112 protein-coding genes, 3 tRNA genes and 2 pseudogenes (1 of these 117 cut by a window edge) are annotated in these 111,829 nt (G+C 67.0%); 60 read left to right on the top strand and 57 right to left on the bottom strand.

All coding sequences use genetic code 11. From position 1 onward, the window contains the following. On the top strand, window positions 1-608 hold the 3' portion of the coding sequence (locus tag RQG77_RS16550) for a Pr6Pr family membrane protein (protein ID WP_311245713.1). Its footprint begins 154 nt before the window's first position; the window shows 608 of its 762 coding nt (coding positions 155-762); the start codon falls outside the window, past its left edge; its stop codon occupies window positions 606-608. Between the two features lie 265 nt (window positions 609-873). Here the strand turns inward: RQG77_RS16550 and arr are convergent. The 4 genes and pseudogenes from arr to RQG77_RS16530 form a co-directional block, all read right to left on the bottom strand. Further along, window positions 874-1,278, bottom strand: a pseudogene (gene arr / locus RQG77_RS16545) (NAD(+)--rifampin ADP-ribosyltransferase); the annotation flags it as partial. Window positions 1,279-1,477: 199 nt separating this feature from the next. Next, a complete protein-coding gene (locus RQG77_RS16540) occupies window positions 1,478-1,732 on the bottom strand; it encodes a hypothetical protein (RefSeq protein WP_311245712.1) in 255 nt (84 codons plus the stop codon). Next, complete coding sequence (locus RQG77_RS16535; protein WP_311245711.1) at window positions 1,729-1,965, bottom strand: hypothetical protein; 237 nt, start codon at window positions 1,963-1,965, stop codon at window positions 1,729-1,731. Before RQG77_RS16535 ends, RQG77_RS16540 begins: the two co-directional genes overlap by 4 nt. A gap of 78 nt (window positions 1,966-2,043) precedes the next feature. Continuing rightward, on the bottom strand, window positions 2,044-2,649 hold the full coding sequence (locus RQG77_RS16530; protein ID WP_311245710.1) for a TetR/AcrR family transcriptional regulator: 606 nt from the start codon (window positions 2,647-2,649) through the stop codon (window positions 2,044-2,046). A 51-nt stretch (window positions 2,650-2,700) separates the two neighbouring features. Between RQG77_RS16530 and RQG77_RS16525 the strand changes: the two genes are divergently transcribed. The 3 genes from RQG77_RS16525 to RQG77_RS16515 all read left to right on the top strand — a co-directional run bounded on the left by RQG77_RS16525 (window position 2,701) and on the right by RQG77_RS16515 (window position 4,632). Continuing rightward, window positions 2,701-3,021: a DUF952 domain-containing protein gene (locus RQG77_RS16525; protein WP_311245709.1), complete on the top strand. Its 321-nt coding sequence runs from the start codon at window positions 2,701-2,703 to the stop codon at window positions 3,019-3,021. A 225-nt stretch (window positions 3,022-3,246) separates the two neighbouring features. Continuing rightward, window positions 3,247-3,573 (top strand): hypothetical protein, encoded by a 327-nt coding sequence (locus RQG77_RS16520; protein WP_157534268.1) that lies wholly within the window; start codon window positions 3,247-3,249, stop codon window positions 3,571-3,573. Between the two features lie 69 nt (window positions 3,574-3,642). Continuing rightward, on the top strand, window positions 3,643-4,632 hold the full coding sequence (locus RQG77_RS16515; protein WP_311245708.1) for an aldo/keto reductase: 990 nt from the start codon (window positions 3,643-3,645) through the stop codon (window positions 4,630-4,632). A 15-nt stretch (window positions 4,633-4,647) separates the two neighbouring features. On the opposite strand, the gene RQG77_RS16510 is transcribed toward RQG77_RS16515, so the two are convergent. Next, window positions 4,648-5,445 (bottom strand): siderophore-interacting protein, encoded by a 798-nt coding sequence (locus tag RQG77_RS16510; protein ID WP_311245707.1) that lies wholly within the window; start codon window positions 5,443-5,445, stop codon window positions 4,648-4,650. 225 nt (window positions 5,446-5,670) lie between these two features. Between RQG77_RS16510 and RQG77_RS16505 the strand changes: the two genes are divergently transcribed. Beyond that, entirely contained in the window at window positions 5,671-6,267 is a 597-nt protein-coding gene (locus tag RQG77_RS16505) for an isochorismatase family protein (protein ID WP_311245706.1), read from the top strand. Window positions 6,268-6,320: 53 nt separating this feature from the next. On the opposite strand, the gene RQG77_RS16500 is transcribed toward RQG77_RS16505, so the two are convergent. From RQG77_RS16500 to RQG77_RS16485, 4 genes are all read right to left on the bottom strand, one after another. After that, the gene (locus tag RQG77_RS16500; protein WP_311245705.1) at window positions 6,321-7,652 is read right to left on the bottom strand and encodes an LCP family protein; all 1,332 of its coding nucleotides are present in this window, start codon (window positions 7,650-7,652) and stop codon (window positions 6,321-6,323) included. Window positions 7,653-7,829: 177 nt separating this feature from the next. After that, window positions 7,830-8,816, bottom strand: coding sequence for a hypothetical protein (locus RQG77_RS16495; RefSeq protein ID WP_311245704.1), 987 nt, complete (start codon window positions 8,814-8,816; stop codon window positions 7,830-7,832). Beyond that, a complete protein-coding gene (locus RQG77_RS16490) occupies window positions 8,813-9,421 on the bottom strand; it encodes a sigma-70 family RNA polymerase sigma factor (RefSeq protein WP_311245703.1) in 609 nt (202 codons plus the stop codon). Before RQG77_RS16490 ends, RQG77_RS16495 begins: the two co-directional genes overlap by 4 nt. A gap of 27 nt (window positions 9,422-9,448) precedes the next feature. Then, window positions 9,449-9,919 (bottom strand): hypothetical protein, encoded by a 471-nt coding sequence (locus RQG77_RS16485; RefSeq protein WP_311245702.1) that lies wholly within the window; start codon window positions 9,917-9,919, stop codon window positions 9,449-9,451. Between the two features lie 221 nt (window positions 9,920-10,140). Here RQG77_RS16485 and RQG77_RS16480 point away from each other — a divergent pair, with 221 nt between their 5' ends. Genes RQG77_RS16480 through RQG77_RS16470 form a run of 3 tightly spaced genes read left to right on the top strand, consistent with a single transcriptional unit; the run spans window position 10,141 to window position 11,419 of the window. Further along, the gene (locus tag RQG77_RS16480; protein ID WP_311245701.1) at window positions 10,141-10,584 is read left to right on the top strand and encodes a hypothetical protein; all 444 of its coding nucleotides are present in this window, start codon (window positions 10,141-10,143) and stop codon (window positions 10,582-10,584) included. Beyond that, a complete protein-coding gene (locus RQG77_RS16475) occupies window positions 10,581-10,889 on the top strand; it encodes a transcriptional regulator (protein ID WP_311245700.1) in 309 nt (102 codons plus the stop codon). Before RQG77_RS16480 ends, RQG77_RS16475 begins: the two co-directional genes overlap by 4 nt. A gap of 26 nt (window positions 10,890-10,915) precedes the next feature. Next, window positions 10,916-11,419, top strand: a complete 504-nt coding sequence (locus RQG77_RS16470; RefSeq protein ID WP_311245699.1) for a hypothetical protein — start codon at window positions 10,916-10,918, stop codon at window positions 11,417-11,419. Window positions 11,420-11,501: 82 nt separating this feature from the next. Here RQG77_RS16470 and RQG77_RS16465 read toward each other — a convergent pair whose 3' ends face one another. Next, complete coding sequence (locus RQG77_RS16465; RefSeq protein WP_311245698.1) at window positions 11,502-11,783, bottom strand: hypothetical protein; 282 nt, start codon at window positions 11,781-11,783, stop codon at window positions 11,502-11,504. A gap of 12 nt (window positions 11,784-11,795) precedes the next feature. After that, window positions 11,796-12,164: a hypothetical protein gene (locus RQG77_RS16460; protein ID WP_311245697.1), complete on the bottom strand. Its 369-nt coding sequence runs from the start codon at window positions 12,162-12,164 to the stop codon at window positions 11,796-11,798. 614 nt (window positions 12,165-12,778) lie between these two features. Between RQG77_RS16460 and RQG77_RS16455 the strand changes: the two genes are divergently transcribed. The 3 genes from RQG77_RS16455 to RQG77_RS16445 all read left to right on the top strand — a co-directional run bounded on the left by RQG77_RS16455 (window position 12,779) and on the right by RQG77_RS16445 (window position 14,286). Further along, complete coding sequence (locus RQG77_RS16455; RefSeq protein WP_311245696.1) at window positions 12,779-13,141, top strand: helix-turn-helix domain-containing protein; 363 nt, start codon at window positions 12,779-12,781, stop codon at window positions 13,139-13,141. A 75-nt stretch (window positions 13,142-13,216) separates the two neighbouring features. Next, entirely contained in the window at window positions 13,217-13,804 is a 588-nt protein-coding gene (locus RQG77_RS16450) for an RNA polymerase sigma factor (protein WP_311245695.1), read from the top strand. After that, window positions 13,801-14,286: a hypothetical protein gene (locus RQG77_RS16445; RefSeq protein ID WP_311245694.1), complete on the top strand. Its 486-nt coding sequence runs from the start codon at window positions 13,801-13,803 to the stop codon at window positions 14,284-14,286. Before RQG77_RS16450 ends, RQG77_RS16445 begins: the two co-directional genes overlap by 4 nt. 10 nt (window positions 14,287-14,296) lie before the next feature. Here the strand turns inward: RQG77_RS16445 and RQG77_RS16440 are convergent, their stop codons facing one another. Together RQG77_RS16440 and RQG77_RS16435 are read right to left on the bottom strand one after the other, a co-directional pair. Continuing rightward, window positions 14,297-14,878, bottom strand: coding sequence for a hypothetical protein (locus RQG77_RS16440; protein WP_311245693.1), 582 nt, complete (start codon window positions 14,876-14,878; stop codon window positions 14,297-14,299). Window positions 14,879-15,233: 355 nt separating this feature from the next. Next, window positions 15,234-15,316 (bottom strand) — tRNA-Leu (locus RQG77_RS16435). A 327-nt stretch (window positions 15,317-15,643) separates the two neighbouring features. Here RQG77_RS16435 and RQG77_RS16430 point away from each other — a divergent pair. The 7 genes from RQG77_RS16430 to pknB are packed head-to-tail and all read left to right on the top strand — an operon-like array spanning window position 15,644 to window position 24,523. Next, window positions 15,644-16,372 (top strand): DUF3662 and FHA domain-containing protein, encoded by a 729-nt coding sequence (locus RQG77_RS16430; RefSeq protein WP_311245692.1) that lies wholly within the window; start codon window positions 15,644-15,646, stop codon window positions 16,370-16,372. Further along, entirely contained in the window at window positions 16,369-16,902 is a 534-nt protein-coding gene (locus RQG77_RS16425; RefSeq protein WP_056310914.1) for an FHA domain-containing protein, read from the top strand. Before RQG77_RS16430 ends, RQG77_RS16425 begins: the two co-directional genes overlap by 4 nt. Window positions 16,903-16,909: 7 nt before the next feature. Further along, window positions 16,910-18,199, top strand: coding sequence for a PP2C family serine/threonine-protein phosphatase (locus RQG77_RS16420; protein ID WP_056511501.1), 1,290 nt, complete (start codon window positions 16,910-16,912; stop codon window positions 18,197-18,199). Next, entirely contained in the window at window positions 18,196-19,581 is a 1,386-nt protein-coding gene (locus RQG77_RS16415; RefSeq protein WP_311245691.1) for an FtsW/RodA/SpoVE family cell cycle protein, read from the top strand. Before RQG77_RS16420 ends, RQG77_RS16415 begins: the two co-directional genes overlap by 4 nt. A 1-nt stretch (window position 19,582) precedes the next feature. Further along, window positions 19,583-21,037, top strand: coding sequence for a penicillin-binding transpeptidase domain-containing protein (locus RQG77_RS16410; RefSeq protein ID WP_311245690.1), 1,455 nt, complete (start codon window positions 19,583-19,585; stop codon window positions 21,035-21,037). Beyond that, window positions 21,034-22,770 (top strand): protein kinase domain-containing protein, encoded by a 1,737-nt coding sequence (locus RQG77_RS16405; RefSeq protein WP_311245689.1) that lies wholly within the window; start codon window positions 21,034-21,036, stop codon window positions 22,768-22,770. Before RQG77_RS16410 ends, RQG77_RS16405 begins: the two co-directional genes overlap by 4 nt. Window positions 22,771-22,828: 58 nt before the next feature. Continuing rightward, a complete protein-coding gene (gene pknB / locus RQG77_RS16400; RefSeq protein ID WP_311245688.1) occupies window positions 22,829-24,523 on the top strand; it encodes a Stk1 family PASTA domain-containing Ser/Thr kinase in 1,695 nt (564 codons plus the stop codon). Here pknB and RQG77_RS16395 read toward each other — a convergent pair whose 3' ends face one another. Genes RQG77_RS16395 through RQG77_RS16385 form a run of 3 tightly spaced genes read right to left on the bottom strand, consistent with a single transcriptional unit; the run spans window position 24,524 to window position 26,127 of the window. Then, complete coding sequence (locus RQG77_RS16395; protein WP_311245687.1) at window positions 24,524-25,159, bottom strand: glutamine amidotransferase-related protein; 636 nt, start codon at window positions 25,157-25,159, stop codon at window positions 24,524-24,526. Next, window positions 25,156-25,311 carry a hypothetical protein gene (locus RQG77_RS16390; protein ID WP_311245686.1) on the bottom strand — a complete coding sequence of 52 codons (156 nt, stop codon included), beginning with the start codon at window positions 25,309-25,311 and terminating at the stop codon, window positions 25,156-25,158. The genes RQG77_RS16395 and RQG77_RS16390 overlap by 4 nt, the downstream gene beginning before the upstream one ends. 21 nt (window positions 25,312-25,332) lie before the next feature. Next, a complete protein-coding gene (locus RQG77_RS16385; protein ID WP_311245685.1) occupies window positions 25,333-26,127 on the bottom strand; it encodes a class E sortase in 795 nt (264 codons plus the stop codon). A gap of 86 nt (window positions 26,128-26,213) precedes the next feature. Between RQG77_RS16385 and RQG77_RS16380 the strand changes: the two genes are divergently transcribed. Together RQG77_RS16380 and RQG77_RS16375 are read left to right on the top strand one after the other, a co-directional pair. Then, window positions 26,214-26,453 (top strand): cell division protein CrgA, encoded by a 240-nt coding sequence (locus RQG77_RS16380; RefSeq protein WP_056310927.1) that lies wholly within the window; start codon window positions 26,214-26,216, stop codon window positions 26,451-26,453. A gap of 139 nt (window positions 26,454-26,592) precedes the next feature. Continuing rightward, entirely contained in the window at window positions 26,593-27,174 is a 582-nt protein-coding gene (locus tag RQG77_RS16375; protein ID WP_311245684.1) for a DUF6928 family protein, read from the top strand. 90 nt (window positions 27,175-27,264) lie between these two features. Here the strand turns inward: RQG77_RS16375 and RQG77_RS16370 are convergent, their stop codons facing one another. Together RQG77_RS16370 and RQG77_RS16365 are read right to left on the bottom strand one after the other, a co-directional pair. After that, window positions 27,265-28,167: a rhomboid family intramembrane serine protease gene (locus tag RQG77_RS16370; RefSeq protein ID WP_311245683.1), complete on the bottom strand. Its 903-nt coding sequence runs from the start codon at window positions 28,165-28,167 to the stop codon at window positions 27,265-27,267. Between the two features lie 21 nt (window positions 28,168-28,188). After that, window positions 28,189-28,746, bottom strand: coding sequence for a peptidylprolyl isomerase (locus tag RQG77_RS16365; protein ID WP_056511528.1), 558 nt, complete (start codon window positions 28,744-28,746; stop codon window positions 28,189-28,191). A 145-nt stretch (window positions 28,747-28,891) separates the two neighbouring features. Between RQG77_RS16365 and RQG77_RS16360 the strand changes: the two genes are divergently transcribed. Both RQG77_RS16360 and RQG77_RS16355 read left to right on the top strand, forming a co-directional pair. Then, window positions 28,892-29,392, top strand: coding sequence for a hypothetical protein (locus RQG77_RS16360; protein WP_056312058.1), 501 nt, complete (start codon window positions 28,892-28,894; stop codon window positions 29,390-29,392). 50 nt (window positions 29,393-29,442) lie between these two features. Next, window positions 29,443-29,904 carry a YbaK/EbsC family protein gene (locus tag RQG77_RS16355; protein ID WP_311245770.1) on the top strand — a complete coding sequence of 154 codons (462 nt, stop codon included), beginning with the start codon at window positions 29,443-29,445 and terminating at the stop codon, window positions 29,902-29,904. Between the two features lie 17 nt (window positions 29,905-29,921). Here the strand turns inward: RQG77_RS16355 and RQG77_RS16350 are convergent, their stop codons facing one another. Beyond that, window positions 29,922-30,344, bottom strand: a complete 423-nt coding sequence (locus RQG77_RS16350) for an NUDIX hydrolase (protein ID WP_311245682.1) — start codon at window positions 30,342-30,344, stop codon at window positions 29,922-29,924. Between the two features lie 155 nt (window positions 30,345-30,499). Between RQG77_RS16350 and RQG77_RS16345 the strand changes: the two genes are divergently transcribed. Together RQG77_RS16345 and RQG77_RS16340 are read left to right on the top strand one after the other, a co-directional pair. Further along, on the top strand, window positions 30,500-30,949 hold the full coding sequence (locus tag RQG77_RS16345) for a DUF1801 domain-containing protein (RefSeq protein WP_056511536.1): 450 nt from the start codon (window positions 30,500-30,502) through the stop codon (window positions 30,947-30,949). Between the two features lie 43 nt (window positions 30,950-30,992). Next, complete coding sequence (locus tag RQG77_RS16340; protein WP_311245681.1) at window positions 30,993-32,108, top strand: Xaa-Pro peptidase family protein; 1,116 nt, start codon at window positions 30,993-30,995, stop codon at window positions 32,106-32,108. Window positions 32,109-32,193: 85 nt separating this feature from the next. On the opposite strand, the gene RQG77_RS16335 is transcribed toward RQG77_RS16340, so the two are convergent. Continuing rightward, a complete protein-coding gene (locus tag RQG77_RS16335; RefSeq protein WP_311245680.1) occupies window positions 32,194-38,217 on the bottom strand; it encodes a GH92 family glycosyl hydrolase in 6,024 nt (2,007 codons plus the stop codon). Window positions 38,218-38,412: 195 nt separating this feature from the next. Between RQG77_RS16335 and RQG77_RS16330 the strand changes: the two genes are divergently transcribed. Continuing rightward, window positions 38,413-39,456, top strand: a complete 1,044-nt coding sequence (locus RQG77_RS16330) for a LacI family DNA-binding transcriptional regulator (RefSeq protein WP_311245679.1) — start codon at window positions 38,413-38,415, stop codon at window positions 39,454-39,456. A gap of 66 nt (window positions 39,457-39,522) precedes the next feature. Next, complete coding sequence (locus tag RQG77_RS16325) at window positions 39,523-40,038, top strand: DUF3253 domain-containing protein (RefSeq protein WP_311245678.1); 516 nt, start codon at window positions 39,523-39,525, stop codon at window positions 40,036-40,038. 30 nt (window positions 40,039-40,068) lie between these two features. Here the strand turns inward: RQG77_RS16325 and RQG77_RS16320 are convergent, their stop codons facing one another. Continuing rightward, window positions 40,069-40,860 carry a gamma-glutamyl-gamma-aminobutyrate hydrolase family protein gene (locus RQG77_RS16320; protein ID WP_311245677.1) on the bottom strand — a complete coding sequence of 264 codons (792 nt, stop codon included), beginning with the start codon at window positions 40,858-40,860 and terminating at the stop codon, window positions 40,069-40,071. 169 nt (window positions 40,861-41,029) lie between these two features. On the opposite strand from RQG77_RS16320, the gene RQG77_RS16315 reads away from it, so the two are divergent. Beyond that, entirely contained in the window at window positions 41,030-41,950 is a 921-nt protein-coding gene (locus RQG77_RS16315) for a LysR substrate-binding domain-containing protein (RefSeq protein ID WP_311245676.1), read from the top strand. Between the two features lie 10 nt (window positions 41,951-41,960). On the opposite strand, the gene RQG77_RS16310 is transcribed toward RQG77_RS16315, so the two are convergent. From RQG77_RS16310 to dnaA, 15 genes are all read right to left on the bottom strand, one after another. Then, window positions 41,961-42,242 carry a hypothetical protein gene (locus RQG77_RS16310; RefSeq protein WP_056310949.1) on the bottom strand — a complete coding sequence of 94 codons (282 nt, stop codon included), beginning with the start codon at window positions 42,240-42,242 and terminating at the stop codon, window positions 41,961-41,963. A gap of 163 nt (window positions 42,243-42,405) precedes the next feature. Further along, the gene (locus tag RQG77_RS16305; protein ID WP_311245675.1) at window positions 42,406-42,786 is read right to left on the bottom strand and encodes a hypothetical protein; all 381 of its coding nucleotides are present in this window, start codon (window positions 42,784-42,786) and stop codon (window positions 42,406-42,408) included. 156 nt (window positions 42,787-42,942) lie between these two features. Beyond that, window positions 42,943-43,461: a hypothetical protein gene (locus RQG77_RS16300; protein WP_311245674.1), complete on the bottom strand. Its 519-nt coding sequence runs from the start codon at window positions 43,459-43,461 to the stop codon at window positions 42,943-42,945. 133 nt (window positions 43,462-43,594) lie between these two features. Continuing rightward, window positions 43,595-43,667: transfer RNA gene (locus tag RQG77_RS16295), tRNA-Ala, on the bottom strand. Window positions 43,668-43,692: 25 nt separating this feature from the next. Continuing rightward, window positions 43,693-43,766 (bottom strand) — tRNA-Ile (locus RQG77_RS16290). Window positions 43,767-43,851: 85 nt separating this feature from the next. Beyond that, on the bottom strand, window positions 43,852-44,787 hold the full coding sequence (locus tag RQG77_RS16285) for a DUF4097 family beta strand repeat-containing protein (protein WP_311245673.1): 936 nt from the start codon (window positions 44,785-44,787) through the stop codon (window positions 43,852-43,854). Beyond that, on the bottom strand, window positions 44,784-45,470 hold the full coding sequence (locus RQG77_RS16280; RefSeq protein ID WP_311245672.1) for a response regulator transcription factor: 687 nt from the start codon (window positions 45,468-45,470) through the stop codon (window positions 44,784-44,786). The genes RQG77_RS16285 and RQG77_RS16280 overlap by 4 nt, the downstream gene beginning before the upstream one ends. Further along, the gene (locus RQG77_RS16275) at window positions 45,458-46,726 is read right to left on the bottom strand and encodes a histidine kinase (protein ID WP_311245671.1); all 1,269 of its coding nucleotides are present in this window, start codon (window positions 46,724-46,726) and stop codon (window positions 45,458-45,460) included. Before RQG77_RS16275 ends, RQG77_RS16280 begins: the two co-directional genes overlap by 13 nt. A 136-nt stretch (window positions 46,727-46,862) precedes the next feature. Further along, window positions 46,863-47,267 (bottom strand): DUF3566 domain-containing protein, encoded by a 405-nt coding sequence (locus tag RQG77_RS16270; protein ID WP_056310959.1) that lies wholly within the window; start codon window positions 47,265-47,267, stop codon window positions 46,863-46,865. Next, entirely contained in the window at window positions 47,264-49,825 is a 2,562-nt protein-coding gene (gene gyrA / locus RQG77_RS16265; protein ID WP_311245670.1) for a DNA gyrase subunit A, read from the bottom strand. The genes RQG77_RS16270 and gyrA overlap by 4 nt, the downstream gene beginning before the upstream one ends. A gap of 52 nt (window positions 49,826-49,877) precedes the next feature. Continuing rightward, window positions 49,878-51,947: a DNA topoisomerase (ATP-hydrolyzing) subunit B gene (gene gyrB / locus RQG77_RS16260; protein ID WP_311245669.1), complete on the bottom strand. Its 2,070-nt coding sequence runs from the start codon at window positions 51,945-51,947 to the stop codon at window positions 49,878-49,880. 118 nt (window positions 51,948-52,065) lie between these two features. Next, window positions 52,066-52,569, bottom strand: coding sequence for a DUF721 domain-containing protein (locus RQG77_RS16255; RefSeq protein ID WP_056511574.1), 504 nt, complete (start codon window positions 52,567-52,569; stop codon window positions 52,066-52,068). Next, a complete protein-coding gene (gene recF, locus RQG77_RS16250) occupies window positions 52,562-53,722 on the bottom strand; it encodes a DNA replication/repair protein RecF (protein WP_311245668.1) in 1,161 nt (386 codons plus the stop codon). The genes RQG77_RS16255 and recF overlap by 8 nt, the downstream gene beginning before the upstream one ends. 85 nt (window positions 53,723-53,807) lie before the next feature. Then, window positions 53,808-54,950, bottom strand: a complete 1,143-nt coding sequence (dnaN, locus tag RQG77_RS16245) for a DNA polymerase III subunit beta (protein WP_056310966.1) — start codon at window positions 54,948-54,950, stop codon at window positions 53,808-53,810. Between the two features lie 494 nt (window positions 54,951-55,444). After that, entirely contained in the window at window positions 55,445-56,713 is a 1,269-nt protein-coding gene (dnaA, locus tag RQG77_RS16240; RefSeq protein WP_396653425.1) for a chromosomal replication initiator protein DnaA, read from the bottom strand. A 439-nt stretch (window positions 56,714-57,152) separates the two neighbouring features. Between dnaA and rpmH the strand changes: the two genes are divergently transcribed. The 12 genes and pseudogenes from rpmH (at window position 57,153) to RQG77_RS16180 (ending at window position 67,552) form a co-directional block, all read left to right on the top strand. Further along, the gene (gene rpmH / locus RQG77_RS16235) at window positions 57,153-57,290 is read left to right on the top strand and encodes a 50S ribosomal protein L34 (protein WP_056310970.1); all 138 of its coding nucleotides are present in this window, start codon (window positions 57,153-57,155) and stop codon (window positions 57,288-57,290) included. Between the two features lie 6 nt (window positions 57,291-57,296). Beyond that, complete coding sequence (gene rnpA, locus RQG77_RS16230) at window positions 57,297-57,641, top strand: ribonuclease P protein component (RefSeq protein ID WP_082477928.1); 345 nt, start codon at window positions 57,297-57,299, stop codon at window positions 57,639-57,641. Beyond that, window positions 57,638-57,988: a membrane protein insertion efficiency factor YidD gene (gene yidD, locus RQG77_RS16225; protein WP_082488294.1), complete on the top strand. Its 351-nt coding sequence runs from the start codon at window positions 57,638-57,640 to the stop codon at window positions 57,986-57,988. The genes rnpA and yidD overlap by 4 nt, the downstream gene beginning before the upstream one ends. Before the next feature lie 3 nt (window positions 57,989-57,991). Further along, on the top strand, window positions 57,992-59,062 hold the full coding sequence (gene yidC, locus RQG77_RS16220) for a membrane protein insertase YidC (protein WP_120494666.1): 1,071 nt from the start codon (window positions 57,992-57,994) through the stop codon (window positions 59,060-59,062). Beyond that, entirely contained in the window at window positions 59,059-59,550 is a 492-nt protein-coding gene (locus RQG77_RS16215; RefSeq protein ID WP_311245666.1) for a R3H domain-containing nucleic acid-binding protein, read from the top strand. Before yidC ends, RQG77_RS16215 begins: the two co-directional genes overlap by 4 nt. 33 nt (window positions 59,551-59,583) lie before the next feature. Then, a complete protein-coding gene (rsmG, locus tag RQG77_RS16210; protein WP_311245665.1) occupies window positions 59,584-60,207 on the top strand; it encodes a 16S rRNA (guanine(527)-N(7))-methyltransferase RsmG in 624 nt (207 codons plus the stop codon). A 2,478-nt stretch (window positions 60,208-62,685) separates the two neighbouring features. After that, a complete protein-coding gene (locus RQG77_RS16205) occupies window positions 62,686-63,129 on the top strand; it encodes an AAA family ATPase (protein ID WP_311245664.1) in 444 nt (147 codons plus the stop codon). Between the two features lie 134 nt (window positions 63,130-63,263). Next, the gene (locus RQG77_RS16200; RefSeq protein WP_311245663.1) at window positions 63,264-64,190 is read left to right on the top strand and encodes a ParA family protein; all 927 of its coding nucleotides are present in this window, start codon (window positions 63,264-63,266) and stop codon (window positions 64,188-64,190) included. Beyond that, window positions 64,190-65,155 (top strand): ParB/RepB/Spo0J family partition protein, encoded by a 966-nt coding sequence (locus tag RQG77_RS16195; protein ID WP_311245662.1) that lies wholly within the window; start codon window positions 64,190-64,192, stop codon window positions 65,153-65,155. The genes RQG77_RS16200 and RQG77_RS16195 overlap by 1 nt, the downstream gene beginning before the upstream one ends. Window positions 65,156-65,214: 59 nt before the next feature. Beyond that, window positions 65,215-66,666: pseudogene (locus RQG77_RS16190) on the top strand (sugar porter family MFS transporter); the annotation flags it as partial. Window positions 66,667-66,675: 9 nt separating this feature from the next. Next, window positions 66,676-67,011 (top strand): tryptophan synthase subunit alpha, encoded by a 336-nt coding sequence (locus tag RQG77_RS16185; RefSeq protein WP_311245661.1) that lies wholly within the window; start codon window positions 66,676-66,678, stop codon window positions 67,009-67,011. Between the two features lie 13 nt (window positions 67,012-67,024). Then, a complete protein-coding gene (locus RQG77_RS16180) occupies window positions 67,025-67,552 on the top strand; it encodes a GrpB family protein (RefSeq protein ID WP_311245660.1) in 528 nt (175 codons plus the stop codon). A gap of 73 nt (window positions 67,553-67,625) precedes the next feature. On the opposite strand, the gene trxA is transcribed toward RQG77_RS16180, so the two are convergent. From trxA to RQG77_RS16160, 4 genes are all read right to left on the bottom strand, one after another. Then, window positions 67,626-67,949: a thioredoxin gene (gene trxA / locus RQG77_RS16175; protein ID WP_042541543.1), complete on the bottom strand. Its 324-nt coding sequence runs from the start codon at window positions 67,947-67,949 to the stop codon at window positions 67,626-67,628. Between the two features lie 67 nt (window positions 67,950-68,016). Beyond that, window positions 68,017-68,991 carry a thioredoxin-disulfide reductase gene (gene trxB / locus RQG77_RS16170; protein WP_311245659.1) on the bottom strand — a complete coding sequence of 325 codons (975 nt, stop codon included), beginning with the start codon at window positions 68,989-68,991 and terminating at the stop codon, window positions 68,017-68,019. 88 nt (window positions 68,992-69,079) lie between these two features. Continuing rightward, a complete protein-coding gene (gene murJ / locus RQG77_RS16165) occupies window positions 69,080-70,693 on the bottom strand; it encodes a murein biosynthesis integral membrane protein MurJ (protein WP_311245658.1) in 1,614 nt (537 codons plus the stop codon). Further along, window positions 70,686-72,794, bottom strand: a complete 2,109-nt coding sequence (locus tag RQG77_RS16160; RefSeq protein WP_311245657.1) for a DUF6049 family protein — start codon at window positions 72,792-72,794, stop codon at window positions 70,686-70,688. The genes murJ and RQG77_RS16160 overlap by 8 nt, the downstream gene beginning before the upstream one ends. 75 nt (window positions 72,795-72,869) lie before the next feature. Here RQG77_RS16160 and RQG77_RS16155 point away from each other — a divergent pair, with 75 nt between their 5' ends. From RQG77_RS16155 to RQG77_RS16135, 4 genes are all read left to right on the top strand, one after another. Beyond that, window positions 72,870-74,432 (top strand): class I SAM-dependent methyltransferase, encoded by a 1,563-nt coding sequence (locus RQG77_RS16155; RefSeq protein WP_396653424.1) that lies wholly within the window; start codon window positions 72,870-72,872, stop codon window positions 74,430-74,432. A gap of 40 nt (window positions 74,433-74,472) precedes the next feature. Beyond that, window positions 74,473-75,528 (top strand): LLM class flavin-dependent oxidoreductase, encoded by a 1,056-nt coding sequence (locus RQG77_RS16150; RefSeq protein ID WP_311245655.1) that lies wholly within the window; start codon window positions 74,473-74,475, stop codon window positions 75,526-75,528. 64 nt (window positions 75,529-75,592) lie between these two features. Further along, window positions 75,593-75,871, top strand: coding sequence for a hypothetical protein (locus RQG77_RS16145; RefSeq protein ID WP_311245654.1), 279 nt, complete (start codon window positions 75,593-75,595; stop codon window positions 75,869-75,871). 280 nt (window positions 75,872-76,151) lie between these two features. Continuing rightward, a complete protein-coding gene (locus tag RQG77_RS16135) occupies window positions 76,152-78,104 on the top strand; it encodes a carboxypeptidase-like regulatory domain-containing protein (protein ID WP_311245653.1) in 1,953 nt (650 codons plus the stop codon). A gap of 93 nt (window positions 78,105-78,197) precedes the next feature. On the opposite strand, the gene RQG77_RS16130 is transcribed toward RQG77_RS16135, so the two are convergent. Together RQG77_RS16130 and RQG77_RS16125 are read right to left on the bottom strand one after the other, a co-directional pair. Further along, the gene (locus RQG77_RS16130; protein ID WP_311245652.1) at window positions 78,198-79,949 is read right to left on the bottom strand and encodes an alkaline phosphatase family protein; all 1,752 of its coding nucleotides are present in this window, start codon (window positions 79,947-79,949) and stop codon (window positions 78,198-78,200) included. 112 nt (window positions 79,950-80,061) lie between these two features. Then, complete coding sequence (locus RQG77_RS16125) at window positions 80,062-82,602, bottom strand: metallophosphoesterase family protein (protein WP_311245651.1); 2,541 nt, start codon at window positions 82,600-82,602, stop codon at window positions 80,062-80,064. 126 nt (window positions 82,603-82,728) lie between these two features. On the opposite strand from RQG77_RS16125, the gene RQG77_RS16120 reads away from it, so the two are divergent. Together RQG77_RS16120 and RQG77_RS16115 are read left to right on the top strand one after the other, a co-directional pair. Beyond that, window positions 82,729-83,022, top strand: coding sequence for a hypothetical protein (locus RQG77_RS16120; protein ID WP_311245650.1), 294 nt, complete (start codon window positions 82,729-82,731; stop codon window positions 83,020-83,022). Window positions 83,023-83,042: 20 nt separating this feature from the next. Further along, window positions 83,043-84,470: a CCA tRNA nucleotidyltransferase gene (locus tag RQG77_RS16115; protein ID WP_311245649.1), complete on the top strand. Its 1,428-nt coding sequence runs from the start codon at window positions 83,043-83,045 to the stop codon at window positions 84,468-84,470. Window positions 84,471-84,575: 105 nt separating this feature from the next. Here RQG77_RS16115 and RQG77_RS16110 read toward each other — a convergent pair whose 3' ends face one another. Both RQG77_RS16110 and RQG77_RS16105 read right to left on the bottom strand, forming a co-directional pair. Beyond that, a complete protein-coding gene (locus RQG77_RS16110) occupies window positions 84,576-85,655 on the bottom strand; it encodes a hypothetical protein (protein ID WP_311245648.1) in 1,080 nt (359 codons plus the stop codon). After that, window positions 85,652-86,005 carry a PadR family transcriptional regulator gene (locus tag RQG77_RS16105; protein WP_311245647.1) on the bottom strand — a complete coding sequence of 118 codons (354 nt, stop codon included), beginning with the start codon at window positions 86,003-86,005 and terminating at the stop codon, window positions 85,652-85,654. Before RQG77_RS16105 ends, RQG77_RS16110 begins: the two co-directional genes overlap by 4 nt. A gap of 160 nt (window positions 86,006-86,165) precedes the next feature. Here RQG77_RS16105 and RQG77_RS16100 point away from each other — a divergent pair, with 160 nt between their 5' ends. The 3 genes from RQG77_RS16100 to RQG77_RS16090 all read left to right on the top strand — a co-directional run bounded on the left by RQG77_RS16100 (window position 86,166) and on the right by RQG77_RS16090 (window position 89,824). Further along, window positions 86,166-87,491 (top strand): GAF domain-containing protein, encoded by a 1,326-nt coding sequence (locus tag RQG77_RS16100; protein ID WP_311245646.1) that lies wholly within the window; start codon window positions 86,166-86,168, stop codon window positions 87,489-87,491. Between the two features lie 184 nt (window positions 87,492-87,675). Beyond that, window positions 87,676-89,241, top strand: a complete 1,566-nt coding sequence (locus tag RQG77_RS16095; RefSeq protein ID WP_311245645.1) for an aldehyde dehydrogenase family protein — start codon at window positions 87,676-87,678, stop codon at window positions 89,239-89,241. A 166-nt stretch (window positions 89,242-89,407) separates the two neighbouring features. Then, window positions 89,408-89,824 (top strand): DUF779 domain-containing protein, encoded by a 417-nt coding sequence (locus tag RQG77_RS16090; RefSeq protein WP_311245644.1) that lies wholly within the window; start codon window positions 89,408-89,410, stop codon window positions 89,822-89,824. Window positions 89,825-89,949: 125 nt separating this feature from the next. Here RQG77_RS16090 and trpS read toward each other — a convergent pair whose 3' ends face one another. Beyond that, window positions 89,950-90,984 carry a tryptophan--tRNA ligase gene (trpS, locus tag RQG77_RS16085; RefSeq protein ID WP_311245769.1) on the bottom strand — a complete coding sequence of 345 codons (1,035 nt, stop codon included), beginning with the start codon at window positions 90,982-90,984 and terminating at the stop codon, window positions 89,950-89,952. Window positions 90,985-91,182: 198 nt separating this feature from the next. Here trpS and RQG77_RS16080 point away from each other — a divergent pair, with 198 nt between their 5' ends. Beyond that, complete coding sequence (locus RQG77_RS16080; protein ID WP_311245643.1) at window positions 91,183-91,647, top strand: HIT family protein; 465 nt, start codon at window positions 91,183-91,185, stop codon at window positions 91,645-91,647. Window positions 91,648-92,087: 440 nt separating this feature from the next. Then, window positions 92,088-92,966 (top strand): Abi family protein, encoded by an 879-nt coding sequence (locus RQG77_RS16075; RefSeq protein ID WP_311245768.1) that lies wholly within the window; start codon window positions 92,088-92,090, stop codon window positions 92,964-92,966. Window positions 92,967-92,984: 18 nt separating this feature from the next. Here the strand turns inward: RQG77_RS16075 and RQG77_RS16070 are convergent, their stop codons facing one another. From RQG77_RS16070 to RQG77_RS16035, 8 genes are all read right to left on the bottom strand, one after another. Then, entirely contained in the window at window positions 92,985-93,740 is a 756-nt protein-coding gene (locus RQG77_RS16070) for an ATP-binding cassette domain-containing protein (RefSeq protein ID WP_311245642.1), read from the bottom strand. Further along, on the bottom strand, window positions 93,737-94,534 hold the full coding sequence (locus RQG77_RS16065; RefSeq protein WP_311245641.1) for an ABC transporter ATP-binding protein: 798 nt from the start codon (window positions 94,532-94,534) through the stop codon (window positions 93,737-93,739). Before RQG77_RS16065 ends, RQG77_RS16070 begins: the two co-directional genes overlap by 4 nt. After that, the gene (locus RQG77_RS16060) at window positions 94,531-95,391 is read right to left on the bottom strand and encodes an ABC transporter permease (protein WP_311245640.1); all 861 of its coding nucleotides are present in this window, start codon (window positions 95,389-95,391) and stop codon (window positions 94,531-94,533) included. The genes RQG77_RS16065 and RQG77_RS16060 overlap by 4 nt, the downstream gene beginning before the upstream one ends. Then, entirely contained in the window at window positions 95,388-96,350 is a 963-nt protein-coding gene (locus tag RQG77_RS16055) for an ABC transporter permease (protein ID WP_311245639.1), read from the bottom strand. Before RQG77_RS16055 ends, RQG77_RS16060 begins: the two co-directional genes overlap by 4 nt. Before the next feature lie 53 nt (window positions 96,351-96,403). Continuing rightward, window positions 96,404-97,897 carry an ABC transporter substrate-binding protein gene (locus RQG77_RS16050; protein WP_311245638.1) on the bottom strand — a complete coding sequence of 498 codons (1,494 nt, stop codon included), beginning with the start codon at window positions 97,895-97,897 and terminating at the stop codon, window positions 96,404-96,406. Window positions 97,898-97,925: 28 nt separating this feature from the next. Beyond that, the gene (locus RQG77_RS16045) at window positions 97,926-98,621 is read right to left on the bottom strand and encodes a DUF1684 domain-containing protein (protein WP_311245637.1); all 696 of its coding nucleotides are present in this window, start codon (window positions 98,619-98,621) and stop codon (window positions 97,926-97,928) included. A gap of 383 nt (window positions 98,622-99,004) precedes the next feature. After that, a complete protein-coding gene (locus RQG77_RS16040; RefSeq protein WP_311245636.1) occupies window positions 99,005-100,117 on the bottom strand; it encodes a hypothetical protein in 1,113 nt (370 codons plus the stop codon). Further along, window positions 100,114-101,076, bottom strand: coding sequence for a hypothetical protein (locus tag RQG77_RS16035; RefSeq protein WP_311245635.1), 963 nt, complete (start codon window positions 101,074-101,076; stop codon window positions 100,114-100,116). The genes RQG77_RS16040 and RQG77_RS16035 overlap by 4 nt, the downstream gene beginning before the upstream one ends. A gap of 216 nt (window positions 101,077-101,292) precedes the next feature. On the opposite strand from RQG77_RS16035, the gene RQG77_RS16030 reads away from it, so the two are divergent. Next, entirely contained in the window at window positions 101,293-101,652 is a 360-nt protein-coding gene (locus RQG77_RS16030; protein WP_311245634.1) for a hypothetical protein, read from the top strand. 44 nt (window positions 101,653-101,696) lie between these two features. On the opposite strand, the gene RQG77_RS16025 is transcribed toward RQG77_RS16030, so the two are convergent. After that, window positions 101,697-102,284 carry an Lrp/AsnC family transcriptional regulator gene (locus RQG77_RS16025; protein ID WP_235559958.1) on the bottom strand — a complete coding sequence of 196 codons (588 nt, stop codon included), beginning with the start codon at window positions 102,282-102,284 and terminating at the stop codon, window positions 101,697-101,699. 149 nt (window positions 102,285-102,433) lie between these two features. On the opposite strand from RQG77_RS16025, the gene RQG77_RS16020 reads away from it, so the two are divergent. Genes RQG77_RS16020 through RQG77_RS16000 form a run of 5 tightly spaced genes read left to right on the top strand, consistent with a single transcriptional unit; the run spans window position 102,434 to window position 107,713 of the window. Beyond that, entirely contained in the window at window positions 102,434-104,020 is a 1,587-nt protein-coding gene (locus RQG77_RS16020; RefSeq protein ID WP_311245633.1) for an ABC transporter substrate-binding protein, read from the top strand. 13 nt (window positions 104,021-104,033) lie between these two features. Next, window positions 104,034-105,095 carry an ABC transporter permease gene (locus RQG77_RS16015; protein ID WP_311245632.1) on the top strand — a complete coding sequence of 354 codons (1,062 nt, stop codon included), beginning with the start codon at window positions 104,034-104,036 and terminating at the stop codon, window positions 105,093-105,095. Continuing rightward, window positions 105,092-106,003, top strand: coding sequence for an ABC transporter permease (locus RQG77_RS16010; RefSeq protein ID WP_311245631.1), 912 nt, complete (start codon window positions 105,092-105,094; stop codon window positions 106,001-106,003). Before RQG77_RS16015 ends, RQG77_RS16010 begins: the two co-directional genes overlap by 4 nt. Next, window positions 106,000-106,881, top strand: coding sequence for an ABC transporter ATP-binding protein (locus tag RQG77_RS16005; RefSeq protein WP_311245630.1), 882 nt, complete (start codon window positions 106,000-106,002; stop codon window positions 106,879-106,881). The genes RQG77_RS16010 and RQG77_RS16005 overlap by 4 nt, the downstream gene beginning before the upstream one ends. Next, the gene (locus RQG77_RS16000) at window positions 106,874-107,713 is read left to right on the top strand and encodes an ABC transporter ATP-binding protein (protein WP_311245629.1); all 840 of its coding nucleotides are present in this window, start codon (window positions 106,874-106,876) and stop codon (window positions 107,711-107,713) included. The genes RQG77_RS16005 and RQG77_RS16000 overlap by 8 nt, the downstream gene beginning before the upstream one ends. A 246-nt stretch (window positions 107,714-107,959) precedes the next feature. Here RQG77_RS16000 and RQG77_RS15995 read toward each other — a convergent pair whose 3' ends face one another. Continuing rightward, complete coding sequence (locus tag RQG77_RS15995; protein WP_311245628.1) at window positions 107,960-108,658, bottom strand: hypothetical protein; 699 nt, start codon at window positions 108,656-108,658, stop codon at window positions 107,960-107,962. Window positions 108,659-108,889: 231 nt separating this feature from the next. Here RQG77_RS15995 and rpsF point away from each other — a divergent pair, with 231 nt between their 5' ends. From rpsF to rplI, 4 genes are read left to right on the top strand one after another with little or no spacing between them, the layout of a single operon-like run. Continuing rightward, the gene (gene rpsF, locus RQG77_RS15990; RefSeq protein WP_029264265.1) at window positions 108,890-109,258 is read left to right on the top strand and encodes a 30S ribosomal protein S6; all 369 of its coding nucleotides are present in this window, start codon (window positions 108,890-108,892) and stop codon (window positions 109,256-109,258) included. 5 nt (window positions 109,259-109,263) lie between these two features. Further along, entirely contained in the window at window positions 109,264-109,776 is a 513-nt protein-coding gene (locus RQG77_RS15985) for a single-stranded DNA-binding protein (RefSeq protein ID WP_056311050.1), read from the top strand. A 50-nt stretch (window positions 109,777-109,826) separates the two neighbouring features. Beyond that, window positions 109,827-110,081, top strand: coding sequence for a 30S ribosomal protein S18 (gene rpsR / locus RQG77_RS15980; RefSeq protein ID WP_042541518.1), 255 nt, complete (start codon window positions 109,827-109,829; stop codon window positions 110,079-110,081). A gap of 11 nt (window positions 110,082-110,092) precedes the next feature. After that, entirely contained in the window at window positions 110,093-110,545 is a 453-nt protein-coding gene (gene rplI, locus RQG77_RS15975; protein ID WP_311245627.1) for a 50S ribosomal protein L9, read from the top strand. A gap of 60 nt (window positions 110,546-110,605) precedes the next feature. Here the strand turns inward: rplI and RQG77_RS15970 are convergent, their stop codons facing one another. Then, on the bottom strand, window positions 110,606-111,094 hold the full coding sequence (locus RQG77_RS15970; protein WP_311245626.1) for a hypothetical protein: 489 nt from the start codon (window positions 111,092-111,094) through the stop codon (window positions 110,606-110,608). 324 nt (window positions 111,095-111,418) lie between these two features. Further along, window positions 111,419-111,829: chaplin family protein (locus tag RQG77_RS15965; RefSeq protein ID WP_311245625.1), on the bottom strand; the 411-nt coding region annotated here is incomplete at its 5' end.

Genomic DNA, 111,829 nt, shown 5'->3' with positions numbered 1-111,829 from the left:
TCCGGCACGCCAACCTCCTGACCGGCGATCCGTCTTGGACGACCGTGCTGTTCTACACGATGGTCAGCAATCTGATCTGCCTCGCCTGGGTGCTGCTCCTCATCGTCCGCACCGTCCGAGATCTGCGTCAGAGCGGCCCGATCGGCACCTCGACGCCCAGCGCCCGGGGCAGCGGAGCGGTGATGTTCGCGATCACCGTCACGATGCTGATCTATCTGATCGTGCTCGTGCCCACGAGGTTCGCCGACGGCGACGCCGAGATCTTCTCCCTCACCGACAACCTGATCCACATCATCACGCCGGTGCTGGTGATCATCGACTGGCTGGTCTTCGTGCCGAAGGGGTCGTTCCGGTGGATCGACCCGCCGCTGTGGACGCTCATCCCCTACGCGTATCTGACGTGGGCATTCGCCTACGGAGCGCTCGGTGGAGAGTTCACGCCCGGCCAGACGTATCCGTACCCCTTCATGGATGTCGACGCGCTCGGGATCGCCGGCGTCACGCAGTGGATCATCGCCCTCACGATCGCCCTCGTCGCCGTCGGCTACGTGTTCGTCATCATCGACCGCGCGCTCGGCTCACTCGCCCGGCGGGTCGCGCGGCGCTGATCCGGTCCCGACGGCGCCTGGGGAGGCTGCGCGCAGCACCGGCGCTGCGCCTCAGGAGGAGAACTGCGCCTGGGGAGGATGAATCCTCGCATTCCCTCCGCCCGAAGCGCAGTACTCCTCCCGACGGCGCCTGAGGCCCAGGCCCGGTCACAGGCGCCCCCCCGGTCCGTCTGCAGAACCACGGCACGGATGCAGGACCGAACTCGAGCTCCTGCCCTGCATCCGTGCTTTGGTCTTGCAGATGTGCGAGGCCTGCGGCTGAGTTGATGATCTCGGCACTGTCGTCGGCGTGGAGTGCGGCGAGCCTCTCCCGCCAGGTGGCGAGCGCCTCGGGCGACAGGCGAGTCCAGTCGAGCACTTCGCGGACGACCCTCAACGGCGAAGCGCTGCGATAGGAGCGAGTCGGATTTCCGGGGAACTTCTTGTCGGTCACGTTCGGGTCGTTCTCGAAGTCGCCGGTCGGCTCGACCTCGTACACACGCGGCTCGCGATCACCCGGTGCGAGCTCTGCGGCGAGGCCCGCACCATCGGCCACCGCCGTGAAGTAGATGTGGTTCATCACGATCTCGGGGCGGTAGTTCGAGTGGAACCCGGCCGTCAGCAGGTCGCCCGGTCTCAGGTCTGCCTTGGTGCCGTGGAAGAAGGGGCCGTCATCCAGTGCGTCGCTCACCCGCAGAAGCCTACGACTGCTTCTCGCGCTTCGGAAGGACTGCTGCCCTGGGATACCTGCGCCTCGCGCCCTGCGCCTCGGAAGGAGAACTGCGCTTGGGAGGAGGAAATCTCGAATCCGCTCCTCCCGAGGCGCAGTTCTCCTCCCGGGCGCAGCAAGAGCCGCAGCCGCAGCCGCCCCAGGAGGAGATCTGACGCCGTCAGCGCTCCGAGCGACGGGTACCCACACCCGGTTCGTCGTTGTGCACCGATTCATCGGCCACGGATGACTCCGACGACGGATCGACCCGCACCGCACCAGAGCCGCCGGAGTCCGCGCCGGCCCCTCCCGCAGGAGTGTCGGTCACCTGCCCGGGGTCATCGCCGTCGCGCTCCTCGATCAGTGCGGCGACGCCCTCGGCAGAAGGCGACGCCCCCTCGGGCGTGACGGTGTCATCGTTCTCGGTGCCGCTCATTCGGCGCCGTCTCTCAGATCCTGGGGTGCGTCGCCACTGTGCTGCGCGCCTTCGTCCTCGGGAGCGAGGTCGCCCTGGCCATCATCGCCCAGCTCAGCCTCGAGAGCGTCCTCGCCCTGCGTCTCCGGCTGATCGGTGTTCGTGGGGAATGTGCCGTCGGTGAAATCGTCGACCGGCGGGACGCCCGGCATGTTCGGCGGGAAGCTGTTGGCGAAAGCGTCGATGTTCGACATGGTGCCCTCCTCTGGTTTCGTCCGAATCACCATGATCCGCGCGAACCGCGGCGAGCGCAGGGCGGTTGACAGCTCCGCTCAAGGCGAGGAGGATTCCCGACCCGCCGATGCGTGGGTGAGCCCATGCAGACCGAGGACGCGCAGCACACCGGCGACCTGCACGTCGATCTCCGCCGTGGTCGGGGCGTCGGTGATGCCCAGGAGGCGACGACGATGCGGCTCTCCGAGGAGTGTGGTGAAGAGGAGTTCCGGCGACACCGCGGCATCCGACGGGAGGTGCGCGGCCAGGAAACCCTGGGCACGACGAGGCCCGTCGTCGTAGAACTCCGCAGCGAGGGACGGATGCTGGGCTGCAGCGCCGATGATCGCTCGCTGGATGCCGATCGCTTCGTCTCCGAGCAGCTGCACGAGAATCGCTCGGCATGCCGATGGCAGATCGGCCGTTCCTTCTCCGGCGTCGGCGAGGTACGGATGCTGTCGACGGATCGCCGCCCGCACAAGGCCTTCGCGGTCGCCGAACACGCCGTACAGGGTGCGCTTCGCCACGTGCGCCTCAGCGGCGACGCGATCGAAGGTCAGGGCGTCGAACCCCTCCGCGGTGAGCAGAGCGATCACCACGTCGACCACTCGCTCGTCCCGCGCGATGGCCTCGCCGGCGGAGGGCCGACCTCGTTTTCCTGTCATAGGGTTACTCTAGCAATAATGCTACGCAACCGTTTCATTAAAGGAGTCATCGTGACCGACCTCATCCACCACATCGCCATCCAGGACGACTGGGAGATGAGCCGAGCATTCGGCGAGTACGTCGTCTCGACCCGAGGCGTGCATCTCGACGACGCGGGGTTCATCCACGCCACGACCGCGGACCGACTCGACTCCGTGGTCGCCACCCGGTTCGGCGACCTCTCCCTCCCGCTCCTCGACATCGCGATCCGCCAGGAGGGGCTGGCTTCCGAGGGAATCGGCGTCGAGTGGCTGGACGGTCATCCCCGCATCCTCGGCGCTCTGCCGATGACGAGTGAGGTGGTCGCCTCGGAGACGCCGATCCCGCGCTGAGTCGCCCGCCGAGCGAGCGCCGCTGCGGCGAGCGCGGCAGCACTCGCCGCAGCGGCGCCGAGGTCCCCGTCGGCGCGATGGGCGCCGGCATCCTTCTGCTCATCGTCGGAGCAGTCCTGATGATGTCGCGTCGCCGTCGCACCGCCTGACTTCCTCGGCGGAGGGCGACTCGATGACTTCCGCAAGCGCCGGCAGCTCCCAGCATCCGGCTCTAGGCTCGCCGTCGTGGACGCCGAGATGACGGTCGTGGAGCGCCGGACGAAGCGCGTCGAGATCACTGCAGAGGTCATCACCCTGGTGATCGGGCTCGCGGCGGCCGCCGCCGCGATCTCGACTCTCTTTCCGGCGGTGCTGACGTGGATCCAGCACCTCCCCCTCGTCGTTCCCGGCCTCATGACAGTCGTGCAGGGCGCCGCCATCGCCCTGGCCGCGTTCGTCCGACGCAGCGACCTGGTCAAGGGAGGGCTCGCTGTCCTCCTCGTGGTCTGGGTGCCCTTTCTCGGGCAGGTCATCTGGTTCGGCCTGGTCATCCTGCTGTTCAGATTCAGCTGACCGAAGCGCCCCGCCGGGTGCGCTCCGTGAGAGCATCGATCTCAGGCCACAACTCGAGGGAGATCTCGGATGCTCGACACGACAGACAGCGTGAGGCTCGGCGGTTCGGGGCTCCAGATCTCGAAGGTGGTCCTCGGATGCATGAGCTTCGGCGCTCCGGACCGAGGGGCGCACGGGTGGTCGCTCGACGAGGAGACCAGTCGCCCGCTGATCAGGCAGGCGCTCGAGGCCGGGATCACCACGTTCGACACCGCTGACGTGTACTCCGACGGCACGAGCGAGGAGTTCATCGGCCGGGCGCTCGGCGACTTCGCCCGGCGCGACGAGATCGTGATCGCGACCAAGGTGCACGGGCGCATGGGACCGGGCGCGAACCAGGCGGGGCTCAGCCGTGCGCACATCCTGTCGGGTATCGATGCGAGCCTCAAGCGACTCGGAACCGACCACGTCGATCTGTACCAGATCCACCGCTGGGACCCTCAGACGCCGATCGAAGAGACGATGGAGGCGCTGAACGACGTCGTCCGCTCGGGCAAGGCCCGGTATATCGGTGCGTCGTCGATGTGGGCTTGGCAGTTCGCGAAGGCGCAGCACGCAGCCGACCGGAACGGCTGGGCGCGGTTCGTCTCGATGCAGGACCAGTACAACCTGCTGCAGCGTGAGGAGGAGCGCGAGATGCACCCCTTCTGCCTCGACTCGGGTGTCGGCGTGCTGCCGTGGTCGCCCCTGGCGCGAGGCAGGCTCACGCGCGACTGGGACGAGAAGACCGCGCGGACCGCGACGGATGCCTTCGGTGCGACTCTGTACCGCCGCGAGGAGGAGTCGAATCGCGCGATCGTGGATGCGGTCGCTCTCGTCGCCGAGGCGCGCGGCGTCTCCCGCGCGCAGATCGCACTCGCGTGGGTCGCGCAGCAGTCCGCCGTCACTGCACCGATCGTCGGCGCGACGAAGGCAAGTCACATCGACGATGCGGTCGCCGCCGTCGGCATCCATCTCGAGGATTCTGAGTTGGAGGCGCTGCAGGCCGCGTACACGCCTCGCGAGCCCGAAGGGTTCTGAGGCGCGGAAAGACCTTTACTCGATCTGGCCGATGGGCTCGCGCTTCTCGGCCTGGAACTGATCTTCGGCGCGGCCTCGAGCCCAGTAGGCCGAGATCGACAGTCGCTCTCGCGGAACATCGCGCTGCTTGAGCAGGGCACGGACCTCTTTGATCGTTCCCCGCTCACCGTGCGCGAAGACGCCCGGATGCCCGTCAGCCCACGGCAGGTCGGCGAGGACGGCGAGCAGCTCCTCGTCGGTCTCGGTCCAGCGCAGAGTCACGCCCGAGGGGACTCCGGGCAGGATGCGGTCCGCAGAGTCCGCCACCGTCAGGACGACGTGGCCGACCGCATCCGCGTGCATCGCCTCGATGGCCGACGAGATCGCGGGCAGAGCCGTGTGGTCGCCGATGAGCAGGTGCCACGGCAGCTCGGGCTCGGGGAGGTAGCCGCCGCCGGCACCGCTGACGACGATCGTGTCGCCCGGCTGCGCCTGTCGGGCCCAGGGCCCCGCGACACCCTCGTCGCCGTGCACCACGAAGTCGATGACGAGTCGGCGCTGCTCCGGGTCGGCCGAGCGGACCGTGTAGGTGCGCCGGGTGGGCAGCTTCTCGGGGCTCTCCTCGCGCAGCCGCGCCAGGTCGTACGGCGGGGTAAGCGCGTGGCTCGGGTCGGCGAAGAGGATCTTGACGTACTTGTCGGTGTAGACATTGTCGGTGAAGTCCTCGTACCCGTCGCCGCCTGCCGTGATCCGCACCAGGTCGGGGCTGATCTGCTCCACCTGCTCGACGGTGAGGACTGCTTGGCTGGGGGTTCGACGAGGCTGTTCCGGCATTGCGTCTCCTGAGATCACGAAAGGAAGTCCCCTCCAGTCTGCCCGCCGCGCAATGGAGTGGGGCCGAGGTTTCCGATCGATGCGCTGGACGTCGTTGAGCCGCCGCGATCCGCGTTGACGGAGCTCTCCACCCCGCACCTACTTTCAAGAGTCCAGGCGGCGATCGTCGCCACCGATCGGCATCCGGCTGATCGGGCGGACCAGTCGACCGCAAGGACTCCCGGAATGACCACCTCCGCAACCCTCCGCGCACTCAGCGGCGTCGCCGACCAGCCCGCGGACCTCGCGACCTCGACCGTCGTGCTCGTCGACTTCCAGAACACCTACACGCGCGGCGAAATGGAGCTCGAGGGCTGGGATGCTGCTCTCGACGCCGCGGCCGATCTGCTCGCCCAGGCCCGCGAATCAGGGGCGACGGTCATCCACGTGCAGCACGACGGCGGCGCCGGATCGGCGTACGACATCCGCGAGGACATCGGGGCGATCCATGAGCGCGTCGCTCCGATCGACGGCGAGGCCGTGGTCGTCAAGAAGGCACCGAACTCGTTCGTGGGCACCGAACTCGGCGACCTCGTCGACGCCGCGGGTCACGAAGACGTCGTGATCGCCGGGTTCATGACTCACATGTGCGTGACCTACACGACCGAGGGCGCGTTCCTGCGCGGCAACCGGCCCACCGTCGTCGCCGCGGCGACCGCCACCCGCAGCCTTCCGTCGGTCGCCGGAGACGTTCCCGCAGAGCAGCTGCACCGCGCGGCCCTCGCCGGCATCGCCGACCTCTACGCCACGGTCGTCCCCAATGTCGCCGATCTCGGGCGCTGATATCAGGCGCTGACAAGACGAACGGATGCGGTCACCGACCGCATCCGTTCGGATCAGCCTGTGCAGAGGTCGGTGTCGGCGCTGCGGTTGATGGCGTCGACCGGGCGTGACGGTGCCGGTGTGGCCTGCGGCTGGGACGTCAGGTTCTCGTAGTCGGCGCCGAGCAGGAGCTGCACGCCGTCGACGTCGCCGACCGTGACCGTCACGCCGATGCCGAGCTCGGTGGCGAGTGCCTGCGCCGTCGCCTGCGCCTCGGGGGTGTCGGCGGCGACGATCGTCGTGGCATCGACGGCCTCCGCATTGGCGAGTCCCGACACCGTGTATCCGTAGGCGGTGGCGTCTTCGGACACGCGTGATGCCAGACCGGCGACGCCCGCTCCGTTGAGGATCTCGACGGGCGCGGTGCGCACCGTCGCATCCGGTTCGACAGCATCCGTCGTGAGCACGACGGGAACGTCGTCGCTGAGAGCACGGAAGATGACGTCGGCATCTGCGGTGGGGACGACACGGTTGGCGTCCTCCGGGGCCTCGGTCGTGGGCATCGTCAAGAAGGTGACGCTGCTCATGGGGACGTTCGCGACCCGAGCGGCGAGGCCGGCGAGATCTGTCAGAGCGCCGAGACCGGGGTCGACCGTCATCGACGAGGTGGCGGCATCGAGGAACGCGTACAGACGATCGGGGCGCACCAGCACGTCCGACTTCGTCGCCTTCTGCACGATGGCCGAGAGCACCATCTGCTGGTGCCCGAGGCGTGCGACATCGCTGCCTTCGGCGAGCGCATGCCGAGTGCGGGCCAGCGCGAGCGCCTGGGTGCCGTCGATCGACTGCGCGCCGGCGGGCAGATCGAGCTGCGCGTGCCCGTCGGACAGGGCCTCCGGGAGGCATACGTCGATGCCGCCCATGGCGTCGACGACGCCGATGAAGCCTTCGAAGTCCATCTGCACGAAGTGATCGATCGTCACACCGGCGAGCTGCTCGACCGCCGCGACCGAGCAGGCAGGTCCGTACTCCAGCGCGGAGTTCAGCATCCCGTAGCCGCCGTCGTAGGACCCACGCCCGGTGTCCTCGCAGGCGGGCAGGTCGGCGAGTGTGTCGCGCGGCAGCTGCACCGCATCGATCCGCGAGCTGTCGCTCGAGATGTGCACGAGCACCATGGCGTCGCTGCGCTGACTGCCGTCATCCTCGCCGAAACTCCCCGATGCGAGCGCCCGGGTGTCGGACCCGAGCACGAGGATGTTCAGGTCTCCGGTCGCGAGTTCCGGCTCGCCGTCGCCGTCGTCGGAGCGCAACGGTGCGGTGCTGACGTTGCCCTGCAGCTGCGCGTAGGCGATCGCCCCGACGGCGACCAGGGCCACGACGATGAGCGCGCTGATCCAGCCGATCACCTTTCCACGCCGACGGCGAGGTCGGGTCGCCTCGGGGGAGTCGGGAGTGGGGTCCGGAGTCGAGTCGGTCGGGGGGAATTCTGGCCGTCGCACTGATTCACACCATCACGAGGGGGAGGTGATCTCAAAACGCAGCGCAGGATTCACAGGACCTGTGCGGGGTACTCCAAGGTCCGTTCAGCGGCGCGGCAGATCCCAGAGCGTGTAGCCGACGACCCCGGCCGGGATGAAGTCCATCGGCTCGGTGCGCTCGTTCTCCACTCCCGCGATGCGTCCGGTCGCCGCCGAAATCAGAACGGTGTCCTGATACGGCGAATCGTCATCGGACACTCGCAGCCCGACCACGGGGCGCCCTTCTCGATCCTTCGTCTCTCCGAGCACCGTCACCCCGCCGGCCTCGACGAGCATGTCGATGAGCACGGCATGCTGTTCGTCGGTCAGCGTCCAGAAGCTCAGCAGCTGCCCGATCGCCACGAGCAGCTGGCCGGAGGATGCCTCCTCCGGAGCGCCGAGCGATTCGAGCGCCGCCGCCAGCTGTGTCCTGTCGGCGCCGTCGAGTTCGAGCACGGCGGGAGGCGCGATGAACTCGCCGGGCGGAGTCGAGACCTCGCTGATCACCTCGCCCGGTTCGTAGGGGCTGTCTGCCACCCCTTCGGGGCGATCGTCGTCGTCCCAGAGGGACTCGCCGGCGATGACCACGCTCGACGAGCCTGCCTCGGGCGACCAGGTGAACGTCGCGTACTGCGGCACGACCTCGACGCTCTCTTCGGCCATGTCGATGCTCCAGCCCCACGAGAGCGTCTCGACGCGACTCTCCTGCTCGGGACCACCGGGGCGGGCGAGCTCGGCGTGCGCGTCGTCGACGACCTCGGCGAGCGGCTGCGCGTTCGAGTACAGCAGTGGAGGCGGCATCAGGGCGACCGCCTGCTGAGACGGAAGCAGGATGCTGGCGACGACGATCGTCACGATCACGAGGGAGGCGACGGCGGTGGTCGCGCCGGCCCATGCCCAGCTGCGGCGTCGTGCGCGGACGGGCGTCGCCGTGCCGCGGATGATGTTCTCGCGCAGGGCGATGTCCTTCGCGCGCAACGACGCGAACTCCTCCGGGGGCGCGGGGTTCCCGGCGCGGAACAGTCGGTCGAGATCGTCGTCGGAGATGCTCATCCGCCCACCTCCTTCGCCTCGAGTTGGCCGCGCAGCTTCTGTCGCGCGCGAGTGAGAGTCGTCCACACCGCCGCCTGACTGCAGCGGAGGACCTCAGAGACCTCGCCCGCGCTGAGACCGTCCCAATAGGTGAGGACGACGACCTGACGCTCTCGGGCGTTGAGGCTCTGGAGCGCCTGACGCAGAGCCAGCGCCTCCAGCGGATGCAGCTCCTCACTCGCCTGCATCCCTCGCGTCATCGCCTCGATCGCCCGGGTGCGGGACTGGCCTCGGCGCATCACGTCGCGCAGTTTGTTGTCAGCGACTCGGAGGAACCATCTCAGCCCCATCGGCTTCGCCGGATTCAGCTTTCTCCAGGCGACGACGAAGACCTCGGCCGCGATCTCGTCGACCTCGTCGGCGTTGTCGACGAAGCAGGCGACGTGCCGTCGCACTCGTGGCCAGTACTCGTCGAAGAGGGTGCGGTAGAGCACCTCTTTGCTCGGCGAGCCGCTCGTGGAGGTGCCTCTCACCGGCGCGGGAAGCTCCAGGTCGGGAAGATCGGATCCGGCATACGCGATGCGCAGGCTCTCCACCCCCCACAGCTGCAGCACCAGACCACCCATCTCTCTCATTGCCAGGCTATCGATCGCCTAGAGCGTGCAGAGCAGGCTGGTGGTGCCGGGCGGGACGTTCGCCGAGCCGTTCGCGACCGCCGTGCCGAGAAGGGAGCCGGAGGCGTTCTTGGCGTGCACCTTGCCCGAGATGCGTCCGTTGGCGATCGATGCCACCACGCGGAGAGCGGCGGTGCTGACGTTCGTGCAGACGGTGAAGGCGAGCTTCGTGCCGCTCAGTCCGCTGCCGGTGTAGGCGCAGAACGTGCCGGTGGCGCAGGAGCCGACGGATCGCGCCGCCGGCGATCCGGCGGTCAGCGTCATTCCGAGGGCCGGCCACACCGCGTGGCTGTCCGAGAGCGCGATGCCGCCCGGCACGGCCTCGAGGGCGTACTCGATGTCGGAGATCTCCGTGTCGTCGGGCGCCGAGGCGGATGCAGATGCCGCGGCCTGCGGGATCAGCAGCACGCAGACGGCCAGCGCGGCAACGGCGGCGAAGTGCCTCTTCATTGGTACCCCCTCCCACTTCGGGTGCGACGGCGCCTGTGGGGTGTGCCGCTCGGGTGGCGCGGCGCAGGATCCGAAGAATCAGTATCCGGCGCGGACGAACCGGTCATACCCGCGCGCGTATGCGGCTCGGGCGGATTCCTTACAGACTTTCTTCTGTCGATCATCATCTCCCTGATCGAGAGGGACTTGCCAAACCGGAAAGTGAAGGCTAGCTTTCCATTATGGAAAGTGAACGGGATGATCCTCTCGCCACCCTGGCCCGCCTCGATGAGGTGGCCACGACATACATCGACGCGCCCCGCGGTGAAGGCTTGTATCACGTGGCATTGGGTCTCGGAGCGGGGATCTTCATCGCCTCTCAGGGACTCCCCCAACCATGGGCGCTCCTCATCGCCGTGTCGTTCATCCTCGTCATGCCCGCGTTCATCGGTTGGTGGCGGCGAACTCACGGTTGGTGGGTCTCGGGCTACACGGACGGCGCGACCCGGTGGGTGACGGCACTGATGCTGGTGGCTCTCGTCGCGACCGGCTTCTGGTCGTATCTGAGCTCCGACATCTGGTCCAGCATCGCCGCCGGGCTGACCGCGTGGATTGCCGTCACCGCGTCGGGCTTCATCTGGATGCGCGTCTGGCGTCGCCGACTCCGGACGCAGGAGGCGATGTGAGCGGTCTCGATCCGGCCATCCACGCGGTCACTCGGCTCGAGCTGTGCGGACTGCTCGCGCCCGTCGACGACGCGGAGTTCTCATTCCTGCGTGAGCGACTCGGTGTCTCCGATTCCGTGCTCTCCAAGCACGCGAAGGCACTGGAAGAGATCGACTACCTCCGCATCGACAAGGTCACGAGGAACGCTCGTCAGCGCACTCTGCTGTCGCTCACACCCTCGGGGCGCCACGCCTTTCGGGAGCACGTCGCGGAACTTCGACGACTCGCATCGATCGCGGACGCATCGCACGAGGCCCACGACTGACTCTCGCTCCGGGAGAGACTGGAGCGATGAGCTCCACCGTGCGGCCCCGTGAAACCCTCATCGGACCGCGATGGCTGGCGGTCGCCGGCGCGATGACACTCGTCCTGCAAGTCGTCGTCACCGTGATCTCAGCGCCTGCCGTGATCGGCCGCGCAGATGAGGTCGGCGCGTGGACGATCGCTCTGCTCGTCGCGGGGTTCCTCCTCATCCTCTCCGCCGGCCTTCTGGGGATCACCCGACGCATCACGATCGCGGTGAGCGATACGCACATCGATGGCCGCCTGACGCCGTTCCGCGTCATCCACCTCCCACTCGCCGACGTCGATCTGGTCGAAGTGACCGAGGTCACAGTCGCCCAGGCGGGCGGCGTGGGCTGGCGCCTCGCAGGCTCCGAGCAGTTCCTGCTGTGGTCTGCAGGTGCTGCGGTCAGGGTGACCACGGTCGGCGGTCGCTCCCGCGTGCTCCGCACCGACCACCCCGAGGAGTTGAGGGCCGCCATCCTGAGCGCTTCGCGTGCGATGCGGGAGTGACTGGCCGAACTGCGCATCTTCTCGAACACGGAGGCCCTCACCTCTGGCAAGTCGAGGGCCTCCGCTATTCGCGCCTTGACCGCTACAGGGGGGTTGACGTCCCCGAATGGGTGGAGCTCAGTGTCATCGCCATGATCCACAGAGCGACGAACGCCACGATGGTCAACGCGAGAACGATGACCCCCGCGATGAGGATGCGACGCTCCACCGTGGATGGCCTTCGCATGAGACCGAAGACTGACGCTGCGAGGAGGGCAACACTGATGATGACCGTCCACGGAGTGAAGAACCCCGCCACGTACACGACTGCCCCCACGGCCAGAGGCCACCACTTGACGCCTTGTTCTGCTTCTACTGCGGACATTTGGCGATTCTCTCAGACCGTCTTGAGCGTCGCCTTGTAGCCGACGGGCGAGCCACTGTTCGTGGTGATGGTGTGCTGCTTGTTGAAGGTGACCGGAGATCCCTTGATGACGAAGCTGAGGTTGTGCACGACGTCGCACGTCCCACGGCCAGTGTTCGAGATGTACTGGGAAGCGTTGGTCGATCCGGACAGGCCGAATCCGGAGAACCAGCCCTTGCAGCTCAGAATGCTCGTCACGTTCGACGTGTTCGCGTTGTACTTGAACTCGTTCGTGAACGAACCGACGGTCACTCCGAGGAAGGTGCCATTCACGACGTCCTTCGCGAGGTACGACTTCACAGCCGCGCGAGCGGACACGCCTCCACCGTCAGCAACGGTCACGGATCGAACCGGCTCGCTGAACTGCACCAGCGAAGCTGGGTCAGTCTCGGCCTGAGCAAGGATCGCGTCCTGCTCGGTATTCGGGAGGGCATCGAAACGTGCTTCGATCTCCGCCTGGACGTCAAATGTCAGTCCCAACGCTTCGACGACCTCGATGAACGCTGCATCATTCCGCGGCGTCTCTTCGGCGTTCGCAGCGCCTGCACCTGAGAGGGAAAGAGCGGCGGCAACGACGACCGCTGCAGCAGCAGACAATTTATTCATAGGTACTCCTGTTCTCGTGTTCACCCGTCGGCGCTGCGTAAGCTCCGACTTCTGCGACGAGGGCCCACTGAGGACTCGCCGCAACGGCTTGTCACGCTAACCCCCACCCGAGAAGAGGCCTTGTCCCCCAAGAGGTGGACAAACTGGTGACCGCCGTCGAGGGAACATAGACACTTCGCGGCGGAGGCAGTATCCGCAGACCACGCTCAGGATCAGAAGACGGCGCATTTCCTGTAGCCAGCGTGTCCGGACGGGATTCGAAGCGCGCACCCGCGGCGACCAGCGGTCCGGGTCGCAGTCGGCCCAGAACGAAAATGGAACCGGCCCGCCAGTGCCGGACATCTCTCAATATGAGGTCCACTGATCTGGCTGCGTTGCGGGAGCAATGCGTCGCTCTCATCGACATCCATTACAAGAACCCCGAGGTCAGCCCGGCATGGCTCGCTCAGGGACTGTACGTGTCCAGACGACAATTGGACCGCGCCTTCAGCGGCGGGCACGGGGTGGCGGAAGTCCTCGGGCGTCGCCGCCTGAGCCAGGTCGTGGTTGTCGCCGCCCGCAATCCCTCGATCCCCATGTCTGTCGTCGCAGAACACTGCGGGTACGCGACATACGAGACGTTCCGGGCCCAGTGCCACCGCTATCTGCATCGCACTCCGCGAGAAGCGCGTCGTGACCATCGCCGAATCCTCGCCCTCTCCCTTGCCGCATAGCCAGGCTCACTTCCCTTCACGCCGCGTAGACTCGTCTCAGGTCAGGACATCGACCGTGACGTGTGAGGTGAGATCGTGTCGGAACCCGGCGGGCCGAGCGACGGCGAGCTCCTCTTTCGCCTCTCGCGCGGCGACGAACCGGCCTACCGGATGCTTCACGACCGACACCAGATGCCCGTTTTTCGGCTGTCACTCGTGCTCATGCACACCAGCTGGGACGCCGAAGAAGTCGCGGCGACCGCGTTCTTCGAACTCTGGCGACGGCGCGACAAAGTCCGCATCGTCGACGGATCCGTCCTGCCATGGCTCTTGGCGACCACCTCGTTCGCGGCGAAGAACAGTCTGCGCTCGCGCCGTCGGTATCAACGACTGCTGCACCGCATCCCCCACGACGAAGACGTTGCGGACCATGCAGACGAAGTCGCTCGCGCGATGGACTCTCTGAAGATCTCGGAGAGCGTGCGTGAGGCTCTGCGCCAGTTGAATCCTCGCGAAGCAAGTGTCGTGATCCTCTGCATCATTCATGAGCTTCCGCTCGCCGAAGCAGCAGTCGTTCTCGGCGTTCCGGAAGGAACCGTCAAATCGCGATTGTCGCGCGTGAAGGCGCGGCTTCGCGGCGACCTGCATGAGTATGCTCCGAGATCAGAGGAGGCGAACGCATGAGTGAGCGGATGCCGCATCACCGGGAGGTGCAAGACCTCCTCATCGAACAGATGCGCCGCGATCTCGCGCGCCCCAAGTGGTGGAAGACCGTCTGGGGTCGCGTCACAATCGCCGGCGGAATCCTGGTGGTGGCGGGGGCGGGCGTTGCCGCGGTCACCCTCCTCGACGAGCGCCCGGTCAGCGAGACCGGCGTCGTGCATTGCCTGGAAGGCCCGTATCGGAACCCCGACGGCACGCTGTCCGGTGCAGCGGCGAGTGTCGCCACACCGGACGGCGTCATCGCCATCGAGGATGCTGAAGCTCTGTGCACTCAGATGTGGGAAGGCGGGGCGTTCGCCGACAACGACGAACTCTCGGCCACCCCCACTCCGGGATCAGCGCCTTCTGAGTTCACGACCTGCGTCACCGACGAAGGTGAAGCCGCTGTCGTCCCCGGTCGAGTCGAGTGCTCGGTCCTCAGGCTTCATCCTTTCCAGGGGTAGGCAGGATCGTTCATCCCCACGTCCCTGCGGGGCGGTAGACGATGGACGAGGTCTTGCCTGCCAGTGCCCCCAGGGTCGCGCAGTAGGGCGTGCAGGTCAGCTTTCCGCCGATATAGCTGGTGCCGTCGTACTGTGTCGACCAGCAGTTGTTGAGTCCTTCGGCGGAGCGGACGTTGTTGTTCCAGCCCGACACGATGCTCGGGAACCCGAACGTCACGCCGTAGCACCCACTCCCCGCCCCGTAGTGTATGAGGGCGGCACCGGTCCGAGACGCGCCCGTCCATGCCGTCCCGACAGTGACGGTCGAGGCAGCTGCGACCGCTGAGCGTGCAGACACTCCTGCGGTTTGCAGCTGTTCGAGGTCACCGGGGGCGCCGTCCTCGATGAACTGCTCGGCCTCCTCTACCGAGTCGAAGCAGGACATGACGGTGGGGATGTCATCGGGGATGGGCTCACCGTCAGGAACAGCGATTCCTCCGACGGTGCATGCTGCGGGACCGTCGTCTGCTGCAGCCGCAACGGCAGACATGGGGGTGGCAAGTGAAAGCACGGCGACGAGTGCAGCGGATACGAACCAGGGGCGTGGGGACACGGGAAGCTCCTCCGATAGGGGTTGGATTCGCTTCGGTATGTCCAACCCGTGTTCGGGGGTTCCCGCGTCAGGGGAGAGAGCCGCGTGATCACGCGGATGTAGAGAGAAAAGCTGTCGCGATGTCTGCGAATCGCGGGGGCACCCCTCCACCTGTCGGGGACCGTTGATCCGGCCCAGCGCGCTGCTTCAGGAGAGAGGTGCGGGACGCAGTTGCTCGCTGTCGGTGAGACGACACCCGGGAGTCCTTGCTGGATGCCTTGGGCCTCGAGGGGACAAGAAAAAGGCCCGGCTTCACAAGTGAAACCGGGCCTTGATCGCAAACAGTGTCAGGTGATCTTCACAAACACACTCGCTGTGCGCGAGGGGGGACTTGAACCCCCACGTCCATAAGGACACTGGCACCTGAAGCCAGCGCGTCTACCATTCCGCCACTCGCGCGAGTCTGTCGGGCTCCGAAGAACTCAACTTCCCAAAGATATCACGCGTTTCACCCCATGAAGAAACCGAGGCCGCACCCGAGCATCCCTTCCCGAGGACTTCTGCCCCTGGGGAGGAGAATCTCCCCGGATTCCTCCTCCCCAGACCCCGATCTCCTCCCGAACGGCGCACGAATGGCGCCCCCACGACCACGGCGATACCCCGTTACGAGGCGCCCGCACCCTCCGCCACTCCCCCGGAATCTCGGGGTTCTCCCGCCCTGCGAGGGCGTTCACCCAGAACACCTGGCTACGATGTCCCTACCGGTCGGCATGCCAGAGGAGCCCAGTGGGACTACTTGACAGCTTTGAGAAGGGTCTCGAGCGCGCTGTGAACAGCGCCTTCGCGAAGACCTTCCGCAGCGGCATCCAGCCCGTGGAGATCGCTTCGGCCCTTCGGCGTGAAGCGGACACCAAAGCGGCTGTGGTGAGCAGGGACCGCATCATCGCGCCCAACAGCTTCGTCGTGCGCCTGAGCACCGACGATGCCGACCGCATGCTGAGCCTCGGCGGGGCCCTCACGGACGAGCTGCACGCACTCCTCACCACGCACGCGAAGTCGCAGGGCTACAGCTTCTCGGGTCCGCTCTCCATCAGCCTCGAGGGCGACGACAAGATCGCCACCGGCACGGTCAACGTCAGCTCGGGCACGGTCGAGGGCCGGGTCAACTGGCAGGCCGTGATCGACGTCGACGGACGTCGCCACTCGCTCACCCGCGCCCGCACGGTCATCGGCCGGGGCACGGATGCCGACATCACCATCGCGGATGCCGGCTCCAGCCGCAAGCACGTCGAAGTCCTCTGGGACGGCGAGCGCGCCATGATGCGCGACCTCGGCTCGACCAACGGCACCAAGGTGAACGGCGACAAGGTGCGCGAAGCCGCGCTCCCCACCGACACCACCATCACCATCGGACGCACCGATCTGGTGTTCCGCATCGTTCCCGTCGCCTCTCCGTCACGCCCGCCGCGGCCGCGTGACGACGACGCGACCCGTGCGTTCGGAGCCCTCTCGTGAGCACTCCCAGTGAACTCGTCCTCCTGCTGCTCCGCATCGGCTTCCTGCTGCTGCTGTGGTTCTTCGTGTTCGGAGTCGTCTACTCGCTCCGGGCCGACCTGTTCGGAATGAAGGTGCGTAAGCTCCCGGCCGAGGCCGCCGCGGCGACTCCGGCGTCCGCACCAGCACCGGCAGCCGCCCCCGCGGCATCCCGCCCCTCGTCGGCGAAGCCCAGCACCGGTCCCGCGACCGTCGCGACCGCCAAGCGGCTCGTGATCACCTCGGGCCCCAAGGCCGGGCTCGAGCTGCCGCTGGGCACCGACACCCTCACGATCGGCCGCTCGAGCGAATCCGCCCTCGTGATCCGCGACGACTACACCTCCAGCCACCACGCGCGCCTGCTGCTGCGCGGCGACAGCTGGGCCATCCAGGACCTCGACTCGACCAACGGCACGTTCGTCGCAGGTCAGCGGGTGACCGGCGGTCCGGTCGGTCTCGCTCTCGGCACCCCGATCAAGGTGGGCGCCACGACCTTCGAGCTGCGAGCCTGACCCCGGCATGGTCTTCGAAGGCTCGAGCGCCGCGATCTCCCACACCGGGAAGGTCCGCTCCAACAACCAGGACTCCGGGTACTCCGGCGCCAACCTCTTCGTCGTCGCCGACGGCATGGGCGGTCACGCCGGCGGTGACGTCGCCTCGAGCATCGCGATCCACCGGATGGAGCCGCTCGACCAGCCGTACACGTCGGTCGAAGACGCGCAGGCCTCGCTGCAGGCCGCGGCGACCACGGCTGCCGGCGATCTGATCCGCGCCGCGAAGGACCGCCCAGAGCTCGCAGGCCTCGGCACCACGCTGAGCGCGATCATCATGGTCGACGACTATGCGGTCATCGGCCACATCGGCGACTCGCGCATCTACCTCTACCGTGACGACGCGGTGACGCAGATCACGGCCGACCACACCTTCGTGCAGCGACTCGTCGACTCGGGGCGCATCACGCCCGAAGAGGCCCGCTACCACCCGCGCCGTTCGGTGCTCATGCGCGTGCTCAGCGACATGGATGCCGATCCTGAGCTCGACAACTTCGTCATGCACACCCAGCCGGGCGACCGCTGGCTGCTCTGCTCCGACGGTCTCTCGGGAGTCGTCGACGAGGCGCACATCCTCAAGGCGATGCGCATGGGCATGGCCCCGGGGCGCACGGCCGACAATTTGCTGAAGCAGGCTCTCGACGGCGGAGCACCCGACAACGTCACCATCGTCCTCGTCGAGGTCGGCGGCCAGCACGCCATGCACTCGGGCACGGCGACGATCGTCGGCTCGGCATCGAACCCCGCCAACGTCACGGTGCCTCCGGTGCGCGCGCCGCGCGGCAACTGGCTGCACCCGGTGCGTCAGGCCGCGAACGAACCCAGCCACTTCGAACCCGCTCCCGAGTACCTCGAGGAGCTCATCGAGGAGGATCGCCGGCGCGCCAAGCGTCGCCGCTTCGGATGGATCGCCGGGATGCTGGTCGTCCTCGCGATGCTCGCCTTCGCCGCTTTCGCCGCCTACAGCTGGACGCAGACCCGCTACTTCGTCGGCGCCGACGAGGACAGCGTCGTGATCTACCAGGGCGTGCAGCAGAACATCGGCCCGATCAGCCTGTCCACTCCGCTGCGCGACACCGACATCCTGCTCGCGAACCTGCCTCCGTACCAGCGCGATTCGGTCGAGCGCACGATCACCGCCCGTTCGTTCTCCGACGCCGAGGCGATCGTCGCCAGGCTGCAGGCCGGCGCAGACCGCGTCATCGGCGAGACCCCGCTGCCCACTCCCCTGCCGACTCCGACGGAGGACGCAGGATGAGCACCGACGTCACGGCCGACACCAGCGTCATCAAGGCGCTCAAGCGAATGCGGATGCCGCAGACGCAGCGCAACCGCGAGTTCTGGCTGCTCCTTTTCGCCGTCGTGATCAGCGGCGCATCCCTCACTCTCGTGCAACTCGGCGCACTGGGCCTGATCGACCCGATGATCCTCGCGATCGGCGGAGGCCTGGCCGTTCTCGCCTTCGCCGTCCACTTCGTGCTGCGGGCGGTCGCCTCGTCAGCCGACCCGTTCCTGCTGCCCATCGCGACCCTGCTCACGGGCCTCGGCATCGCGATGATCTACCGCATCGACATCGCGAAGTCCCTCACGGGCTGGAACGCCTACTCGACGAAGCAGCTCGCCTGGACGGCCATCTCGCTGGCCGGCGCGATCACCGTCGTGATCATGCTGCGCAACTACCGGGTGCTGTTCCGGTACACGTACATCTTCGGCCTCTCCGGCATCCTGCTGCTCCTGCTGCCGTTCGTGCCGGGGCTCCGCATCCCCGACGCGAACGCCGCGGTGTGGGTCTCGCTCGGCGGCATGTTCGCCTTCCAGCCTGGCGAGCTCGCGAAGATCTGCCTCGCGATCTTCTTCGCCGGTTACCTGGTGCGCACGCGCGAGAGCCTGACGTCTGTCGGCACGAAGTTCCTCGGCATCACCTGGCCGCGCATGCGCGAGCTCGGGCCGGTGCTCGTGGTGTGGGCGATCTCGCTCGGCATCATCGTGATCCAGCGCGACCTCGGCACCGGAACGCTCATCTTCGGCATGTTCGTCGCGATGCTCTACGTCGCCACCGGCAAGACCAGCTGGGTGCTCATCGGCCTGGGCCTCGTCGCCGCGGGCGTCGCGGTCGCGACCCAGATCCTCAGCTACGTGCAGGGCCGCTTCACGAACTGGCTCTTCCTCTTCGACCCCGACAAGGTCGACCCCGACGGCGCCGGATACCAGCCCATGCAGGGCCTGTTCGGCCTCGCGCACGGCGGTCTGCTCGGCACGGGCTGGGGTCAGGGCCGTCCGGCCGTCACGCCGCTCGCGCACAGCGACTACATCATCACCAGCCTCGGCGAGGAGATCGGCCTGATCGGGCTGTTCGCGATCCTCTGCCTGTACATGGTGTTCGTGAGCCGCGGCGTGCGCATCGGTCTCGCAGGGCAGGACGACTTCGGCAAGCTCCTCGCCACCGGCCTCTCGTTCACGATCGCGCTGCAGGTGTTCATCATGGTCGGCGGCGTGACGCGGGTCATCCCCCTCACCGGTCTGACGACGCCGTTCCTCGCCGCCGGCGGTTCCTCGCTCGTCGCCAACTGGCTGATCGTCGCGATCCTGCTGCGCATCTCCGACGGCGTCCGCAGCCAACCCAGGGCGGTGATCGGCTGACATGACGAAAGAACTCCGCCGTCTCAGCATCGTGATGCTGTTCATGTTCATCTCGCTCTTCGCGGCGACCAGCTGGATTCAGGTGGTCGAGGCCGATGCCCTCGGTCAGAACAGCCACAACAAGCGCACACTGCTCGACAGCTACGAGATCCAGCGCGGATCGATCATCGTCGACGATGTCGCGATCGCCTCGTCGACCCCGTCGGACGACACCTATCAGTTCCAGCGCGTCTACACGGATGCCGCCATGTGGGCCCCCGTGACCGGGTACTTCAACCCGGCGCTGCAATCCGCGACCGGCATCGAGCGGGCCATGAACGCCGACCTCTCCGGTACCGGATCGAGTGCGTTCTTCGCTGAGATCGAGCGGATCCTGTCAGGCCAGCCGCAGAGCGGATTCAGCGTCGAGCTGTCGCTCGACACCGCCGCGCAGACCGCGGCGTACCAGGCCCTCGAGGGGCTCAACGGCGCGGTCGTGGCGATCGAGCCCAAGACCGGACGCATCCTCGCGATGGCCTCGACCCCCGGATTCGACACGAACCAGCTCGCGACCCACGACGCGGATGCCGCGAACGCGACCTACGACCAGCTCGTCGACGACCCAGCCAAGCCGCTGTCGAACCGGGCGATCGCCGGTGACCTCAATCCTCCCGGATCGACGTTCAAGCTCGTCGTGGCCGCCGCCGCGTACGAGTCCGGCAACTGGACTCCCGACTCGACCCTGCCGAACCCCGCGCGCTACACCCTCCCCGGCTCCACGAACACCGTGGCGAACGCCTGGGGCGGCGCGTGCGGCAACGGCGACACCGTGACGATCTCCGAAGCCATCCGGCTGAGCTGCAACATCCCGATGGCCGAGCTCGCCGTCGAGCTCGGCGACGACGCGATCCGCGAGATGGCCGAGAAGTTCGGCTTCAACAAGAGCTTCTCGACTCCGCTGGAATCCACGCCGTCGAGCTACCCCCGGGCACTCGACGACGCGCAGACCGCGCTCACCGGCTTCGGCCAGGGACAGGTCACCGCGACTCCACTGCAGATCGCGATGCTGTCGGCCGGAATCGCCAATGACGGCGTCGTCATGAACCCCCGCCTGGTCGACACCGTGATCGGCAACGACCTCTCGGTCGTCAGGGCGTACGACGACTCCGAGTTCGGCCGCGCGTTCGATGGCACGATCGCCGATCAGATCACGGCATCCATGGTCGCCAGCGTCTCGAACGGGGCTGCGCAGGGTGCAAGAATAGACGGGGTCGATGTAGCCGGGAAGACCGGTACGACCGAGAACGGGAACAAGCCTTACACGTTGTGGTTCACCGGCTTCGCGCCGGCGGACGACCCCGAGGTGGCAGTAGCGGTCCTCGTCGAAGACGGCGGTGGACAAGGGCAGTCAGGATCCGGCGACACCATCGCCGCTCCGATTGCAAAGAAGGTCATAGAGGCGGTGCTGGGCAGATGAGACCGACGCAGGGTGTGTCGTTCGGTGGTCGCTACGAGCTGCAGTCGCGTATTGCGATCGGCGGCATGGGCGAGGTGTGGGAGGCGACGGATCACGTCATCGGCCGCACCGTGGCCATCAAGATCCTCAAGGACGAGTACATGGGGGACCCCGGGTTCCTCGAGCGGTTCCGCGCTGAAGCGCGCCACGCCGCACTCGTGAACCACGAGGGCATCGCGAGCGTCTTCGACTACGGCGAGGAGAACGGCAGCGCCTACCTCGTCATGGAGCTCGTGCCCGGCGAGGCGCTCTCGACCGTTCTCGAACGCGACGGCGCGCTGAGCGCCGACAAGACCCTCGACATCGTCGCGCAGACGGCATCCGCTCTGCAGGCCGCCCACGCGGCCGGTCTCGTGCACCGTGACATCAAGCCGGGAAACCTGCTGATCACGCCCGACGGACGCGTGAAGATCACCGACTTCGGCATCGCCCGCATCGCCGACCAGGTGCCGCTGACGGCCACCGGCCAGGTCATGGGAACGGTGCAGTACCTCTCTCCGGAGCAGGCTTCGGGACACCCGGCCTCCCCCGCGACCGACACCTACTCGCTGGGAATCGTCGCGTACGAGTGCCTCGCGGGCAAGCGCCCGTTCACGGGTGAGTCGCAGGTCGCGATCGCGATGGCGCAGATCAACGAGCAGGCTCCGCCGCTGCCGCCGACCGTGCCGATCCCGGTGCAGAACCTCGTCATGGCGATGATCGCCAAGAAGCCGGCCGACCGGCCCTCGTCCTCCGCCACGGTCGCCCGTGCCGCGCAGGCTCTGCGTCGCGGTGACCTCAACTCCGCCGCGATCGCGGTTCCGGCCATCGCGACCGGTGGTGTCGCCTCCGACGACGCCACCCGACTGCTGACGGCATCGGGCGACGACGGCACGACTCGCATCCTTCCCACCACGGCTCAGCTCCCCACGGGAGAAGAAGCCCTGGAGGACGGCGAGAAGAAGAAGAAGAAGCGCAGCCCGTGGACGTGGCCGCTCATCGCCCTCATCGCCCTGCTGGTCATCGTGCTCGGCGGAACGGTCTTCGCGCTGATGAACCAGGGCGACGGCGATCCGAAGCCGACCGATTCGGCGACGACCAGCCAGACGCCGAAGCCGACACCGTCCGAGACGCCGACGCAGAAGCCCGAGCAGGTCGACGTCGATGCCCTCGGCCTCGAGGGCATGCAGTGCGAGGCAGCGCGTGCGGCCGCGGTTAACGCGGGTCTGCAGGCCGAGTGCGTCGTCGGCAACACCGTCGCTCCGAGCGCCAACCAGGTCGGGACCGTCGAGTCGGTCCAGCCCGGTGGCAATGTGCCCGCGGGGACGCTCCTCACCCTCACGACGTACAAGGAGCAGGTCCAGGTCGGCAAGCCGACCGGAACCCCGACCATCGCAGGGACCGCGACCGAGGGTGTTGCCGTCACGCTCAACTGGCCGAGCTTCGAGTGCCCGTCCGGCACTCCTGCACGCTCCGCCTTCGAGGTGACGCTGACCAATGCGACGTTCTCGGGCGGCAACCCCGGCGAGTCCATCCGCAGCTTCGGTCCGAGCGTGCTGTCGACGCAGATCATCCCCGGCACCGCCGGTCAGAGCATCACGGCCACGTACCGCGTCTTCTGCGGAAGCGACATGCCGTCCGCGCAGTCGGACGCCATGCAGGGCGTGATCATCCTTCCCGCCACACCGGTCGACGACGGCGAAGGCGAAGGCTGATCCGCCGCACGCAACGTAGTCTGGGACAATTCATCAGGTCGTATCAGGGGGTCAGTACGTGTCGACAGAGCAACGCGTTCTCGCGGGCCGCTACCGCGTCGACGAGCTCATCGGTCACGGTGGCATGGCGAAGGTGTACCGCGGGTACGACCTGACCCTCGGCCGCGCCGTCGCCATCAAGATCCTCGACCCCGAGCTCGCCCGCGATACCGCGTTCCGCACGCGCTTCCGTCTGGAGGCGCAGTCGGCGTCCCGCATGTCCCACCCCTCGATCGTGCGGGTGTATGACGCGGGTGACCCGTCGACCACCGACAGCAGCACGGACGAGCCTCCGTACATCGTGATGGAGCTGATCAGCGGCACCCTGCTGAAAGACATCATCGCGAAGGGACCCGTGCCCGTCGAGGATGCCGTGCGCTACGTCGACGGCATCCTCGAGGCCCTCGATTACTCGCACCGCGCGGGCGTCGTGCACCGCGACATCAAGCCGGGCAACGTCATGGTCACCGACAAGGGCCAGGTCAAGGTCATGGACTTCGGCATCGCCCGAGCCGTGTCCGACTCGTCGTCCACTGTCGCCGAGACCACGCAGATCATCGGCACCGCCGCGTACTTCTCACCTGAGCAGGCCAAGGGCGAGCCCGTCGACGCACGGGCCGACCTCTACTCGACCGGTGTCGTGCTCTACGAGCTGCTCACGGGACGCCAGCCGTTCCGCGGCGAATCCCCCGTGGCCGTCGCCTACCAGCACGTCAGCGAGACCCCGGTCCCGCCGACCGAGGTGAACGAGGACTCCCCCGGAGCCCTCGACCCGATCGTGCTGCGTGCCCTCGCCAAAGATCCGTACCAGCGGTATCCGGATGCTGCGCACTTCCGCGCCGCGCTGGACTCCGCGGTCTCGGGTCAGGCGCCGAGCCGCAAGGAGCTCGGTGCTCTCACGAGCGAGCTCTATGGTCCCAGTCCTCGCGCGGCGCAGGAGACCGCCCGCTCGCTGCGGCAGCTGAGCACCGACACGACCATGGCGCGCACGCAGTCGGGTCCGCCCGTCGCGTGGATCTGGGCCGGTGTCGCGCTGCTGGCCGTGCTGCTGGCGTCCGTGCTGTTCTGGGTCTGGACGATCAGCATGCGCCCCGACGAGATTCCGTCGAGCTCACGTGTCGTGCCGGATCTCGTCAACGTCTCATCCGAGCGCGCTCAGGAAGACCTCGGCAAACTCGACCTCACGGCCAAGCTCGTGCTCGAGTCGAGCAGTGACATCGTCGAGGGCAATGTGATCCGCACCGATCCCGAGGGCGGCACAGCCGTCAGCGAGGGCGATTCCGTCACGGTCTACGTGTCGTCGGGCAAGGAGACGGTGGTGGTCCCGGTGTTGGAGGGGCTGTCGCTGTCCGCGGCCAAGGATGCTCTGGCCGCCGCCGGGCTCCAACTCGGCACGGTGATACAACGCAACGACAAGGGCCTGGCGGCCGAGACCGTCATGGAGGCCAGCGAGACCGCCGAGAGCGAGGTCGCACCGAAGACGGTCGTGAACCTCGTGGTCGCGAGCGGTCGCGTCACGCTGACCGACGTCACCGGCTGGACGATGGAAGCCGCCCAGGCCGAACTCGAACGCATCGGTCTGAGCGCGAGCCCCGTCGAGCTGACGGATTGCGCGCCGACGAACCCGCCGACCGTGGCGTCGATGTCGGCCGCCCCCGGTGACGTGGCGATCGGCTCGACCGTCGAGCTGCGCTACTGCGTCGCCGCGGGCTGATCAGGCTCGCGACAGCGGATGCAGATCGGCTGATCGCGCCACGGCATCCTCATCGCCGCACAGCTCGAGCCAGTTCGCGAGCAGCCGGTAGCCGCCCTCTGTGAGCACGCTCTCGGGGTGGAACTGCACGCCGAGGATCGGCAGGTCAGTGTGGGCGAGAGCCATGACGGTTCCGCTCTCGGTGCGCGCGGAGACGATCACGTCGTCCGGGAGCGCCGATTCGGCGAGCGCAAGCGAGTGGTAGCGACCGACGGCGAACGGTGAGGGGATGCCGGCGAACAGCGCCGAACCGTCGTGGGTGGCCCGCGACGCCATCCCGTGCATCAGCTCAGGCGCCTCGGTCACCGGGGTGCCGAACGCCTCGCCGATCGCCTGGTGCCCGAGGCACACGCCGAGCAGCGGCATTCGGAGCCGCGCCGCGATGTGCACGGCGTCGAGCGACGCTCCGGCATCCGCGGGCCTCCCGGGCCCCGGCGAGAGCATGAGGGCGTCGAACCCGGGCAGCAACTCATCGAGTCCGGCCGCGTCCGTGGCATCCGCTTCGATCAGCGTCACGTCGGCGCCGAGCTCGCGGAGGTACCCTACGAGGGTGTGCACGAAGCTGTCGTGGTTGTCCACGACCAGCACGCGGGTCATTCGAGGTCGACCTCACCCGGGGTGATCAGAGGGCTCACCCAGGGGAACACGAACCAGAACAGGCCGTAGAGCACGGCGGTGATGAGCACGAGCAGGAAGAACAGCTTGAGCCACCACGGGCCGGGCAACAGGCGCCAGAGTGCGGCGTACATGGGTCGTCTCGTTCCGTTCGGCTAGATCGACGGCGCGGCCGGCGGAGGGGGCGGGTCGGTGAGCGCCGCGGGCGGACCCTCGGCACGGGGCTGGAAGCTCTCGTACACCCCGTAGGCGACGATGCGCTCGGCGAGCGAGTAGAGAGGGGAGCAGGCGGTCAGCGTGATGTACTTCTCGCCGGTCGCGACTCCGGGCATCTGCGGCACGTCGAGGAGCACCTCGGTCTGGGTCGGCTTGACGTACTCGAGTGTGCGGAAGCGGTAGGTGAACCAGCCGTCGGGCGTCTCGACGACGATCGCGTCGCCGACCTGCAGCTTGTCGAGCTGGTTGAAGGGCTTGCCCCAGGTGGTGCGGTGGCCGGCCATGGCGAAGTTGCCCACCTCGCCGGGCATCTTCGAGTCCGTGTAGACGCCGATGCCGAGCTTGTCGAGCGTGCGGGCACGGCTGGTGCCGCCGTAGATCCCGACGTTGTACTCGGAGCCGAATCGCGGCACGTGCATCTGGCCCAGCAGCTGGGTGTCGGCCGGAGGCGCCGGGATCACCGGCTCGTACATCGTCGTTCCGTCATCGGTCTCGACGACGGGAGGCAGCTCGGGCGTGGGACCGCTCGCCCACTCCTGCGAGACGGCTGCACCCTCGTCGTTCTTCTGAGCGCTGATGATGATGTCGCCGATCCACATCTGCCACGCGACGAACAGGAGCACCAGCACGCCTGCCGTGAGCAGGAGCTCACCGAGCACGCTCGTGAAAGTGGCGCGCGATCGAGGGCGGCGGCGGTGTGCACGTCGCTCCCCCGAGACGACGGATGCAGTCATGGCGCGATCTTATCCCGCTGACCTGAAGTCCAGCCGTGGTCGCCTGATTCTCCGTGGGATATAGGACTTTTGGGTACACTGTGGGAATGGCACGCGACCGCAAGACCGAAGAACCCGAAGCTCCGCGCAGCGAAGGCGAAGCCGCACCCAACGCCGTGTGGTTCAAGCCGGTGATGGTCGGCTTCATGCTGCTGGGTCTGGCGTGGATCCTCGTGTTCTACATCTCGGGCATGCAGTTCCCGATTCCGGGTCTCGACAACTGGAACCTCGCGATCGGCTTGGGCATCGCCCTGATCGGCTTCCTCATGACCACCCGCTGGCGCTGACGCCCGCTCCTCTTCTTCAGAAGGCCCCTCTCGTCTCGGCGAGAGGGGCCTTCTGCATAGTCAGGGCGCTCTCTGAGGAGCGCTCGATCACGACCTGAACCCGACGCTTGGCCCGGGGGGTCTCGCCTAGGCTCTGCACATGGGACTCAGCTTTTCGTTCTTGGTCTATTCGCGCACTGGCACGATCGACCTGTCCCGCCCCACCGAGCCGCAGGAGGCAGACGCGGTCATGCACCGGCTGTTTCCCCGGACCCCGTACCGCCGAGGCTCTTCGCGCCGCTTACTCGACGTGTGCTTCCCACCCCGCCCGACTCCAGCGGTCGGTGTTTTCGAAGACGGCGTTCTCATCGCAACTCGTGATGCGCATCTCTACGACCCGCCGATTCTGAATCCGCGCTACTTCAAGCTCGACGAGTGGGCGGAGATCCGCCTGCTGACGGCGTACTCAGTCAACGACATGTTCGCCTACGGTCACTGGTCAGCCTCGAACCTCGTCCGATCCTTCTCGGTCAACGCGACGGCAGGGGTCTGGGATGACACGGGAAGCCCGGAGGAGTTCGAAGGAGTCAGACCCGTCGGCGATGAACGATGGCTCGAACTGTGCAACGCAGCATTGGCCTCAAGTCTGAACCTCGCAGGCGATGCCGGGCCGCGCCTCGCCAACCCTGTGGACTGGGACGACGTCGCGCTCTACACATACGCCAGGGCAGACAGGCCGTGAACCCCGAGTTATCCACAGGTTATCCCCAACATGGGGAGAATTACACAGATGTTATTCACACCCGTTAACAACCCTGTTAACAACTCTTGATCAGGAATAAACCGTCGTGATCAGGAATGGGGGCAGGAAGGCGACGATCAGAACCAGTGCCACGACGACGGCTGCGAGCAGCACGATCTGCAGTGTGCGCTGCTCTCGACGACGCGTGCGGGTGAGGATGAACGCGACGAGCGCGCCGACGATCACTCCGCCGAGGTGCGCCTGCCAGGCGATGTTCTGTTGGAACACGAACCCGATGACGAAGTTGATGCCGAGGATCACCAGGATCCCGGTCACGTTCGCGCCGATGTGTCGGCCGATGATGAGCAGGGCGGCCATCAGGCCGAAGACCGCTCCAGAGGCGCCGACTGTGGCGCCCGACGGGTCGAGCACGGCGAGCGCGACCGAGCCGCCGAGGCCGCTGATCAGGTAGAGCGACAGGAATCGCACCCGACCGAGCATGGGCTCGAGGCTCTGCCCCAGCATCCACAGGGCGAGCATGTTCAGCGCGAGATGCAGGAACCCGCCATGGGCGAAGACGGCCGTGAGAAGTCGCCACGGCTCGAAGGGAAGGAGCGAGAGATCGGGGTACAGGTACCTCGGGGCGAACAGCAGTTGCTGCGTGATGAGGTCCCCGACACCGGGAATCAGCTGAAGCAGCCCGATGAACGACGTGACCGCCAGCAGCACATAGGTGACCATCGGCCGGCCGCTGCGCACGGTGGCTGTCGCGGTGTTGCGCCCGCCCCAGCGGCGTTCGGCCTTCTTCTGGGCAGGAGTGCGGTTCTTGCGCTCTGCAGCCATGCACTCGGGGCAGATGACCCCGACTGCTGCCTGGGTCTGGCACTCGGGGCAGATGGTGCGCAGGCACCGCTGGCAGAGCACGAAGCTCTGCCGATCCGGATGCCGGTAGCAGAAGTTGTCGCGGTTGTCCGCGAACTCAGGCGTCGTCATCCGGATCGGCCAGCGTCGGCGTCAGGCCGCGACGATGTCGATCGACTGCAGCACGACCGGCTCGATCGGGCGGTCGCCCGCTGCGGTCGGCACGGCGGCGATGGCGTCGACGACGGCCTTGGAGGCGTCATCGGCGACCTCGCCGAAGATCGTGTGCTTTCCCTGGAGCCAGGGGGTGGGGTCGGTCGTGATGAAGAACTGCGAGCCGTTGGTGCCCTCGGCCTTGCCGGTGATGGCGTTGCGACGCAGGCCCGCGTTGGCCATGGCGAGGATGTAGGGCTCGTTGAAGTTGAGCTCCATGTTGATCTCGTCGTCGAAGTTGTAGCCGGGGCCGCCGACGCCCTGTCCGAGCGGGTCGCCGCCCTGGATCATGAAGTTCGGGATGATGCGGTGGAAGATGACGTCCGAGTAGAGCGCGCCCTCGCCCGGCTTGCCGGTGGCGGGGTCGGTCCAGGACTGGGTGCCGTCGGCCAGGCCGACGAAGTTCTTGACCGTCTTCGGAGCGTGATCGCCGAAGAGGTTGATGACGATGTCACCGTGGTTGGTGTGCAGGGTTGCGACATGAGAAGCGTGAGCCATGCACTCATTCTCGCAGAGCTTCCCATGAGTTGGCCCGCCACTACCGCTGTTCAGCCCTCGGCGCAAGGGTTCGGCGATTCCCTCCCCCCATCCAGGGTCGCGTGGCAAGATGGGGAACCCGTACTCCAATCGACAGGAGAGCATCGTGAGCATCAGCCGCAAGCGGAAGAAGGAACTGCGTCGTCTTCAGGCCGACGCTAACCAGCTGTGGGAGAACCAGCAGGTCCTGGTCGGCCACGCCGCCGACGTCGCCCGCGAGGCCGGACGCCAGCTCGGCCACTTCGGCCGCGAGCAGGTCGGTCCTGTCGTGCAGGACACCTACAACCGTCGCGTCGCGCCGGTCGTCGACCGCGGGGTGCGCTTCGGCCACCACGTCGTCGATGACAAGGTCGTTCCGATCGTCGGCGGCGTCGTCGGCACCGCGCTCACCGCGTGGGACGTCGCGAACGCCAAGCGCGAGGGTGTCGTCAAGAAGGTCAAGAAGGCCACCCAGCCCGAGCCCAAGGGCCCGAGCGTCGGTTCGGTCATCGCCCTGATCCTCGGAGTCGCCGCCGCTGCGGGCGTCCTCTACGCCGCCTGGCAGGCACTGCGCGCCGATGACGAGCTCTGGGTCGCAGACGACCCGCTCTCCGCTCCCGACGCGTGACCTCGACATCGGAGTCCCCGGCCGCTGAGCCGGGTGATCTCCATGCTCGGGTGAGGGATGCCGCGGCTTCACGCGGCCTCGACATCGAGATCCGTGAGCGGCCCGCCGCTCGCAGTCTCTTCGAGGCCGCGGAGCTGCTCGGCATCCTTCCCTCCGGGATCGTGAAGACGCTCGTCGTCAAGCGATCCGACGACACCTACCTGTTCGCGCTGGTTCCAGGCGGCCGGTCGATCTCGTGGCCCAAGCTGCGTGCGGTCGTCGGTGTCAACAAGCTCCGTCTGCCCGAGCCCGATCTCGCCCTCGCGGCGACCGGCTACGAGCGCGGCACGATCGTGCCGATCGGCAGCACCACCGACTGGCCCGTATTCGCCGACGAGTCGATCGTGGGCCAGCGCATCGCCATGGGCGCCGGAGCACACGGGTACAGCCTCTTCGTCGATGCCGACGACCTGATCTCGGCTTACGGCGCGACCGTCGCCGACATCTCGGTGCCCCAAGAGCCTCGCGACTGACCTCCGTCGCGCTCTCGTCAGAGGATTCCGGCCATCCGCAGCGCGATGTCGACGAGCTTGACGCGCTGCAGCTCGGAGACCGACTTGCGGGTGAACCACTCGGCCATGTCGGTGGAGCCGTCGGTCTCGAAGCTCAGCTTTCCTCCGCTGACCGTCGCCCGGTAGACGATGCGAAGCGTGTGCAGCGGCTGATCTGATGGGGTCACGCGCTGACCTGCCGGGATCACCCGCGAATGGATGCCGAGCAGCTCGCCGACCTTGACGGTGTAACCCGTCTCCTCACGGAGCTCCCGCCGGACCGCGTCCTCCGGAGCCTCGCCGGGTTCGAGACCCCCGCCGGGCATGGTCCACGCGACGCGGCGCCCCTCGGTCCAGCGCGCCAGAAGTATGCGCCCGTCGTCATCGGTGACGACCGCGTATGCCGCGACCCGCATGTCCATGCCATCACACTAACGCCACGCCGATGCCCCCACGCCACCTGTGTCCGCGAGCCCCTGTGGGCATTCACACATCGATCAGGAATCGAGAAGCACAGCTGACCGCCTCGTCCGTAGTGTGAGGGACATCGCAGTTCACCCCGTGAAAGGAGTCGGCCATGGCTGACAATGAGAAGAACTTCAGTGCCGAAGAACGCGAGGCCATGAAGGAGGCTGCTGCCGACAAGCGCAAGTCACGTTCGCGGGCGAAGAAGACCCCCGAGGAGGTGCGCGCCGAGGGAGTCGCCGACCTCGAGGCAGCCGTCGCGAAGCTGCCCGACGAGAAGGATCGAGAGCTTTCGCTGGCGCTGCACGCCCTCGTGACCGAGGTCGCCCCCGAACTGATGCCGCGCACGTATTACGGCATGCCGGCGTGGGGCAAGGACGGCAAGGTCCTCTGCTTCTTCCAGCCGGCGAGCAAGTTCAAGGTCCGCTACGGCACCTTCGGCTTCGAGCCGATCTCGAACCTCGACGACGGCACCATGTGGCCGACCGCGTACGCGCTGCTCGACCTCACTGCCGCGAACCGCGCGGTGCTCACCGACCGCATCCGCCTCGCCGTGAGCTGAGTCGCCTATCCCGGGCGGCGGCCCGCGCAGTAGCGTGGATGCCGTGAGCACACTGCCGTTCCCCGCCTCCGTGTACGCCGCCCGACTCGACCGCGCAGCATCCCTCGCCGCCGACGCCGGCCTCGACGCCATCATCGTGGGTCCTGGCCCCGATCTGCAGTATCTGGTCGGCGTCGAGGGAGACACGATCGAGCGGCTGACTGCACTCGTGCTCGGACCGGGACTCGCGCCCACGATCGTCGTTCCGCGGATGGAGCTCGCGAAGGTGCGCAGCACAGCTGTCGGCGAGCTCGGTCTCGCCGTGTCCGACTGGGTCGACGGTGAGAATCCGTACGACCTCGTGGCCGCAGCTCTCGGCGCCGTCTCCCGCGTCGGCGTCTCCGACGCTCTCCCCGCCCTGCACGTGATCCCGCTCGCCGAGCGGATCGGCGTGCGCGTCGAGCTCGCGACCCCCGTGCTGCGTGAGAGCCGGATGATCAAGGATGCCGACGAGATCGCCGAGCTGCGAAGGGCCGGCGCGGCGATCGACGCCGTGCACCGGCGCGTGCCCGAGTGGCTGCGCGCCGGACGGACGGAGCGCGAGGTGGCCGCCGACATCGCCGAGGCGATCGTCACCGAGGGTCACCGCACGGTCGAGTTCGTGATCGTCGGCTCGGGGCCGAACGGTGCCGATCCGCATCATGAGGTGTCTGACCGGGTGATCGACGACGGCGAGGTCGTGGTCGTCGACATCGGGGGTGCGGTGCCCAGCGGATACAACTCCGACAGCACCAGGACATACGTGGTCGGGACGCCCGACAGTGACGCCGCCGAGCGTATCGCCGTGCTCGTGCGCGCGCAGCAGGCCGCCGTCGACGCCGTTCGACCCGGTGCGACGGCGGAAGAGGTGGATGCCGCCGCACGACAGGTCCTGACGGACGCCGGACTCGGCGAGGCGTTCCTGCACCGCACCGGCCACGGCATCGGCGTCTCGGTGCACGAGGAGCCGTACATCGCACCGGGCAACGACCTCGTGCTGCGCGAGGGCATGGCGTTCAGCATCGAACCCGGCATCTACTTCGCAGGGGAGTGGGGTGCGCGCATCGAGGACATCGTCGTCGTGACCGCCGATGGGTGCGAGCGGCTGAACGTCGCGCCGCACGACCTCAGAGCTGTCTGACGACAGAGGGATTCTGACGACAGAGGCCGCCCACCCCCGGGGACGGGGTGGGCGGCCTCTCTTTTCCGGGGGAGTGGGGCAGGGGCTATGCCTCCACGCGCCGGCGGCGCATCACCAGCACGCCACCTGCGGCGAGGAGCAGGAGCAGCACCACGATCGCCGCGATCGGGACCACGCCTCCGGTGCCGGCGAGTCCGCCGCCTGCGGACGCCGCGGCCGTGACCGTGAGAGGCGCCTCCGCACTCAGGTCGGATGCTGCGCCGACGGCGATGAGCGTGTGGGCGCCCACCTCCGCGTCCGCGGGCACCGTGACCTGGATGCGGAAGGCACCTGTGCCGTCGGCAGTCGCCTGACCCAGTCGGATCGGCTCGGAGTGGAGCGTGATCGTGACGACCTCGCCCGCACCGAACCCGCGACCCGTGATCTCGAGGCTTCCGCCCTGGACCACGCTGCTCGCTCCGGTCACGAGCTCCGCGTCGAGCACCGGAGTGCTCCGCACGTCGATCGTCAGCGGCGTCGACTCCGACGGGCGGAAGGCACCGGGGTCGGAGGGGACGAACCGCGCCACGAAGGTGTGCTCGCCCGACGTCGCGATGGTGACATCGGCCGTGGCGATGCCGGCCGAGACGCTCGCCGATCCGACGATCTGGTCGCCTTCGAGGAACTCGACCGTGCCGGCCGCGCCCGCGGGCTTCACCGTCGCGATCAGCGGGATCGATTCGCCCGCGACCGGGTCGTCCGACCCCGAGGCCAGCGTCACCGAGGTGTTCTTCGGAGCAGACGGATCGCCGACGACCAGGAGCGATGCCCTCGCCTCGACCTTCGACACGTCACCGAGGGCGACCACGGGGTGATCCCCGTCGACGGCACCCGCCGGCACGACGATGTCGCCGCTGATCTCGCCATCCTGCCCGGCCTCCGCGATCACCGGTTCCGCGTCGTCGATGCGGATCGAGACGTTCTCCCCCGGCGCGAAGCCGGTGCCCGTGATCGTGACCGTCTCTCCGGGTGCCGCCTGAGCGGGCGCCTGGATCTCTGGTGCGTACTCGGGCTCGGGATCGACCACCGCGATCTGCAGCTGCGCGTCGGCGGACTTCACACCGTCGTCCGCCGTGATCGTCACCGTGTAGGTGCCGGCCGTGGCATAGGTGTGAGTTCCGGTGATCGCGCCGTCCACGATCTCGACATCCGCGACGGGTGATCCGTCGCCCCAGTTGATGATCGCCGACGTCTCACCGGCGCCACCGGTGATCGTCGCCAGTTCGGCGTCGAACTCCTCACCGGTGATCTGACCGTCCACCGTGCCCGCCGTGACCGTGAGGTCGGCGGTCGCCGAACGGTCGCCGTCGGAGGCGAGCGCGAAGATGTGCACGCGGCCGTCGTTGAGCTCTCCCGGCTCCTTCGGCATCGTGAGCGATTCGACCACCTTCGGCGCACCGTCTCCGTCCACCGCAAGGGTGATCGGGGCCGTCGCGTAGATCGCCGTGTTCTTCACGCTCGACTCGGCGCCGGTTCCCGAGAGTCGCCCCTCGGAGATGGTGAGCACGGTGTTGCCCTTGTAGGGGTTTCCGGATGCGCCGACCCAGTCGCCCAGGCTGATCATCACCTTCTGCTCGGTGCCGTCGGTGAAATGCAGCGTCGCCTCCGAATCGCGGTTGCTCTCGGTCGCGGTTCCGATGAACGCGATCTGCGTCGCACCGGAGCCGAGCGACACACGCACATCCTGTCCCTCGCCCGTGATGTTGTCAGGCGCGCCCGCCGGCACCGCCGGGAGGTCGTACGTCAACGTCGTGCCGGGCACGGTGAGGGTCTCGCCCTGAACGAAGCCGTCGGCGTTGATCTTGTCGCGGAAGTACCCGTGGCCCTGCGAATCGCAGTTCGCCGCGGTGACTCCCAGATCGCCGATGCAGACGTTGTTGAACGCTCCGACGAACGTCTCGTCGCGGAAGGCCGTGACGGTGGCTGTGGCCTGCGCCATCGCGCCGTTCGAGTCGCGCACCGTCACGACGGCCGAGTACGTGCCGGGAGCGGTGAACGTGTGCGGAGCACTCACCTTCCATCCGCCCAGCGCATCACGGGTCAACGCCACGTCCGTGACCTCGACGCCGTCGCCGTAGTCGACCGTGACGTCGTAGCCCGACGCATCCGTCTCAGTGCCGACGACCGTCGCGAGCGAGCCGGTGAACTCGGTGTCGACCGCCACACGCTGCGGAGCGCCCGCCGCGACGGAGAGTCCTTCTGCCGAGGATGCGGAGGCGAACAGCTCGACCTCTGACAGCGACAGTGCGGAGCCGCCGGTCTTCGCCGTCAGCTTGACGCTCGTGTAGCCGCCCGCGCCCGTCGCCGTGAACGGCCGGGTCTGCGAGTCCCACGTGAAGGTCTCGCCCTCTCGACTGTCGAGCTCGGTCCAGGTGGTGCCGTCGATCGATCCGGAGAGCGTCCAACTCGACGGCGCGCTGCCCTTCGCCGCACTCGTCAGCGTGTACTGACCGATAGAGACGGGTCCGGACTGCGAGGTCCAGACGAGCTCGGCCGTGTCCCCCGCGAACGTCACGGTCGAGTTCATGTTGTCGTCGACGAGGGAGCCGACGGGGGTGCCGTCGGATGCCGCGAGAGTGCCGCGACCCGGCTTGGTCGCGTCGACCAGGGTCGTCGGGATCTCGAGGTCTTCGTCGAGATCCTTCGCGCCCCACGCCGACGGGTCGGCGCTCATCGTGAAGTCGAGCGTGCCACCGGAGCGCAGCAGGTCTCCGTCGAAGGTCGTCTCGTCGATGGGCGTGCCGTTGATGCTGACGCCTGCCACGTAGTCCTTGCCGGACGATGCGCCGGAGGCGTTGATCACGAGGTCGGAGCCGCCCAGCGACAGGGTCGCGCTGTCGAACAGCGGCGTGCCGATCGTGTAGTCGCCCGAGCCCACCTCCAGCGGGTAGAAGCCGAGTGCCGAGAACACGTACCAGGCCGAGAACTCGCCGTTGTCCTCATCACCCGGGTAGCCCTGTCCGATGTCCGACCCGACGAAGAGTCGGTCCTGGATGTCGCGGATCAGCTCCTGCGCCCCCGACGGGTCGCCTGCTTCGGCGAGCACGTAGGGGATGTGGTGCGCGATCTGGTTCGACATCCCCAGCATCCCTAGCCGCACGTCGCGTGCTTCACGCGCCTCGTGGATGCCGGAGTAGTCGGCCTTCTCACGCACGGTGAGGAACTCGTGCATCACGTCGACGAGCTCCTGTCGTCCGCCGTAGAGGGCGGCGAGTCCGTCGACGTCGTGCGGAGCGTGGAAGCCGAAGGTCCAGGCGCTCGCCTCGGTGAACGCACCGCCCCAGGCCTTCTTGTCGAAGTCCGCACCCGACGTCCAGGAGCCGTCGGAGTTGCGCGAGGTGAAGGTCCCCGCCTCGGGGTTGTACATCTCGACGTAGTGCTCGGCACGGGCCTCGAAGTACGTCGCCTCCTCCTTCAGCTGCTCGACGCGCTCTGCAGGCGTGTTCGGGTCTTCGGAGAGGGCCTTCGCCATCTCGGCGATGCCGAAGTCGTTGATGTACCCCTCGAGACCCCACGATGCGCTCTCGTGCGTGGTCTCCTCGGTGTACCCGAGGAAGATCGACTGAGCGAGGCCCTTCCGCCCGACGGCATTGGATGCTGGGAGCACTGTGGCGTTCTTCACGGCGGCGTCGTACGCCTCGAGTGCCGTGTCGGTCGTGAGCGCACCTGCGAGGTACGCGTCGGCGAAGGCGACGTCGGAGCTCGTGCCGGTCATCAGGTCGGCATAGCCGGGAGACGACCACCGAGCGACCCAGCCGCCGTCGCGATACTGCTGCACGAATCCGTCGACCAGCTCTTCCGTGACGTCGGGGTACAGCAGCGAGTAGAGCGGCCATGCCGTGCGATAGGTGTCCCAGAAGCCGTTGTTGACATAGATCTTGCCGTCGACGATCTTGGCGTTCGTCTGGGTGTCGGATGCGGCGCCGGTCGTCGCCGACACGGGACTCGCGTACTTGTAGACCGGGTCGGCCTCGGTGCCGGTGTTCTCGAACTGCGAGTTCGGGTACAGGTTCAGGCGGTACAGGCTCGAGTACAGCGTGACGAGCTGGGTGTCGCTCGCTCCCACGACGTCGTGCACCACGCCGAGGCGGTCGTTCCATGCGTCGCGCACGGCGGCGTGCGCCTGGTCGAACGAGACTCCGTCGAGCTCGAACTCGTGGTTCTTCTCCGCCTGGTCCTGCGAGATGAACGACGACGACAGCCGAAGCTCGACGGTGCGGTCGGACGTGGTGTCGAAGGCCGCGTAGCGAGCGGTGCCGTTGCGGTCGCCCTGGGTGGTCGCTCCAGCCGTGGCCGGCTCCCTGTCGAACGTTCCGTAGACGAACATGCGCGTGCGTCCGGGCCATCCGGATCCGCCGTCGACCCACCCCGAGACCGTGTCGCCGCTGATCGTCAGCTTCGACGAGTTCACAAGCTGATCGATGAGGATGGAGCTCGTGTCGCCGGTGAACTCGAAACGGTAGATCGCGCCGTGGTCCGTCGCCGTGACGTCGGTCCGGATGCCGTTGTCGAAGTCGACCGAATAGATGTCGGGCCGCGCGGTCTCGTTCTCGTGGTGGAAGGTGAGCTTTCGATCGTTGAGCGATGACGTGGGGTTGCCGTTCGCGGCGGGCAGCACCGCGATCTGGTTGCGGTCTCCCATCCAGATGCTCGGCTGGTGCGAGAATCCGATGCCGTTGAGCGCTGGCAGGTTCTGCGCGTTGTTCGCCCGCTGGTACTGGTAGATCGTCCCGACGTTGTCGGCGTTGGTCATCGGGGTGATGAAGTTGAAGCCGTTGGGCCAGGCGGTCGCGGGAAGGTTGTTGCCGCGCGAGAAACCACCGGTCGAGTTGGTGCCGCGGCGCGTGTCGACGTACGACACGAGTCCGTCGGTGTCGTCGCGCTGCTCTGCCGCCCCGATCGCGACATCGTCGAGCCAGCCGCTGAAGGCCGTGGCACCCGTGGGAACCTCGACGCCCTTCACATCGGTGCCCGGGTGGTCGTAGCTGAAGACGATGTCATCGACGGTGCGCCCCGCGAACTGACCGAGATCGACGGTGACCTTGTTCCACTGGTTCGGCCAGAGCACGTTGGCCTGGCCCTGCTGCCGCGCATTCGCGCCGTAGCCGTACGAGTCGACAGCGCCGCTGGTCGAGAGCCGGGTGCCGTCGTCGAAGGTGAGGTCGACGGCCACGAAGGTGGCGGCGTAGGTCTGCTCGCCGTCGAGCACGGGGAAGACGAGGTACGAGAGCTCGCTGTCGCCCTCGACAGCGATGTCGACGCCGTCGTAAAGGACGCTCGTCGACGATGCGGGGCCGGCGTCGAGGTGGCGGCCGACGTACTGCAGCGCCTTGGTGCCGGTGAAGCCGACGCCGGTCTTGGCGGTGTCGGAGCTCGTGGGGCCGTTGCCGATCTGCAGCATCAGGTCGGACGCCTCGGGCGTCGCGCCGGCCACGGCGATCGGCTCCCACCCGGCGAGCTGCACGATGTTCTTGCTGGGGGTCTTCGTGGCGAGCACGTCGAGACGGTAGTAGAGATACTCGGTGCTCGGAGTCGCGAGTGTGAAGGTGCGCGTCTCGCCGCGGCCGGAGAACAGCTCACCGCTGCGCTCGTCGACGGTCACCCAGTCGGTGCCGTTCGTCGACCCCTGCACCCGGAAGTCCTTCGGGTCGCGGTCGGGCTCGTCGTTGCCCGAGGTGAGCGTGTAGCTCGTCATCGGCTGGGGCGCTGCCAGCTGGTACTGCACCCACGCCGTGTTCGTGAACGCGAGCCACTTCGACGCCGAGTTGCCGTCTGCGACGAATGCTGCGGCCTCGTTGGGCGTGTTCTGCGCCGAGGCGGTCACGGCGGTGACGCTGCCGAGCACGCTGCCCGGCGTGAAGCGGCTCCCGGTGACGTTGACGGCCTCGCCCGTACCCGCGAGCGCGGGGGCCGTGTCAGCGGCTTCGAATGACGACGCGAACGTCGTCTCGCCTGCCGCGGCCGATGCCGAGATCGGCGTCAGCATGGCCAGTCCGACCGTGGCGGCGACGCCGGCTGCCGCCCACGAACGGCGGGCGGATCGTGCGTTCCTCGGGCTGGGGACCCTCATGGTTGCTCCTCTGAACTCCACTGCAGTGTGTCGTCTGTCTGTCGCGGACCGTCTGAGATGCCGCGTGACGATATGACATCGCTGTCATATGCTGAGGACGCTATCACAGCGCGCGGGATGCGGGGAAGAGCCGCGTGCGAAGACCTACCCGCGATAATGAGCTATCCACCCGCACGGGAGGGGACGAGGGGACGCATGAACCGAACCGACGCAGGCGCCGGCGCACCTCGGCCGACCCTCGCGCAGGTCGCAGCGCGGGCAGGCGTGAGCCTGAAGACGGCCTCGCGTGCGCTCGGCGGCGAGTCGTACGTCAGCGAGAAGACCCTCGCCAGCGTGCTCGCAGCAGCATCCGAGCTCGACTACCAGCGCAATGCCGCCGCGAGTCTGCTCGCGAGCGGCCGCCTCGCCGATTCGATCGGGCTGATCACCGGCGACTTCACGAACCCGTTCTACTCGGCCCTCGCCCACGCGATCGAAGACGAGATCCGCACGCACGGCATGCACCTGTCGGTCGCGAACTCCCGTGAGTCCGCCGAACAGGAGCAGCGCGTCGCCCATGACCTCGCCGACAGGCAGACCAAAGCCGTCATCACCGTCTCGGCGATGCCCGATCACTCCGAGTACTCGCAGCTGCAGGCGAGGGGAATCCCGGTCGTGTTCGTCGATCGGCCTGCCGAGAATCTCGCGGCCGACTCCGTCGTTTTCGACAACCGCGAGGGCGGACGACTCGCGGCGCGGCATCTGATCGAGGCCGGCCACCGCCGCATCGCCTTCATCGGCGACTACGCGTGGCTTCCCACCTACCGGCAGCGTCTGGCCGGCATGGGCGATGTGCTCGATGCTGAGGGGGCGCGGTGGCGCGACCTGCTGCGCACCGACGCGCACGACGTGCCGTCGTCGCGAGAGTGCATGCGCGAGCTCCTGGCGCTCGATGATCCGCCCACCGCGGTCGTCGCGGGGAACAACCGCATCCTGCTCGGTGTGATGGAAGAGGTCGCTGCAGGCGACGATGCCCACCGCCCCGCGGTGATCGGCTTCGACGAACCCGAGTGGGCTCGAGTGCTCGGCATCAGTGTCGTCACGGGCGATGTCGAGTCACTCGGCAGGCAGGCGGCACGCCTCGCGCTCGCTCGCCTGAGCGATCGCGCGCGACCGGTCGAGAACGTCGTGCTTCCGATGCGGCTCATCGAGAGGCGCTCGACCGGGGATCCATCACCGGTCAGGCCCCGCAGCACCTGACCGACCCGCCCTGCCGACTTCGTCAAGACCCTGGGGCGGTCGGCCCGACGACGGCAGACTGCCCCTATGGCAGCAGACAGCGGCGCACCATCCGGCGAGAAGGCCGGTCCCGAGCGCACGGCCGACGGTCATCACGTCATCATCGACGGCCGGCGCTGGAGGGCCACCGACCCCTCGATCCCCGATGGATTCCGTCAGGAGCTGGTGGACGAGCTGATGACGGCACGGCGAGCGGTGAAGTCCGCGGAGGTCGACGCCAGGCGCCGGGTGCACGATGCGAAGACCGCGCTCGGCGAGCGTGGGGCACCGTGGTGGGAGGAGCGTTCGGGTGATGCGTTCGACGAACGCATCGCGGCGACCATCCGATCTCTCGCTCGAAAGCGCGAGCAGTCCTCGATCTGCCCGAGCGACGTCGCCCGCACGGTCGGCGGCGAGTCCTGGCGCTCGTTGATGACCGATGTCCGTCGGGTGGCGGCAGAGCTCGCCGACCGCGACGAGATCGTGGTCACCCAGAAGGGCGAACCCGTGAGCATCCGCGAGGTCCGCGGACCCGTGCGGATCATTCGCGGAACGAAGATCTGAACGATCTTTCCGCGGGCAGCCGTCGGCGTGTCAGTGGCGCACGACTGCAGCCCGCCCATGGGTCGACAGCGATACCGGTCGCGTGACTTCCAGCGGCCCCACGGCGGCCATCGTGGTGACCGGATCGAGAGTCGCACCCCTCCGATGGACGATCCGCAGAAGCTCGGTGAACTGATCCGGCGGGAGGGACGGATGCTCCGGATGCCACTGGACGCCGAGGAACGGAAGCGACTCGTGCTCGACAGCCTCGACGATGCCGTTGCGGGAATGGGCGATCGCGCGCAGCCCTCGCCCGAGCTCATCGACGGCCTGATGGTGCGTGCAGAGCAGAGGCTGCCGGAGCCTCGGCGACACGGCACGGAGGTCGTTCAGATCGGTCGCGACGAAGGGATCGTCCCCCGTGCTGCGGTGCCCGCCGACGTGCTGGTGGAGTGTGCCGCCGAGCGCGACGTTGAGCAGCTGCATCCCCCGGCAGACCCCGAGCAGGGGGCGCCTCGATCGCACCGCCTCCATGACGACGGCGATCTGCGTGCGGTCCGCGCGGCGCTGGTAGGCGGTGCGTTGCGGCCGGCGGTCGGATTGCCCATAGAGCAGAGGCTCGATGTCATCGCCGCCGAGGAGCACGATGACATCCGCCTCACGCGACGCCCGTCTCAGCTGCGGCTCTGGGGCCTCACCGGCGGCGTGCAGCGATGCCGTCCAGCCCACTCGCTCGATCGCCGCGACGGCTGAGGCATTGAGGCTGTCCAGGAGCGTCTGATACGCGGCCGCGGCCGCCTGGCGTCGGGTGCGCACATGGAAGAGGGCGACATGCACGCTCATGCTGCGACCCGGGGTGCGGTCATGGTGCTGATCCCTCCATCACGTACTGCTTACAGGTAACGCCCCGCGACAATCCCAGGTCAAATACGTTTTTCCCGTCGGATTGATAGCGATTTGCTCGCAATGCGCGCGTAACGCCGCGGTAATACATCGCACGTATCGTTCCGAGATGGAACTCCGTCAACTGCGCTACTTCATGGCGGTCGCCGACGAGCTCCACTTCGGGCGTGCAGCGCGACGGCTGCACATGTCGCAGCCGCCGCTGAGCGTGCAGATCGGTCGCCTCGAGCGAGAGGTCGGTCTGCCACTGTTCGACCGCAGCACCCGACGGGTGACACTGACACCGGCCGGCCGCCACCTGCAGGAGCGCGCGAGGAGGATCCTCGACGAGGTCGACGCCGTGCGCGCCGAGATGCGCGACTACGTCGACGGGCTCGCCGGCCAGCTCACGGCCGGTTTCGTGAGCTCGGCGAATTACACGGTGCTCCCCGAGGTCGTGAGGCTGTTCCGATCGCGTCGTGACCGCGTCTCACTGTCTCTCGTCCCGCTCACGTCGGGCGAGCAGATCGACCGCCTGCGCGACGGCGCTCTCGATGTCGGCCTCGTGCGAGACGAGTTCCCGCGAGCCGGTGCGAACTCACCCGAGCTGATCGCCGAGGTCGTGTTCGAGGAGCGCCTCGTGCTGTGCGTGCCGATCACTCATCCCCTCGCGACCCACGCGGAGGTGACGGCCGAGCAGGTGCTCGACGTGCCGATGATCGCCTACCCGCACTCGCTCATGCCCGGATACGTCGATCGGGTGCACGAGGTGCTGGGGATCACCCCGGGTGCCATGCGGATCGCGGAGGAAGTCGTGCACCAGGAGACGGCGCTCGGTTTCGTCGCGGCGGGCGTCGGCGCGAGCATACTGCCCGAATCGGTGCGCCAGGTGGTGCCACCGTCGATCGCCGTGATTCCGCTCGCCGGGTCGCCGACGACGCGGCTCCTGGCTGCCAGGCAGGTTCGAGCAGACGAGAGCGCGATCTGCGCGGCCTTCATCGAGTGCCTCCACGACGCGGCTGAGGCACTCACCACCGCTCGACCTGTCTGAGCAGCGAAGCTCAGAGCACGTCGTAATACCCGCTGTACGGGAAGTCGATGTCACCCGTGTCTCGAGGGTCGTACGCCACCGTCGAGACGCTGATTGCCACTCGTGTCGTCGGCGTGATGAGAACGCTCACCGCCCGGTTGCCGACGACGACGACATCCACGAATGTGCCGCCGATCCTCGCGGCGTCCTCGATGCGATGTCGGAGGTCTCCGACATCCTGGTCCTGGGCGAGCAGATAACTCGTCCCGTCGAAGACCACCTCTGTCTGGATCATCGTCTTCGCGTCGCTCATGCCCGGCACGCTACGCCGGGGCTCCCGACCTGAAAAGGGGGGTTGCGAACCGGCCGCTCCCGTGAGACGGGGTCGATGCGCAGCCTCGGAACATCGGGGGCCCTTCCTTTTCGTAGGTCGTCCGAGTTGTTAACAGATCCATCCACACCTGTGGAATCAGAAGTCAGTTCAGGCGCGCGGTCTCGGCGACCACGTCGAGCCGTTCGAGCAGCAGCTCACCGGCGCCTTCCATGACCGTGAACGCGTACATCGTGACGACGAGCGCGATCAGAGCGAAGAAGATGACGCCGGGGATGCTGCGGCGAGAGACCACCGTGATCACGAGGGCGGCCACCGCGCCGCCGATGGCGATAGTCTGCCCCGCGACTGTCGCGAATGCCATCCGGATCGCGCTGTCTGCCGTGAGGGGTCCGTAGCTGTTGAGCAGCGCCGAGATCGCGAACGGGATGACGAACAGGCTCATGAGCAGTACGACACGGCGGCGCACGACCCACCGCTTTCGGCGGGTGGGGGATTCCGTCGTCGCGCGCACCGATGAGCTCATGCCGCGATCGTACCGTCACGCGTCCAGCGAGCGGGGAGCCGACGGATCCAGTGCCGCCGCGGAGTTGTTAACACCCTTGTTAACAGGTGTGGAGGGGCGCTGCGGAGTTGTTAACAGGGTTGTTAACAACTGTGGACGGGCGCATCGACGCAGTCGTCACTCGTTCGGACAGGTCACGGCGAAAGTCAGTGTCGCGTCCACACGCTCCCATTCCCCGATGACCGTGTCGATAGAGGCGGCGACGCCGACCTCCCGAGGTGCGATGTCGGCGGACCCTTCTAAGTCCGACACGAAGAGCACAGAGGATTCCTCGCCGCGCACGATCGACACGTCACCACTCGACCGGAAGTTGGCAGCCACCCCGTCGTCGCCCACCCAGCCCGTGATGGTCGACTCGCTGCCGTCTTCAAGCGACAGCATCACCCCGTTCGGCACGACGAGATCTTCACCGATGACCGTGATGTAGCCGTCCCAGTCGCAGAGCGGTTTCGACGGGTGGGCGACCAGCTCGCGCTGCTCGCCGTCCTGCACATAGGTGATCGAGATCGTCGATTCCGAGAACGGAGGAGTCGGCGCCGGCGTCGCTTCATCCGCAGTCGGGACGGGCGCACACGAGGTGAGGAGCAGAGCGGCGATCACACAGACGGCGCCGAGAGTCTTTCCTCTGAGAGTCACACGCGCTCCGTTCGAGATCTGTGCCGTACTTGACGATCATATTCATGCCGCGAGAGTGGATCGCGCGATCCGCTGGCAGAAACGAGAAGGCCCCGCACCAGGCGGGGCCTTCTCGAACTGTCTCAACACAGTGTGGAGCCTAGGAGATTCGAACTCCTGACATCCTGCTTGCAAAGCAGGCGCTCTACCAACTGAGCTAAGGCCCCGTGAGGGAAATATTGAGTTGAGGAGTGGGCCCACCAGGACTTGAACCTGGGACCTCTTCATTATCAGTGAAGCGCTCTAACCGCCTGAGCTATGGGCCCGTCAACCTCCGAAACTTTACCGGAGATTTCCGGAATTACCCAATCGAGGGTGGGGACCCCCACGGATCCCCGCCCTCGAGTGCGATCATCGGCCCGGACGGATCGTCACACTGCCTGCGGAGAGCGACACGTCGATCACGCGGCGAGTGTCCGAGGACTGGTCGACCTTCGCGTCCAGCGAGCCCGCACTGACGTCCTGAGTGATCGAGTACGACTCGTCGGGAACGGTGAGATCGAGGGATCCGGCGCTCACATCGATCGTCGTCTGCGACGGCGCACGGCCGGTCAGCTCGACATTGAGGTCTCCGGCCGCCACAGTGAGGTCGGCCTGGTCGACGCCGTCGAGCGTCGCGTCGGCGCGTCCGGCGCTCATGTCGATGGTCAGGCTGCTCGCCGCGCCCTCGACATCCAGCGCGCCCGCGTTGACGGTGATGTCGAGGTCACCGAAGTCGCCGACCACGTCGAGGCTCCCGGCGTCGAGGGTGAGGTCGGCGTCGAGCGCGCTCTCTCGCAGACTCTCGGGAAGGGTGAGAACGGCCGACTGGTCGTCGCCGAACCAGCTCCCGAACCACCATCCGAACTCGAAGTCGGGGCTCCGGACGACAAGGGAGTCGCCGTCACGTTCCAGAGTCCACGCCGCGCCGCGGCTGTCGGTGATCGCGAGCTCCGCCTCGTCGACGTCACCGAACTCGATGCGCATCGTGCCTGCATCCGCGTCGAGGTCGATGCTCTGAATCCCCGAGGCGTCCTCGGACAGCACCGAATCCGTGCCCTCGGTCGACGATGCGACCAGACTGCCGGTCGCGGCGACCGCAGCGGTCGCCCCCGAGCCGAGCAGCGCCATGCCGCCCACCACCGCGGTGAGGATCATGACCGCGGTCGCCCCCGACGAGCGACCCGTGTCGCCGCCTCCGGAAGCTGCGGGCGCCTGGGCCTGTGCGGGCGCCGGCGCCTCCGGGGCGGAGGCCGGCGGGGGAGTGAGCGGGGTGTGCCCGCCCTGGAAGTCGTCGTTCGTGGTCATCGTCCCACTCCTGTCTGTCCGGTCGGCGTCGCGCCGCCCGTGTTCTCGATGTGCGCGAGCGCCGCCAGCACGCGCCGGTTGCCCGATTCGCCCTGCTCGAAGCCCAGCTTCTGGAAGATCGCGGTGATGTGCTTCTCGACGCTGGCCTCCGAGAGGAAGAGCAGTCCGGCGATCGCCTGGTTCGACTTGCCTTCAGCGATGAGCGCCAGCACGGTGCGCTCCCGTTCGGTGAGCCGCTGCATCCGATCGTCCCTGTTGCGTCGCGTGAGGAGCTGCGCCACGACCTCCGGGTCGAGCACGGTCGCCCCCTCGGAGATCCGCTGCACGGAACCGAGGAACTCCGAGACATCGGCCACGCGATCCTTCAGCAGGTAGCCGAGCGGGCCGCCCTGGGCCGCGATCAGATCCGAGGCGTAACGCTCCTCGACGTACTGCGAGAGCACGAGCAGCGGCAGCGCGGGGTTCGTGGCGCGGAGTCCGAGAGCGGCACGGATCCCCTCGTCGGTGAACGTCGGTGGGAGCCGCACATCGAGGATGCAGAGCTCGGGGTCGGTATCGGCGACCGCCTCGACCAGGCCCTCGGTGTCGGGGAGGGCTGCGACCACGGTGTGGCCGGCATCCTCGAGCAGTCGCACGAGTCCCTCGCGCAGCAGGACGGAGTCCTCGCAGATCAGGATGCGCATGGCACGTTCACCTCCAGGCTGGTCGGTCCGCCTACAGGGCTCTCGAGGCGGAAGGTTCCGCCGGCGGCGAGGATGCGGTTCGCGATGCCGTCGAGACCGCCACCGGGCTGCACCTGAGCGCCACCCATTCCGTTGTCTTCGACGCGGGCCCACAGCACCCCGCCCTCACGCAGACGCACCGTGACCCTGGCCTCGCTGGCTCGGGAGTGCTTCGCGGCGTTCGTGAGCGACTCGGCGATCGAGAAGTAGACCGCTGCCTCTGCCTCACGGCTGCAGCGTCCGTCCATCCGCACATCGAGGTTCACGGGGATGTGCGACCGCCCCGCCAGCGCAGACAGTGCCGCGTCGAGGCCACGGTCGTCGAGCACGGAGGCATGGATGCCACGGGCGAGCTGTCGCAGCTCGGTGATCGCTGCTTTAGTCGAGGTGTGCGCCTCGGCGATCAGTTCCTTCGCGGCATCCGGGTCGTTGTCGATCTTCTGCTGCGCGAGGCCCAGCGTCATGCCGACTGAGACGAGCCTCGGCTGGACGCCGTCGTGCAGGTCGCGTTCGATGCGGGTGCGCTCCACGTCGGCGGCGCGTACCGCCCCCTCCCGCTGCGCGGTGCTGGTGCGCACACGCTCGGTCAATTCAGCCTCGCGGCTGCGGATCACGATGGACAGCGAGAGCACCCGGTGCAGGAGAGCGAGGCCGATCATGCCCGCGAGGGAGGCGGCGATGCCGAGGATGCCGATGAGCGGCGCCCAGGCGGCGTCGATCCCGCCGCCGCCGAACGGGCCCATCACGGCGTCCGTTCCCGCGAGGGGAGCGAAGCAGATCACGATCGACCAGACGACGCCCCAGGCGAGACGCAGTACGATCCAGCCCAGCACCGCAGTGATCGCGAAGTTCGCCAGCGCCCGCCACATGCGGCCGTCGATGGCTTGGCGTCCGAGTGAGCGCAGCCACCCGGCGAAGCCAGGCCGATCACGAGGCCGCCAGCGCAGCGGGGCGATCGGCGTCTTGTAGAGCCCACCGACGCGTGCGACCTCGAACCAGCCGACGCCGAAGAGGGCGTAGACCAATCCGACGAGGAGCACGACCCCGACGCCGGCGGCGAAGAGCAGCCCGAGACCTGTGCCGAGAAGTCCGGGGAGAGTCGCGAAGATGAAGCCGCCGATGACCCCGATGCCCGCCAGATGCAGGATCGAGAGGAAGATGCGCAGCGGCGGCTTCGAGGCCGTCGCCGGTGGTGGCGTGGCAGTCTGTGTCGTCATGCTTCAAAGGTACGGCGGCCCCGATCCCGCCGACACCGAGCCAACCGGAGACCCTGCTTCGGGTTTTCCCTACCGACGTCAGGGAGCGAAAAGGGGCGGATGCGAGTCGCATCCGCCCCTCTTCGAATCCGGTCGATCAGTTCGACATGAACCCCACGAGCAGTCCGCCCGTCACCTTCACGGCGACGTTGTAGATGCCGGCGATGACCGCACCGAGCACGGTGAACACGATGAGGTTCAGGATCGAGACGACAGCCGCGAACGCCATCACCTGCGGAAGACCTGCCACCTCGGAGATGCGCACCGAGTTGTCGGTGATCGTGCCGATGAACTCATCGGCCTGCGTGAGGATTCCGGTCGCCTGCAGCACGAGGTAGATCAGGAAGAACGACACCATCGTGACGATGGCGAGCGCGACGGCTCCCAGGAACGAGAGCTTCACGGCCGACCAGAAGTCGACGTAGACGAGGCGCAGGCGAACCTGTTTGCCGCCGGTCTTGCGCGTGGACTTCTTCGCCAGCTTGTCGGCTACTGTGCTCATGCGTCTGCTTCCTCAGGGTTCTCGTTCGTCTCGGGGGCGGTGGTCTCGGAGTCCACCTCAGCCTCATCCGAGTCGTCTTCGTCGGTGAGGCCCCGCTCACCGTTGCGGGCGATGGCGAGGATCCGGTCGGCTTCCGTCGTCCGTGCGAACACCACTCCCATGGTGTCTCGGCCCTTGGCGGGCACCTCGGCCACGGCAGAGCGTACCACCTTGCCGCTGGACAGAACCACAAGGACCTCGTCGTCGGCGGAGACCATCAGACCGCCCGCGAGAGTGCCCCGATCGTCGTGGAGCTTGGCCACCTTGATGCCGAAACCACCGCGTCCCTGGACACGATATTCCTCGACGGCGGTGCGCTTCGCGTAGCCGCCGTCCGTCACGACGAACACGAACTGACCGGGAGCTGCGACGGATGCCGACAGCAGGCTGTCGCCCTCACGGAACTTCATGCCCTTCACTCCGGCGGTCGCGCGTCCCATCGGGCGCAGCGCATCGTCGGTCGCGCTGAACCTGACCGACATGCCCCGGCGGCTGATGAGGAGGATGTCGTCTTCGGCGTTGACCATGAGCGCCGAGACCAGTTCGTCTTCGTCGTTCAGGCGGATCGCGATGACGCCGCCCTGACGGTTGGTGTCATACGTGTCGAGACGCGTCTTCTTGACGAGTCCGTCGCGGGTCGCGAGCACGAGGTAGTCGGCGACCGCGTAATCGCGGATGTCGAGCACCTGCGCGATGTTCTCGTCGGGCTGCAGAGCGAGGAGGTTCGCGACGTGCGTGCCCTTCGCGTCTCGGCCGGCCTCGGGGACCTCGTAGGTCTTCGAGCGGTACACCCGGCCCTTGTCGGTGAAGAACAGCAGCCAGTGGTGCGTCGTCGTCACGAAGAAGTGCTCGACGATGTCATCCGCTCGCAGCTGCGCGCCCTTGATGCCCTTGCCGCCTCGGTGCTGCGACCGGTAGTTGTCGCTCCGCGTGCGCTTGATGTACCCAGCGCGCGTGATGGTGACGACCATCTCCTCTTCGGCGATCAGGTCTTCCATCGAGACGTCGCCGTCGAAGCCGTGCAGGATGTGCGTGCGACGGTCGTCACCGAAGCGCTCGACGATGCCGGTGAGCTCGTCACGGATGATGTCGCGCTGCAGCGACTCGTCGGCGAGGATCGCCTGGTACTCGCCGATGAGCCGCTCGAGCTCCGAGGCCTCGTCGAGGATCTTCTGACGCTCGAGGGCAGCCAGTCGGCGCAGCTGCATGTCGAGGATGGCCTGGGCCTGGATGTCATCGATGTCGAGGAGCTTCTGCAGTCCCTCGTTCGCGTCCTGCGTGGTCTGCGATCGACGGATGAGAGCGATGACCTCGTCGAGCGCGTCGAGCGCCTTGAGGTAGGCGCGCAGGATGTGCATGCGCGCCTCTGCCTTGGCGAGGCGGAAGCGCGTGCGTCGGACGATCACCTCGAGCTGGTGCGTGATCCAGTGGGTCACGAAGCCGTCGATCGCGAGCGTGCGGGGCACGCCGTCGACGATCGCGAGCATGTTCGCGCCGAAGTTCTCCTGCAGCTGCGTGTGCTTGTACAGGTTGTTCAGCACGACCTTCGCGACCGCGTCGCGCTTGAGCACGACCACGAGACGCTGACCCGTGCGGTCGGAAGACTCGTCGCGGATGTCGGCGATGCCGGTGATCTTGGCGTCACGGGCGAGGTCGCCGATCTTCACCGCGACGTTGTCGGGGTTCACCTGGTATGGCAGCTCGGTGATCACGAGGCACGTGCGGCCCTGGATCTCCTCGACGTTGACGACCGCGCGCATCGTGATCGATCCGCGTCCGGTGCGGTACGCCTCCTGCACACCCTTGGTGCCGAGGATCTGCGCACCGGTCGGGAAGTCAGGACCGGGGATGCGCTGGATCAGTCCCTCGAGCAGCTCCTCGCGGGGGAGACCGGGGTTGTCGAGAGCCCACAATGCAGCGGCGGATACCTCACGCAGGTTGTGAGGCGGGATGTTCGTCGCCATGCCGACCGCGATGCCGACGGATCCGTTGACGAGCAGGTTCGGGAACCGCGCAGGCAGGACGGTCGGCTCCTGAGTCTGACCGTCGTAGTTGTCGGTGAAGTCGACCGTGTCCTCTTCGATGTCGCGCACCATCTCGAGCGCGAGCGGGGCCATCTTGGTCTCGGTGTATCGCGGAGCAGCGGCGCCCATGTTGCCGGGGGAGCCGAAGTTGCCCTGGCCGAGTGCCAGCGGGTAGCGCAGCGACCACGGCTGCACGAGGCGGACCAGGGCGTCGTAGATCGCCGAGTCACCGTGCGGGTGGTACTGACCCATGACCTCGCCGACGACACGGGCGCACTTCGAGAACGACTTGTCGGGACGGAATCCGCCGTCGTACATGCCGTAGATCACGCGGCGGTGCACGGGCTTGAGCCCGTCGCGCACGTCGGGGAGCGCGCGGCCGACGATGACGGCCATCGCGTAATCGAGGTAGCTGCGCTGCATCTCCGACTGCAGGTCGACCTGATCGATCTTGCCGTGGTCGTGTGCCGGCTCGGGGCGTACTTCGTCAGTCATGTGTGTTGTCGATTCCGGTGGTTGTCGAACGAATGCAGGCGCGGGGGACGCGTCAGATGTCGAGGAAGCGGACGTCCTTGGCGTTGCGCTGGATGAAGCTGCGTCGCGACTCGACGTCCTCGCCCATCAGCACGCTGAAGATCTCGTCCGCGGCGGCGGCGTCCTCGATGGTCACCTGGCGGAGCGTCCGCGTGGTGTGGTCCATCGTGGTCTCCCACAGCTCCTTGGCGTTCATCTCGCCGAGACCCTTGTAGCGCTGGATGCCGGCGTCCTTCGGGATGCGCTTGCCGTTCTCGAGTCCGTGCTTGAGCAGCGCATCGCGCTCGGCGTCGCTGAACACGTACTCGTGCGGCTGGTTGGTCCACTTCAGGCGGTAGAGCGGCGGCATCGCGAGATAGACGAAACCGGCCTCGATGAGCCCGCGCATGTAGCGGAACAGCAGCGTCAGCAGCAGCGTGGTGATGTGCTGACCATCGACGTCGGCATCGGCCATCAGCACGATCTTGTGATAACGGGCCTTCTCGATGTCGAACTCTTCGCCAATGCCCGTGCCGAAGGCCTGGATCATCGCCTGGACCTCTTTGTTGCCCAGTGCCTTGTCGAGACGTGCGCGCTCGACGTTGAGGATCTTGCCTCGGAGCGCCAGGATCGCCTGCGTGTGCGGGTCGCGGCCCTGCACCGCGGAGCCGCCGGCCGAGTCGCCCTCGACGAGGAAGATCTCGCTGATCGACGGGTCCTTGCTGGTGCAGTCCTTGAGCTTGTCGGGCATCGCCGCCGACTCGAACACGCTCTTGCGGCGAGCGGTCTCGCGCGCCTTGCGGGCGGCGAGACGGGCGGTCGCCGCGTCGATGGCCTTGCGGATCACGTTCTTGGCCTGGATCGGGTTGCGACCGAACCAGTCGCCGAGCTGATCGCCGACGACCTTCTGCACGAAGGCCTTCGCTTCGGTGTTGCCCAGTTTGGTCTTGGTCTGACCTTCGAACTGGGGCTCGCCGAGCTTGATCGAGATGACTGCGGTGAGTCCCTCGCGCACGTCGTCGCCCGACAGGTTGTCGTCCTTCTCCTTGAGAAGGTTGTTCGCTCGCGCGTACTTGTTCACGAGCGTCGTGAGTGCCGCACGGAAGCCCTCTTCGTGGGTGCCGCCCTCATGCGTGTTGATGGTGTTCGCGTAGGTGAAGACGTTCTCGGTGTACGAGGTCGTCCACTGCATCGCGACCTCGAGGGAGATCTTGCGCTCGGTGTCCTCAGACTCGAAGGCGATGATCTCGTCGTTGACGACCTCGGCGTGACGCACCTTATTGAGGTACTCGACGTAGTCGACGAGGCCGCGCTCGTAGAAGAACACGTCGTTCGGCTGAGTGAGAGTCGCCTGACCGTCGACCTCGACCTCGTAGGCCGACGCAGGGCGCTCGTCGGACAGCTCGATGCGGAGTCCCTTGTTGAGGAACGCCATCTGCTGGAAGCGCGTGCGGAGAGTGTCGTAGTCGAAGTCCGTCGTCTCGGTGAAGATCTCGGCATCCGGCCAGAAGGTGATCGCCGTTCCGGTCTCGTCGGTGGGCTCGCCCTTCTCCAGCTGCTGCTGGGGCGCGCCGCCGTCGGCGAAGCTGTGCCGCCAGACGAAGCCCTTCTGCTTGACCTCGACGTCGAACCGGGTCGACAGGGCGTTCACGACCGAGGAGCCGACACCGTGCAGTCCACCCGAGACGGCGTATGCGCCGCCGCCGAACTTTCCACCGGCGTGCAGGATCGTCAGCACGACCTCGACGGTCGACTTCGTGGGGTCGGAGGAGTGCGGATCGACGGGGATGCCGCGACCGTTGTCGATCACACGGACGCCGCCGTCTTCGAGCAGCGTCACGAAGATCGTGTCGGCGTACCCGGCGAGGGCCTCGTCGACCGAGTTGTCGACGATCTCGTAGACGAGATGGTGCAGACCGCGCGGGCCCGTGGATCCGATGTACATACCCGGGCGCTTGCGGACGGCTTCGAGACCCTCGAGGATCTGGATGGAGTCGGCACCGTACTCACCGGGCTGCTTCACCTTGGGTGAGATCTTGTTGTCGGTGGCGGGGGTCTCCCCGGTGGTGGATTCCGTCTCGTCAGCGGGGGATTCAGGCGTCATCAGAGGGCATTCTCCACATCGATATCACGAACCCCCAGTCTAGCGGCTTTTCGTGTCGATATGCGGCTCAGCGGCCACCTGTGGCCCTCTGAGCGTGTCGGACCCCATCTATGGTGTCCTACCCGTAGGTATCGCGTGGGCCCCGTCCTGGAACGACTCTGGGACCCCATTTCCAGGAGGGTACGTCCGGTCCGATGAAGCGGAGGTTCTCGACACCCGCGTCGGGATACCGACGACCGATCTCGGTGAGGATCGTCCCGCGCATGTACTGGAGATTCTTCGCCCAGGCCGTCGAATCGCACTTCACGGTGAGCACTCCGCGCTCGAGCGAGACCGGTTCGGAGTGCTTCGCGGTGTCGGATCCGGCAAGATCCGCCCACTGGCGCACCAGGTCTTCTCGGGCCAGAGTCTTCTGCCATCCGGAGTCCCGGCTGAGCTTGTCGAGTACGGCACCGAGGGCTCCGGGATCACGCCCCGGGGTGAACGGGGCGTTGTCGTCGTCCGTGACGATGCGCCGCTTGCGCTTCCACGACTTCGAGCTCGGCGCGAGGCCCCGCAGACGCAGGTACGTGGCGACGGTCTCCGGAGTCTCGGGGGCCGGAACGGCTGCGATGTCAGTCATCGGCCACCTCCCTCTCGTCGCTGATGGTTCCCGCAGAGATCCGCACCACGTGGGCATGGAGAACCTCGGGGATATCCTCCTCCACCGCCGCGGTCACCACCACCTGCTCGTACCCCGCGGTCAGTGCGGCGAGACGCTGGCGGCGATCGGCGTCGAGCTCGGCGAACACATCGTCGAGGATCAGCACAGGGTCACCGGCCGGGGATTCGCTGCGCAGCAGCTCGGCGGAGGCGAGACGCAGGGCGAGCGCCACCGACCACGATTCGCCGTGCGAGGCGTAGCCCTTGACCGGAAGACCACGCACGCGCAGCACCAGATCGTCGCGATGAGGGCCGGTGAGAGTGAGGCCCCGGTCGAGTTCGTTGGATCGCTTGGCGAGCAGTGCGGCGTGGAACATCTCGGCGATGTCACCCGACGTCTCAGCCGGAGCATCCACCCCCTCTTCGGGATCCGCTCCCCGAACCGAGAGCGCCCAGTCGAGCTGCGGGCGATGGTCTTCACCGGCGATCGCCGCATAGGCCTCGGCCACCGGCTGCTGCAGATCGGTCGCGAGCCGCTGTCGGGCCGTGATGATCTCGGCCCCGAGCGAGACGAGCTTGTCGTCCCACACGTCGAGCGTGCTGAGTCCCTCGCCCTTGATGCCGCGGGCACGGGCGGATTTGAGCAGGGCGTTGCGCTGTTTGAGCACCCGGTCGTAGTCCGCGAGGACCGACGACATGCGCGGGGTGCGCTGGATGAGCAGCTGGTCGACGAAGCGTCGCCGCGCCGAGGGGTCGCCGCGGACGATCTGCAGGTCTTCGGGGGCGAAGAGCACGACGTGCGCGTAGCGGGGGAGTTCGTTGGTCTTCGACGGCGAGCCGTTGATACGGGCTTTGTTCGACCCCTGCTTGTTGAGCTGCACCTCGACGAGCACTCGACGCTCGCCATGTGACAGGCGCGCGCGGATGATCGCGAAGTCCTTTCCCTCGCGGACCATCGGCGCATCGGAGGAGACCCGGTGCGAGCCCAGTGTCGCCAGGAAGACGACGGCCTCCGCGAGATTCGTCTTTCCCTGACCGTTTCGCCCGACGAGGACGTTGGGTCCCTTGTGCAGGGCGAGATCAGCGGTCGCGTAATTGCGGAAGTCGACCAGGCTCAGGTGTTCCACAATCACGGTGTCAGCCTACCTTCGGGGTCTGACATCGAACTCGCGGTCGGGTGCTCGCGCCGAGGCGATCCCCTGAGGTCGCGGAGTGAGATCAGCGCAGCAGCAGGTTGGGCTGCAGCAGGTACTTGAACGAGTCGAGACCGGCCTGATCGACCGAAGTCTGGCTCGTGATCAGCACGGGGCTGAGCTTGTTCGCGTTGTCGCTCGAAGTGAACGTCACGCGCACGAACTCGCTCTTCACGGCACCGAGCGCCTCGATGAGGTACTGCGGGTTGAGGCCGAGAGTGACGTCGTCACCGCCCGAGAGGATCGCATCGACCGACTCGGATGCCCGTGCATGCTCGCTGCCGGAGGCATCCATGGTGACGCCGTCGCTCGAGAACGTGAAACGCAGAGGTGCTGCGCGGTCGAGAACGAGCGACACACGGCGGACGGCCTCGACGAGGTCCGCGGTGTTGACGACCGCGTAGTGCTCGGTCTGCTCGGGGAACAGGCGGCGGACCGGCGGGAAGTTGCCCTTGATCAGCAGCGACGTGACGGTCTTGTTGCCTGCCGTGAACGCGATGATCTCGCGGTCGCCGGCTCCCGAGAACGCGATCTGGATAGTGCCGGCGTGACCGAAGGTCTTTCCGACCTCGAGGAGAGTGCGGGCGGGGACCAGCGCGGTCGCCTCGACGGCTTCGCCGTCCCACGGGACGTCACGGAGCGAGACTCGGTAACGGTCTGTGGCGACCAGGCTCAGCGTGTGTCCGGAGACTGCGAGCTGCACACCGGTGAGCACCGGGGTGACGTCGTCGCGGGATGCGGCGAAGCCGACCTGAGCGATGGCGGTGCCGAAGTCGTCTGCAGGAACGACACCGGAGGAGCCGGAGACCTCGGGGATCGAGGGATATTCCTCGACCGGCATGGCCGCGAGTGTGAATCGGGCGGAGCCGCAGCTCACGGTGATGCTGCCGTCGTCCTCGACGGCGATCTCGATCGGAGCATTCGGAAGTCGGCTGGCGATGTCTGAGAGGAGGCGACCGTGAACCAGGATCGTGCCCGGTGTGTCGACGGTCGCTTCGATGGTCGTACGGGCCGAAGCCTCGTAGTCGAACGCCGAGAGCGTGAGGCCGGAGCCGTCGGCTTCGATCAGGACTCCGGCGAGGATCGGCTGAGGATTGCGCTGCGGGAGCAGCTTGACGACGAACGAGACTGCCTCGCTGAAGACATCGCGGTTGACCTGAAACCTCACTGGTGCTCCCTTGTCGTCGTTCTGAGACGTGTCGTCATCGTTCCTGCCGGTGCAGGGCTTCCCATGCTAGCCCCACAGTCGGTCGGATCCCTACGGCCGGGAGGAAGCTCGGGCCTGTCGGAGTTTCCCCACCGTCTGGTGATCGGATCGCCCATGAATTGAATTAACTCCTTAACGGTGTTAACACCTGTGGATACTGTGGATAACTCGGTGGAAAGCAGACGCGAGTAGGGAACTACACGGTTGTCAGTTGTGGAATCCCTGAGGAATCCGCGGGTGGACGGGGTCTGCCGGTCGGAGCGCTCTCCCATAGTTATCCACAGGTTTGCCCGTTTCCCACACATTCGTCCCGACCTAGACGCGATCCATCCACAAGTTATCCACATGTGCAAACTGGCATCTATCCGGACCTGTGGATGCCCCTCAGACGCACGAGAAGGGGGTCGCAGCGTCCCATCGGACCCTGCGACCCCCTTTTTCGAGGCGTCGTACGCTCAGCGGCGACCGAGCTGCGTGGTGATCTCGGTCACCTGGTTGTAGATCGAACGTCGCTCCTTCATGAGCTCGCTGATCTTCTTGTAGGCGTACATGACCGTCGTGTGATCGCGATTGCCGAAGAGCTGTCCGATCTTGGGCAGCGAGAGGCTCGTACGCTCCCGACAGAGATACATCGCGATCTGTCGCGACGTCGCGATCTGCTGCGAACGGCTCGAGCCGTACAGATCGTCGACCGTCAGCTTGAAGTACTGCGCGGTCGCCGTGATGATGTCCGTCGGCGAGATGATGTTGTCCTCGGCCGTGTCGATGATGTCGCGCAGCACCGTCTGTGCGAGGGAGATGTCGAGGGCCGAGCGGTTCAGACTCGCGAACGCCGAGACGCGGATCAGGGCACCTTCGAGTTCACGGATGTTCGAGGAGACGACGGTAGCGATGTACTCGAGTACCTCGTCGGGAATATGGAGCGCCTCGCTCTGCGCCTTCTTGCGGAGGATCGCGATTCGCGTCTCGAGGTCGGGCGCCTGCACATCGGTGATCAGACCCCATTCGAATCGGCTGCGCATCCGATCCTCGAAGCCGGTCAGGTGCTTCGGCGCGACATCGCTCGTGATCACGACCTGCTTGTTGTGGTCGTGCAGCGTGTTGAAGGTGTGGAAGAAGGCTTCCTGGGTCTCGGCACGACCCTGCAGGAACTGGATGTCGTCGATCAGCAGGATGTCGACGTCGCGGTACCGCGCCTGGAAGGCGGCACCGCGGTTGTTCGCGATCGAGTTGATGAAGTCGTTCGTGAACTCCTCGCTCGAGACGTACCTGACCTTCACCCCTGCGTAGAGGGACTGGGCGTAGTCGCCGATCGCATGGAGGAGGTGGGTCTTGCCCAGACCCGAGTCTCCGTAGATGAAGAGAGGGTTGTATGCCTTGGCGGGGGCCTCGGCCACCGCGACCGCCGCGGCATGGGCGAAGCGATTGGATTGGCCGATGACGAAGTTGTCGAACGTGTACTTCGGGTTCAGGCGGGATTCGTGGCGCAGCTGCGTCGGCTGCTCCATCGGCGACTCGATCCGGATCTGCTCCTGGCGGCCGTAGTCGGCCACGGCGATCGGTGCGGTGGGCTGCTCGGCGAGCTCGTGGTTGACCACGACGCGATAAGAGGTGACCTCCTGACCGATGTGGGAGAGCGCCTCCATGATCGGCAGCCGCAGGCGCTTGTTGATCTGCGCCGCGGTGAGGTCGTTGGGGACCTCCAGATAAAGCGTCGCGGACATCACACCGGCGGGGACGGCGAGGCTGAGGAATCCCTGCAGCTGCGGAGTCACCCTGTCATCCGCCTCGAGCAGGTCCTGCACCGTGGTCCAGATCGGAACGTCGGGCTGGGCAGGTGATGACATGACGCTCCGTGCTGGGGATTCGGAGGGGCGTCGAGAATGGCGTCCCCCCTGTGGATAACTTCGGATGCCACGGTAGTCACCGCGGCTGGGAACGGCAACCTGCCTACGGGAATCCGCGCGCGTGTTGCGCATACGTGCACGCGACAGGTTGTGGATAATAGCTGTGCGGATCGTGCCGGAGGTCGAGGTCGAAGCGCGCAGATTTGCTCTGCGCGCCGTCAAGACGTACCCTTAATCGGTTGACTTATGCCTGAATGGCAGATCCCTATGTCTCCGGTCAAATCGATCCCGGTGGCAGCATTCCCGGAGTGATTTCATGAGCAAGCGCACTTACCAGCCCAACAACCGTCGTCGCGCCAAGAAGCACGGCTTCCGCCTTCGCATGCGCACCCGCGCCGGCCGTGCCATCCTCTCGGCTCGTCGCGCGAAGGGCCGCACCGAGCTCTCCGCGTAGATCGCTGTGCTCGCCCGCCCGTTTCGTGTGACCCGCGGGAGCGACTATCGACTGGTCGTTCGACGCGGATCCCGTTGTGGCGGAGCCAAGGTCGTCACCTCGATGCTGACGACGGGCGAGAGCAGAGCCGCGAGGTTCGGATTCATCATCAGCAAGCAGGTGGGCACCGCTGTGGTGCGCAACACCGTCCGTCGGCGACTCAAAGCCGTCTGTGCGGAGGCGCTTCCGCGGGTACCCGAGGGCACGGATGTCGTCATCCGTGCCCTTCCTGCGTCCGCGACCGCCAGCTACGCAGAGCTGAGTGCCGACGTGAACCGCTGCCTGGATCGTCTCGGGCAGGCGCGAGCATGACTGCTCTTCCCGCGTCGTCGATCGGCACCGGACACATGCGTGCAGGGGATCTGCTGCGCAGCGTCCCGTTGGCGCCGAGGAACGCTGTTCTCGGTTTCCTGGCCGGCTACCGCAGGGTGATCTCTCCGATGTATGGAGATGTCTGTGCCTATTACCCATCCTGTTCCGCTTACGCTGTAGGTGCGGTGCAACAGCACGGCGCCGTGCGGGGAACGATGCTCTCGGCATGGCGCATCCTCCGTTGCAACCCCTGGAGCCACGGCGGCGTCGATGACGTCCGTCCTCACGAACATTTCCGTTATGACCTGACCGCTCACGGTTTCGTCGTCCCTTCCCGAAAGGACTGATCGGTGGGTCTTGACCTTCTGCTCGCCAGCACCACCCCGTCGCCGGCGCCTGCCGCCGGCGGCTTCGATCTGATCGGAACCATTCTCTGGCCGCTCAAGTGGCTCGTCGAGATGGTGCTCGTCGCCTGGCACTGGCTGCTGACTGCGGTCGGTCTTCCTGCGGCATCCGGGCTGACCTGGGTCCTGTCGATCGTCGGACTCGTCGTCGTCGTCCGTGCTGCTCTGATCCCGCTCTTCGTGAAGCAGATCAAGAGCCAGCGAAAGATGATGGAAATCGCTCCTGAGCTGCGAAAAGTTCAGGAGAAGTATCGAGGCAAGAAGGATCAGCTCTCTCGCGAGGCCATGAGCCGCGAGACCATGGGGCTGTACAAGAAGCACGGCACGACGCCGATGTCGAGCTGTCTTCCGCTGCTGGTGCAGATGCCGATCTTCTTCTCGCTGTTCAGCGTGCTGAGCGACGTCTCGAAGCACCACAACCTCGGTGTGGGTGGCGTCGGGCTGCTGAATGCGGAGCTCACCGAGCAGTTCTACAACGCCGAGCTCTTCGGCGTCGCCTCTCTGCACGAGACGCTCGGCAACGCCGTGGACGCCGGCAACACCACCGCGATCGTCATTCTGGTCACGCTCGTCGTGCTCATGATCGCGTCGCAGTTCTTCACTCAGCTGCAGATCATCTCGAAGAACCTGTCGCCCGAGGCCAAGACCGGCCAGGCGTACCAGATGCAGAAGATCATGCTCTACATCCTTCCGCTGGGCTTCATCTTCTCGGGTATCTTCTTCCCGCTCGGCGTCGTCGTGTACTGGTTCATCTCGAACCTCTGGACGATGGGTCAGCAGTTCCTCGTCATCCGCGAGATGCCTACTCCAGGCTCTGAGGCTGCCAAGGCGCGCGAAGAGCGTCTGGCCCGCAAGGGCAAGGCGATCGACTCGTCGGGCAAGGTCGTTCCGATGGCGGCATACGAGGCAGAACAGCAGCGGATGCTCGAAGAGGTGGAGCGTGCGAAGGCACAGACTCCCAAGCGTCAGCAGCCCGTGGGCAAGAAGCGTTCGAAGAAGAAGGGGAGCGGTTCGTGACCGACAACGTGACTGAGATCGTGGAGCCCACGGTCGCCGAGCTGGAGAACGAGGGCGATGTCGCAGCCGACTACCTCGAAGAGCTGCTCGACATCGCCGACATCGATGGGGATCTAAACCTCGATGTGCGCCAGGGGCGTGCCTATGTCTCGGTCGAGGCAGAGGGCGATGGACTCGCTCTGCTGTCGGCCCCTGACACCGTGCAGGCTCTTCAGGAGCTGACGCGTCTGGCCGTGCAGAGCAAGACGGGTTCATTCTCGCGTCTTATCCTCGACGTCGGTGGTTCTCGCGATACTCGTCGTCGCCAGCTCGAGACTCTGGTCAACGCCGCGGCTGCGAAGCTCGACGATGGAGCAACGCAGGCGTCCCTGCCGGCCATGTCGAGCTACGAGCGCAAGTTGGTGCACGATATCGCCGCTGACCAGGGACTTGTCTCGGAGTCGTATGGCGAAGGTGCTGACCGCCACACCGTTCTCCGTCGTCGCTGACGTTTCACGTGAAACATTGATCGGGATGCTGCTGTGAGTGCTGTCGAGGTGGAGCCCGCCGTAGCTGCCGAGCTCTTCGGAGGTCGGATCGATCTGGCGAGGCAGTTCACCGCAGCTCTCGCAGAGCATGGTGAAGAGCGCGGTCTCATCGGGCCGCTCGAGCTTCCGCGGCTGTGGACGAGGCATGTCTTGAACAGCGTGATCGCTTCGCCGCTGTTCCATGGATCGGTTGCAGACATCGGCTCGGGGGCAGGGCTACCCGGTATTGTGCTCGCGATCGCGCGCCCCGACGTGCAATGGACTCTCATCGAACCGATGGAGCGTCGCGTGATCTGGCTGAATGAGCAGGTCGATGCGCTGGGTCTCGACAACGTCGAGGTGTTGCGAGCTCGGGCTGAGGATGCTCGGCGACCCGAGGGCTTCGATGTTGTGACAGCGCGCGCGGTCAGTGCACTGAAGACTCTGATCCCGCTGACCGCTCCGCTCGTTCGTGACGGGGGAGAGCTCGTTCTACTCAAGGGGATGAACGCGGCGAACGAGATCGACGCCGCACAGAAGCAGATCAAGAAGTTCCGCCTGACGGACGTCCGGGTCGAGGTTCTCGGTGAGAGTGTGCTTCCCGAGTCGACGCGCGTCGTTCGGGCCGTGGTTCGCTAGGCAGGCTGCAGTTCTCGGCGTGTGTTCACGCCTCCCGCCATTCTGATGAGCGGGATTCATCGGCGGGGCGTGCTCTGCCCTGGTCTCTGCGCGGCACGCGGCGCGGTCACCGGGGTACGTCGACTCCTTTCGTAGGTGATGGATGCCGAGGGACTTCGCTGCGGTGCCCGACTCGCCCAACGTGGCGTGTTCCCCGTTGATCCGTAGAGGTTTCACGTGAAACATGTTGCGCGAGGGCACGCACTCTAAATCTATAGCCGGCTCTAGATCTATAGCGGGGACCGCGTGACCCATGCACCGCTAGTCGAGATCACGAGTCGCGACTGCGCCAAGGGTGTAATCCTCCGCCCGTTCTGCGCACTCGCGGACTCGCCGCACGCATGGAGGGGATGGTCCCCAGGGAACAGCATCCCGCCCACTGGTGCCTGGGTTGGTATGAGAGTGACTTCGTTGGGCTGGCGGGTGGCTTCGTCGACGTTTCACGTGAAACGGCTCGTATCTGTGAAAACCGTGGCGCGTGGCTGAATCAAGTCATTACGCGACACAGGTGCTGCCCCACCAGCCAATCATGCGCACCACAGCAGCAATCCCAGGTCGAGGAAGGGTCCGCAGGTGCCCCGCATGCTGCGTCTCTCGAGACCCTGGGGCAGTGTTTCACGTGAAACAAAATCCTCGGCAAATAGCGGCCGGATGGCAGGAGTGGTGTGCGTGGGCGAAACGCGGGGAGCGTTTCTGATCAGCGATGTTTCACGTGAAACCATCTGCTCACTGCAGATGAACCTGCCCCGCCTCGTGAATCGCATCGGCGCTGTGGCGGCGTCACATCTCCATGATGGCGCGTCGAGCGCCGTCCTTCCGGGGAGGTGTGGCGGGTGCGCTCCTGCACGGTGCGGCCAGTGGCGCAGCTCGGGGATTGTGGACTTCCGGTGGGGGCCGGGCTGGGGATTGTGGACACTGGGCAGGGGTTCTGCGCTGGGGCTCGGGATTTGAGCTTGTTCCCCTGAAGTCGCTGTACGTGTGTGCGTGTGTTGGTTTGCAGCCATTCTGTCGGGTCGCTTTGAGCCAATTGGTGGCTTGGGGCTTGGGGCTTGGGGATTGGGGCTTGGGGATTGGGGCTTGAGGCTGGGGCGAGGGAGTGGTCCTGCCCCTGGGCCGGGGCGTTGGGACTGCAGCCTGGGGGCTTGAGTTCAGTTGGGCGTGTACACGCGTTGTTTCTGCAGCCAGCTTGTGTGTTGGTGAGGAGCGGGATCTGGATCCGGCTCTTGATCTGGGGTTTGCCTGTCTGTGTCTGTGTCTGTGTCTGTGTCTGTGCTTGGGACTGGGCCTAGGATTCGGACTGGGCCTGGGATTCGGACTGGGCCTGGGATTCGGACTGGGCCTGGGATTCGGACTGGGTCTGGGACTCGGACTGGGTCTGGGACTCGGACTCGGACTGGGGGTTGGCACTTGGGGCTGTGGTCTGTGCTCGCGGGTGGGCGTTGGGTCTGTGGGTCGGGCTGGGTTGCCTGTTCCTGGGACTGGGCCGGCGGCCTGGGTCTGGGCCCGGGTTCTGGGGCCGGGACTTCACGTCGGCGGCTGTAGACACGAGAGTAGCGCGTTGTGTGCGATTGAGAGTTCCGTGGCCAGGCGCCCGTCTACCACCGTGACGAAACAGTGTGGTCCATAGCTCAGGCGCTTGTTCGCGAAGCACGAGACTCACCCCGGTGGATGCGTGCGTCGTCCTTGATGCGTCATCACCTGAGGCGGCGCGATCTCTTGGCGAGACGTACGAATGTTTCACGTGAAACGCGGGGCCTGGACGGCGCACTGTCCGTGCACGCCGGGACCCCGCGCTGCGTCAGTCGGAACCACCACGTATCGGTTGGGCTGCTGGGGGAGTGGAGTCGTCGTTCCCATAGCCAAGCCGTGCACCTTGCCTTCGTCGCGAACCGTCTTCGAGTAGTGAGCTGCCGGCCGTCGGTGTCGACAGACGGCCATGGGCTGAGCGTGAACGCGCAGGCCAAGTCGCTGTGTTTCGACCGGATCGGTTTGTCCACTGGGCCACGAAGTACTGACTCCCACGGATCGTGAGGTGATGAGCAGGGGCCGCGCGCTTCCTTGCTGGCCGACGGACTTATGGGGAGCCCGCGATAGTGATCAGGCGTCACTGGGCCAGATCATCGTGTGGGAGTACTCGTCACGCCGAGGCCATCTGCGTTGTCGACCGGAGCAGCACCTTCTGAAACCCGACGCTAGAGGGGATGGCAGGGCACGGGTCCGGTCTAAAGATACGGACATGGTGGTGTCATGGACGCATGGGCGCGGTCCAGATTCCGGACCAGAGAGAGTGTTTCACGTGAAACGTGCGCACCATGACGGCGGATATCGCGTTGTGAACGCGCGTTGAGCTGCGTCCCGCAACCATCGTGACGGAGGTGTCGGCGGCCGTTGGATGCGGCCTGACCCGTGTTTCACGTGAAACACGGATACCGTGGAGGAATGGCCCGGGTTCTCATCACAGGAATGTCAGGCGTAGGAAAGTCAAGTGTCGTCGCGCTTCTGGGGGACCGGGGAGTTTCGACCATCGACACGGACTACGGGAGCTGGAAGACCCAGGATGGCCTGTGGGACGTGGTTCGGATGACGGCACTACTCCACGAAAACTGTGATCTTGTGGTGGCAGGGACTGTCGAGAACCAGGGCTACTTCTACGATCGCTTCGATCATGTGGTGCTGCTCTCGGCACCCGAGGCGATCATCCTTGAGCGCGTACAGGGGCGTGTGACGAATCCTTATGGCTCTACGGAGGCAGAGCGAGCCGAGATCCGAGAGAACCTTCGGTCGATCGAGCCACTTCTTCGCCGAGGCGCGACACGTGAGATCGATGCGTCGAGGCCGCTCGTCGACGTGGCCGAGGAGATCATGTCGCTCGTGCGCGCATGAATGTTCCACGTGAAACACACTGACCAAGGCTGTATGAGCATCAGCGTTCCCCAGGACAAGCCTCCTGAGCATGGCCAACAGTGAGCAACGTCCGCCGCAGCGATTAGAGTGGGACACGGCCCCGAAAGGAGTGGATGTTTCACGTGAAACAGCCCGAAAAGGCATCACCGAAGGACTCCTTCGGGATGGATACGCCGCTCGCGCGGGAACTCGCGGACCTCTCAGCTCGCCGCAGAGTCCTCGAAGCAGTGAACATCGACTTCAGGGGGGACACCCGCATCCTGACGGTCTCGAACCAGAAGGGTGGGGTCGGCAAGACGACCAGCGCGGTCAACGTCGCATCCGCCCTCGCCGGACTCGGTGCGAAGGTACTCGTGATCGACCTCGACCCCCAGGGAAACGCCTCCACGGCTCTCGGAGTACCGCACAACGCGGAGACCCCGAGCGTCTATGACGTCCTGATCGAAGAGGTGCCGCTCGCCGAGATCGTGCAGCAGAGCCCCGAGGACGAGAATCTCTTCTGCGCACCCAGCACGATCCACCTCGCCGGGGCTGAGATCGAGCTCGTGGCTCAGGTCGCACGAGAGCACCGCCTGCGCCGTGCTCTGGAGGAGTACCTGGTCGACAACCCGATGGACTTCGTGATCATCGACTGCCCGCCGTCTCTCGGTCTCCTCACGATCAACGCGTTCACCGCGGCGAACGAGGTCTTCATCCCGATCCAGTGCGAGTACTACGCATTGGAGGGACTGAGCCAGCTTCTCGGCAGTATCCAGATGATCCAGAAGCACCTGAATCCCGGGCTCCACCTGTCGACGATCCTCTTGACGATGTTCGACGGGCGTACGCGACTCGCTCAGCAGGTCGCTGACGAGGTTCGCACCCACTTCCCCGATCAGGTGCTCGACACCGTCATCCCGCGCTCTGTGCGGGTGTCGGAAGCACCGAGTTTCGGTCAGACCGTGATCGCCTACGATGGGCAATCCGCCGGCGCCGTCGCCTATCGCGAGGCCGCCGTCGAGATCGCGTCGCGCACCGCGGCGCAGAGCAAGGAGAAATGATGGCGAAGCGCACTGGACTGGGCCGAGGCATCGGTGCCCTCATCCCCACCGCTGATCAGTCCGAGCGTCCCGTGGATGTGTTCTTCCCCGGCGCGAATCTGCGCCCGGCGACGGAGCAGACGAGCGACCAGCCCGCCGCAGAAGATCTCGAGGCTGTCCCAGGCATCCACCTCATCCAGATCGACCCGCAGAAGATCGTCCCGAACCCCCGGCAGCCGCGCACGCATTTCAATCCCGAAGACCTCGCTGAGCTCGTGCACAGCGTGCGGGAGTTCGGTGTGCTGCAGCCCGTCGTCGTCCGCAAGAACAGCGAGGGCGAGTACGAACTCATCATGGGGGAGCGGCGCACCCGTGCTGCCCGTGAGGCGGGTCTGGCAGCCATTCCCGCAGTCGTCCGTGAGACCGCCGACGAAGACCTCCTGCGCGACGCACTCCTCGAGAACCTGCACCGCTCGGAGCTGAACCCTCTCGAGGAGGCATCTGCCTACCAGCAGCTGCTCGAGGACTTCGGGATCACTCAGGAGGAGCTGGCCACGCGCATCGGGCGCTCTCGTCCGCAGATCAGCAACACGATCCGTCTGCTGAAGCTACCGGTTCCCGTGCAGCAGCGTGTGGCGGCAGGTGTGCTGACGGCAGGTCACGCTCGCGCGATCCTCAGTCTCGACACCCCCGAGGCGATGCAGCGTCTCGCCGACAAGGTCGTGAACGAGGATCTCTCGGTACGCGCGACCGAGGTCGCAGCGAAGACCGAGCCGGCTGCTCCCGGGCGCACGGCGAAGCCCACGCCCGGAGCCCGTCGCGCCTACCTCGACGAGGTGGCCGGCAACCTCGGTGATCGTCTGAACACGCGCGTCAAGGTGTCACTCGGTGCTCGCAAAGGCCAGGTCATCATCGATTTCGCTTCGATCCAGGATCTGAACCGGATCCTTGAGGAGATCGGGCAATCCGGCTACGGATCGGCGTGATTCCACCCCGTCGCGACTGAGCGGTCGTAGACTCGCGGGATCGCCACGATGAAGGGGAGACCATGTCCACTGCGCAGAGTCCATCCGGTTTCCAGCGAAAAGTCATAGCGGTCAGTATCGCCGCTGCGCTCGGTGGCTTCCTCTTCGGCTTCGACACCGCCGTCATCAACGGTGCCGTCGACGCTCTGGCGGGGAACGTCTCGGGATTCGATCTCGGCGCGGGGCTCAAGGGCTTCGCCGTCTCGTCAGCGCTCATCGGCTGCGCGGTCGGCGCCTGGTTCGCCGGGCCGATCGCGAACAAACGCGGTCGTATCCCGGTGATGGTCGTCGCTGCCGTGTTGTTCTTCATCTCGGCGATCGGGTCGGGACTCGCGTTCAGCGTCGTCGACCTGATCATCTGGCGCGTGGTCGGTGGACTCGGCGTCGGCGCTGCATCCGTCATCGCTCCCGCGTACATCGCAGAGGTGTCGCCGGCGAAGATCCGAGGAAGACTCGGATCCCTTCAGCAGCTCGCGATCGTCACCGGTATCTTCGCCGCGCTCCTCTCGGACGCGCTTCTCGCCAACATCGCAGGGGCCGCTGACCAGCCGCTGTGGGGGCTTACAGCATGGCGATGGATGTTCATCGTCGAGGCGATTCCTGCGTTGGTCTACGGCATCATGTCGCTGCGCCTCCCGGAATCTCCGCGATACCTGGTGCGTACGGGGGACATCACCCGAGCTTCTGAGGTGCTGCAGACCGTCACAGGCGCCGTCGACGTAGACGCGAAGATCAAAGAGATCACGAGCACGATCGACACAGAGCGCAAGGAATCCCTGCGCGATCTTCGAGGCAGCCGCCTGGGCCTGAAGCCGATCGTCTGGGTCGGCATCCTGCTGTCGGTGTTCCAGCAGTTCGTCGGCATCAACGTGATCTTCTACTACTCGACGACGCTGTGGCAGTCGGTCGGATTCGATGAGTCGAGCGCGCTGCTGACCTCGGTCATCACTTCTGTCACGAACATCGTGGTCACGATCGTGGCGATCCTGCTCGTCGACAAGATCGGCCGCCGCATCATGCTGCTCGTCGGTTCTGTGGGCATGACCGTCACGCTGGGGCTGATGGCGCTGGCGTTCTCGTTCGGCACGTTGGATGCCGAGGGCACGGCGACGCTCCCTGATCCCTGGGCCACGGTGGCACTGATCTGTGCCAACGGCTTCGTGGTGTTCTTCGGAGCCACGTGGGGCCCGCTCGTCTGGGTGCTTCTGGGTGAGATCTTCCCGAACTCGATCCGTGCGGGAGCCCTCGCAGTCGCTGCAGCAGCGCAATGGGCGGCGAACTTCTTCATCTCGACGACGTTCCCGATCTTCGCCGACATCGGCCTCACATTCGCCTACGGCTTCTACGCGTTCTTTGCGCTGCTGTCGTTCTTCTTCGTGTACTTCAAGGTTCCCGAGACCAAGGGCAAAGAGCTCGAGGAGATGACGGACGAGCTGAAGGTGGAGCGCCGGGGCACCCGCAAGGCCACGTAGGCTGGAAGCATGACCGAGTCCGTTCCCCGTCGCGCCAGCCTGGAAGTGCTGCGAGCAGAGGCGTCGGACGAACTCGCCGTGCTCATTCAGGAGCGTCTTCTCAGTGGAGAAGACCCCTGGGAGTTCATGGAGGACCTGCCGAGCGTCGACGAGCTCGTGGTGTATCTGCTGCGCGCCGACAACATCACCGCGAACGATGGCGTGCGGCCCAACGCGGCTCGTCACTACCGAGTGCTGCGCCAGATCGCTCTGGAGTATCCCGAGCTCACACCGGCCGTGTGGGGGCTGCTCGACGAGAAGCAGCGCCACCGACGCTGGGACCCCTCAGTCGCCGACGCATCCTGAGGATTCCGCCGCGATGCCGAGGATGCTTCTCACCTACGACCCCGCCTGGGCCGATCAGTTCGCGAGCATCGCCTTGGAGATCACCACCCTGACGGATGCCGATTGGCTGATCGAGCACATCGGCTCGACCGCCATCCCGGGGATGCGCGCGAAGCCCATCATCGACCTGGCCATCAGGATCCGGGATCTCCAGGACTTCGACACGCACCTGCCGGCGCTCGAGGCCGGAGGATGGCGGCGGGGGAGTGCTGTGCGCACGCATCCCGTCATGATCCATGAGACCGACGGTGTCCGTACCGCGATCGCGCACCTCTTCGTCGCTGAGGACTGGGATGCGGCGAACCAGCGCATCCTCAGGGACTGGCTGCTCGCACACCCGGATGACGCGGATCGGTACTCGCACGCGAAGTGCGATGCTGTGGCGGCCGCGGCGCGCGGGCGATCGACGTACAACGCCGCGAAGACGCCGGCGATCCAGGAGATCGTCGACCGCGCTCGCGCGGCCCGCGGGCTGCCCTCGGTGCCGGTGCACGACAAATAGTCTCGGTGGCCGGTATCGGCCGGGGACAGAAAAAGGCCGCCACCTCCGAAGAGGTGACGGCCTGAAATCCTGATCAGCCGATGAAGGCTGCGAGGTCCTGCTCGAGGGCCGGCTTCGGCTTGGCGCCGATGATGGTCGTCTTGACCTCACCGCCCTGGAACACCTTCATCGCGGGGATGGAGGTGATCTGGTACTTCATCGCCAGCTGCGGGTTCTCGTCCACGTTCAGCTTGAGGATGGTGATCTTGTCGGGGTTGTCCGCCTGGATCTGGTCCAGAACGGGGGCGACCATGCGACACGGTCCGCACCACTCGGCCCAGAAGTCCACGAGGACGGGACCTTCGGCCTGCAGAACGTCCTGCTCCCAGGTCGCCTGGCTCGTAGCCTTTGCACTCATCAGAGTTCTCCTTGATTCGAGGTTCGCCTGCTACAACAGCGGGCGAGGTGAAACTGTTCCCGACCGCTCAGGCGGTGATGATCTCGGCGGCTTCGGCCGCCGGGAACTCGACGGAAGCGTCTTCGAGATCCGCGAGGAAGTGCTCGGCGTCGAGGGCGGCGACCGTTCCGGAGCCGGCAGCGGTGATCGCCTGACGGTAGGTGGGGTCGATCACGTCGCCGGCGGCGAAGACACCGGGCACCGAGGTGACCGACGAGCGGCCGTCGACCCAGATGGTGCCCTCTGCGGTCAGCTCGAGCTTGTCGTGCACGAGGTGGGTGCGCGGGTCGTTTCCGATCGCGATGAACAGTCCGTCGAGGGGCAGATCGCTGAGCGTGCCGTCGACCGTGTTGCGCAGCTGGACGCCCGAGACGGAGTCGCCACCGAGGATCTCGGCGACCTCGCTGTTCCACACGAACTCGATCTTCTCGTTCGCGAACGCACGCTCCTGCATGATCTTCGAGGCGCGCAGGGAGTCCTTGCGGTGGATGACGTAGACCTTCTCGGCGAAGCGGGTGAGGAACGTCGCCTCTTCCATCGCCGAGTCGCCGCCGCCGACGACCGCGATGGTCTTCTCACGGAAGAAGAAGCCGTCGCACGTGGCGCACCACGAGACTCCGTAGCCCGAGAGGCGCTCTTCGCCCTCGATGCCGAGCTTGCGGTATGCAGATCCCGTCGCGTAGATGAGCGACTGGGCCTCGTGCACGGTTCCGCTGCCGAGCGTGACCTTCTTGACGGGGCCGGCGAGGTCGAGCTCGGTGACGTCGTCATAGACGACCTCGGTGCCGAACTTCTCTGCCTGCTCCTGGAACTTGGCCATGAGCTCGGGGCCCTGGATTCCTTCGGGGAAGCCCGGGTAGTTCTCGACCTCGGTGGTGTTCATCAGCTCTCCGCCGACCTCGACCGTGCTCGCGATGAGCAGCGGCTTGAGGTTCGCGCGCGCCGCGTAGATGGCGGCGGTGAATCCGGCAGGACCGGAACCGATGATGATGACCTGACGCATGTGCTCTCCGTCGTAGATGCTGAGACGCCGAAAGACGTTCGACTGCTTCAACCAATGGTAACCGCGCGACATTCCCGCGCGCGGATGCTCAGCGACCGGGCAGGAAGCGTCGCAGCATGGAGCCGGCGACCTTGAGCTCCGGTGCCCGCAGGAGCGCCAGGATCCCGATGTAGACGACCACCACGGCGACGCCGATGATGCACGTGCCGAGGGCTCCGAAAAGCTGGCTCTTCAGTGTCCACCCTTCGTCCCCACCCATCAGGAGGAAGACTCCCCAGCCCGCCGCGGCGGCAGGGATCGCCGCGAGCGCGAAGCGGCCGATGGACAGCATCCAGGATCCGATCTGCAGTCCGCCGATCTTGCGGTGCAGCAGCCAGATCGCGAGCAGTGTCTGTACCGTGCTCGCGAGCGACTGCCCGAGCGCGACCGCTGCGGCCAGCAGGCTCGGGGGCAGCACATCGGCGGTGTACAGGAACGAGGCGAGCAGTGCGGTTCCGACGACGAGGGCGCACTGGAGGATCGTGAACCAGAACGGCGTGCGGGTGTCGTCGTAGGCGTAGAACGTGCGCTGCACGATGAACAGGATCGTCAGCGGCAGGAGCCCGATGAGATAGGCGATCAGCACCGGTGCCGCCGCGAACGTCTCATCGATCGACCTCGTGAACACCCGAGACGCCGGAAGAGTCGCCGCTGCCACAGCAGCGATCGCGGCCATGATGAAGAACACGAGCGTCCGGATGCTGCGGCTGATGTCTGCGCGCACCTCGTCGTCGCGGCCGGCGGCCGCATGCTCACTGATCTGCGTGAAGTACGGGGTACCGATCGAGAGCACGATGACCGAGTACGGGAGCATGAAGACGAGCCACGCGTTCGCCATCACGGTCGTCGAGGCGTCGGTGCCCGACACCGCCGTCGCAATGCTGGTCTGGAAGAATCCCGCGGCGATTCCTGCGAGAGCCATCAGCAGCGTCCACCCGGCGAGTCGTCCGACCGTGCCGAGTCCCGCGCCGCGCCAGCGGAAGTCAGGGCGCAACGAGAGCCCGGTGCGCCGCCAGAAGATCAACAGGACGAGTGCCTGCAGGATGATGCCGAGCGTCGCCGTGCCGCCGAGCATCGCGGTCATCTCGGGGGTCCAGGCTGCGGCTCTCGTGGGCACGTTGCCGAACAGTGCACCGAGCGCCAGGAAGCCGGCGATCGAGACGACGTTGTTGACGACGGGCGCCCAGGTGAACGGGCCGAAGATGCGGCGCGCGTTGAATGTCTCGCCGAGGAGCGCGTAGACGCCGTAGAAGAGGATCTGCGGAAGACACCAGTATGCGAGCGCGGTCGCGAGCGCCCGCAGCTCCTGCTGTTTCTCGGATGTGGCGAGCCACACCAGACCCGGTGCAGCGATCATGGCGATCGCGGTGCAGATGAGGAGCACGACGACGCCGAGCGTGAACATCTTCGAGATGAACGCCCCACCGCCGTCGGGCTTGGCTGTGGCCTTGACGATCTGCGGGACGATCACTGCGGTCAGCACGCCGACCGAGATGAGCTGGAAGACGCTGTTCGGGAGCTGGTTGGCCACGGTGAACGCGTCCGCCGCCTGCGAGATGGAACCGAGGACACCGACCAGGACGATGCTGCGCAGCAGACCGGTCACTCGCGACACCATGGTGCCGGCGGCGATGACGGCGCTCGCGCGGCCGAGACTACTCATTCGACTCCTCGACGGTGTCCTTCTCCGTGCCCGCTTCACGGCGGCGACGGCGGACGGTGCGGATGATGCCGAGACCGAGGAGCAGCACGATCAGACCGCCGAACACGGCGAGACCGATCGTCTCCCACTCGGCGCGCACCGAGACGCGCACTGTCTCGGGGGTGCTGATCGGGACTCCGGTGGGACTAGAGAGCTCGAGCTTCAGCGCGACCTCGCCGCTGCCGACCCTCGCCGAGACGGGAACCTTGACTCTGCTCGTGGTTCCCGGCTGGATCGTCGCGGGGGTCACCGGCTCGACCTCGAGACGAGGATCGCTCGGCTTGACGGAAAGGTTGACGTTCACGGGCCAGGGCAGATCGTTGCGCACCGAGAAAGGCAGGTCGGCGTTGGCCGACAGCAGCTGGATGGTGCTGGCCGGCGGGATGTCGACGGCCTCGAGGGTGTCGGTGGTCGCGGTGTTCACATCGGCGACAGCGTCATCGAATCCGTCTTCGGTGAGGCCGACCGCCGTCGCCCGCATGATCTGGATGCGCTTGGGGCTCAGCAGCAGCTGGCGGTCGTCGAGGATCGTGGCGAACTCTCCGAGCACGACCTCGCTGTCGAGCATCCGCTGCAGTGCCGTGGCGCGGGTCGCGTCCGGTTCCGTGGTGAGCGCAGCGGAGACGGCGGGGGTGGCCAGGATCTCCGCGAGCCCGAAGCCGAGGGTGTCGAACGAGGTGATCGTCTCGTTGAGCGCGTCGGCGGTGCGCGTCTCGTCACGGTCGAGCCCGACGAGAAGAGGTGCCGTCGGATTGGTCTGCGCGGAGAGCGCCAGGTGGGCGCTCGCTTCAGCGAGAGACCGCTGACGGGCGACCTCGTCGTCTTCGCCTGCGGCGTCCGACAGGGCGGCGGATGCCGCCGCATCCGTGACGAGGGCCGTGTGCTCGCCGACCGTGGCATGGGCATCGTCGGCTCCTCCGACAGCAGTCGACGACAGGACGGTGATGGCCTCGCCGCCCATGTATGCGGAGAAGGCGTCGAGGTCGTCGGTCGAAGCATCGCTGCGCGGCCACAGGATGCCGGGGGAGGCACCCTCTACGACGGTGAGGTCTGCGTCATCCGGCAGTTCGGGGCCGTCGGTGGGCGCCGGTGTGGGCTCGGGGGTCGCGGTGGGCGTCGCTGCGGGAGTCTCATCCGGGAGCGTGAGGAAGTTGCTCGGGGCGAGGAACGGCGCGAGCGTCGTCGGCTGCAGGAGTTCGGGGAGGCCGGCCTGGGCCTGCGTCGTGGCATCCGCGTCGCCGAACTGCAGTGCGAAGCGCTCGTTGGGCAGTGCGTCGAGCTGACGCAGCCATTCGCGTGCGGTCTGAGGTGCGGCGGATCCGAGAGCCCTGATCGCCGCAGGGATCGACGGATCGATCGCGAGGATGGCCGAAGTGCCGCGGACCCCCTCGAGCACCGCGGTGAGTGCGCCGTCCGCAGCGGTGAGGGCGGTGAGTTCCTCGGCCGTCAGAAGTGCGCCGCCGACCGGGGTCGCGGTGATCGGCACCATCAGGGCGACGGGCGGGTTCTCGGCAGCGGTGACGACGAGGACTGTCGTCGACGTCACGGACTCGGCGGCATCCTGAGCATCGGTCTGCGCCCCGCTGAGCGTCGCACGCAGCGCGTACACGCCGGGCGCGAGGTCGCCGAGGGCCTCGGGCGGGATCATGAGGCTCGTCGTCACGGATGCCTCGGCGTCGACCGGCGCGGTGAGGTCTGCGCCGAGCTGGTCGAATCCTCCCGGCGCCTCGGAGTCGTCCAGCCACGTCGTGACCGCGGCTTCATCAGCCAGGGGAGTGCGGTTGATCTCGACGGAGACGCGTCCGGCGGACAGAGCGGACTTCGCGTCGTTCTGCACGGTCAGCGATGCCGTCGTCGCGCTTCCGGGCGAGACGGTGCCCCGCACGCCCGCAGACAGCAGCAGCTCGACCGCAGGGGTGTCCTCCGTCTCGGAGTCGCCGGCCGCGAACGCGCTTCCGGCGCCTGCACCGCACATGCCGAGAACGATCGCCGAGATGACGGATCCGCGTGCCAGGCGCTGCAGGCGCGTGCGGAGGCCGTTCTCGGGGGTGGTCGCGGTCATGGGAGTCTTCCTCGGACGCCGGTGATCTCAGGCGTCCGGCGAGTGCTGACCTTGTGATTCTAAGCGGCTGGCTGAATGAGAACCCTGAAGACGCGTAGAGTGACGGCCGTGTCCGCCACCCTCACGCCCGTTCCCGATCCGCTTCACAGCTCCGCGCTCGCCGCAGATCTCGACGCCGCCGACCTGCGTTCGGAGCCGCTGCGACGCCTGTGGGGAGAAGAAGAGGACGACGCCCTGGCCCGCGGGATGCGCGAGCCCATCCTGCGCGCGATCGTCGGTGACGACGGTGTGCTCGCGACACTCGGACGCCTGCTGGTGCTCGGAATGCCGCAGCCCGTGGCTCCCGTGGCCGCTGCGCTGCCGCGGCTCGGTGTCGACGGCCTGGTCGCGCTGGGCCTTGCGCGCATCGACGGTGACGCGGTCGTTCCCACCGCGCTGCTCCGGCCGCAGTCCTTCGTCGACGCCGACGGCATGGGCGAATGGTGGATCGCCAGCGATCTCGATGAGGTGGCGCTCGACGGCGCGCTGCCCGCAGATCATGTGCTCGGAGTGGGCGGAGCCTCCCGCACCCTCGCCGAGATCATCATGCCGATCGAGGTCGACCGAGCCCTCGATCTCGGCACCGGATGCGGCATCCAGGCTCTCCTCGTCGCGCGCCATGCCGGTGCTGTCGTCGCCACCGACATCTCGGCACGGGCGCTCGCCTACGCCGAGCTGAACGCGCGACTGAACGGCGTCTCGAACATCGAGTTCCGGCTTGGGAGCATGTTCGAGCCCGTCGACGGAGAGGCCTTCGACCTGATCGTGTCGAACCCTCCGTTCGTGATCACGCCTCGTGTCGAGGGCGTGCCCGAGTACGAGTACCGCGACGGCGGCCTCGTGGGCGACGCGCTCGTCGAGCAGTTCCTGCGCGCTGCTCCCGCGTTCCTCGCTCCCGGCGGGGTCGCCCAGCTGCTCGGCAACTGGGAGTCGCGCGGAGCCCAGCGCGAGCTGACCGGCCGCGTCGGCCTCGATCGACTCTCGTCGTGGGTGCCCGGTGACCTCGACCTGTGGGTCATCCAGCGCGAGGAGCTGTCCCCGCTCGGCTACGCGGAGCTGTGGATCCGCGACGGCGGCACGACGCCGCGAGATGCTGGCTTCACGCCGCTGCTCACCGCCTGGCTCGACGACTTCGCCGCACGCGGCGTCACCGCTGTGGGCTTCGGCTACATCCTGGTGCGACGGCCCGCGTCCCCTGGGCGGGGCGCACCGCTGCGTCGTCTCGAGCGCCTGTCGCAGCCCGTGTCGAACGTCGGCGGAGCGCTGCGATCGGGGCTCGCCGCCCACGACCTGCTCGTCGACGGCCTGCCGCCGACCCTCTTCACGGCCCCCGATGTCACTGAGGCCCGTCACCTGCTTCCCGGCAACGACGACCCCAGCATCATCGAGCTCCGTCAGGGCGGCGGTTTCGCGCGCACGATCACGGTCGACCCCGCGGTCGCCGCGTTCGTCGGCGCGTGCGACGGAGATCTCACGGTCATGCAGATCGTCGCGGCGCTGGCCGACCTGTTCGAGGTGCCGCTCGTCGACCTGTGGGCCGACCTCGAACCGCGCATCCGCCAGCTCGTGCTCGACGGTCTGCTGGTGTCGGAGCAGTGATGCGGGAATACGCATCCGTGTCTATGCGTTCGAATACACCATGAAGGCTTTCGGATTCCTCTCGTTCGGGCACTATGCCGACGTGCCAGGTTCGGCGACCCGCACTGCGGGAGACATGCTGAAGCAGACCATCGAGATCGCAGAGGGCGCCGACGAGATCGGCGTCAACGGGGCATCCGTGCGCGTGCACCACTGGGCGCGTCAGGCCGCGTCTCCGATGCCGCTGCTGTCGGCCATGGCCGCACGCACCAAGCGCATCGAGGTCGGCACCGGCGTCATCGACATGCGGTACGAGAACCCGTTCCAGTTCGCCGAAGAGGCGGCGGCTCTCGACCTGATCGCCGACGGGCGGATCGCGCTCGGCGTGAGCCGTGGTTCACCCGAGACGGCGCTGCGCGGCTACGAGACCTTCGGCTTCCATGACGAGGAGGACCCGGAGCGCGGCAGCGTCATCGCCCGCGAGAAGTTCGACCTCTTCCTCCGCGCCATCGACGGAGAGGGCCTCGCTCCCGGCGACCCCCGCATGGTCGGTGCGGGGCGCTACCTGGCGATCGAACCGCAGTCGCCGACGCTCCGCGACCACATCTGGTGGGGTTCGGGCTCTCGGGCCACGGCAGAGGAGACCGGACGCAAGGGGCTCAACATGATGAGCTCGACGCTTCTCACCGAGGCGACCGGCGTGCCGTTCCACCAGCTGCAGCGCGAGCAGATCGATCTGTTCCGCAGCGCCTATAAAGAGGCCGGCCACACCGGCACGCCGCGTGTCTCGGTCAGCCGGAGCGTCTTCCCGCTGGTGTCCGACATGGACAGGGCGTATTTCGGGCTGCGCAGCGAGGAGAACTCCGACCAGATCGGCATCATCGACGGCTACCGCTCTACGTTCGGCAAGACCTACGCGGCCGAGCCCGACGTGCTGATCCAGCAGCTGCTCGCAGACGAGGCTGTCATGTCGGCGGACACCCTGCTGCTGACCATCCCGAACCAGCTCGGCCCCGAGTACAACCTGCATGTGCTCGAGTCGTTCGCGACCCACGTCGCCCCCGCGCTCGGGTGGAAGCCCAACTGGGAGGGCCCTGTCGAGGGAGAGAAGCTGTAACCGGCTTTCAGCGAGGTGAGGCCGTGCTTGCCCTGCGACATCGCGTCTGCATACTCTGGAGAACATGCGAGCAGTGAAGTTTCCCAAGCTTGCGCTCATCGGCGCGGCGTCGAGCCCGCTGTTGTTCGCACTCGGCTTCCTTTTCCTTTTCGTTTCGGGCATTCGCTACGGACAGGAGCCGGCGCTTGCGATCGGAGTCGCGCTCATCCTGCTCGGCCTCGTGCTGCTGATCTCTGGCATCGTCTTGGTCGGAACGTACCTGATGCTCAAGAGCGCTCTCCCCGAACACAGCGACGACGATTCGAGGCCTTCAGAGAGTCGAACAAGCCCTCTGCGTCGTTGACGCGAGCGTGCCCTGAGCGTTGCTGGTGAACGAACAGCGCGAACCAGCTCGTCCCCGCGTACAACCTGCACGTACTCGAGTGGTTCGCGACCCACGTCGCCCCGGCGCTCGGCTGGAAGTCGAACACCGAGGGGCCCGTGCAGCGGGATCCGGTCTGAGGAACGGACCGTACTGACCGCCAGGAGAGGGGCGGATGCACGCAGCATCCGCCCCTTCCACTTGCCCCGGGACTGGCTCCCCGACCCTCGTCGATATTGCGATATGCCGATACGCTGGCCGCATGCGTGTGGCTAGGGGGGGACTTCTTGCAGGAGCGATCGTGCTCGTCGCGGCGCTCGTCGGTGCGATTCCGGCTGCGGCCGCCACCACGACCGCCTGGGCGACCTGGCAGCCGCTGACCGGAACTGGCGGCGCCTACACGACCACCGTGCAGGTCGCGGCGCAGCCCGCCATCACGGCCACGATGACGAGCGACTCCCGCGCCGGCCAGGTCAGCGTCATCTCGGGTGCGACCAACTGGCTCGCGCAGGGGACCCCGGTCGGCGCGAAGTACGGCTCGAGCATCAACCAGTCGTACGTGAACCTGCGACCGAAGGCCGACAACGCCGCCAGCCCGTCGACGACCACCTACTCGTTCGCGAACCCCACTCCCGCCTCCGGCTGGACCTTCGTGCTCGGCGACATCGACGCCGACTCGGTGCGCATCCAGGCGATCGGCGCGAACGGGCAGGCGCTCACCGCGGCAGAGCTCGGATTCCAGGGCGGCTTCAACTACTGCGCGCCCGGAGTCACGGGCAAGCCCTCGTGCACCGGAGACGCGGCGGACGTGCCGACCTGGGATGCCACGACCCAGACCCTCACCGGAAACGCGGCCGCTCTCGACACGAGCGGTGCGGCCGCATGGTTCGAGCCGAACGTGCCGATCACCTCCCTCACCTTCTCCTTCACCCGCCGATCCGGATTCCCCGTCTACCAGACCTGGTTCGCGTCGATCGCGCGCGACATCACGGGCGTGGTCACCGACGACACCGCGGCACCGCAGCCGGGAGCGACACTCACCCTGACCGATGCGAACGGAGACGTCGTCGCGACCACGACCAGCGGCGCCGACGGCAGCTACTCGTTCCCCGGCGTCGTCGCGACGGCGGGATACACGGTGCGGGTGACGGCCCCCGCGGGCATGATCCCCGAGGGGGCGACCTCGGCCGCTGTGGATCTCACGACCGCCGACGGCGTCGCCGACTTCACCGTGCGCGACATCATCCCGGTCGCCGTCTCGGGACGAGTCGTCGACAACGACGGCAACCCGGTGCCGGGCGCGACCGTGACGGTCGACGGAGTCCAGACCACGACGACGGATGCTCAGGGCAACTACCTCTTCGACGAGGTCGCGGTGGGTCCTCACACCGTCGTCGTCACCCCGCCGCCCGGATACAGCACCACGGATCCGACCGAGCCGCTCGTGGTCCCGCCGGGCAGCGAGGTACCGATCACTCTTGCGGACTTCGTGCTCGCCGAGAACCCCGACCTGACCGGGGCTGTGCGCGCGAACGGTGCGGGTGTCGCGGGCGTCGCCGTGACCGCGACCGGGCCCGGAGGTATCGTGCTCACGACCGTGACCGGAGCCGACGGCGGCTACTCGTTCCCGCGTCTGCTCTCGGGCGACTATGAGATCACCATCACGACGCCCGAGGGCTACGTGGCCACGGGTGAGACCTCGCAGAATGAGACGGTCGCGACGGCTGACGTGGCGGACGTCGATTTCGAGCTGGCCAGGCTCGGAGCGCTCTCGGGTGTCGTGCGCACCGACAGTGGCGCTCCGGTCGCCGGTGCGACCATCACCCTCACCACCGACGAGGGAGACCAGCAGCTCATCACGGATGCCGACGGTGCGTACGGTCTCGGCGACCTGCCGCCCGGCACCTACACGCTGACGATCACGGCACCGGTGGGCAGCACGATCGTCGGCCCGTCGACGCTCACGGTCGAGGTCACGGCCGCAGGCGAGACGTTCGTCGATCAGGACTTCACGCTCGCCGCGATCGTCGTCACCCCGACGGATCCGCCGACCACGACGCCGACGCCCTCCACCCCTCCGAGCACCGGCGGCGGCCGCCTGCCCGCAACGGGGCTCGGACCGGAGACGTTCACGTGGGCCGCAGTGGGCGGAGCTGTGCTGGCGCTCGGAGCGGTGCTGTTCCTCGTCTCACGTCGCCGCTCGCACCGCGACTGACATCAGCGACTGACCTCAGCGACTGACTGACCAGGTCGGTTCGGAGGGTCGGGATGACAGCATCCCGACCCTCCGCTGTCAGGAGTCCCGCCGTCAGGTGCCCTTCGCCGGACCGAAGAGCTCGTCGCCGTGCTCGTGCAGCAGTCGGTAGGCGTCGGCGAATGTCTCGGGTTCGGGTTCGCCCGGCTTCCCGTACTTCGCGATGAGCAGACCGAGCAGCCCGCGTGCCGGTGGGGTGAGCGGCTTCATCTGATCCGCTTCCCCCGGCTTCGGCTCGCGGTTCTCGGGGTTCGGCGGGGTGTAGGCGGGCGTCGTGACGGGCCAGTCGGCCGGATGGCGAGGCTTGTCGAGGTTCACGGCGGTGAAGAGCGTGTTCGCCGACTGGTCTCGATCGTTGAGCGGTTTCAGCCCGTGCAGGCGTGAGAGCGTCGCGGTGACCGAGCCGTGGTGCATCTCGTCGTGCACGATCGTGCCGCGCTTCGTGTAGGCCGAGATCGCGATGGCGGGCACCCGGCATCCGAGGCGATCGAAGGTGAAGCCCATCTCGCCGGCCTCCGTGTCCTTCGTCGGCTTCGTGGCGGCGGGTGGCGGCACGTGGTCGTAGCACCCGCCGTGCTCGTCGAACGTGATGAGCAACAGGGTGTTGACCGCGTTCGAACCCTTCGGCGACGCGCTCGTGCGGACGGCCTCGTAGATGTCGTGGATGAGCCGGTCTCCGGCCCTGACATCGGAGATCGCGCTGTCGTACACGGCTTCGCCGTCGACCTCGCTCTCGCGAGGCGACCCGAAGGGCGGGTGGAAGTCGTTGTGGTCGTAGACCATGCGCGGCTCGATGAACGCATAGGCCGGAAGGGTGCCGTTCTTCGCGTCCGCGTAGAAGTCCTCCATGGTGCCGAAGTGGTCGGTGCGCCAGTACTTCTCGAGCACGGCGGCATGCAGCATCCCGGTGAACGAGACGAGCTGCAGCTTGTCGATGTAGATCTTCCAGCTGATCTTCTCGTCTTCCAGGCGGTTGAACACGGTGGGCGCCGCCGGGGCATCGAGCCACTTGCGGTATCCGCCTCCCGCCTGGTTGGTCACGAAGCCGTGCGAGGTCGACGCGTGGAAGAACGACCGGTTGCAGAACGTCTGCGACGGCACCCCCGCGAACCAGTGGTCGAACACCGCGAACTCCGACGCGAGAGTGGACATCGCCGGCGAGAACGAGCCCATGATGTGGGCCGCTTCTTCGGGCTGGGGCTCTGTGCCCTTGCGCAGGCGACGGAAGTTGATGATGTAGTCCTCGAGGAACCCCGACATCGTGGCCTTCTCGCCGTGGGTCGGGGCGTTGAAGGGCGCCGTCATCTGGTCGACGAAGAGATCGGCGTTGTCCTTCGGGTCGACGGTGCCGAAGATCTGCGTGTTGACGTGCGGATACTCCTCGCCCGGATCGGGATCGGGCAGGCTCATGATCCGGTCGGTGTCGCCGGTGTAGACGTGGGCGTCGACCACCGTTCCGTCGGATGCGGTGTTGCTGTGCGTGCCGAAAGCGAGCCCCTCGAACTTCTCGCCCGCAGGCAGAGTGTCCTTCGAGTACAGGTATCCGAGCAGGTTGTCGAAGGAACGGTTCTCGCCCATCACCACGACGAGGTGGTCGAATCCCGGCTCGCTGCGCGGCGTCAGCGCGGCGAAGGGGTCGGGGTCGGACGCGAACCCGTTGCGGTGGGTGCCCACGTTCGCGCCGATCGCTGCACCGCCGGCACCGCCGACCACGACGCCTGCGAGAGCGGCGCCGCCCATCTTGAGGAACCCGCGCCGGGACGTGTCCGGTGCGGCGGGGGAGGAGTCGTGCTCTTCTGAGGCCACGGTGCCGATCCTAGGACGGGACGGTGCCCGGCGCACGGGTGCGGCACATCGGAATGAAAGGGCGCCGCCGGGACCGAAGTCCCGACGACGCCCGAACAGCGGATGCGGTCTGCTACTCCGCGGACTCGGTGCTGCCCGCGTGGCGGCGGCGCCGCATTGCAAACAGGCCGAGGCCGAGGGCGAGCAGCGCCACGGCGCCGACGATGTACGGCGTGCTGTCGGCACCCGTCGTCGCGAGCGAGCCGTCGGTCGCGCCTCCCGACCCGCCCGGCGTGGTCGCCCCACCGCTCGCCGCTGCCGTGACGGTGACCGAGGAGGTGACCTCGGTGCCGTCGGCGAGGATCACCGCGAGCGTGTGCGTTCCGGCCGGGGTGTTCGCCGGAATCGTCAGCGTGCGGCTGAACGCGCCGTCCGCATCGGCGGTGGCGGTGCCGAGGTCGACCGGGTCGGAGCGCAGCTCGAAGCGCAGTGCGGCATCCGCCTCGAATCCGCTCCCCGAGACGGTGAGCTTTCCACCGGCGACCACGGATGCGGCACCCAGCGTGACCTCTGGCGCAGCAGGCTCCTCGATCACGGGCGGCGTGACGCCGGCCTCGGTGACCCACTTCTCACCGGCATCCGACTTCGTCACCGTGAAGGTGTCGTAGACCGAGCCGACGGGGAGGTCGGTCGTGGCATCGGGCTGCTTCTCCGCAAGGTACGAGCGGTAGACGAGCTGGTTCTTCGAGACGTCGATCACCTGGTAGGTGGTGACGCCCTGACCGCGGAGCACCTGGGTGGCGCCGTTGTTGGTCCAGACGTTCTTCTCGGGGGTCTCGAGCTCGTAGTGCTTCGCACCCGAGTTCGACACGACGTACACGGGGCCCGAGGTCATGCCGGGGGTCTCGGTCGCATCGGTGTTCACGTAGCCGCGTGCGTAGGTGTGGTCGTGGCCCATGAGCACCAGGTCGATGTCGTTGCGCTGGAAGACCGGCAGCCACTCGGCGCGCAGCACCGGCTCGTCGCGACCCTCGGATGCCGAGAACACCGGCTGGTGGAAGGTGACGACGTTCCACTTCGACGGGCTGTTCTGCAGCAGCAGGTCGAGCCAGGCCGCCTGGAAGCGGGTCCACAGCACGCCGATCTGCGCCGACGGGCACTCGGCGCCCGTGCACGACGGAAGACCGGCAGGGGTCAGGAACGTGGTGTCGCGCGTCGCGTTCAGGGTGATGAAGCGCACGCCCTGGTAGTCGGTGTAGTACGCGGTCTCGGCAGCGAAAGACGACCAGTGATCGAAGAACGCGCGGTACTGCTGCGCGACCTCGGAGTCGCCCTTCGCGAGGTCGGCCAGCTCGCCGATGGTGCTCGTCGAGGGGTTGTTGTGCGGGTATTCGAACGCCGCCTTCCAGGCGGTGAGCAGCTTGTCGCCCGAGTACTCGTGGTTTCCGGGGGCCGCCATCACGTTGGTGCGGACGGCGGAGTCCTCCATGCCCTTGAACCAGTTGAGCCACTCGTTCTCGTTGCTCGAGGTGTTGATCAGGTCGCCGGCGTGCACCGATCCGATCGATCGCGGGGCCTGAGCCTCGGCCTGCTTCACGACGCTCGGCCAGGTGGTGTCGAGGCCGATCTGGGCATCGCCGTAGTAGATGAACTGGAAGTCCGTGGCGCTCGGGTCTGCCGTGCGGAACTCGAACCAGTCGCTCCAGCTGCCGGGAAGGCCCACGCGGTAGCGATAGGCGGTCGCAGGCGCGAGGCCGGTGACCGTCGCCGAGAAGTGCTTGTTCGGGTTGCCGTTGACGACCCCGGCGTCGTACGCGTCGACGGTGCGGGACTCACCGCCGGCCGCCGGTGCGATCTCGACCTGGCCGATCGTGTGCGAGGCGTCGCCGGCGAGCCACGAGAACGACTGCGACACGGCGGGCTGCTCGGTCGGGGTCAGGATCACGCGGGTCGGCGGAGCCACGACGGGCGAACCGGGGTCGGATGCCTCGACCAGCGTGAGCGACGACATGTCGAAGTAGATGTCGGAGCTGGTCTCGCGGTCCTGGAACAGGGCGACGGCGATCTCGTTGGTGCCGTCATGCAGCAGCTCGCCTTCGGCGCTGAACGTGCTGGTGAGCGGGTCACCGCCGCTGTCTCCGGCGTACTCGACGTTGACGGTGTCGGTGATGCGCCCGTCGACGTATCGCGCGACCTCTTCGCCGTTGATCCACACGACGATGGCGTCGTCATAAGTGATGGTGCTGCGCAGCGCCGCGACCTGCTCGGCCACGCCCGCCTCGAGCTCGAACGTCGTGCGGAAGAAGTAGGTGGGCACCGTGGGAGCCGCGGCTCCGTCGATGTATTGGTTCAGCAGCGTCTTCGGAGTGACCGGGCCGACGGGCGCGATCGTGCCGTTCTTCGCGCCGAACGAGCCGGGCGCTGCCTTCCAGGCGCTGTCGTCGTAGTCGGGGAGGGTCCAGTCGCGGAGCGCGGCGGGTGCCGGCGACGGGTCGGAGCCGTCGTCGAGGTAGCGCCACGTGGTGTCGCCGGTGATCAGCGAATCCGTCGGCACATCGGGCTCGCCGGCGGCGGTCGCGATGGGGGCGACGACGGCGCCGCCGAGCAGGGCGAGGACGGCGGCGGACGCGAGTCCGTAACGCCGCCACCGCACCGCAGGGGTGGGGGAGGTCATGAGTGTCCTTCGAGAGGTGGGGGTTTTCCGTGCTCAGCCGCACGGGGCCCGACCAGCCCATCGAAAGCGGATGACCTCGGGGTTGCCGCAGGACGACGGTCGGGTGAACGCCGCTACGGTGGGGGCATGAGCTATGCGGGGGAGTCGTCGATCGAGGCACGCGTCCGGGCCGTCAACGCCGACTTCGGCAGACGTCAGACGCGACTTTTCATCACGTTCGCGCTGATCGAGGGGCCGGTCCTTCTGCTGCTCGCCGTCGCGATCTACGGGTTCGAGGTCATCGACCCTGAAATCGGCATCTGGTTCATCGTCGCGGTCGCGGTGGTCGGCGGATTCCTGCTGAGCGCTCTGCTCGTGCGGCTGATGCAGGCACGAGTCCGCGCCGTCGCCCAGGCCAAGGGCGAGAACCCGCTGTTCTGACCCCCGGTACGCTGGAACCCATGCTCAACATGGCTGACGGCCTCGACCGTCTCGGCGCGCTCGCCGAGAATCCGGTCGTCCGCACCCTCGCCGACGCGTTCGCGGCGGCGGGCTTCGACCTCGCCGTCGTCGGCGGCCCCGTGCGCGACGCGCTGCTCGGCCGCCCCACGCACGACCTCGACTTCACCACGAACGCGCTGCCCGACGACATCCTGCGCATCGTCAAGCCGATCTCGACCGCCCAGTGGGACATCGGCCGTGCGTTCGGCACGATCGGTGCACGGGTTCAGGGCGAGCAGGTCGAGGTCACCACGTACCGGGCCGACAGCTACGACGGGGTGACCCGCAAGCCGACCGTCGAGTTCGGCGACACTATCGATGCCGACCTGCACCGCCGCGACTTCACCGTCAATGCGATGGCGCTGCGGGTTCCGTCCGTCACGCTCGTCGACCCGACCGGGGGAGTCGAAGACCTCATCGCCGGAGTGCTCCGCACGCCGGCGGATCCGCAGGTCTCGTTCGGCGATGACCCGCTGCGGATGCTGCGCGCGGCGCGGTTCAGCGCCCAGCTGGGCTTCCGCATCGACGACGACACATTCGATGCGATCACCGAGCTCAAGACGACCCTCGAGATCGTGAGCCCGGAGCGCATCCAGTCCGAACTCGTGCGCCTGATGCAGACCGAAGACCCCGTGCGCGGCATCCGCGTGCTGGTCGACACCGGCCTGATCGAGGAGTTCCTGCCCGAGGTCAGTGCTCTGCGACTCGAGGTCGACGAGCACCACCACCACAAGGACGTCTACGAGCATTCGCTCACGGTGCTCAGCCAGGCGATCTCGCTCGAGCAGTCGCGCAACCCCGGCGCCGAACCCGACGTCGCTCTGCGCATCGCCGCACTTCTGCATGACATCGGCAAGCCGCGCACGCGCAAGCTCGAAGACGGCGGGGTGGTCACGTTCCACCACCACGACGTCGTCGGCTCGCGCATGGCGCGCAAGCGTCTGCAGGCGCTGCGGTTCGACACCGACACGACCGACGCCGTGTCGAAGCTGATCGAGTTGCACCTGCGATTCTTCGGATACGCCGAGGGTGCCTGGACGGATGCCGCGGTGCGCCGCTACGTCCGCGATGCGGGCGACCAGCTCGAGCGCCTGCACATCCTCACCCGTGCCGATGTCACCACCCGCAACAAGCGCAAGGCCGGTCGCCTCGCCTCGGCGTACGACGACATCGAGTCGCGCATCGCCGCGCTGCGCGAGCAGGAGGAGCTCGACTCCATCCGGCCCGAGCTCGACGGCAACCAGATCCAGCAGATCCTCGGCATCGCGCCCGGCCGCGAGGTCGGCGAGGCCTACCGGTTCCTGCTCGAACTCCGACTCGACGAGGGAGTCATCGGCGCGGATGCCTCTGAGCAGCGCCTCCGCGAGTGGTGGGCCGCCCGGGACTGAGCCCGCTCACTCCTCCGGTTCTTCGGCCTCGGCTGCCTGGCCCAGTGCCTCTCGCACGAGGTGGGAGATGTCGATCGAGATGATCCGTTCGGTCATGGTCCGGCCTCAGGGAACGGGAGACTCGGTCGGCTGCGGCACACCATCCGTCTCCGGAGCCGGTGTGGCGCTCGCCGCATCGATGCTCGGCGCCTTCTGGAACGGCGGCGCCGGCTGCTTCGTCGTCGACATGTCGGGCTGCCCGGTCATCGGATCCCACTTCGCCTCGTCCAGAGGGTAGATGTTCCAGACGGGCTTGCCCCGGTAGTCCTCGGACGGAATCGTCGCCAGCATCCCGTTGTCCTGCATTCCGAACTCGGTCTCGCCGTCCTTCTCGGTGAAGAGGATCTGACCGCCCGACGCTCCATACAGGTCGAGCGGCGTGCCCTTGCCGGTGAAGAGCTGCACGTGGTCGATGGGGTTGCCGTCGGCGTCGTAGGCGAAGATGTTGTTGATCTGCACGCCGTCGAGAACCAGCCCGTCCATGACGACGGGCTGAGTCGAATAGACGTGCTCGACGCGCGGAGACATCACCGAGATCACGAGTCCCGGCAGCACGATCACAGCCAGGATGCCGGCAACCGTGCGCACGTGGCGCAGTGGGTTCTTGGGAAGCCAACGGTCACGACCCCATTGCACGCTGATGAGGATGAACGCGCCGATGAACAGCCAGTGCAGAGGAGACGCGGGCATGGCCCACCAGTTGTAGGACTCGAACGGCTGATAGGTGAAGGGCGGAAGAAGCGCGATGATCGCGGCGACCGCTGCGTACAACCCGACTCCGCGCAGCACCCACCACACCGGGCGGAGCGCGATCAGCAGGTCGAGGAGCCACGCGCCGGCCGCGCTGCGGCGGATGCCGTCGACGACACCGCGACCCCAGGAGCGGACCCGCGCACCGAGGCGGACTCGCTGTTGGCCCTGCGTTCGAGGAGGTAGACCTGCCGCAGATCGCAGCTCTTCGGCGTATGCTCCGGGGTCACCGAGCTCGAGCACTCCGTCGTTGTCCGCAGCCTGGTCGGCGAGATCGGCGGTGAGTCCGCCGACGATCTCATCGAGCTCGTCGGCGGGAAGATCGTCGAGGTACTCGCGTACGGCCAGTGCGAACGAGCGGATCTGCTCGTCGATCGAGACGGCGGTGTCGTTCATCGGTTCTCTCCGATCGTGGGTGTGTCGGTGGTTGGGAGTGTGAGCAGCGTGGACATCGCCCCCGCGAAGTCCAGCCAGGTGACGGTCTGGGAGTCGAGAGCCGCACGACCCTGCGGGTTGATCGCGTAGTACTTGCGGTGCGGGCCGCCGTCGGAGGGGACGACGTAGCTCGAGAGGCTGCCCGCCGCGTAGAGCCGGCGCAACGTGCCGTAGACCGACGCGTCGCCCACGTCGCCGAGCCCGGCATCCCTGAGTCTGCGGACGATGTCGTAGCCGTATCCGTCTTCTGTGCGGAGCACCGCGAGAACCGCGACGTCGAGCACTCCCTTGAGCAACTGCGTGGTGTCCATCGGACCTCCTTCGATGCACTGGACACTACCACGCACTGCACAGTAGTGCGCGAGGCGCGTGTCTGACGCCGTGTCGAGGAACCGGAATATCGCGGGTTCCGTCCGCGGCATCCGGCTCCTACACTGAGGTAACGCTCCACCATCGACGATCGGAGACGCTGTGGTTGCGTCGTGGCAGGTGTCACGTGACGGCCCACCTGAGGCCTCTCGTCTGCTGATCGAGCGTGCGCACGAGGAACTTATCGCCGGCAACCTCGACGATCACCGCCTCCAGCAGGTGCGCCCCCTGGTCCGCGAATCCTGGGTCCGTTCCTGGCGGGGTCGGGTGGGACCCGAGGCCGCACCGTCGATCGAACTCGTCACAGACGAGCTCGAGACCTACCGACTCGCGCATCCGCTCGCATCCGCGATGGACATGATCCGCGCGCTGCTGCTTCCCGGCGCCCCGGAAGAGTCCGGCGTCGTCATCGCCGTCGGCGATCAGGCCGGACGCCTGCTCTGGATCGAAGGCGACCGCCAGCTGCAGTCGCTCACCGAGGGCATGGGTTTCGTCGCGGGGGCGAACTGGGCAGAGGATGCCGTCGGTACCACCGCCCCCGGAACAGCACTGATGCTCGGACAGTCCGTGCAGATCCGCGGAGCGGAGCACTACAACCGACTCGTGCACCCGTGGTCGTGCACCGCGGCACCTGTACGCGACCCCGAGACGAAGCGGGTGCTCGGGGTGATCGACATCACCGGCGGAGACGAAGTCGTCTCCACTCAAGCCCGCCTTCTCGTCGATGCCACCGCGCGCGCCGTCGAATCCGAGCTGATGGTCGCCAGACTTCGGGCGCGCAGTGAGGCGCCCCGCCCGACGACGATCTCGTCGCGGGCCAAACCGACCATCCGAGCGACGCTTCATGTGCTGGGTCGCGACAGGGCGCGGCTCGAGAGCGAGACCGAGCTCGAAGAGTCCGTGATCGAGCTCAGCGCCCGTCATGCCGCGATTCTGCTCATGCTGGCGGTGAACCGCCAGGGCCTGTCCGCGGAGCGCCTGAGCGAACTGGTCTACGGACCGGAGGCATCCGCCGACACGCTGCGACCCGAGATGGTGCGCCTGCGCAAAGTGCTCGAGAAGCACGCCCCCAGTCTCGTGCCCGAGTCCCGGCCCTACCGGTTGACGGTGCCCCTCGAGACCGATGCGCACGACGTGCTGTCGCTGCTCGACCGAGGAGCCCACCGCGTCGCCCTCACCGCCTACCGGGGGCCGGTTCTGCCCGAGTCGACCTCGCCCGGCGTCGAGGAGTTCCGCGAGTCCGTCAGGGCGGCGTTGCGCGAGGCGATGCTGTCGGAGGCGAGCCTCGACGTCCTGCTCGCCTACGCCGACATCCCGGAGGGCCAGAGGGATGCCGCAGCGCTCCGCCTCGCGCTCGAGATGCTCCCCGCACGGTCGCCGAAGCGTGCGGGGCTGGTCGCCCGGATCGAGCGCATCGAAGATCTCTGACCCCGTTCGAATCGCGCGACTGGTCGCATTCCGACCTCGGATCGGGTCATTCACGCGATTCGAAAGCGTGCTGGCGTGACCCGCAACCCCCCGCAACGTTGCGCATCCGTGCGCAACCCCCGCCGACCTACCTTCGAAGCACAGCCACCGGCACCGACGCCACGGCCCGTCGAAGGAGTCACCGATGACCATCGTCGAAGAAGACGTGTCCACCGCCCCCGCATCCTCCGCGTACGCCGCTCCCGGTCAGCCGGGCGCCGTCGCGACCTACCGGCCGCGGTACGGGCATTACATCGGCGGAGAGTTCGTGGATCCCGTCAAGGGGCAGTTCTTCGACAACATCAGTCCGGTCAACGGCAAGCCCTTCACCGAGGTGGGCCGGGGAACCGTCGAAGACATCGACCGTGCGGTCGACGTCGCCTGGAAGGCGTTCGCGAGCTGGGGCAAGACCAGCCCCGCCGAGCGCTCGGTCGTGCTCAACAGGATCGCCGACCGCATCGAGCAGCACCTCGAGGAGATCGCCGTCGCCGAGACCTGGGAGAACGGCAAGCCGGTGCGCGAGACGCTCGCCGCCGACATCCCGCTCGCGGTCGATCACTTCCGCTACTTCGCCGGCGTGCTGCGTGCGCAGGAGGGCGGCATCAGCCAGCTCGACGAGAACACCGTCGCGTACCACTTCCACGAGCCGCTCGGAGTGGTGGGCCAGATCATCCCCTGGAACTTCCCGATCCTCATGGCCGTGTGGAAGCTCGCCCCGGCGCTCGCCGCAGGCAACTGCGTCGTCATCAAGCCGGCCGAGCAGACGCCGGCATCCCTGCTGTTCCTCTTCGACATCATCGGAGACCTGCTGCCGGCCGGCGTCGTGAACATCGTCAACGGCTTCGGCATCGAGGCGGGTGCACCGCTCGCGCAGCACAAGCGCATCCGCAAGGTCGCCTTCACGGGTGAGACCACGACCGGTCGCCTGATCATGCAGTACGCATCGCAGAACCTGATCCCCGTGACGCTCGAACTCGGTGGCAAGAGCCCGAACGTGTTCTTCGAGGACGTCGCCCGCGACACAGCCGACCCGTTCTACGACAAGGCGCTCGAGGGCTTCACGATGTTCGCGCTGAACCAGGGCGAGGTCTGCACCTGCCCGTCGCGGGCGCTCATCCAACGGTCGATCTACGACGGCTTCCTCGCCGACGGACTCGAGCGCGTCGGAAAGGTCGTGCAGGGCAACCCGCTCGACCCGGCCACGATGATCGGCGCGCAGGCGTCGAACGACCAATTGGAGAAGATCCTCAGCTACATCGACATCGGCACACAGGGCGGCGCCCGTCTGCTCACGGGTGGGGAGCGCGTAGATCTCGGCGGCGACCTCAGCGAGGGGTACTACGTCGCCCCGACGGTGTTCGAGGGCACGAACGACATGCGCATCTTCCAGGAGGAGATCTTCGGCCCGGTGCTCTCGGTCACCTCGTTCGATGACTTCGACGACGCGATCTCAATCGCGAACGACACGCTCTACGGACTCGGCGCCGGGGTGTGGAGCCGCAGCGGCGACACCGCCTATCGCGCAGGTCGGGCGATCGAGGCCGGTCGTGTCTGGACGAACACCTACCACCAGTACCCGGCCCACGCCGCGTTCGGGGGATACAAGCAGTCGGGCGTCGGGCGTGAGAACCACAAGATGATGCTCGACCACTACCAGCAGACGAAGAACCTCCTGGTCTCGTACGCAGAAGGCCCGATGGGCTTCTTCTGAGTTCGAAGCCCGTCTTCCGGTCGTTGAGCGAGGAGCGAAGCCCCGAGACGAAACGCGCTGAGCCGCTTACCGCGTTTCGTCTCGGTCGGCTCCGCCGTCCTCGCTCAACGACCAGGGAAACGCGTCTCCCGATCGACGACCGGGAAACTATCGAGAGGAGTGGACCATGGTCAGCATCGGCACCTATCAGCGGGTGGACGTGACGGACGCCGCGGCATCCCTCATCCGCGACCTCACCTTGCAGCACGGCCCACTGATGTTCCATCAGTCGGGCGGATGCTGCGACGGCTCGTCGCCCATGTGCTACCCCGTGGGCATGTTCATCACCGGGCCGGGAGACGTGCTGCTCGGTGCGCTCGACGTGGGCCTCGATAACCCGGTCGAGGTCTTCATGTCGGAGTCGCAGTTCGAGTACTGGAAGTACACGCACCTGACCATCGACGTCGTGCCGGGGCGCGGTGCTGGCTTCTCGGTCGAGGGTCCGACGGGCATGCGATTCCTGATCCGCTCGCGGATGCTGAACGACGCCGAGCTCGCGTACTTCGGGCTCGCGCCTTCGGCGGGCGGCCGATCGGCTGGTTGATGCCCAACTGGCTGGCGACTCGCCATCGATCGGTCAGCCATCCGTGGAACGGACAGTCATCCGGGACGGATGCAGGAGCCGATGAAGCGATGCGGAGTTCAGCCGAACTGACCTCTTGACGGCCGTCAGTACGTCATGCCCATCGCCGCCCTCACCTCGTCGAGCGTGTCGTTCGCGATCGACTGCGCGCGCGCATTGCCCTCGCGGAGCACGGTGGCGGCGTCGGCCACGCTGAGACCTGCGCGACGAGCACGGTGGTCTGCGAGAAACTCGTTCACCGCCTCTGTGGTGAGGCGCTTGAGCGCACCGGCTCCCGCGCCGTCGACCTCCTCCGCGATCTCCTCCGGAGTGCGCTCGAGAACGACCGCGGCCGTTGCGAGCAGCCCCGACACTCCGGGCCGGTTCGTGGGGTCGTAGGTGATGACGCGCTCCGAATCGGTGGGAGCCCGCCGGATGGCTTCGGCGGTCTCGTCTGCGGACATCCCCAGTGCGATGGCGTTCCCGTAGCTCTTCGACATCTTGCGCCCGTCGAGGCCCGGAAGCTCAGGGGTCTCGGTGACGAGAGCGGCAGGCTCGGGGAACACGCTGCCGTATCGCTCGTTGAATCGACGTGCGATCGTGCGCGTCATCTCGACGTGCGGGAGGTTGTCCTTGCCCACCGGAACGAGGTTGCCCTTGCAGAACAGGATGTCGGCGGCCTGGTGGACGGGATAGGTGAGCAGCAGGCCGCTCAAGGTGCGTCCGGATGCCGCGAGCTCGGCCTTGACCGTCGGGTTGCGGTGCAGCTCTGCCTCGCTGACGAGGCTGAGGAAGGGAACGAGCAGCTGATTGAGGGCCGGTACAGCGGAGTGGGTGAAGATCGTGGTCGAGGTCGGAGCCAGGCCGGCAGCGAGGTAATCGAGAACCGCTCCGTACACGGCGCCGCGCACGTCGCCGGCCGAGTCGCGGTCGGTGATCACCTGGTAGTCGGCCAGGATGACGAACGTCTCGACACCGGCATCCTGCAGACGGACACGCTCGCGGATGGTGCCGAAGTAGTGACCGAGGTGCAGTCGTCCTGTCGGGCGCTCCCCGGTGAGAACGCGGTATCTCTCGGGATGCTGCTCGATCGCCTCCCGAAGGTCGGGCATGCGAGCGAGGGTTGCGGCGTACGAGTCCATGATCTGCTCCTGATTCGAGAGGAGCTGCACGGACATGGTGTCGCGAGGGGATCGCGGGCTGCCGTGCAGCCCGCGCGTCAATGCGTTACGGCTGCTCCGGCAGCCACCACGACGAAACGGTGAAACGCATAGGTCGAGGATAGTGACCCGCGGCGCTCGAGGCGACCGGCAGCGGCATTCCCCTGGTTACATGGTCCGATGTGGTGGACGGATGAGGAGTGGGCCGAACTCGTGGACCCGGAGCTCTGCGGCATGTGTGCCGACGCACATCTGCCGGAGAACGAGCACAGCATCCTGGTGGCCTCGACCGAGATGACTCACATCCGGCTGGTGCGCAACCAGGCGCATCCCGGCTACACCGTGGTCATCCTCCGCGAGCATGTCACTGACCTCGGTCTGCTGGACGCCGGGCAGCTCAGCGAGTTCTGGCGCGATGTCCAGCGCGCGGGCCGGGCCGTCGGCACAGCATTCGCCCCACGGAAGATCAACTATCTGGTGATGGGTCATCGGGCCCCGCATCTTCACTGCCACGTGTTCCCCCAGCATCTGGGGGACGACCCTCTTCGGAACGTGGACATCTCGGATGGGCCCGTGCACCTCCCCGACCCCGATCTCGCCGCATCTGCCGCCGCGTTGCGGAAGGCTTGGCAGACGATCGGCTGATCTGCCTCAGCGGGGGAGGCGCGGAACCGCGTCAGCCAGGGTGCGGGATACGTCTCGAAGGACCGACGGGGAGCGGTCAATGATCCGGGTTCTGGCGCCAGAGGAGGTGAAGTCGGGGTATCTCGGGCTCGGACCTGCGGCGGCTCGCTGAAGGGTCGCGGGCGACTCTCTGAAGAGAGTTCCGGCATGCTGCCGTGAGCTGTCCGGCGGCGGCCGGAGCGTCAGTCATGTGTGTTACGTTTGCTTCATCAGACACCGCCCCCCTCTGAGTCTTCGGACTTACGGGGGCGGTTTTCATATATTCGGAGGCACTCGGGCATGCCGTACTCCAAACCCTTTCGCGAGCTGAGTGATCTCGTCCTCGAACTTGAGGCTTTGGGAATGGCGGTGCCCGACAAAGCGGACGCCGAGTCTTTTCTGCGCAAGGTGGGCTATTACCGATCCGGTGGGTACCGGTACGTGCTTCGAGAGCTCCTTCCTCAGGCCAACGCAATCCCGCGGCCCGCACCTTTCGCGCAGAGAGATACCTCCCGGGGAGTACGTTCGCCCATGTCCAGGAACTCGAGAAGTTCGACTCGAAGCTGCGCGAGGTCTGTCTCGCCGGTCTGTGGGACTTCGAGATGAGAGTCCGGGCTGCTCTCGCGCACGCGCTTGCACGCAGAGACGTTTTCGCACACACCGACGTGCAGCACCTTGACCAGTCAGAGGCTCTGAAGATGGCTGGGGGACAGACGAAGTTCGAGGCATGGGAGAAGACCTACAGATCAGCGATACGGGACTCGGCCCAAGAAGACTTCGTTGCTCACCTCCTCGTGAAGTACGGACATCCGCTGCCAATCTGGGCCATCGTAGATGTCCTCAGCTTCGGGAGCCTCCCCTATTTGTATGAGATCGCTCAGAGAGCAGATCGTCTAGAGGTCGCCAACGCTTTCGGAGTGACCCAAGACAAACAGTTCGGAGCGTGGCTGCGAGCGATGGTCGACTTTCGAAACTACTGCGCACATGGGTCACGCCTCTTCAACCGGCACTTCAAGCGGGAGGCAAGGGTTGTGCCTGGAGCGATCGATCGTTCACTCCTCGAGCACCTCACTGTCCCGAACTACTCGCCGAGCGAACGGCCGCTCAGCCGCCTCTATGTGAACGCAGCTCTGCTCGCATACTTTCTCCGGAAGCACTCATCTGGATCCACGTGGTACCTCAGCTTCCGCACGCAGATCCGCAAACTCCCAACCATCCAGATTGGGGTCGAGGCCCTGGTTAAACCCGCAGCCAATATGGGATTCCCCTTGCAATGGGATCAGTTGGATCTCTGGACCTGACGGAGCCTGATCAGCCCCTCAGCGCGGGAGGCGCGGAACCGCGTCGACCAGCGCACGGGTGTAGGGGTCCTGCGGGGCATGCAGCACGGATGCCGTGGCACCCTGCTCGACCACGCGACCGTTCTGCAGCACGACCGTGCGGTCGCACGCCGAGGCGATCGCGGTGAGGTCGTGCGACACCATAACGAGCGACAGGCCGTTCTCTCGACGCAGGCGGTCGAGCAGCTCGAGCACCTGCACGCGCGTCGTGACGTCGAGCGCGCTGACCGGCTCATCGGCGAGGAGTACCCGTGGACGGGAGACCACGGCCCGCGCGATCGCGATGCGCTGGCGCTGGCCCCCCGAGAACTCGTGAGGGTAGCGGCGGGCGGTGTCAGCGGGAAGGCCGACCGACTCGAGGGATTCGGCTATGCGGTGCTGCGCATCGGCTCCGGATGCGAGGCCGAGCGAACGCAGCGGTTCGCCGATGATGCGGTCGATCCGCTGGCGAGGGTCGAGCGACGAGTAAGGATCCTGGAACACCGGCTGCACGCTCGCCCGGAACCGCCGCATCTGCGCACGGTCGCGCAGATTCAGGGGAGCGCCGTCGAACAGCACCTCTCCCTCGCGCGGCCCTGAGAGACCGAGCAGCAGCCGGAGGATGGTCGACTTGCCCGCGCCGGATTCGCCGACGAGACCGAGGGAATCCCCTTCGTCGAGACTCAGCGAGATGTCGTCGAGCACCCGCCGGGATCCGTAGGCGAAACCGGCACTGCGCAGTTCGAGAAGACTCATGCGCCGGCCTCCTCCGCATCGAGGAACGCATCGAGCGCGCGGGCGCTGTCGACCAGCATCCGCGTGTATGGCTCTGCGGGATGCTGCAGCACCTGAGCGACCGCACCTTCTTCGACGACGAGCCCGTCACGGAGCACCACGATGCGATCGACCATGCGCGACACGACGGCGAGGTCGTGGCTGATGAACAGCAGCGCCATGCCGCGCTCGGCGACGAGTCGCTCGAGCAGAGAGAGCACGGCATCCTGCACTGTCACGTCGAGCGCGGTCGTCGGTTCGTCGGCGATCAGCAGCTTCGGGCGCGCTGCGAGGGCGATCGCGATCGCGACTCGCTGGCGCTGACCACCCGAGAGCTCGTGCGGGTAGGCGCGGGCGAACCGCGGCTCTGACAGCGACACCTCGTCGAGGGCGGCTGCGACCGCCGACTTCAGCTCAGCACCGCGCAGGCCGAGATGACGACGCAGCGGCTCGGCGACCTGGCGACCGACCCGCATCAGCGGGTCGAGCGCGGTGAGCGGCTCCTGGAAGACGATCTGGGCGACGGGGCCTCGGAGCGGGCGGAGGTCGGCATCCCGAGCACCGACGACCTGATGCCCGTCGAGCAGCACTGACCCGGAGGCGACGAGCGCCTCAGGCAGGAGCCCGGTCACCGCGAGCGACGTGAGCGACTTGCCTGAACCGGATTCGCCGATCAGTCCCAAACGCTCGCCCGCCCCCAGCGAGAACGAGACGTCGCGCACGAGTGCGCCGGACCCCGAGCGCACAGTGAGGCCTGAGACTTCGAGAATGCTCATCGGCTCCTCCTGCGTGTCGGGTCGGCAAGGTCGCGCAGGCCGTCGGCGAGGAAGTTCACTCCCAGCACGAGCGCGATGATCGCGATGCCGGGGGCGATCGCACCGACGGGGGCGGTGAGCACGGTGCCCTGGGCCTCCTGCAGCATCCGACCCCACGAGGCGTTGGGCGGCGGTGCGCCGAGTCCGAGGTACGACAGGCTCGCCTCCGCGAGCACGGCGGCACCGAACTGCAGCGCCAGGCTGACGGCGAGGGTCGGTGCGATGTTGGGGAGCACGTGCTGGAACACGATGCCGAGCACACTCGTGCCGCTCGTGCGCGCCGCGGTGATGTACTGCTCCTGCAGCACGCGACGGGCCAGGATGCGGGTGAGGCGCGCGACGACCGCCGACATCGCAAGTCCGATCGCGAACACCGCCGACCACAGGGATGCGCCCTGCACCGCGACGACGAGCATGGCGAGCAGCAGCACCGGGAAGGCGATCACGACGTCGAGGCCCGCGGAGAGGGTGTCGTCGACCCAGGGGCGCGAGAACGCGGCGATCAGGCCGACTATCGTGCCGAGCACCGCGGCGATCGCGACCGAGCAGATGCCCACGATCAGGGCGATCCTCGCACCCCACATGAGCTGCGAGAGCAGGTCGCGGCCGAGCCGATCGGTGCCGAGCAGGTGCAGGGCGCTCGGCCCCTCGAGACGGCTTCCACTCGTGTCGGCGAGCGGATAGGGGAGCCAGAACAGCGACACCAGCGCGATGAGCACGATGATGCCGGTGAGCACGAGCCCGATCAGCAGGGTCGCCTTGGGCCGCCTCCGCACGGGGACGGAGCCGGTGACCAGCTGCTCGGCGACGCGGCTCATCGATTGCCCGAGACGCTCGTGCGCAGACGCGGATCGATCAGGCGCTGCACGATGTCGGCGGCGAACCCGACGAGCAGCACGAACAGCGTGCTGACGACGAGCACGCCCTGGATCACCTGGAAGTCGTGCTGTTCGATGGCCGACAGCAGCAGGCTGCCGAGACCGGGAAGAGTGAAGACGCTCTCGACGACGACCGCGCCGAGGAGCGTGGTGGACAGCTCGATGCCGAGGATAGCGACGACGGGCACCGAGCCGTTGCGCACACCATGACGCAACAGCGCCTCGGACATGCCCGACCCGCCCGCTCGTGCGGTGCGCAGGTAGTCGCTGCCGATCACGTCGAGTGTGGCCGAGCGCACGTAGCGGCTGAGGGAGGCGCTCATGACGATCACGATCGTGATGATCGGCAGTGCGAGCGAGCGCAGCGCATCCGCCGGATCCTCCCAGTCGTCTCGGGGGAAGCCTCCGGACGGCAGCAATCCGAGTCCGAGCGCGAAGATCCAGACCAGCACGACGCCGACCCAGAAGACGGGCACCGCGACGCCGAGCTGCGCGAAGCCCGAGAGGGCGACGCCGTACCAGCGGTCGGATTTCACGGCGGCGGTGATGCCGATCACGAGCGAGACGAGCAGGGCGAGGGCGAAGGCGATCAACGTGAGCGGAAGGGTCACGGCGAGGCGATCGGCGATGTCGGGGCCGACCGGACGCGAGCTCAGGAAGGACTCACCGAGATCGAAGCGCAGCAGCTGCCCCGCCCAGGTCGAGAACTGCTGCAGAAGCGGCTGATCGGAGCCGACCTGCGCGCGGGCGGCGGCGATCTGCTCGGGAGTGGCGTTCACCGAGAGCAGGGCGTTCGCCGGGTCGCCGGGCAGCAGTCGCAGCAGCACGAATATCGCGATCATCGCGACGACGAGCGAGACCACGAGGAACGCGAGGCGGCGCAACAGGTAGGCGAGCATGGCTTCTCAGGATGACAGAGGGGGATGCCGACGTGCGGCATCCCCCTCGCGAGTCAGGACTTGACGATGTCGTAGGCGAAGAACTGGGAGTTCAGGCCGTTGACCGGGTACCCGCTGAGATCGCTCGAGGCGACCACGATCTGCGGGTAGAGGTACAACCAGACGCTCGCGGCATCCTCGGCGATCTTCTCGTTGACCTGCTTCAGCAGAGCCGTCTGCTCGTCGGTCGTGGCGGCCTGCTCGGCCTCGGCGACCCACTGCTGCACGTCGGCGTCGTTGTAGCCCCAGTAGAAGTCGGGGTTTCCGTACCAGACGACGTCACGGTCGTTCACGTGCTCCTGCAGGGTGGCCTCGAAGTCCTGCTCCTTGAACACCTTCGTGTACCACTCGTCGGCGCTGATCGTGTTGATCTCGACCGTGATGCCGACCTCGGCGAGCTGCGACTGCAGGAACTCCGCCACCGCGGGGTGCGGGTCGTAGCTCGGGGTGTCGAGCGTGAACGTGAAGCCGTCGGCGTAGCCGGCCTGGGCGAGCAGATCCTTCGAGAGCTCGACGTCGTACGGGTTCACGGTCGTGAGGTCCTCGTACCAGGGGTCGGTCGGCGGCACCATCGAGCCGATGAGCGTGCCGTAGTCGCCCCAGATGGACTCGAGGAGCTTCTGGGTGTCGACGGCCGAGTAGATCGCCTTGCGCACGAGTGCGTTGTCGAAGGGTGCGACCCGGTCGTTGAACGCGAGCAGCTCCTTCGTGGTCGAGGTGCCCTCACTGATGACGTAGTCATCACCTGCGAACTGCGTGAGCGAGTCGGGGCTCTGCACGCTGGTGATCACGTCGATCTCGCCGGTGGCCAGAGCGTTGTTCTCGGCGGTCGCATCGGTGAAGTACGTGTAGACGACCTCGCCGTTCTTGGCGGGCTCGCCCCAGTAGTCGTCCCAGCGCTCGAGGGTCAGGGTCGAGCCCTTCTTCCACTCGTCGAGCGTGTAAGGGCCGGTGCCGTCTTCCTTGCCGGTGATGTCGCCGGCCTCGTCGTTGACGATCCAGACGTAGCTGAGGTTGTAGAGGAACGAGATCGACCGCTGCGACAGCGTGAACACGACGGTCTGGTCGTCGGGCGTCGCGATGTCGGCGATGGTCTTGAAGCTCGACTTGCGCGCCGAGACCGAGTCCTCGGCGGTGACGGCCTCGATGCTCGACTTCACGTCGGCGGAGGTGAGCGGGTCACCCGAGTGGAACGTCACGTCGTCGCGCAGCGTGATCGTGTAGGTGAGGCCGTCGTCGGACACCTGGGCGTCCTCGGCGAGAAGAGGCTCGACCTCGCCGTCGTCGGTCAGGCGATAGAGGCCCTCGTAGACGTTGCCGGTCAGTGCCTCGGTCACACCCTGGCCGCCACCCTGCGTGTTGCTGAGGTTTGTGGGCTCGTACAGCGACCCGATGAAGATGGTGGCGTCTTCGCTCGCGGCGTCGTCGGTGGCGCCCGACGCGCAGCCGGCCACGAGGGCGAGCGTGGCGACGGCGCCGAGCGCGCCGAGAATGCGGGTTCTTCTCATGAGTGCTCCAGGGTGAGAGTGTGCGGCGTCACGCCGCGTAGATGTCGAAGCCGTCGCGGAAGACGACGTTCTTCTCGCCTGCTCGGATAGGCAGGGGGAAGCGGTTGGATGCCGGCGGCAGCGGGCAGTTGTACTGCGCGCTGAACCCGCACGGCGGCACGAAAGCCCTGTTGAAGTCGAGCACGACGGTGCCCTCGTCATCACGCAGCTGCACGAACAGGAAGCGCCCGGATCCATAGGTCTCGGAGCCGTTCGTCTCGTCGCCGAAGACGAGCAGCAGCGTTCCGCCATCGTCGAAGGCCGCCAGGTCGTACTCGCGGCCGTCGAGTGTGAGACGGATGTCGCCGGGGACGACGAGATCGCGAGTGCCGCCGTTGTCGCGGATGTGCTCGAACGACACGCGGCGATCCCCGGACACCGGGGTGAAGTGACCCTCGAGAACCCACGCGGGGTCGTACTCGTAGGTGTCGATGTGGTCGAAGGCGCGGATGGCGGGTGAGTCGGCATCCCAGACGCGCAGCCCGTGCTCGGCCGCGCCGGTCTCGATGTCCGTGCGCTGGATCGGCGTCACGGTCACCGTGTCGGACGCCGCCTGCTGCTCGGCATCCAGATCGGGCGCCTCACCCGTCCAGCGGGTCTCGATCAGCGCGAGGTTGCCCGTCGCGGACGTGACGGAGGCGCGGCGCTCGGCCTGCCAGTGGGTGTGATCTTCGCGTTCAGACATCACCTTCCATTCTCTTGCATGCAGAAGCGGGTGGGGCCGGGTCCGTCACTCGGGGTAATGCGTGACCACGCGCCGGCAGGCCTTTCGCGAGCATGCACGAATGCCGCATCGGAAAGAGGCTGCAGGCCCCCATTCCGCACGTTTTTAGACGCGATGCAACGCGTTCGGTGGACTGTCTCCGGCGCAATGGAATGCAACGTATGCCGGTATACCATTACTCATATACGCGCAGAGTCGTCAGTCCCCAGCTGACCCGCGCGTGGACGGTTAGACCGTCCTGCGGAGGGAGAGTCAGATCTTCTTCTGATCCCGAGGGGGGATGGGGTGGGAGCGCTGATCCCCAGTCAGCACCCACCCCCACAACCCACCCTCGGGGGTTCCGTTCAGAACGATCTGGACCAGAACCAGAACACCGCGAAGCCGATCACGACGACGAACGGCAGCCACGGGAAGCTCTTCTTGAGGCGTCGTCCCTCGTGCGCGACGCCCGGCGGCGGTGAGAGCAGGCCCACCGGCGGAGCGAACGGCAGCCGCTCGCTCGCATCCTGCGGCGCGACCCTCGATGACGCAGCCGCCGTCGGGTTCTCGAGAAGCAGTCGCTCGTCACGCCAGCGTTCCCACTGGTCGAGCTTGGTGATCACGGCGCCCACCGCGCCGAACAGCCACGCCCAGGTCGCCGGGTCGAGTGTCGAAGCCCTGCGCTGCGTGTAGAGGAAGAGCCAGTCGTCGACGATCTCGACGTCGAGTTCTGCGGCGTTGTCGATGAATCGGGCCATGATGTCGGGCGTGAACAGATAGAGCGCATCGCGCTCGTAGCCCTCGGGGCAGTAGAGCGTGAAGTACTGGTCGAAGTCGCCCTCCAGTGAGAGGCGCTGCTCGCGCTGGAACGACGCGGGCAGGTTCGACCCGAAGCCGTTGTTGCCCTTCGCGTCGAGCACGATGTTGGGCAGGGGTACATCGAGCTTGACGGCGACGTAGCCCCAGCGGTGGGTGGTCGAGTTCTTCCCCGAGCCGGTCGTGTACTGGTAGTTGCCGAACTCCACGAAGCGGGGTGTCGTGCCGCGCACGAGATCGGTGGCCTCGCGAGAGCGTCCGAGACTGAACAGCATGCCCGGCAACGCAGGGTCCATGACTCTGGCCTCGTATGCCATGCCGTTGGCTCGGGCGAATGCGTCGAGGCGGTATCGCGCGACGCGGGACCGACGCCAGCTGACGGCGGCGATCGTGATCCCGACGGCCGCGGCGAGGAGGATCCCGATACCGGCGAACGACGATGACCCCGGATCGGTGAACAGCGAGACCATCGTCGCGCCGACGACCGTCATGGCGACGAGGAACACGACTCCGAAGATCACGAAAGCGATGATCGTCGTGGCCGACGCGCCGGTCTTGCCGCGTGAGCGCAGCTGGGCGTTGAAGGCGCTGACGGCCCGCGGGTCGACGGGGTCGGTGAGAGGGCTGGCGTCGAATGACGGGGCCGCTTGCGGAGCGGTCATCGGTTCACCTCGTCGGCATCCCAGGTGAGGTCGGCGTTCTCGGGGATGCGAAACGCCTCGAGGCGTTCGTCGGCGCAGATCGCGGCGATGAGATCGGCGGACCCCGCGATGATCGTCGAGTCGTAGTCGATCTCGCTCACGAGGGTCCACGCGTGGTCGTCCGGCCACAGGATGCTCGGGCTCTGCGCCGATGGCGGGAAGCCGTGTTCCTCGCCCGGACGGTCGCGCCAGGGTGCGTCGAGCACCCAGTCGGAACGCGCGAAGTCGCTCACCGCGCCGCGGAAGAGCACGTGGTCGCGCCCGGGCAGACGGAACCGCGGCCCCTCCGAGATCTCGCGCGACAGGATGCCCTCCTGCCAGGTCGGCTTGCGGAAGGAGTTGTTGAGAGGGTCGCGGATGCTGCGGTCGAGCATCGCCTGATGGTTCGGGTCGTCACTGAAAGTGAGGAAGGCGCGTGACGGGCCGTGCCCCATGTGACCGAGCAGCCCGCCCCGTCCTTCCCAGAGCGCCGCGAAACCGGCATCCGGAGTCGTGGTGTGGGCGGCGAGGTGCGACGCGATGGTCGCGAGCGTCTCGGGCGCGACCTCTCCCTCGATCGGGCCGGTGAACTCGCGACCGTCGGGGGAGAGGCGCAGGTTCCAGTCAGCGTCGGGCGGGCTGCGCACGATGCGCTGCCACTGGGCCAGCGGATGCAGCGTGGTGCCGAAGGCGGATGCGGTCTCGGCCCACGTCGTGGGCTCATCGATGTACTGGTCTCGGAGGCGCAGGTGCTCGGCCTCCGGCATCCGCTCGTACTCCTCGAAGGAGGGCACCGGGCGGTCGGGCAGCGATCGCACGATCGCGGGGTGCAGGATGCGGACGTATGCGGGGAATCCGTGCGGGACGACCGCGTGCATCGTCCCGTTCCAGGGATCGTCGAGCCGCTCGCGCAGCCAGTCACCGGCCGAGGTGTCAGACATCCAATGCATGCGACCCACGGTACCTGCGAGGTATCGCTTCACTCGGGGGCGCGGCGGAGTTGCTCCGCCTCGACCTCGAATGAGGGGTCAGACGAAACGATCCCGCCGATGAGCGCCGCCGCAGTTTCGTCTCGCATCGTTCACCGGGCGAGCGGCCGGGCCAGACGGTTGACAGCTGGTTCTGAGCGCCGCGGAGACGGCCTCCATAATCGGATCATGACGTCCCCCACATCCATCCCCTCGCTCGACGGCCGCCGCTTCACGATGGTCTCGTCGACCACCTCTGTCGTCGACGCCGCCGCCCCCAGCGAGTTCGTCTACCGCGAGAAGGACGGCGCGATCTGGGGCGACTACTCGGGCGACACCGTGACCTTCGGCCGGTTCGTCGGCACGCGCACCGGAGACACCATCTGGGTCTCCTTCGTGCACGTGCTCGTCTCCGACGGATCCGTGGTGACAGGAGACGGCGAGAGCGAGCTCGAGCTGACGGATGACGGACGCATCCGCCTCGTCGAGCACTACGAGATGCACGGACTGCCGCAGCTCAGCGTCTGCGAAGAGCCCGTCGCCGCCTGAAGTCCAGCGCTTCGTCTCGCTCCGCTCGCTCAGCGACCAGGATGTCAGCGCGGAGGAAGCGTGTCGCGACCCGGCGTCGCGGGTGTCCAGCGGGTCATGCCCAGAGGGGTCGCCAGGTCGCGCTCGGGAAGATCGCTCGGCAGCAGGTAGGCACGACGGATCACCTCGTCGAGCACCACGACGCTGACGACCGTGCGCACCTCGGGGAGCTGCGCGATCACGCCCGTCGTGAATTCGTGCACTCCGCTGACGTCGACGGCGCGGATCAGCAGCATCGCGTCGTGCTCGCCTGTCGTGATGGCGCACCACTCGATGTCGGGCATCTCGAGCACGCTCTCGCGGAACGACGCCCAGGCCTGCGGGTGCACGGTCACGAAGACGAGGGCACCGATCGAGAGGCCGGCCTTGGACTGGTCGACCCGAGCGCTGAACCCCGTGATGACTCCGTCCTGCATGAGTGATTCGACACGCGTGTAGGCGTTCGCCCTCGAGATGCCGACCGTTTCGGCGAGCGCCGCGATCGAGATACGACCGTTATCACGGAGCGTCTCGAGGATTCTGTATCCGATGTCGTCCAGTGGGGCGGCACTTCGTCCAGCTTGCTTCACTGCTTCGTCGGTCTTGGTGGACACAATGCTCCTCACGTGCGAGCTCTCTGGCAGACCGTGATCGTGATCTGCATCATCGCTGGACACATCGTCCCATATGATGCGAATCTGATCACCGGTCGTCCACCCGGTGTCGACCGAACCCGATGAACTCCTCGCCCTTGGAGGCCCATATGTCGTCACGTCGCAGCACGTCCGTCATCGCGATCGGAGCCGTCGCGCTCTTCGCCCTCGCAGGTTGCTCCGGTGGCAACTCCGCGAACAACGGCGGCGAGTCATCGGGCTCGGATTCGCTCGTCATCGACACCGCGTTCTCGATCGAGACCGCCGACCCCGGCCACACCTACGACCCGACCGGCAACATGATCGCCAAGGCGCTCTACGAGACGCTCGTCGACTTCGAGGGCTCGGACGTCTCGACCCCGGTGCCCGGTCTCGCCTCGTGGGAGCAGAACGACGAGGCGACCGAGTTCACCTTCACGCTCGAGGGCGACCGCGTCTTCTCCGACGGCACGCCGATCGAGGCGAAGGACGTCGTCTTCACCCTGCAGCGCATCCAGGGCATGGAAGACGCCAAGCCGAACTTCCTCCTGGGCGGCCTGACCATCACCGAGGTCGACGAGAAGACGATCTCGATCACCTCCGAGACCCCGCTGCTGCAGCTGCCGGCGATCCTCGCGAACCCGGCTCTCGGCATCGTGAACTCCGACGTCGTGATCGAGAACGGCGGAGCGACCGACGGGTCTGACAGCGCTCAGAAGTTCCTCGACGGAACGTCCGCCGGTTCCGGTCCGTTCGTGCTCGACACCCTCGACCTCTCGTCGCAGGTCGTGCTTGCCAAGAGCGACGAGTACAACGGCGACGAAGAGGCCGCTTACGGCCGCGTCGTCGTGCGCAACGTCTCAGAGAGCGCGACCCAGCTCGCGAACCTCAAGGGCGGCGACTCGATGGTCGCCATGGATCTCAACGGCGACCAGGTCTCGGGCCTCGGCGACGGACTGAACGTCGAGTCGGTGCCGTCCGGTCAGACGATCTTCCTGCTGCTCAACCAGTCCGAGGCCGTCGCGGGCGACCTCGCGAACGTCAAGATCGCCGAGGCGATCCGCTACGCCCTCGACTACGACGCGCTGCTCGAGCTCGCGGGTGCCGGCGCGGTGCAGGCGACCGGCGTCGTCCCGCCCGGATTCGAGGGCGCCCTCGACAGCGGTGTGGAGCAGGACCTCGAGAAGTCGAAGGCCGCTCTGGCGGAGGCCGGCTACACGGGTCAGACCCTGAAGCTGCAGTTCCCGAACGACTACCCGGTCGGAGGCGTGGAGTTCACCCCGCTCGCCGAGCGTGTGCAGGCTCAGCTCGAGGATGCCGGCATCGCCGTCGAACTCGCGCCTGCCCCCTTCGCCACCGAGCTCGACGCCTACGTCAACGGCACCGAGGGCTTCGGCCTGTGGTTCTGGGGTCCGGACTACGCCGACTCCGCGAACTTCCTTCCGTTCGCTCCCGGCCTGAAGGTCGGTCTGCGCGCCGGATGGGCGGCTGACGCCAACCCCGAGATCGCGGGCATCGCGGCGGGTGCCGCAGCCGCGACCGACGAGGCTCAGCGCAGCGCAGCCTTCACCTCGTTCGCCGAGGCGATGCAGGCCGAGGGTCCTTTCGTGCCGCTGATCGTCCCGGGTCGCAACATCGCCACGGCGGATGCCGTCACCGGCGCCGTGTACAACTCGGTGTGGGAGATGGACATCGCCGAGATCACGCCTGCCGGCTGATCGGGGCTGACTCATGACGACGGTGGCCGTGCGACGGCAGGCTCAGCGTCGCAGGTCGCCGCTCGTCGGATACCTGCTGCGCCGGATCGGCACTTCGCTGCTCCTGCTCGTGGGGGTCACGATCGTGACCTTCGCGCTGACGAACCTGGTGCCCGGCGACCCCGTGTCGGCGGCGCTGGGTGAGGGAGCATCCCAGAACCCCGCGACGCGCGAGGCGTTCATCAAGGAGCACGGCCTCGATCAGCCGCTGTTCGTGCAGTACTTCATCTATATGGGCAACCTGCTGCGCGGAGACCTCGGCACATCGCTGGTGACCGGGCGACCGGTCACCAGCGACCTGGCCACCGCGGTGCCGGCGACGATCGAGATCGCGATCGGCGCCATCATCCTCAGCCTCGCGGTGAGTGTGGTGCTCGGAACCCTCGCGGCCTACCGTCGCGGCCTCGTCACCGACCAGGTGATCCGCATCGTGACGCTGATCGGGCTGAGCGTGCCGACGTTCTGGCTCGCGCTGGTCAGCTTCTACGTGTTCTTCCTCGAGCTGCGCATCGCGCCGGGCTCCGGCCGCATCTCGCCGTCGATCACCCCGCCGCCCCGCATCACCGGGCTCTACACGGTCGACTACCTGCTCAACGGCGACGGCGTCGGTTTCGCGGATGCTCTCGCGCACCTCGCCCTGCCGGTGATGGTGCTCTCGCTCGTGACGATCGGTCTGCTGACCCGCTTCATCCGCACCTCCGTGCTCGAGGTGCTCGGCAGCGACTACGTGCGCGCGGCCAGGGCGAAGGGCCTTCCGGCGATGCGCGTGGTCCTCGACTACGTGCTCCGCGGAGCATCCCTCCCGATCCTCACCGTCGTCGGCGTCGCTTTCGGCTCGCTGCTCTCGGGCACCGTGCTCGTTGAGTCGGTGTTCGCGTGGCCGGGCCTCGGCACCTACGCCTACAACTCGGCGGCGAACCTCGACCTCCCCGGCATCATGGGCGTGGGTCTCGTCGTCGGATTCATCTACCTCCTCATCAACTTCGTCGTCGATCTGCTCTACGGCGTCCTCGACCCGAGAGTGAGGATCGCATGAGCCGCATCGACTCGGCATCCGGCCCCTGGCGGTTCCGCTTCCGCTGGCCCAGGGCCTGGCGTACGCCCCTCGGCGTGATCGGCACCGTGATCGCGGGAGCGTGGATCATCGTCGCGTTCACCGCGCAGTGGTGGGTGCCCTACGGCCCCAACGCGCAGGTGCTCCCTCGTCTGCAGGCGCCGGGCATCGACACTCTGCTCGGCACCGACGGCAACGGGCGAGACATCTTCTCGCGCCTGATGACCGGTGCGACCGTGAGCCTCCCGCTCGCGCTCATGCTCGTGATCGCCGCGATGATCATCGGCACCGTGATCGGGGCCGTCGCCGGCTACTTCGGCGGATGGGTCGACGAGACGCTCATGCGCATCACCGACCTGTTCATGGCGTTCCCGACCGTCATTCTCGCGATGGTGGTGGCGGCATCCCTCGGCCCGTCGCTGTTCAACGCGGTGATCGCGGCGATCGTCGTCTCGTGGCCGCAGTACTCGCGAGTCACGCGCAGCATCGTGCTCGGCCTCCGCGGGCAGAACTACGTCATCGCGGGTCGCCTGCTCGGACACTCGCCGCTGCGGACGCTGTTCGTCGACATCCTGCCGAACATCGCCGGCCCCGTGCTGGTGCTCGCGACGCTCGACATCGGTGCGGCGATCCTGCTGCTCTCGGGCCTGTCGTTCCTCGGCCTCGGCGCGCAGCCGCCCACGGCCGAGTGGGGATCCATGATCTCCGCGGCGATGCAGAACTTCGACGCGTGGTGGCTCGGGGTCTTCCCGGGGCTCGCGATCCTCACCGTGGTGCTCGCCTTCAACTTCCTGGGTGACGCGATGCGCGACATCCTCGACCCGACGGCCGAGGTCACGCACGAGAAGCAGGCCGACCACGTCGCCTCGGCGAAGGGAGCGGCAGCATGAGCGGCGCACCCGCACTGAGCATCCGTGATCTGACGATCGACATCGGTCGACCGCTCGTCCACGGCATCTCGCTCGACCTCGAGGCCGGTCGCATCCACGGTCTCGCCGGCGAATCGGGATCGGGCAAGACGCTCACCTCCCTCGCCGTGCTCGGGCTCCTGCCCAGGCAGGCGCGCACCGGCGGATCGATCACACTCGCGGGGGAGGAGCTGGTCGGCATGCGTCGCCGTGCCCTCAATCGCATCCGGGGCGCGCGCATCGCGATGATCTTCCAGGACCCGTCGGCGTCGCTGCACCCGCAGCTGCCGATCGGCCGCCAGCTCACCGATCACATGCGCGTGCACCTCGGCCTTCGGGGAGAGGCGGCGAAGGCCAGGGCCATCGAACTGCTCGAGACGGTGCAGGTGCCGAATCCGGATGCTGCGCTGAAGCGCTATCCGCACCAGTTCTCCGGCGGACAGCGACAGCGCATCGCGATCGCCTGCGCTCTCGCGTGCGACCCCGAGGTGCTGTTGGCCGATGAGCCGACCACCGCGCTCGACGTCACGGTGCAGGCCGGCATCCTGAGGTTGCTGCGTGACCTCGCGACCGAGCGCAACCTCGCCGTGCTGCTCGTCACGCACGACCTGGGCGTCATGAGCGCGATCGCCGACGAGGTCGCCGTGATGAAGAACGGGCAGATCGTCGAGCGGGCCGACCGCGAGACGCTGTTCCGCTCGCCGCAGCACGAGTACACCCGCACACTGCTGGCCGCGCTGCCGGGGTCGAAGCTCGAGATCGCGGATGCAGATGTCGCGGTCCTGGATCCGGTGCCCTCGGATGCCGAGCTGTCGGATGCTGAGCTGTCGGATGCTGCTGAGGAGGCTCGAGATGAGTGAAGTCGCCGTCCTCGATGCGAGGGACGTGGTCGTCCGGTACCCCGGCAGCCCGCCGGTCGTGGCCGTCGATGGGGTCTCGCTGACCGTCGCGCCGGGTGAGACCGTGGCGCTGGTCGGAGAATCCGGCAGCGGCAAGTCGAGCCTCGCCCGCGCGGTCGTGGGCATCGAGAAGCTCGCCGGGGGAGAGGTGCGCTTCCGTGATGCACCCGTCACGCCGCTCGGCATCCGCCGTCGTAACGTGGCGCTCACCGGCATCCAGATGGTGTTCCAGGATCCGTCGACGTCTCTGAATCCGCGGCGCCGGGTGGGCGACCAGATCGCCGACGGCATCGCCACGGCGCGTGCCCGCGGTGCCGAAGGCTCGACCGTCGCCGAGTGGCTCGAGCGGGTCGGGCTGCCGACCGAGGTCGCCACACGGTTCCCGCATCAGTTCTCGGGCGGACAGAAGCAGCGTCTCGCGATCGCGCGGGCGCTCGCTGCTCGACCGTCACTGCTCGTCGCCGATGAGCCGATCTCGGCGTTGGACGCATCGACCCAGACCAGCGTCGCCGGTCTCATGCGCGACCTCGTCGCCGAATCCGGTGCGGGCATGCTCTTCATCTCGCACGACCTCGCCGTGGTCCGTCGAATCGCCGACCGCACCTTCGTGATGTTCGCGGGGCGTGTGCTCGAAGCCGGGGCCACCGACCGCGTGTGGTCTGCGCCGCAGCATCCGTACACGCAGGCGCTGCTCGCCGCGATCCCCGAGCCCGACGGTGCCGGCCGCATCCCGATCGCGCCGTCGACGAACGAGCGCACGGTGTGGTCGGAGATCGCCCCCGTCCTCGACTGAGCTGCGCTCTGTGTCGCCGGGCATTCGGTAGCCCTTCGGTCGGTGACACGTTCGTTCTCTCGCCCTTTCGCGCGCTCGGTCGGGAGGAGAACTGCGCCAGGGGATGGAGCTTGTGGCTCATCGCTCCTCCCGAGGGCGGGTTCTCCTCCCGAGGCGCCGGCCCGGGCCCCGGCAGGTCCCGCATCACCCCCCGGAACGCACTGCGGGCCGAGGCGATCGCCCCGGCCCGCAGTGTCTGCTCGTTGCTCAGAGCGGTGCGACGATGTCCTGCTCGACGTCCCACTCGGTGATCTCCAGCGAGGTCTCGATGGCCTGGCCGGCGGCCTCGGTGGAGCCGGTCGTGGCGAGCACCACGTAGTCGCTCGTGACCTCGAAGGTCACGTCGACGGCCACGCCCTGCGCCTCGGACGTGCCGGTGAGGAGGTAGACGTCCTGGCCCAGGCGCGTGCCGGTGCCGGTGACGGTGAAGTCGCCGGTCAGAGCACCCGCGGCGGTCGCGGGGTCGGTGTCGGCGGCGGTCTGCGCACCGCTGCTGAGGGCGGCGATGATCGGGTCGCTCGAGTTGGGGTCGGCGACCTGCCACTCGCTCGTCGAGCTCTTGACCCAGGCGTCGTCACCGATCACGATGAGCGACCCCATAGGCGTGATGGTCTCGACGGCATCCGTTCCCGGGTTGTACCGGGCGGTGGTGTCCATGCCCAGGATGCTGGTCTTGGCGGCGTAGCCGGCAGTGTCGGTCATCGCCTCGGTGATGCAGGCGCCGAGCTCTGCGCCGTCGACGGTCGCGCCTTCGGACAGCTCAGGGCAGTCGGACTCGGGTGCGGTGGTCTCTTCCGCAGCCGCGGTGGGCTTGTCTTCGGCAGGCTCGTCGGAACCTGCGGTACATCCGGTCAGCACTACGGCGGCGGCGAGCATGACGCCGACACCCCACTTGTTCACGCGCATGGCGTTTCCCCCTTCGGTCGTTGTCGTGCATCGCCTGGCGGCACGCACGAATACCAGCATGCCAACTTTGAGGCGATGCGTGTGGAGGCGGCCCGAAGTTTTCTCCGCTACACTGTCAAGGTTGTCTGCCTTCAGGCGCCCATTCGGGGTGGCTCGGGCGGATGACGTGCACACACCCTCCTGCTCCCGGGAAAGTCCCGGAAGCCGTTCTAGTCCGAAGGAGGTGGGTAAGTGACGCACCAGTACGAACTCATGGTCATTCTGACCCCCGAGATCGACGAGCGCCAGGTCGCCCCTACGCTCGACAAGTTCCTGAAGGTCATCACCAACGATGGTGGCTCGATTGACAAGGTCGACATCTGGGGTAAGCGCCGTCTGGCTTACGAGATCCAGAAGAAGAACGAGGGCATCTACGCCGTCGTCAACTTCACCGCCACCAGCGAGGCCACGCAGGAGCTCGACCGTCAGCTGAAGCTGAACGAGCAGATCATGCGTACGAAGGTCCTTCGCTCTGAGGAAGCTCAGGCGATGGTCGCTTCGGAGGCCAAGCGCTCTGAAGAGAAGGCTGCCCGCAAGGCCGCCAAGGCTGCGAAGGCCTGAGTCCGATGGCCGGCGAAACAGTCATCACCGTGGTGGGAAACCTCACGGCCGACCCCGAGCTGCGCTACACGCAGAACGGACTGCCGGTGGCGAACTTCACCATCGCTTCGACGCCTCGGAACTTCGACCGCGCCGCCAACGAGTGGAAGGACGGCGAAGCGCTGTTCCTCCGCGCGTCGGTCTGGCGTGAGTTCGCCGAGCACGTGGCGGGTTCGCTGACCAAGGGAATGCGCGTCATGGCGCAGGGCCGTCTGCGTCAGCGCTCCTACCAGGACCGCGAGGGCAACCAGCGCACCGCGATCGAGCTGGAGGTCGACGAGATCGGCCCCTCGCTCCGGTACGCGACTGCACAGGTCACCCGTGCGGCCTCGACCGGTGGTGGCGGCGGTGGCGGCGGACAGTCGCGCCCCGCTCAGCAGCAGCAGGTGTCGGAGGAGCCGTGGTCCACGCCCGGCTCGTCGACCAGCGCAGATGCCTGGAGCACTCCGGGCAGCTTCGGTGACGACACCCCCTTCTGAAACAGGATCTCCGGATGCTTCGGCATCCGACTCATAATTAAGGAAAAACAATGGCTGGAAAGTCGAGCGGCGACCGCCGCAAGCCGCGGAAGGGTGGCAAGCCCACCGCTCCCGCGAAGTCGATCCGGGTCGGAGTCATCGATTACAAGGATGTCTCCACCCTCCGTAAGTTCGTCTCGGAGCGCGGCAAGATCCGTGCCCGTCGTATCACCGGTGTTTCGGTGCAGGAGCAGCGTCTGATCGCCACCGCGATCAAGAACGCACGCGAAATGGCACTCCTGCCCTACGCTGGCGCCGGCCGGTAAGGGGTAACGAGATGGCAAAGCTGATTCTCACGAACGAGGTCGCCGGGCTTGGTAGCGCCGGTGACGTGGTCGAGGTCAAGAACGGGTTCGCCCGCAACTACCTCATCCCCCAGGGCTTCGCTACGGCGTGGACCCGCGGTGGCGAAAAGCAGGTCGCTTCGATCCAGGCGGCTCGTCAGGCGCGTGCGATCCACGACCGCGACGAGGCCGTGGCCCTGAAGAACTCCCTCGAGGGCACCAAGGTGCGCCTGGCCGTCAAGGCCGGCAACGAGGGTCGCCTCTTCGGTTCGGTCAAGACCGATCACATCGCGGATGCTGTCGCAGCCGCGGGTCTCGGCTCGATCGACAAGCGCAAGGTGCACATCCCGTCGGCGATCAAGTCGACCGGTGAGCACGAGGCCACGGTTCGTCTGCACGACGACGTGACCGCAGTCATCACGCTGCAGGTCGTCGCCGCCAAGTAAGGCGCGACGCTCTCGAATGCCCCCTGTCCTTCGGGACAGGGGGCATTCTGCGTGTGCGGGTCAGACGAGGCCGAGCTCCGTGGCACGGCGGGGGTTCGCTGGCGACGTCCGCTCGATGTCGACTGCACGTGACCACCCTGTGTCGTCCACCGGAACACCACGGGAGTGGATGAGGCGTAACGCATCCTCCACAGCGTCGACGAAGTCGCCACCCACGTGCGAACCCGCCACCAGCGAGATGATCACCCGAGCGGAGTCGGGATCGCGCTCGCCGAGCGAGACGACGACGACGCCATGCACCGAGAGGGGACCGAGCCGGGTCGTGATCGCTGAGAGGCCGCTTCCCCCGATCAGGACGTCGCCCAGGGCTGATCCTCGTCGATAGACCGCCTGCGCGCCCGAGCCGTGTGGCGGCGCATCCGGGCGGAAGTGCGCGGCCCGCACCGCACGGTCGATCTCGGCGAGAACCGTGCGAGTCGCATCCGTCGGGACGTCGAACGTCCGCGCGCCGTTGACCGCCCAGCGCAGATGTCTCGGGCTGCGGGTCACCGGGAACGCCCCGGGGTGCGGGTCGTACGAGTGTGCGGTCGCCCATGTCTTCGCGCTGACCGAGGCGTGGGTGCCGGACGACGGTGATCGATCTGCATGGTGACCTCCCCGAGCGAGTCTAGGCAGGCGATCCTCTGCGGCTGGTCTGAATCGCGCACGAGGGCACGACGGATGCCCCGCGCTGGGGACGCGGGGCATCCGTGAACTGTGCGGCATCGTAGACCGCGGGCTGGGCTGGGGACCCTTGCTCACCGCGTCACGGGATCCGCACACCGACGGTGCCGTATCTCCTCCCCCGAGGATGACGACACCGCCGGGGTCTGGCTACGCCGTCACGTGACGACGGCGCAGCATCCCGGCTCCGAGGAGGAGCAGGAGCGCAGCCACCGCGGCGTACCCGAGCGAGGACGAACCGCCGGTGGCGGCCAGCCCCTGCGCGGATCCGGCCGCGGTCACCGAACCGCCACTGGTGAGGGCCGCGGAGAGCGTCATGCCGGAGTCGGTGCCCTGGGTCGTGCCGGGGTCAGTTCCGGGGTCAGTTCCCGGGTCTGTCCCGGGGTCGGTTCCCGGGTCCGTCCCGGGGTCCGTTCCCGGAGTGGTGCCCGGGGTCGTCACCGTGCTCTCGCCGACCACAGCGATGGCGTTGCCGCCGATCGTGATCGGAAGCGCGATCGGTGCGGTGACCTGGGTGCCGCCGAGGATGCCGTCGTCACCGGTGGTGGTGCTGCCGGTGTT

Source organism: Microbacterium sp. WCS2018Hpa-23 (assembly GCF_031843845.1).
GTDB lineage: Bacteria > Actinomycetota > Actinomycetes > Actinomycetales > Microbacteriaceae > Microbacterium.
This window is presented reverse-complemented; position numbering and strand designations above follow the sequence as displayed.

What these genes read in the sequence shown, in the direction of transcription:
- RQG77_RS16160 (WP_311245657.1), bottom strand. Translation starts at nt 72,794, where the DNA reads ATGACCGCGACCACCCCCGAGAACGGCCTCCGCACGCGCCTGCAGCGC.
- RQG77_RS16505 (WP_311245706.1), top strand. Translation starts at nt 5,671, where the DNA reads ATGACCACCTCCGCAACCCTCCGCGCACTCAGCGGCGTCGCCGACCAG.
- RQG77_RS16285 (WP_311245673.1), bottom strand. Translation starts at nt 44,787, where the DNA reads ATGACCACGAACGACGACTTCCAGGGCGGGCACACCCCGCTCACTCCC.
- RQG77_RS16200 (WP_311245663.1), top strand. Translation starts at nt 63,264, where the DNA reads ATGTTTCACGTGAAACAGCCCGAAAAGGCATCACCGAAGGACTCCTTC.
- trxB (WP_311245659.1), bottom strand. Translation starts at nt 68,991, where the DNA reads ATGCGTCAGGTCATCATCATCGGTTCCGGTCCTGCCGGATTCACCGCC.
- RQG77_RS16530 (WP_311245710.1), bottom strand. Translation starts at nt 2,649, where the DNA reads ATGACAGGAAAACGAGGTCGGCCCTCCGCCGGCGAGGCCATCGCGCGG.
- RQG77_RS16455 (WP_311245696.1), top strand. Translation starts at nt 12,779, where the DNA reads ATGAGGTCCACTGATCTGGCTGCGTTGCGGGAGCAATGCGTCGCTCTC.
- RQG77_RS16365 (WP_056511528.1), bottom strand. Translation starts at nt 28,746, where the DNA reads ATGGCTCACGCTTCTCATGTCGCAACCCTGCACACCAACCACGGTGAC.
- RQG77_RS16020 (WP_311245633.1), top strand. Translation starts at nt 102,434, where the DNA reads ATGTCGTCACGTCGCAGCACGTCCGTCATCGCGATCGGAGCCGTCGCG.
- RQG77_RS16395 (WP_311245687.1), bottom strand. Translation starts at nt 25,159, where the DNA reads ATGACCCGCGTGCTGGTCGTGGACAACCACGACAGCTTCGTGCACACC.
- RQG77_RS16070 (WP_311245642.1), bottom strand. Translation starts at nt 93,740, where the DNA reads ATGAGTCTTCTCGAACTGCGCAGTGCCGGTTTCGCCTACGGATCCCGG.
- RQG77_RS15995 (WP_311245628.1), bottom strand. Translation starts at nt 108,658, where the DNA reads ATGCGCGTGAACAAGTGGGGTGTCGGCGTCATGCTCGCCGCCGCCGTA.
- RQG77_RS16255 (WP_056511574.1), bottom strand. Translation starts at nt 52,569, where the DNA reads ATGACTGACATCGCAGCCGTTCCGGCCCCCGAGACTCCGGAGACCGTC.
- RQG77_RS16065 (WP_311245641.1), bottom strand. Translation starts at nt 94,534, where the DNA reads ATGAGCATTCTCGAAGTCTCAGGCCTCACTGTGCGCTCGGGGTCCGGC.
- trxA (WP_042541543.1), bottom strand. Translation starts at nt 67,949, where the DNA reads ATGAGTGCAAAGGCTACGAGCCAGGCGACCTGGGAGCAGGACGTTCTG.
- RQG77_RS16305 (WP_311245675.1), bottom strand. Translation starts at nt 42,786, where the DNA reads ATGAGCTCATCGGTGCGCGCGACGACGGAATCCCCCACCCGCCGAAAG.
- RQG77_RS16485 (WP_311245702.1), bottom strand. Translation starts at nt 9,919, where the DNA reads ATGAAGAGGCACTTCGCCGCCGTTGCCGCGCTGGCCGTCTGCGTGCTG.
- yidD (WP_082488294.1), top strand. Translation starts at nt 57,638, where the DNA reads ATGACTGCTCTTCCCGCGTCGTCGATCGGCACCGGACACATGCGTGCA.
- RQG77_RS16515 (WP_311245708.1), top strand. Translation starts at nt 3,643, where the DNA reads ATGCTCGACACGACAGACAGCGTGAGGCTCGGCGGTTCGGGGCTCCAG.
- RQG77_RS16415 (WP_311245691.1), top strand. Translation starts at nt 18,196, where the DNA reads ATGAGCACCGACGTCACGGCCGACACCAGCGTCATCAAGGCGCTCAAG.
- rpsR (WP_042541518.1), top strand. Translation starts at nt 109,827, where the DNA reads ATGGCTGGAAAGTCGAGCGGCGACCGCCGCAAGCCGCGGAAGGGTGGC.
- RQG77_RS16090 (WP_311245644.1), top strand. Translation starts at nt 89,408, where the DNA reads ATGGTCAGCATCGGCACCTATCAGCGGGTGGACGTGACGGACGCCGCG.
- RQG77_RS16155 (WP_396653424.1), top strand. Translation starts at nt 72,870, where the DNA reads ATGAGAACCCTGAAGACGCGTAGAGTGACGGCCGTGTCCGCCACCCTC.
- RQG77_RS16000 (WP_311245629.1), top strand. Translation starts at nt 106,874, where the DNA reads ATGAGTGAAGTCGCCGTCCTCGATGCGAGGGACGTGGTCGTCCGGTAC.
- RQG77_RS16050 (WP_311245638.1), bottom strand. Translation starts at nt 97,897, where the DNA reads ATGAGAAGAACCCGCATTCTCGGCGCGCTCGGCGCCGTCGCCACGCTC.
- RQG77_RS16030 (WP_311245634.1), top strand. Translation starts at nt 101,293, where the DNA reads ATGACGTCCCCCACATCCATCCCCTCGCTCGACGGCCGCCGCTTCACG.
- RQG77_RS16375 (WP_311245684.1), top strand. Translation starts at nt 26,593, where the DNA reads ATGGGACTCAGCTTTTCGTTCTTGGTCTATTCGCGCACTGGCACGATC.
- RQG77_RS16535 (WP_311245711.1), bottom strand. Translation starts at nt 1,965, where the DNA reads ATGTCGAACATCGACGCTTTCGCCAACAGCTTCCCGCCGAACATGCCG.
- RQG77_RS16495 (WP_311245704.1), bottom strand. Translation starts at nt 8,816, where the DNA reads ATGAGCATCTCCGACGACGATCTCGACCGACTGTTCCGCGCCGGGAAC.
- RQG77_RS16040 (WP_311245636.1), bottom strand. Translation starts at nt 100,117, where the DNA reads ATGACCGCTCCGCAAGCGGCCCCGTCATTCGACGCCAGCCCTCTCACC.
- RQG77_RS16110 (WP_311245648.1), bottom strand. Translation starts at nt 85,655, where the DNA reads ATGAACGACACCGCCGTCTCGATCGACGAGCAGATCCGCTCGTTCGCA.
- RQG77_RS16380 (WP_056310927.1), top strand. Translation starts at nt 26,214, where the DNA reads ATGGCACGCGACCGCAAGACCGAAGAACCCGAAGCTCCGCGCAGCGAA.
- RQG77_RS16095 (WP_311245645.1), top strand. Translation starts at nt 87,676, where the DNA reads ATGACCATCGTCGAAGAAGACGTGTCCACCGCCCCCGCATCCTCCGCG.
- murJ (WP_311245658.1), bottom strand. Translation starts at nt 70,693, where the DNA reads ATGAGTAGTCTCGGCCGCGCGAGCGCCGTCATCGCCGCCGGCACCATG.
- RQG77_RS16150 (WP_311245655.1), top strand. Translation starts at nt 74,473, where the DNA reads ATGAAGGCTTTCGGATTCCTCTCGTTCGGGCACTATGCCGACGTGCCA.
- RQG77_RS16325 (WP_311245678.1), top strand. Translation starts at nt 39,523, where the DNA reads ATGGCAGCAGACAGCGGCGCACCATCCGGCGAGAAGGCCGGTCCCGAG.
- RQG77_RS16135 (WP_311245653.1), top strand. Translation starts at nt 76,152, where the DNA reads ATGCGTGTGGCTAGGGGGGGACTTCTTGCAGGAGCGATCGTGCTCGTC.
- RQG77_RS16540 (WP_311245712.1), bottom strand. Translation starts at nt 1,732, where the DNA reads ATGAGCGGCACCGAGAACGATGACACCGTCACGCCCGAGGGGGCGTCG.
- rplI (WP_311245627.1), top strand. Translation starts at nt 110,093, where the DNA reads ATGGCAAAGCTGATTCTCACGAACGAGGTCGCCGGGCTTGGTAGCGCC.
- RQG77_RS16330 (WP_311245679.1), top strand. Translation starts at nt 38,413, where the DNA reads ATGAACCGAACCGACGCAGGCGCCGGCGCACCTCGGCCGACCCTCGCG.
- RQG77_RS16480 (WP_311245701.1), top strand. Translation starts at nt 10,141, where the DNA reads ATGGAAAGTGAACGGGATGATCCTCTCGCCACCCTGGCCCGCCTCGAT.
- RQG77_RS16370 (WP_311245683.1), bottom strand. Translation starts at nt 28,167, where the DNA reads ATGACGACGCCTGAGTTCGCGGACAACCGCGACAACTTCTGCTACCGG.
- RQG77_RS16180 (WP_311245660.1), top strand. Translation starts at nt 67,025, where the DNA reads ATGCCGAGGATGCTTCTCACCTACGACCCCGCCTGGGCCGATCAGTTC.
- RQG77_RS16345 (WP_056511536.1), top strand. Translation starts at nt 30,500, where the DNA reads ATGGCTGACAATGAGAAGAACTTCAGTGCCGAAGAACGCGAGGCCATG.
- RQG77_RS16105 (WP_311245647.1), bottom strand. Translation starts at nt 86,005, where the DNA reads ATGGACACCACGCAGTTGCTCAAGGGAGTGCTCGACGTCGCGGTTCTC.
- RQG77_RS16315 (WP_311245676.1), top strand. Translation starts at nt 41,030, where the DNA reads ATGGAACTCCGTCAACTGCGCTACTTCATGGCGGTCGCCGACGAGCTC.
- RQG77_RS16195 (WP_311245662.1), top strand. Translation starts at nt 64,190, where the DNA reads ATGGCGAAGCGCACTGGACTGGGCCGAGGCATCGGTGCCCTCATCCCC.
- rpmH (WP_056310970.1), top strand. Translation starts at nt 57,153, where the DNA reads ATGAGCAAGCGCACTTACCAGCCCAACAACCGTCGTCGCGCCAAGAAG.
- RQG77_RS15985 (WP_056311050.1), top strand. Translation starts at nt 109,264, where the DNA reads ATGGCCGGCGAAACAGTCATCACCGTGGTGGGAAACCTCACGGCCGAC.
- trpS (WP_311245769.1), bottom strand. Translation starts at nt 90,984, where the DNA reads ATGGACTCGTACGCCGCAACCCTCGCTCGCATGCCCGACCTTCGGGAG.
- RQG77_RS16350 (WP_311245682.1), bottom strand. Translation starts at nt 30,344, where the DNA reads ATGGACATGCGGGTCGCGGCATACGCGGTCGTCACCGATGACGACGGG.
- RQG77_RS16420 (WP_056511501.1), top strand. Translation starts at nt 16,910, where the DNA reads ATGGTCTTCGAAGGCTCGAGCGCCGCGATCTCCCACACCGGGAAGGTC.
- RQG77_RS16410 (WP_311245690.1), top strand. Translation starts at nt 19,583, where the DNA reads ATGACGAAAGAACTCCGCCGTCTCAGCATCGTGATGCTGTTCATGTTC.
- gyrB (WP_311245669.1), bottom strand. Translation starts at nt 51,947, where the DNA reads ATGACGCCTGAATCCCCCGCTGACGAGACGGAATCCACCACCGGGGAG.
- RQG77_RS16445 (WP_311245694.1), top strand. Translation starts at nt 13,801, where the DNA reads ATGAGTGAGCGGATGCCGCATCACCGGGAGGTGCAAGACCTCCTCATC.
- RQG77_RS16405 (WP_311245689.1), top strand. Translation starts at nt 21,034, where the DNA reads ATGAGACCGACGCAGGGTGTGTCGTTCGGTGGTCGCTACGAGCTGCAG.
- RQG77_RS16185 (WP_311245661.1), top strand. Translation starts at nt 66,676, where the DNA reads ATGACCGAGTCCGTTCCCCGTCGCGCCAGCCTGGAAGTGCTGCGAGCA.
- RQG77_RS16055 (WP_311245639.1), bottom strand. Translation starts at nt 96,350, where the DNA reads ATGCTCGCCTACCTGTTGCGCCGCCTCGCGTTCCTCGTGGTCTCGCTC.
- RQG77_RS16005 (WP_311245630.1), top strand. Translation starts at nt 106,000, where the DNA reads ATGAGCGGCGCACCCGCACTGAGCATCCGTGATCTGACGATCGACATC.
- RQG77_RS16120 (WP_311245650.1), top strand. Translation starts at nt 82,729, where the DNA reads ATGAGCTATGCGGGGGAGTCGTCGATCGAGGCACGCGTCCGGGCCGTC.
- RQG77_RS16015 (WP_311245632.1), top strand. Translation starts at nt 104,034, where the DNA reads ATGACGACGGTGGCCGTGCGACGGCAGGCTCAGCGTCGCAGGTCGCCG.
- RQG77_RS16010 (WP_311245631.1), top strand. Translation starts at nt 105,092, where the DNA reads ATGAGCCGCATCGACTCGGCATCCGGCCCCTGGCGGTTCCGCTTCCGC.
- RQG77_RS16465 (WP_311245698.1), bottom strand. Translation starts at nt 11,783, where the DNA reads ATGTCCGCAGTAGAAGCAGAACAAGGCGTCAAGTGGTGGCCTCTGGCC.
- RQG77_RS16280 (WP_311245672.1), bottom strand. Translation starts at nt 45,470, where the DNA reads ATGCGCATCCTGATCTGCGAGGACTCCGTCCTGCTGCGCGAGGGACTC.
- RQG77_RS16310 (WP_056310949.1), bottom strand. Translation starts at nt 42,242, where the DNA reads ATGAGCGACGCGAAGACGATGATCCAGACAGAGGTGGTCTTCGACGGG.
- RQG77_RS16270 (WP_056310959.1), bottom strand. Translation starts at nt 47,267, where the DNA reads ATGAGCACAGTAGCCGACAAGCTGGCGAAGAAGTCCACGCGCAAGACC.
- RQG77_RS16115 (WP_311245649.1), top strand. Translation starts at nt 83,043, where the DNA reads ATGCTCAACATGGCTGACGGCCTCGACCGTCTCGGCGCGCTCGCCGAG.
- RQG77_RS16035 (WP_311245635.1), bottom strand. Translation starts at nt 101,076, where the DNA reads ATGTCTGACACCTCGGCCGGTGACTGGCTGCGCGAGCGGCTCGACGAT.
- RQG77_RS16045 (WP_311245637.1), bottom strand. Translation starts at nt 98,621, where the DNA reads ATGTCTGAACGCGAAGATCACACCCACTGGCAGGCCGAGCGCCGCGCC.
- RQG77_RS16145 (WP_311245654.1), top strand. Translation starts at nt 75,593, where the DNA reads ATGCGAGCAGTGAAGTTTCCCAAGCTTGCGCTCATCGGCGCGGCGTCG.
- RQG77_RS16510 (WP_311245707.1), bottom strand. Translation starts at nt 5,445, where the DNA reads ATGCCGGAACAGCCTCGTCGAACCCCCAGCCAAGCAGTCCTCACCGTC.
- dnaA (WP_396653425.1), bottom strand. Translation starts at nt 56,713, where the DNA reads ATGTCCGCGACGCTTTATCTGGAGGTCCCCAACGACCTCACCGCGGCG.
- RQG77_RS16470 (WP_311245699.1), top strand. Translation starts at nt 10,916, where the DNA reads ATGAGCTCCACCGTGCGGCCCCGTGAAACCCTCATCGGACCGCGATGG.
- RQG77_RS16060 (WP_311245640.1), bottom strand. Translation starts at nt 95,391, where the DNA reads ATGAGCCGCGTCGCCGAGCAGCTGGTCACCGGCTCCGTCCCCGTGCGG.
- RQG77_RS16080 (WP_311245643.1), top strand. Translation starts at nt 91,183, where the DNA reads ATGTGGTGGACGGATGAGGAGTGGGCCGAACTCGTGGACCCGGAGCTC.
- RQG77_RS16125 (WP_311245651.1), bottom strand. Translation starts at nt 82,602, where the DNA reads ATGACCTCCCCCACCCCTGCGGTGCGGTGGCGGCGTTACGGACTCGCG.
- RQG77_RS16205 (WP_311245664.1), top strand. Translation starts at nt 62,686, where the DNA reads ATGGCCCGGGTTCTCATCACAGGAATGTCAGGCGTAGGAAAGTCAAGT.
- gyrA (WP_311245670.1), bottom strand. Translation starts at nt 49,825, where the DNA reads ATGACTGACGAAGTACGCCCCGAGCCGGCACACGACCACGGCAAGATC.
- RQG77_RS16320 (WP_311245677.1), bottom strand. Translation starts at nt 40,860, where the DNA reads ATGAGCGTGCATGTCGCCCTCTTCCATGTGCGCACCCGACGCCAGGCG.
- RQG77_RS16385 (WP_311245685.1), bottom strand. Translation starts at nt 26,127, where the DNA reads ATGACTGCATCCGTCGTCTCGGGGGAGCGACGTGCACACCGCCGCCGC.
- RQG77_RS16390 (WP_311245686.1), bottom strand. Translation starts at nt 25,311, where the DNA reads ATGTACGCCGCACTCTGGCGCCTGTTGCCCGGCCCGTGGTGGCTCAAG.
- RQG77_RS16275 (WP_311245671.1), bottom strand. Translation starts at nt 46,726, where the DNA reads ATGACGACACAGACTGCCACGCCACCACCGGCGACGGCCTCGAAGCCG.
- RQG77_RS16490 (WP_311245703.1), bottom strand. Translation starts at nt 9,421, where the DNA reads ATGGGTGGTCTGGTGCTGCAGCTGTGGGGGGTGGAGAGCCTGCGCATC.
- RQG77_RS16335 (WP_311245680.1), bottom strand. Translation starts at nt 38,217, where the DNA reads ATGAGGGTCCCCAGCCCGAGGAACGCACGATCCGCCCGCCGTTCGTGG.